This window comes from Comamonas sp. CMM02 (assembly GCF_014851485.1).
Taxonomy (GTDB): domain Bacteria; phylum Pseudomonadota; class Gammaproteobacteria; order Burkholderiales; family Burkholderiaceae_C; genus Comamonas; species Comamonas avium.
The window spans coordinates 285,766-377,990 of sequence record NZ_JACUZW010000004.1 but is presented as its reverse complement, the minus strand read 5'-3'; the positions used below and the strand labels follow the sequence as shown (position 1 = coordinate 377,990).

92 protein-coding genes are annotated in these 92,225 nt (G+C 58.8%); 37 read left to right on the top strand and 55 right to left on the bottom strand.

Annotated elements, in window-relative coordinates; all coding sequences use genetic code 11:
• From IB213_RS15325 to IB213_RS15285, 9 genes are all read right to left on the bottom strand, one after another.
• Positions 1-650: GTP-binding protein (locus IB213_RS15325; RefSeq protein WP_192407614.1), on the bottom strand; the 650-nt coding region annotated here is incomplete at its 3' end.
• Between the two features lie 171 nt (positions 651-821).
• On the bottom strand, positions 822-2,930 hold the full coding sequence (fusA, locus tag IB213_RS15320) for an elongation factor G (RefSeq protein ID WP_191722126.1): 2,109 nt from the start codon (positions 2,928-2,930) through the stop codon (positions 822-824).
• Between the two features lie 157 nt (positions 2,931-3,087).
• Positions 3,088-3,561 carry a 30S ribosomal protein S7 gene (gene rpsG / locus IB213_RS15315; protein WP_191722125.1) on the bottom strand — a complete coding sequence of 158 codons (474 nt, stop codon included), beginning with the start codon at positions 3,559-3,561 and terminating at the stop codon, positions 3,088-3,090.
• Between the two features lie 165 nt (positions 3,562-3,726).
• Positions 3,727-4,104: a 30S ribosomal protein S12 gene (gene rpsL / locus IB213_RS15310; protein ID WP_012202325.1), complete on the bottom strand. Its 378-nt coding sequence runs from the start codon at positions 4,102-4,104 to the stop codon at positions 3,727-3,729.
• Between the two features lie 157 nt (positions 4,105-4,261).
• Positions 4,262-5,431 carry a D-alanyl-D-alanine carboxypeptidase family protein gene (locus tag IB213_RS15305; protein WP_192407613.1) on the bottom strand — a complete coding sequence of 390 codons (1,170 nt, stop codon included), beginning with the start codon at positions 5,429-5,431 and terminating at the stop codon, positions 4,262-4,264.
• Positions 5,432-5,477: 46 nt separating this feature from the next.
• A complete protein-coding gene (locus IB213_RS15300; RefSeq protein ID WP_192407611.1) occupies positions 5,478-6,110 on the bottom strand; it encodes an alpha/beta hydrolase in 633 nt (210 codons plus the stop codon).
• An 87-nt stretch (positions 6,111-6,197) separates the two neighbouring features.
• The gene (locus IB213_RS15295; protein WP_191722122.1) at positions 6,198-6,542 is read right to left on the bottom strand and encodes a ferredoxin; all 345 of its coding nucleotides are present in this window, start codon (positions 6,540-6,542) and stop codon (positions 6,198-6,200) included.
• A gap of 56 nt (positions 6,543-6,598) precedes the next feature.
• Positions 6,599-7,699 carry a VanZ family protein gene (locus IB213_RS15290; RefSeq protein WP_370551223.1) on the bottom strand — a complete coding sequence of 367 codons (1,101 nt, stop codon included), beginning with the start codon at positions 7,697-7,699 and terminating at the stop codon, positions 6,599-6,601.
• Between the two features lie 31 nt (positions 7,700-7,730).
• Complete coding sequence (locus tag IB213_RS15285; protein WP_192407609.1) at positions 7,731-8,153, bottom strand: CopD family protein; 423 nt, start codon at positions 8,151-8,153, stop codon at positions 7,731-7,733.
• Positions 8,154-8,392: 239 nt separating this feature from the next.
• Between IB213_RS15285 and hemB the strand changes: the two genes are divergently transcribed.
• On the top strand, positions 8,393-9,403 hold the full coding sequence (gene hemB / locus IB213_RS15280; RefSeq protein WP_191722120.1) for a porphobilinogen synthase: 1,011 nt from the start codon (positions 8,393-8,395) through the stop codon (positions 9,401-9,403).
• Positions 9,404-9,500: 97 nt separating this feature from the next.
• A complete protein-coding gene (locus IB213_RS15275) occupies positions 9,501-10,610 on the top strand; it encodes a magnesium transporter CorA family protein (protein WP_192407607.1) in 1,110 nt (369 codons plus the stop codon).
• Positions 10,611-10,710: 100 nt separating this feature from the next.
• Here IB213_RS15275 and IB213_RS15270 read toward each other — a convergent pair whose 3' ends face one another.
• The gene (locus IB213_RS15270; RefSeq protein ID WP_192407605.1) at positions 10,711-11,409 is read right to left on the bottom strand and encodes a dienelactone hydrolase family protein; all 699 of its coding nucleotides are present in this window, start codon (positions 11,407-11,409) and stop codon (positions 10,711-10,713) included.
• A 133-nt stretch (positions 11,410-11,542) separates the two neighbouring features.
• Here IB213_RS15270 and IB213_RS15265 point away from each other — a divergent pair, with 133 nt between their 5' ends.
• Positions 11,543-12,175 carry a MarC family protein gene (locus tag IB213_RS15265; protein WP_192407602.1) on the top strand — a complete coding sequence of 211 codons (633 nt, stop codon included), beginning with the start codon at positions 11,543-11,545 and terminating at the stop codon, positions 12,173-12,175.
• Between the two features lie 51 nt (positions 12,176-12,226).
• On the opposite strand, the gene IB213_RS15260 is transcribed toward IB213_RS15265, so the two are convergent.
• The 7 genes from IB213_RS15260 to IB213_RS15230 form a co-directional block, all read right to left on the bottom strand.
• Complete coding sequence (locus IB213_RS15260) at positions 12,227-12,754, bottom strand: hemerythrin domain-containing protein (protein WP_192407595.1); 528 nt, start codon at positions 12,752-12,754, stop codon at positions 12,227-12,229.
• Between the two features lie 215 nt (positions 12,755-12,969).
• Positions 12,970-13,548: a hypothetical protein gene (locus IB213_RS15255; protein ID WP_192407593.1), complete on the bottom strand. Its 579-nt coding sequence runs from the start codon at positions 13,546-13,548 to the stop codon at positions 12,970-12,972.
• 71 nt (positions 13,549-13,619) lie between these two features.
• Positions 13,620-13,838, bottom strand: a complete 219-nt coding sequence (locus IB213_RS15250; RefSeq protein WP_191722114.1) for a CsbD family protein — start codon at positions 13,836-13,838, stop codon at positions 13,620-13,622.
• A 173-nt stretch (positions 13,839-14,011) separates the two neighbouring features.
• Positions 14,012-14,683, bottom strand: coding sequence for an ABC-type transport auxiliary lipoprotein family protein (locus IB213_RS15245; RefSeq protein ID WP_225561142.1), 672 nt, complete (start codon positions 14,681-14,683; stop codon positions 14,012-14,014).
• 11 nt (positions 14,684-14,694) lie between these two features.
• A complete protein-coding gene (locus IB213_RS15240) occupies positions 14,695-15,672 on the bottom strand; it encodes an MlaD family protein (RefSeq protein ID WP_191722113.1) in 978 nt (325 codons plus the stop codon).
• Positions 15,673-15,674: 2 nt separating this feature from the next.
• Complete coding sequence (locus tag IB213_RS15235) at positions 15,675-16,463, bottom strand: ABC transporter ATP-binding protein (RefSeq protein ID WP_191722297.1); 789 nt, start codon at positions 16,461-16,463, stop codon at positions 15,675-15,677.
• 12 nt (positions 16,464-16,475) lie between these two features.
• Positions 16,476-17,603: an ABC transporter permease gene (locus tag IB213_RS15230; protein ID WP_192407591.1), complete on the bottom strand. Its 1,128-nt coding sequence runs from the start codon at positions 17,601-17,603 to the stop codon at positions 16,476-16,478.
• Between the two features lie 223 nt (positions 17,604-17,826).
• Here IB213_RS15230 and IB213_RS15225 point away from each other — a divergent pair, with 223 nt between their 5' ends.
• Entirely contained in the window at positions 17,827-19,551 is a 1,725-nt protein-coding gene (locus IB213_RS15225) for a GMC family oxidoreductase (protein ID WP_191722111.1), read from the top strand.
• 227 nt (positions 19,552-19,778) lie between these two features.
• Here the strand turns inward: IB213_RS15225 and IB213_RS15220 are convergent, their stop codons facing one another.
• Together IB213_RS15220 and IB213_RS15215 are read right to left on the bottom strand one after the other, a co-directional pair.
• Complete coding sequence (locus IB213_RS15220; protein WP_192407589.1) at positions 19,779-20,105, bottom strand: hypothetical protein; 327 nt, start codon at positions 20,103-20,105, stop codon at positions 19,779-19,781.
• Positions 20,106-20,202: 97 nt separating this feature from the next.
• A complete protein-coding gene (locus IB213_RS15215; RefSeq protein WP_370551222.1) occupies positions 20,203-21,513 on the bottom strand; it encodes an ammonium transporter in 1,311 nt (436 codons plus the stop codon).
• Positions 21,514-21,857: 344 nt separating this feature from the next.
• Between IB213_RS15215 and IB213_RS15210 the strand changes: the two genes are divergently transcribed.
• From IB213_RS15210 to IB213_RS15190, 5 genes are all read left to right on the top strand, one after another.
• Entirely contained in the window at positions 21,858-22,616 is a 759-nt protein-coding gene (locus IB213_RS15210; RefSeq protein WP_192407585.1) for a TSUP family transporter, read from the top strand.
• 262 nt (positions 22,617-22,878) lie between these two features.
• Complete coding sequence (locus IB213_RS15205; RefSeq protein WP_191722107.1) at positions 22,879-23,649, top strand: ABC transporter substrate-binding protein; 771 nt, start codon at positions 22,879-22,881, stop codon at positions 23,647-23,649.
• Between the two features lie 109 nt (positions 23,650-23,758).
• The gene (locus tag IB213_RS15200; protein WP_191722106.1) at positions 23,759-24,541 is read left to right on the top strand and encodes an amino acid ABC transporter permease; all 783 of its coding nucleotides are present in this window, start codon (positions 23,759-23,761) and stop codon (positions 24,539-24,541) included.
• Positions 24,538-25,293: an amino acid ABC transporter ATP-binding protein gene (locus IB213_RS15195; RefSeq protein WP_192407583.1), complete on the top strand. Its 756-nt coding sequence runs from the start codon at positions 24,538-24,540 to the stop codon at positions 25,291-25,293. Before IB213_RS15200 ends, IB213_RS15195 begins: the two co-directional genes overlap by 4 nt.
• A gap of 141 nt (positions 25,294-25,434) precedes the next feature.
• Positions 25,435-26,361, top strand: a complete 927-nt coding sequence (locus IB213_RS15190) for a DMT family transporter (protein ID WP_192407581.1) — start codon at positions 25,435-25,437, stop codon at positions 26,359-26,361.
• A 54-nt stretch (positions 26,362-26,415) separates the two neighbouring features.
• Here the strand turns inward: IB213_RS15190 and IB213_RS15185 are convergent, their stop codons facing one another.
• Genes IB213_RS15185 through modA form a run of 3 tightly spaced genes read right to left on the bottom strand, consistent with a single transcriptional unit; the run spans position 26,416 to position 28,511 of the window.
• On the bottom strand, positions 26,416-27,069 hold the full coding sequence (locus IB213_RS15185; protein ID WP_192407579.1) for a LysE family translocator: 654 nt from the start codon (positions 27,067-27,069) through the stop codon (positions 26,416-26,418).
• Between the two features lie 45 nt (positions 27,070-27,114).
• The gene (locus tag IB213_RS15180) at positions 27,115-27,771 is read right to left on the bottom strand and encodes a molybdenum ABC transporter permease (protein WP_192407578.1); all 657 of its coding nucleotides are present in this window, start codon (positions 27,769-27,771) and stop codon (positions 27,115-27,117) included.
• Positions 27,772-27,797: 26 nt separating this feature from the next.
• On the bottom strand, positions 27,798-28,511 hold the full coding sequence (modA, locus tag IB213_RS15175) for a molybdate ABC transporter substrate-binding protein (RefSeq protein WP_192407576.1): 714 nt from the start codon (positions 28,509-28,511) through the stop codon (positions 27,798-27,800).
• A gap of 247 nt (positions 28,512-28,758) precedes the next feature.
• Between modA and tsaA the strand changes: the two genes are divergently transcribed.
• On the top strand, positions 28,759-29,259 hold the full coding sequence (gene tsaA, locus IB213_RS15170) for a tRNA (N6-threonylcarbamoyladenosine(37)-N6)-methyltransferase TrmO (protein ID WP_192407574.1): 501 nt from the start codon (positions 28,759-28,761) through the stop codon (positions 29,257-29,259).
• A 146-nt stretch (positions 29,260-29,405) separates the two neighbouring features.
• Here the strand turns inward: tsaA and mrdA are convergent, their stop codons facing one another.
• The 4 genes from mrdA to IB213_RS15150 form a co-directional block, all read right to left on the bottom strand.
• Positions 29,406-31,469, bottom strand: a complete 2,064-nt coding sequence (gene mrdA / locus IB213_RS15165) for a penicillin-binding protein 2 (RefSeq protein WP_192407572.1) — start codon at positions 31,467-31,469, stop codon at positions 29,406-29,408.
• 50 nt (positions 31,470-31,519) lie between these two features.
• On the bottom strand, positions 31,520-32,038 hold the full coding sequence (mreD, locus tag IB213_RS15160) for a rod shape-determining protein MreD (protein ID WP_191722098.1): 519 nt from the start codon (positions 32,036-32,038) through the stop codon (positions 31,520-31,522).
• Positions 32,035-33,030 carry a rod shape-determining protein MreC gene (mreC, locus tag IB213_RS15155; RefSeq protein ID WP_191722097.1) on the bottom strand — a complete coding sequence of 332 codons (996 nt, stop codon included), beginning with the start codon at positions 33,028-33,030 and terminating at the stop codon, positions 32,035-32,037. Before mreC ends, mreD begins: the two co-directional genes overlap by 4 nt.
• A 151-nt stretch (positions 33,031-33,181) precedes the next feature.
• Positions 33,182-34,225 (bottom strand): rod shape-determining protein, encoded by a 1,044-nt coding sequence (locus IB213_RS15150; protein ID WP_191722096.1) that lies wholly within the window; start codon positions 34,223-34,225, stop codon positions 33,182-33,184.
• A 223-nt stretch (positions 34,226-34,448) separates the two neighbouring features.
• Between IB213_RS15150 and gatC the strand changes: the two genes are divergently transcribed.
• From gatC to IB213_RS15100, 10 genes are all read left to right on the top strand, one after another.
• Positions 34,449-34,748, top strand: coding sequence for an Asp-tRNA(Asn)/Glu-tRNA(Gln) amidotransferase subunit GatC (gatC, locus tag IB213_RS15145; RefSeq protein WP_191722095.1), 300 nt, complete (start codon positions 34,449-34,451; stop codon positions 34,746-34,748).
• Between the two features lie 21 nt (positions 34,749-34,769).
• The gene (gene gatA / locus IB213_RS15140) at positions 34,770-36,260 is read left to right on the top strand and encodes an Asp-tRNA(Asn)/Glu-tRNA(Gln) amidotransferase subunit GatA (protein ID WP_192407570.1); all 1,491 of its coding nucleotides are present in this window, start codon (positions 34,770-34,772) and stop codon (positions 36,258-36,260) included.
• 116 nt (positions 36,261-36,376) lie between these two features.
• Complete coding sequence (gatB, locus tag IB213_RS15135; RefSeq protein ID WP_192407568.1) at positions 36,377-37,822, top strand: Asp-tRNA(Asn)/Glu-tRNA(Gln) amidotransferase subunit GatB; 1,446 nt, start codon at positions 36,377-36,379, stop codon at positions 37,820-37,822.
• Positions 37,823-38,227: 405 nt separating this feature from the next.
• Positions 38,228-39,079: a hypothetical protein gene (locus tag IB213_RS15130; protein ID WP_192407566.1), complete on the top strand. Its 852-nt coding sequence runs from the start codon at positions 38,228-38,230 to the stop codon at positions 39,077-39,079.
• Positions 39,080-39,182: 103 nt separating this feature from the next.
• Positions 39,183-40,238, top strand: coding sequence for a metal-dependent hydrolase (locus IB213_RS15125; RefSeq protein ID WP_192407563.1), 1,056 nt, complete (start codon positions 39,183-39,185; stop codon positions 40,236-40,238).
• A gap of 218 nt (positions 40,239-40,456) precedes the next feature.
• Entirely contained in the window at positions 40,457-41,272 is an 816-nt protein-coding gene (locus tag IB213_RS15120; RefSeq protein WP_192407561.1) for a DUF817 domain-containing protein, read from the top strand.
• Between the two features lie 305 nt (positions 41,273-41,577).
• The gene (locus IB213_RS15115) at positions 41,578-42,438 is read left to right on the top strand and encodes a putative phage abortive infection protein (RefSeq protein WP_192407559.1); all 861 of its coding nucleotides are present in this window, start codon (positions 41,578-41,580) and stop codon (positions 42,436-42,438) included.
• 183 nt (positions 42,439-42,621) lie between these two features.
• The gene (gene pdxY, locus IB213_RS15110; protein ID WP_225561141.1) at positions 42,622-43,557 is read left to right on the top strand and encodes a pyridoxal kinase PdxY; all 936 of its coding nucleotides are present in this window, start codon (positions 42,622-42,624) and stop codon (positions 43,555-43,557) included.
• Positions 43,558-44,010: 453 nt separating this feature from the next.
• A complete protein-coding gene (locus IB213_RS15105; RefSeq protein ID WP_225561140.1) occupies positions 44,011-44,706 on the top strand; it encodes a hypothetical protein in 696 nt (231 codons plus the stop codon).
• 213 nt (positions 44,707-44,919) lie between these two features.
• Positions 44,920-45,450, top strand: a complete 531-nt coding sequence (locus IB213_RS15100) for a GNAT family N-acetyltransferase (protein ID WP_192407557.1) — start codon at positions 44,920-44,922, stop codon at positions 45,448-45,450.
• Between the two features lie 86 nt (positions 45,451-45,536).
• Here IB213_RS15100 and serA read toward each other — a convergent pair whose 3' ends face one another.
• The 3 genes from serA to IB213_RS15085 all read right to left on the bottom strand — a co-directional run bounded on the left by serA (position 45,537) and on the right by IB213_RS15085 (position 51,034).
• Positions 45,537-46,769 (bottom strand): phosphoglycerate dehydrogenase, encoded by a 1,233-nt coding sequence (gene serA / locus IB213_RS15095; protein ID WP_191722086.1) that lies wholly within the window; start codon positions 46,767-46,769, stop codon positions 45,537-45,539.
• Positions 46,770-47,277: 508 nt separating this feature from the next.
• Positions 47,278-49,437 carry a methyl-accepting chemotaxis protein gene (locus IB213_RS15090; RefSeq protein WP_192407555.1) on the bottom strand — a complete coding sequence of 720 codons (2,160 nt, stop codon included), beginning with the start codon at positions 49,435-49,437 and terminating at the stop codon, positions 47,278-47,280.
• A 454-nt stretch (positions 49,438-49,891) separates the two neighbouring features.
• Positions 49,892-51,034 (bottom strand): diguanylate cyclase, encoded by a 1,143-nt coding sequence (locus IB213_RS15085; protein ID WP_192407553.1) that lies wholly within the window; start codon positions 51,032-51,034, stop codon positions 49,892-49,894.
• A 395-nt stretch (positions 51,035-51,429) separates the two neighbouring features.
• Between IB213_RS15085 and IB213_RS15080 the strand changes: the two genes are divergently transcribed.
• Positions 51,430-51,663 carry a hypothetical protein gene (locus IB213_RS15080; protein ID WP_191722083.1) on the top strand — a complete coding sequence of 78 codons (234 nt, stop codon included), beginning with the start codon at positions 51,430-51,432 and terminating at the stop codon, positions 51,661-51,663.
• Between the two features lie 69 nt (positions 51,664-51,732).
• Here IB213_RS15080 and IB213_RS15075 read toward each other — a convergent pair whose 3' ends face one another.
• Positions 51,733-52,338: a DUF4124 domain-containing protein gene (locus IB213_RS15075; protein ID WP_192407552.1), complete on the bottom strand. Its 606-nt coding sequence runs from the start codon at positions 52,336-52,338 to the stop codon at positions 51,733-51,735.
• A 70-nt stretch (positions 52,339-52,408) separates the two neighbouring features.
• Complete coding sequence (pyrE, locus tag IB213_RS15070; protein WP_192407550.1) at positions 52,409-53,107, bottom strand: orotate phosphoribosyltransferase; 699 nt, start codon at positions 53,105-53,107, stop codon at positions 52,409-52,411.
• Between pyrE and IB213_RS15065 the strand changes: the two genes are divergently transcribed.
• A complete protein-coding gene (locus IB213_RS15065) occupies positions 53,106-53,918 on the top strand; it encodes an exodeoxyribonuclease III (RefSeq protein ID WP_192407548.1) in 813 nt (270 codons plus the stop codon). The genes pyrE and IB213_RS15065 overlap by 2 nt on opposite strands.
• A 79-nt stretch (positions 53,919-53,997) precedes the next feature.
• Here the strand turns inward: IB213_RS15065 and IB213_RS15060 are convergent, their stop codons facing one another.
• Positions 53,998-54,675 carry a YrbL family protein gene (locus IB213_RS15060; RefSeq protein ID WP_225561139.1) on the bottom strand — a complete coding sequence of 226 codons (678 nt, stop codon included), beginning with the start codon at positions 54,673-54,675 and terminating at the stop codon, positions 53,998-54,000.
• Positions 54,635-55,882 (bottom strand): O-antigen ligase, encoded by a 1,248-nt coding sequence (locus IB213_RS15055; RefSeq protein WP_192407546.1) that lies wholly within the window; start codon positions 55,880-55,882, stop codon positions 54,635-54,637. The genes IB213_RS15060 and IB213_RS15055 overlap by 41 nt, the downstream gene beginning before the upstream one ends.
• A 24-nt stretch (positions 55,883-55,906) precedes the next feature.
• On the opposite strand from IB213_RS15055, the gene IB213_RS15050 reads away from it, so the two are divergent.
• On the top strand, positions 55,907-56,674 hold the full coding sequence (locus IB213_RS15050) for a glycosyltransferase family 25 protein (protein ID WP_225561138.1): 768 nt from the start codon (positions 55,907-55,909) through the stop codon (positions 56,672-56,674).
• A gap of 27 nt (positions 56,675-56,701) precedes the next feature.
• On the opposite strand, the gene IB213_RS15045 is transcribed toward IB213_RS15050, so the two are convergent.
• The 5 genes from IB213_RS15045 to alr form a co-directional block, all read right to left on the bottom strand.
• Positions 56,702-57,787: a glycosyltransferase gene (locus IB213_RS15045; protein WP_192407544.1), complete on the bottom strand. Its 1,086-nt coding sequence runs from the start codon at positions 57,785-57,787 to the stop codon at positions 56,702-56,704.
• Between the two features lie 60 nt (positions 57,788-57,847).
• On the bottom strand, positions 57,848-58,057 hold the full coding sequence (locus IB213_RS15040) for a zinc-finger domain-containing protein (protein ID WP_192407542.1): 210 nt from the start codon (positions 58,055-58,057) through the stop codon (positions 57,848-57,850).
• Positions 58,058-58,170: 113 nt separating this feature from the next.
• The gene (locus IB213_RS15035) at positions 58,171-58,602 is read right to left on the bottom strand and encodes a glycerate kinase (protein ID WP_192407540.1); all 432 of its coding nucleotides are present in this window, start codon (positions 58,600-58,602) and stop codon (positions 58,171-58,173) included.
• Positions 58,603-58,704: 102 nt separating this feature from the next.
• A complete protein-coding gene (gene radA / locus IB213_RS15030; protein ID WP_192407538.1) occupies positions 58,705-60,090 on the bottom strand; it encodes a DNA repair protein RadA in 1,386 nt (461 codons plus the stop codon).
• Between the two features lie 156 nt (positions 60,091-60,246).
• Positions 60,247-61,362 (bottom strand): alanine racemase, encoded by a 1,116-nt coding sequence (alr, locus tag IB213_RS15025; protein ID WP_192407536.1) that lies wholly within the window; start codon positions 61,360-61,362, stop codon positions 60,247-60,249.
• A gap of 142 nt (positions 61,363-61,504) precedes the next feature.
• On the opposite strand from alr, the gene lplT reads away from it, so the two are divergent.
• Positions 61,505-62,794, top strand: coding sequence for a lysophospholipid transporter LplT (gene lplT / locus IB213_RS15020; protein WP_192407534.1), 1,290 nt, complete (start codon positions 61,505-61,507; stop codon positions 62,792-62,794).
• Between the two features lie 62 nt (positions 62,795-62,856).
• A complete protein-coding gene (locus IB213_RS15015; protein WP_192407531.1) occupies positions 62,857-63,738 on the top strand; it encodes a DMT family transporter in 882 nt (293 codons plus the stop codon).
• A 67-nt stretch (positions 63,739-63,805) separates the two neighbouring features.
• On the opposite strand, the gene IB213_RS15010 is transcribed toward IB213_RS15015, so the two are convergent.
• Entirely contained in the window at positions 63,806-63,988 is a 183-nt protein-coding gene (locus tag IB213_RS15010) for a hypothetical protein (RefSeq protein ID WP_192407529.1), read from the bottom strand.
• Positions 63,989-64,161: 173 nt separating this feature from the next.
• On the opposite strand from IB213_RS15010, the gene IB213_RS15005 reads away from it, so the two are divergent.
• Positions 64,162-64,656, top strand: coding sequence for a glutathione peroxidase (locus tag IB213_RS15005; RefSeq protein ID WP_192407526.1), 495 nt, complete (start codon positions 64,162-64,164; stop codon positions 64,654-64,656).
• A gap of 48 nt (positions 64,657-64,704) precedes the next feature.
• Here IB213_RS15005 and IB213_RS15000 read toward each other — a convergent pair whose 3' ends face one another.
• The 5 genes from IB213_RS15000 to IB213_RS14980 all read right to left on the bottom strand — a co-directional run bounded on the left by IB213_RS15000 (position 64,705) and on the right by IB213_RS14980 (position 69,870).
• Positions 64,705-65,445, bottom strand: coding sequence for a ProQ/FINO family protein (locus IB213_RS15000; protein ID WP_192407524.1), 741 nt, complete (start codon positions 65,443-65,445; stop codon positions 64,705-64,707).
• A 76-nt stretch (positions 65,446-65,521) separates the two neighbouring features.
• Positions 65,522-66,781 carry a glycolate oxidase subunit GlcF gene (gene glcF, locus IB213_RS14995; protein WP_192407522.1) on the bottom strand — a complete coding sequence of 420 codons (1,260 nt, stop codon included), beginning with the start codon at positions 66,779-66,781 and terminating at the stop codon, positions 65,522-65,524.
• A gap of 52 nt (positions 66,782-66,833) precedes the next feature.
• On the bottom strand, positions 66,834-67,958 hold the full coding sequence (gene glcE / locus IB213_RS14990; RefSeq protein WP_192407521.1) for a glycolate oxidase subunit GlcE: 1,125 nt from the start codon (positions 67,956-67,958) through the stop codon (positions 66,834-66,836).
• Between the two features lie 164 nt (positions 67,959-68,122).
• The gene (locus tag IB213_RS14985; protein WP_191722065.1) at positions 68,123-69,505 is read right to left on the bottom strand and encodes an ammonium transporter; all 1,383 of its coding nucleotides are present in this window, start codon (positions 69,503-69,505) and stop codon (positions 68,123-68,125) included.
• 26 nt (positions 69,506-69,531) lie between these two features.
• A complete protein-coding gene (locus IB213_RS14980) occupies positions 69,532-69,870 on the bottom strand; it encodes a P-II family nitrogen regulator (RefSeq protein WP_042411906.1) in 339 nt (112 codons plus the stop codon).
• A 206-nt stretch (positions 69,871-70,076) separates the two neighbouring features.
• Here IB213_RS14980 and IB213_RS14975 point away from each other — a divergent pair, with 206 nt between their 5' ends.
• Positions 70,077-71,615: a YifB family Mg chelatase-like AAA ATPase gene (locus tag IB213_RS14975; protein WP_192407520.1), complete on the top strand. Its 1,539-nt coding sequence runs from the start codon at positions 70,077-70,079 to the stop codon at positions 71,613-71,615.
• A gap of 15 nt (positions 71,616-71,630) precedes the next feature.
• Here IB213_RS14975 and IB213_RS14970 read toward each other — a convergent pair whose 3' ends face one another.
• Positions 71,631-72,566 carry a LysR family transcriptional regulator gene (locus IB213_RS14970; RefSeq protein ID WP_192407519.1) on the bottom strand — a complete coding sequence of 312 codons (936 nt, stop codon included), beginning with the start codon at positions 72,564-72,566 and terminating at the stop codon, positions 71,631-71,633.
• Positions 72,567-72,664: 98 nt separating this feature from the next.
• On the opposite strand from IB213_RS14970, the gene IB213_RS14965 reads away from it, so the two are divergent.
• From IB213_RS14965 to IB213_RS14950, 4 genes are all read left to right on the top strand, one after another.
• Positions 72,665-73,852: a YbfB/YjiJ family MFS transporter gene (locus IB213_RS14965; protein ID WP_192407518.1), complete on the top strand. Its 1,188-nt coding sequence runs from the start codon at positions 72,665-72,667 to the stop codon at positions 73,850-73,852.
• 36 nt (positions 73,853-73,888) lie between these two features.
• Positions 73,889-74,491, top strand: a complete 603-nt coding sequence (locus IB213_RS14960) for a glutathione S-transferase N-terminal domain-containing protein (RefSeq protein WP_192407517.1) — start codon at positions 73,889-73,891, stop codon at positions 74,489-74,491.
• A gap of 93 nt (positions 74,492-74,584) precedes the next feature.
• Positions 74,585-74,980 (top strand): DUF4878 domain-containing protein, encoded by a 396-nt coding sequence (locus tag IB213_RS14955; RefSeq protein WP_191722060.1) that lies wholly within the window; start codon positions 74,585-74,587, stop codon positions 74,978-74,980.
• 32 nt (positions 74,981-75,012) lie between these two features.
• On the top strand, positions 75,013-75,576 hold the full coding sequence (locus IB213_RS14950) for a YiiX/YebB-like N1pC/P60 family cysteine hydrolase (protein WP_370551221.1): 564 nt from the start codon (positions 75,013-75,015) through the stop codon (positions 75,574-75,576).
• Here IB213_RS14950 and IB213_RS14945 read toward each other — a convergent pair.
• The 4 genes from IB213_RS14945 to IB213_RS14930 all read right to left on the bottom strand — a co-directional run bounded on the left by IB213_RS14945 (position 75,565) and on the right by IB213_RS14930 (position 80,281).
• Positions 75,565-76,314, bottom strand: coding sequence for an ABC transporter ATP-binding protein (locus IB213_RS14945; RefSeq protein ID WP_192407515.1), 750 nt, complete (start codon positions 76,312-76,314; stop codon positions 75,565-75,567). The genes IB213_RS14950 and IB213_RS14945 overlap by 12 nt on opposite strands.
• The gene (locus IB213_RS14940) at positions 76,311-77,072 is read right to left on the bottom strand and encodes an ABC transporter ATP-binding protein (protein ID WP_192407513.1); all 762 of its coding nucleotides are present in this window, start codon (positions 77,070-77,072) and stop codon (positions 76,311-76,313) included. Before IB213_RS14940 ends, IB213_RS14945 begins: the two co-directional genes overlap by 4 nt.
• Positions 77,069-78,973 (bottom strand): ABC transporter permease, encoded by a 1,905-nt coding sequence (locus IB213_RS14935; protein WP_192407511.1) that lies wholly within the window; start codon positions 78,971-78,973, stop codon positions 77,069-77,071. The genes IB213_RS14940 and IB213_RS14935 overlap by 4 nt, the downstream gene beginning before the upstream one ends.
• A gap of 108 nt (positions 78,974-79,081) precedes the next feature.
• Positions 79,082-80,281: an ABC transporter substrate-binding protein gene (locus tag IB213_RS14930; protein WP_191722055.1), complete on the bottom strand. Its 1,200-nt coding sequence runs from the start codon at positions 80,279-80,281 to the stop codon at positions 79,082-79,084.
• Positions 80,282-80,669: 388 nt separating this feature from the next.
• Between IB213_RS14930 and IB213_RS14925 the strand changes: the two genes are divergently transcribed.
• The 3 genes from IB213_RS14925 (at position 80,670) to IB213_RS14915 (ending at position 83,290) form a co-directional block, all read left to right on the top strand.
• Positions 80,670-81,440, top strand: coding sequence for a ferredoxin--NADP reductase (locus tag IB213_RS14925; protein ID WP_191722054.1), 771 nt, complete (start codon positions 80,670-80,672; stop codon positions 81,438-81,440).
• A 154-nt stretch (positions 81,441-81,594) separates the two neighbouring features.
• The gene (locus IB213_RS14920; RefSeq protein ID WP_192407509.1) at positions 81,595-82,401 is read left to right on the top strand and encodes an IclR family transcriptional regulator; all 807 of its coding nucleotides are present in this window, start codon (positions 81,595-81,597) and stop codon (positions 82,399-82,401) included.
• A 115-nt stretch (positions 82,402-82,516) separates the two neighbouring features.
• Positions 82,517-83,290 (top strand): SDR family oxidoreductase, encoded by a 774-nt coding sequence (locus IB213_RS14915; RefSeq protein WP_191722052.1) that lies wholly within the window; start codon positions 82,517-82,519, stop codon positions 83,288-83,290.
• A gap of 185 nt (positions 83,291-83,475) precedes the next feature.
• On the opposite strand, the gene IB213_RS14910 is transcribed toward IB213_RS14915, so the two are convergent.
• The 5 genes from IB213_RS14910 to IB213_RS14890 all read right to left on the bottom strand — a co-directional run bounded on the left by IB213_RS14910 (position 83,476) and on the right by IB213_RS14890 (position 88,053).
• The gene (locus IB213_RS14910) at positions 83,476-84,642 is read right to left on the bottom strand and encodes an ABC transporter substrate-binding protein (protein ID WP_191722051.1); all 1,167 of its coding nucleotides are present in this window, start codon (positions 84,640-84,642) and stop codon (positions 83,476-83,478) included.
• Between the two features lie 126 nt (positions 84,643-84,768).
• Positions 84,769-85,476, bottom strand: a complete 708-nt coding sequence (locus tag IB213_RS14905; protein WP_192407507.1) for an ABC transporter ATP-binding protein — start codon at positions 85,474-85,476, stop codon at positions 84,769-84,771.
• On the bottom strand, positions 85,463-86,227 hold the full coding sequence (locus IB213_RS14900; RefSeq protein ID WP_191722049.1) for an ABC transporter ATP-binding protein: 765 nt from the start codon (positions 86,225-86,227) through the stop codon (positions 85,463-85,465). The genes IB213_RS14905 and IB213_RS14900 overlap by 14 nt, the downstream gene beginning before the upstream one ends.
• Entirely contained in the window at positions 86,214-87,188 is a 975-nt protein-coding gene (locus IB213_RS14895) for a branched-chain amino acid ABC transporter permease (RefSeq protein ID WP_191722048.1), read from the bottom strand. Before IB213_RS14895 ends, IB213_RS14900 begins: the two co-directional genes overlap by 14 nt.
• Before the next feature lies 1 nt (position 87,189).
• The gene (locus tag IB213_RS14890; protein ID WP_191722047.1) at positions 87,190-88,053 is read right to left on the bottom strand and encodes a branched-chain amino acid ABC transporter permease; all 864 of its coding nucleotides are present in this window, start codon (positions 88,051-88,053) and stop codon (positions 87,190-87,192) included.
• A 299-nt stretch (positions 88,054-88,352) separates the two neighbouring features.
• Here IB213_RS14890 and IB213_RS14885 point away from each other — a divergent pair, with 299 nt between their 5' ends.
• Positions 88,353-88,685, top strand: a complete 333-nt coding sequence (locus tag IB213_RS14885; protein ID WP_191722046.1) for a YqcC family protein — start codon at positions 88,353-88,355, stop codon at positions 88,683-88,685.
• Positions 88,686-88,792: 107 nt separating this feature from the next.
• On the opposite strand, the gene IB213_RS14880 is transcribed toward IB213_RS14885, so the two are convergent.
• Positions 88,793-89,704, bottom strand: a complete 912-nt coding sequence (locus tag IB213_RS14880) for a YihY/virulence factor BrkB family protein (RefSeq protein WP_191722045.1) — start codon at positions 89,702-89,704, stop codon at positions 88,793-88,795.
• Positions 89,705-90,174: 470 nt separating this feature from the next.
• Between IB213_RS14880 and IB213_RS14875 the strand changes: the two genes are divergently transcribed.
• Positions 90,175-91,161 carry a tripartite tricarboxylate transporter substrate binding protein gene (locus IB213_RS14875; RefSeq protein ID WP_192407505.1) on the top strand — a complete coding sequence of 329 codons (987 nt, stop codon included), beginning with the start codon at positions 90,175-90,177 and terminating at the stop codon, positions 91,159-91,161.
• A 72-nt stretch (positions 91,162-91,233) separates the two neighbouring features.
• Positions 91,234-92,199 carry a BMP family protein gene (locus IB213_RS14870; RefSeq protein WP_192407503.1) on the top strand — a complete coding sequence of 322 codons (966 nt, stop codon included), beginning with the start codon at positions 91,234-91,236 and terminating at the stop codon, positions 92,197-92,199.
• Positions 92,200-92,225: the final 26 nt, after the last annotated feature.

Sequence of the window (92,225 nt, the reverse complement as noted above, 5' to 3'; positions counted from 1 at the left end):
ACAGGCATTGCAAAGGCACCGTCCACAGCACGCTCAGGTGTTGGGATGTAGGTATCCAGAGCTTCAGCCAGCTTCAAGATAGCAGGCTCACCCTTGTCGGACTGGTCACCTTCCAGGGCCAGCTTAGCCGAACCGCGGATGATTGGAGTGTCGTCACCTGGGAAGTCATACTTGTCCAAGAGCTCGCGCACTTCCATTTCGACCAGCTCCAGCAGCTCTTCGTCGTCCACCATGTCGCACTTGTTCAGGAACACGATGATGTAAGGAACGCCAACCTGGCGAGCCAGCAGGATGTGCTCGCGTGTCTGGGGCATAGGGCCGTCAGCAGCGGAGCAAACCAAGATAGCGCCGTCCATCTGAGCAGCACCAGTGATCATGTTCTTCACATAGTCAGCGTGGCCTGGGCAGTCAACGTGAGCGTAGTGACGGGTTGCAGTTTCGTACTCAACGTGCGAAGTGTTGATCGTGATACCACGAGCCTTTTCTTCGGGTGCGTTGTCGATCTGCGAGTAGTCACGAGCTTCGCCGCCGAAGTGCTTGGACAGCACAGTAGCGATAGCAGCTGTCAGGGTAGTCTTACCGTGGTCAACGTGGCCAATAGTACCCACGTTCACGTGGGGCTTGGTACGTTCGAATTTTTCTTTTGCCATTGCAAATTCTCCGAATAAAAGAGCAGACCTGTGTGTGGTTTTAAGGTCTGCATCGCATTGCTAATTCACTTCGCACAGGTAACAAAGTGGCACGCGATCGCAGACCGGCAATCTGTCCGCAGTCGCAAAAAACGACTGCGGACAACCGATCAATTATGACCGATTTGCTAATTACTTAGCGCGGGCTGCAACGATGGCTTCAGCCACGTTGCGAGGAGCTTCAGCGTAGTGCTTGAACTCCATGGTGTAGCTGGCGCGACCTTGTGTCTGTGAACGCAACGAAGTGGCGTAACCAAACATTTCGGACAAAGGCACTTCTGCCTTAATCGCCTTACCACCACCAACCATGTCGTCCATGCCCTGCACCAGACCACGACGGGCAGACAAGTCACCCATCACAGTACCGGCGTAGTCTTCTGGCGTTTCCACTTCCACGGCCATCATTGGCTCGAGGATGACAGGATTGGCCTTGCGAGCTGCTTCCTTGAAACCGAAGATAGCGGCCATCTTGAACGCCATTTCGTTCGAGTCCACATCGTGGTACGAACCGAAGGTCAAAGTAACCTTCACGTCCACAACAGGGTAGCCAGCCAGCACACCGGAGGTCAGGGCTTCGATCACACCCTTTTCAACAGCAGGAATGTATTCGCGAGGAACCACACCGCCCTTGATGGCGTCAACAAACTCAAAGCCCTTACCTGGCTCTTGTGGCTCCAATGTGAACACCACGTGACCGTATTGACCCTTACCGCCGGACTGACGAACAAACTTGCCGTCCACATCCTTGACCGTGCTGCGCACAGTTTCGCGGTAAGCAACCTGGGGCTTGCCCACGTTGGCTTCCACGTTGAACTCGCGCTTCATGCGGTCCACGATAATTTCCAGGTGCAATTCGCCCATACCAGCAATGATGGTCTGGCCCGATTCTTCGTCGGTACGCACACGGAAGGAAGGATCTTCAGCCGCCAGGCGCGACAGGGCAATACCCATCTTTTCCTGGTCAGTCTTGGTCTTTGGCTCCACTGCCTGTGCAATCACCGGCTCAGGGAACACCATGCGCTCCAGCACGATAGGCGCATCGGATGCACACAGGGTTTCACCTGTTGTCACATCCTTCAAGCCCACGCAAGCAGCGATGTCACCGGCGCGAATTTCGTCGACTTCCACGCGATCGTTGGCCATCATCTGCACGATACGGCCGATACGCTCTTTCTTACCCTTTACAGAGTTCAGAACGGTTTCGCCCTTGGACAGAACACCCGAATACACGCGCACGAAAGTCAGCTGACCCACGAACGGATCGGTCATCAGCTTAAACGCCAACGCAGAGAACTTCTCTTCGTCGTCAGCCTTGCGGCTCAGCTTCTTTTCTTCGTCGTCGGGATCGGTACCGGTCACGTCGTCGATATCCACAGGCGCTGGCAGATAGTCGATCACGGCGTCCAGCATGCGCTGTACACCCTTGTTCTTGAAGGCAGTACCGCACAGCATGGGCTGAATTTCAACAGCCAGCGTACGGGCACGGATACCGGCCTTGATTTCTTCTTCAGACAAAGTACCTTCTTCCAGGTACTTGTTCATCAGGTCTTCGTTGGCTTCAGCAGCAGCTTCGACCAGATTTTCACGCCACTTGTTGGCAGTTTCCACCAAGTCAGCAGGAATGTCCTGGTACTCAAACTTCATGCCCTGGGAAGCTTCGTCCCAGATGATGGCCTTCATCTTGACCAAGTCAACTACGCCTTCGAACTTGTCTTCAGCACCAATTGGGATCACCACAGGCACTGGGTTCGCATTCAGACGAGTCTTCATGCCTTCATAGACCTTGAAGAAGTTGGCACCAGTACGGTCCATCTTGTTCACGAAGGCCAGGCGAGGCACTTTGTACTTGTTAGCTTGACGCCACACAGTTTCAGACTGAGGCTGCACGCCGCCCACAGCACAGTACACCATGCAAGCGCCGTCCAGCACGCGCATGGAACGCTCCACTTCAATAGTGAAGTCCACGTGGCCGGGGGTGTCAATGATGTTGAAACGGTGCTCGGGGTAGGACAGGTCCATGCCCTTCCAGAAGCAAGTCACAGCAGCCGAAGTAATGGTGATGCCGCGCTCTTGCTCTTGCTCCATCCAGTCGGTGGTCGCAGCGCCGTCATGCACTTCACCCAGCTTGTGGGTCACGCCTGTATAAAACAGGATACGTTCAGTGGTAGTGGTCTTACCTGCGTCGATGTGCGCCGAAATACCGATGTTGCGATAACGGGCAATGGGGGTCTTGCGAGCCATGATTGATCCTTGATTGATCGTATGGGGGGGAGAGAGTCTGATCACCCAGCCTTGTGGCGCCGGGACCAGCAGCTCTATATGAGGGCGCCTTGAATCGAGACAAGGCCGCCGGCAAAATTTGCGAGCGGCCCGTCTGTTTCAAACTGCAATAAGCAGATTAGAAGCGGAAGTGGCTGAAGGCCTTGTTGGCTTCGGCCATACGGTGCACTTCATCACGCTTCTTCATGGCGCCGCCACGACCTTCGGTGGCTTCCATCATTTCGTTGGCCAGACGTTGGGCCATCGACTTTTCGCCACGCTTACGGGCAGCTTCCTTCAACCAGCGCATGGACAGAGCCAGACGACGGACGGGACGCACTTCAACAGGCACCTGGTAGTTAGCACCACCCACGCGGCGGGACTTCACTTCCACCATGGGCTTGATGTTGTTGATGGCTGTGACGAACACTTCCAAAGCATCTTTTTCAGGCTGCTTCTTGGCGATCAGCTCCAGAGCACCATAAATGATGCGTTCTGCAACAGCCTTCTTGCCGCCTTCCATGATCACGTTCATGAATTTGGACAGCTCTACATTACCGAACTTAGGATCCGGCAGAATTTCACGTTTGGGGACTTCGCGACGACGTGGCATTTTTCACCTCTATCTTTGCTTCAGTTGGTGACTTTTCAGACACCGCGAGAGCTAATCAAAGACTCTCACTTACTCGACCCACGCAAAACACTTGCGCTTCGGGTCACTACGTTTGACCGCGCCAGTCAGGCGAATCAAACACCGTTTGTTTTTCGAAACCAGGGCTTACTTAGCCTTAGGCTTCTTAGCACCGTACTTCGAACGGGACTGCTTGCGATCCTTGACGCCTTGCAGGTCAAGCGAACCGCGCACGATGTGGTAACGCACACCTGGCAAGTCCTTTACACGACCACCACGCACCAGCACCACGCTGTGCTCTTGCAGGTTGTGGCCTTCACCGCCGATGTACGAAATAACTTCGAAACCGTTGGTCAGACGCACCTTAGCCACCTTACGCAAAGCCGAGTTAGGCTTCTTAGGTGTCGTGGTGTACACACGGGTACACACGCCACGGCGCTGGGGGCAGTTTTCCATAGCAGGGCTCTTGGATTTAACAACTTCTACCGTGCGGCCCTGACGCACGAGTTGGTTAATGGTTGGCATTAAATAACGTCCCTAAACGTAAAAAACGAAAACGTGAAACCCTTCGGAAATTCCGAAAAGCTCTCGAATGTACCAGCTTGGCAAACCCAGAGCAAGTCATATGTGATTAAACGGCAGGCACCCAAGTATTAGGCTCCTGCCGCTTTCGTGGCTCGCGTTAACGAATCCACAGTCGGATGGCATCCCAGGTGCGACCAAAGAAACCACCTTCATCCACGCCTTCCAGCGCAACGATGGGCAATTCAGCAGCGACTTGATCTGCCACCAGCACCTTCAAAGTGCCCACTTGCTGGCCCTTGGCAATCGGCGCCAACAAAGGATCAGTACGCACCACCTGGGTGGTGACCTTGCCAGAGCTTCCCGAAGGTACTGTCACGACAGTTGCACCTTCACGCCCGACCTTGATGGTGCCTTTGGTGCCCTTCCAGATTTGGGCCTCTTCCATCGCCTGCCCTGCATCAAACAGCTTGACTGCGTCATAGGCCGTATAGCCCCAGTTCAAGAGCTTCTGGCTTTCATTGGCACGCGCGTTGTCGCTGGCGGCACCCAGCAAAATAGAGAGCATCCGGCGCCCGCCCACGTTGGGGATTTCGCGATTGGCAGTAGAAACCAGGCAGTAGCCTGCAGCATTGGTGTGACCTGTTTTGAGGCCATCAACAGTAGGGTCACGGAACAGCAAGGTATTGCGGTTTCGGCCATTGGCCGCAGGCGTGCCTTGATAGCGGTATTCCTTGATGGCGTAGTAGTGCGTGTACTGGGGGAAGTCACGCATCAGGCGTATTGCCAAAATAGACAGGTCACGCGCGGTCGTCAGATGGCCGGGCTCGGTCAGTCCTTCAGGGTTCTTGTAGACGGTACCCGTCATACCCAGCGCTTTAGCCTGCTCGTTCATCAGGCGCACAAAGTTTTCCTTGGTACCGCCCACGCCCTCGGCCAGCGCCATGGTGGCGTCATTGCCAGACTGCACGATCATGCCCTTGATCAAGTCCTCGACAGGCACTTGCATCTTGGGATCGATAAACATGCGCGAGCCAGGCATCTTCCAGGCTTGCTCGCTCACAGGCAGGCGCTGCTCCAGTGTGATCTTCTTGGAACGCAGTGCATCAAACACGAGGTAACCCGTCATCAGCTTGGTCAGCGATGCAGGCTCTACAGGAGCGTCAACATCCTTGGATGCCAGCACTTGGTTGGCCGTCACATCCACCAGCATATAGGTGCGCGCAGCAATTTCTGGCGGCTGCAACTGTGCAATTTGGGCATTCGCCCACAAAGGCGCCATGGCCGCGGTCAATGCCAGCGTGCGCAGGGTCGAGAAAACAGGCTTCATGAACACAACTCGGTTATCAGAAAATCAGCAGAAAAAAGCTGCGCACTCACAGGTGCACAGCACTCAGGTGACGAAGCACCAAGCCTTTGAGCAAAGGCAATTGTCCGTGGAAGAAATGCCCCCCATCCGGGACAACTGTTACAGGCAGTATCTGCGAGCGCGCCCAGTCCATGACCGATTGCAGCGGCACGGTGTCATCTTTCTCACCATGCAGCACCAGCGTGCGGTCATGGGCAGCCGGAGGCAGCGTGGCGGGTTCAAAGCGGCTGGCAGCCGTGCCAACCAGTACTACTTTTTCAACCCGTGCCTCATCCCATAAAGCAGCTACCGCGTGCGTGGTGACAAATGCACCGAAGGAGAACCCTGCCAGCGCCACTGCACCCTGGGGCGCCACCTGGCGTACCACTTCCATCAAATCCAGGGCCTCGCCCTTGCCTGCATCGTGCACACCTTCGCTGGCACCGACGCCGCGAAAGTTAAAACGAATGGCTTCCCAGCCCGCTTGCACAAAGGCGCGTGCCAAGGTCTGCACTACTTTGTTGTCCATGGTGCCGGCAAACAAGGGGTGCGGATGGGCGATCACCGCCACGCCTTTGGGCGTGCCCGCAGGGCGGTCACGCAGGGCTTCGATCAGACCGGCAGCGCCGGCAAGGGTGAATCGTTCTGTTTGGGCGTTCAATTGCAACTACCTAATTTATAGCTACCTGCGCTTTATGAATAAGCACTGGCGGCCAGAAACACTTGGGATTGGGGCTGTGAGTCGGTTTCAGCGGCCAAGTTCCGGGGGAACCAGCAAACGTTCAACCACTGTGCCGTTTTTCAGGTGTGACTCGACAATTTCGTCAATGTCTGCGGTATCGAAAAAGGTGTACCACGTCCCCTCGGGGTAGACCACGGCGACCGGGCCTGCAGCACAGCGATCCAGACAGCCTGCCTTGTTCACGCGCACCTGGCCTTTGCCCGCCAGGCCGGCATCTTTCACGGCTTTTTTGCAGTGGTCAAAGCCTTCCTTGGCGCCATGCAAAGCACAGCAGTCTTCGCCATTGGGGCGTTCGTTCAGGCAAAAGAAAATATGGCGGCTGTAGTAGCCGCTGGAGGTGTGTTCACTCATGGTGCAAACATTCTAGGCCGTGGCCATGCAATCCACTGGGCCAGTGAAAAGGTGCCCTAGCTAGTCTCAGGTTGCCGCTGTGTCAGGCGCAGCGCCACATAGGCCAGCACAGCATAGGGCCAGGCCCAGCCCAGCCATTGCCCCAGCCCGTAAAAACGCATGAAGCGTCCCTGCTCCCAAGACTGCAGGGTGTCGGCAAAGTAGGGGTTAAGCGGTGCCTGGTTGAGCCAGTTGAGCTGCCACATCAGCACCAAAATCAGCAGCACTGCACACCAGCGGCGTGGCACTGGCAGCGCGCAGACAGCCAGCAAGATGGCCGCCACAATACCCGCCTGTGTGGGCAGCGTGTTCCACGCCCAGGCGTGGTTGGGGCCATAAGCCATGGCCGATGACAACGCAGTAGCCGCAATGCCCGCCGCAATGACAACGATGGCCAACACCGCCCGACGGCCGCGATGGACCATCAGCATGTAACCCAGCAGACAAGGCGCCAGCAAACCCAGCATGACGCACAGCATTTCTGCACTGGGCATCAGCGGTACCAGCGGCTCTTCGCGCAGGGGCAGCCAGTCCATGAAGGGCGTACCCTCCAGCCATTCGTCCAGTGTTTTATCCAGCCGCTCCAGCACCTGCCCCAGGCTAAAAGGCAGCGTCGCCGGAAAGAGCAGAGCAATGGGCCACAGACCAATCAGCACCAGTCCCCCGTGGGGCTGCTGATCAAACCAGCGCTGCCTAAATACGCTCCATCGCTCCAGCGCACCCAGCCGCTCCAAGGCGGCAGCCAGCAAAGCGCCCATCAATGCGCCTGCGGCGTTGAGCACAAAATCCAGATTGGAGGGGACACGTCGCGGCAAGTAGATTTGCAAAAACTCCATGCTCAGCGACAGCGCTGCACCACTCAGAAATGCTGCGGGAATGGACCAGGCCCGCCAGCCACTGCGCAGCCCTCCCAGCGCCAACAGGAAACCCAAAGGCACATAACCCACAATGTTGGTGTTGACGTCAAACCACGTCCAGTACGGAGGAGGCAGTGGCGCCGTCACAAACACCCAGGGCGAAATGCCCTGCACCCGCCAGCCGTCGAACGGAAACAAGCTGGCGAAGACAATCAGTGCGATGTACAGCATGGCCAGTGGCCATGCCGAGGTCTTGAACACAGGCTGCCCCTTTCCGGTGGGCGGACGAGGTTTAAAAAGGCTTCACAACGACGAGGATCACGATGGCCACGAGCAGCAGCACGGGCAGTTCGTTGTACCAGCGGAACCAGCGATGGCTGCGCTGGCATGTTCCGGCCATCAACTGACGCAGCAGCACGCCGCAGCTGTAGTGATAACCCACTACGGCCAGTACCAGCACCAGCTTGGCATGCACCCAGCCGCCCGCTTGCCAAAAACCAAAGCCCAGCAGCAGCCACAGGCCCAGTGCAATGGCAGGAATCGCCAAGATGGTGGTGAAGCGCAACAATCGCTGCGACATACCGATCAGGCGTTCACGCTCTGCCACAGAGCCCGGCGTCACCATGGCCAGATTCACAAAGATGCGCGGCAGGTAGAAAAGACCAGCAAACCAGCTGGTCACGAAGACGATATGAAAAGCTTTGACCCACAACATGGGCACAGTGTAAGGCGCAGACTTGGCGCAAAAAAAACCCGGCCAAGGCCGGGCGTGAAAATTCCTCTGGAAAGAGGCCTGCTCAGGGAGGTGAAGCAGGGAATGCGGCAAGCCGCGCTCGGAGGCCAATCTAGCATTGCGTTTGGGCACGCGCACCGGGACTATCCCCAAGGACAAGCTTGACTGGGCTGTGCCGGGATCGCTCACACAGAAGTATCGACAGGAGCACAATGGCAGGCATGCATCTGTCTAGCCCTACCCCTTTTCCGCAAAGCCGTCCCCGCCGTCTGCGCCGTGATGCTTTCACCCGCAACCTGGTGCGTGAGAACCACCTGACAGCCCATGACTTCATTTACCCGGTGTTCGTCCACGAGGGCAGCAGCCGCCGCGAGGCCATTGCCTCGATGCCCGGTGTAGAGCGCCTGAGCCTGGACCTGCTGCTGCCTGTGGCCCAAGAGTGTGTGAAGCTGGAAATTCCAGTGCTGGCGCTGTTTCCCGCCATTGACACCAGCCTGAAGACACCTGACGGCAAAGAAGCGCTGAACCCTGATGGCCTGATCCCCCGTGTGGTGCGCGCACTGAAAAAAGAGTTCCCCCAGCTGGGCATCATGACCGATGTGGCGCTGGACCCCTACACCAGCCACGGCCAGGACGGCATCCTGGATGAAACCGGCTACATCCTCAATGAAGAAACCGTGGAAGTGCTGGTCGGCCAGGCCCTCACGCACGCCGAAGCCGGTGTCGACATGGTCGCCCCCAGCGACATGATGGACGGCCGCATTGGCGCCATCCGCGAAGCACTGGAGCTGCAAGGCCACATCTATACGCGCATCATGGCCTATAGCGCCAAGTACGCCAGTGCCTTCTACGGCCCCTTTCGCGATGCCGTTGGTACGCGTGGTGCTCTGGGCAAGGCCGACAAGAACGTCTACCAGATGGACCCGGCCAACTCCGATGAAGCCCTGCGCGAAGTGGCCATGGACATTGCCGAGGGTGCAGACATGGTCATGGTCAAGCCCGGCATGCCCTATCTGGACATCGTGCGCCGCGTCAAAGATGAGTTCAAGGTGCCCACCTTTGCCTATCAGGTCAGCGGCGAGTACGCCATGATCAAGGCCGCTGCAGCGAATGGCTGGCTGGACCACGACGCCGTCATGATGGAAGCGCTGCTGGCCTTCAAGCGTGCCGGGGCCGATGGCATCTTGACGTACTTTGCGATCGACGCGGCCAAGAAGCTGCGCGGGCTGTAACCTCTGGGCCTGCACCGGGTGGCTGCACAGCCGCCCGGTTTTCATAGCTGTCAGCGCCTGAACAGCCTGCGTTTTTGGCCTTTTTGACCTTACATCTATGCAACTGCTGCTGATTCAGCCTGCCACCAAACAGGTGCAAGACCTGGGCACCTGGCCGCCCGCCGAGTCCACCGCCCTGCCGCGCCCCGAGGCCGGTGCGTTTTACTGGCTCTCTTGCGAGCGCAGCGAATTTGAGGCGCAGCTAGCGGCTGTTCAGCCACTGCTGCTGTCGCTGTGCGGCACACCGCTGGTGGATCTGCACATCTCCGACCTGCTGAACGCACACATTCCATCCACGTTTGACTTCACGTCGGATTACGACGTGCTGGTATTTCGCCGACTGGACCTGCCGCAGGTCCAAGCGCCCTCCACCACCAAAGGGCTGCCTACCGCGCCCGTGGGCTTTGCGGTGTTTGACGAGATCTTGCTCAGCGTGCACCCCAGCGCATGCCCCGTGCGTGAGCACTACCTGCAGCGCTTGCTCTCGCCTGCAGGCACTTTCCCCGAAAAACGCAGCGCAGGCAGCCGCCTGCCGCCCAGCAGTGCTGACCTGATGCTGCGCCAGATCGACCAGATGGTGGACGGCTACCAGAGCCTGCGCCGCGACATGGCCAAGCAAATCGATGGCTGGCAGATGGCCTTGCTCAACCCCAAATCCCGCTTTAACGACTGGGCCGAGGTGCTGCAGGCGCGCCTGGGGCTGCACCAGCTCGATGAAATCTGTGAAGACCAGCGGGCTGCCGTGCAAGACTGGATTGATTCGCTGGACGGCTGGAGCAGCGAAGACAGCAGCAAAACCGCACGCCGCGCGCTGGAGCTGCTGCGCGTGCGCTCGCGCGACGTGCTGGAGCACATTGAACGCGTGATTCACCACGTGCACCGCATGGAGCAAAGTGCCGAAGCCGCCATGCAAATGCACTTCTCCGCACAGAGCAACCGTGCCAACGACATCATGCGCACCCTCACCACACTGACCGCCATCTTTCTGCCACTGAACTTGATTGCGGCCGTGTTCGGCATGAACTTTGACGTTCTGCCCCTGGTGCACAAAGAAGATGGTTTCTGGTGGGCCATGGGCGCCATGGGCCTGATTGGCCTGGTGCTGCTGGTGTTCTTCTGGCGCCGCCGGTACATTGAAAAAGACAGCTTGCTGGGCAACAATGATTAAAAAGAAGAGCTGCTAACGCTTATGAGTCAATAACTTCAGATACAAAAGTATTTGAAATGCGCATGAATACAGCGCAAGCAGCTTCTCTTTTAATGGCACATCACAGCGAACGGCGCAAATACTGGTCAAAAAATGCCAGCGTGCGGTCTTTGGCCTGCACCGCGCTGATGTCGTCATAACTGCCACGCTGGTCACAGTTAAAACCGTGGTCGGCCTCGTACAAATGCACCTGTACACTCGGGTGTGCATGGCTGAAGGCCTGCACGCTGTCCACCGAGATATGCGCATCCAGCGTGCCAAAGTGCGCCATCACCGGAATGCGTGGCATGCGCGCCATGTCAGGCGCAACCGTCATACCGCCCCCGTAGTAGCACACAGCCGCAGAAAGCTCATCGAGCTGCTGCGCCGCGCGCCACGTCAGCAGCCCGCCCCAGCAAAACCCCAGCATGCCCACACGCTCGCCGCTCGATTGCCGCACCCACTGCGCGGCAGCCCGAACATCTTGCAGCACGCCCTCACCCGGCAAAGCCTCTGCGGCCGCTTTCAGCGCTTTGCCGCGCGCCATGCCTTCGGCGTCATAGCCCAGATCCACATCCGGCTCCAGCCGTGCAAAGAGTGCCGGAGCAATCGCCACAAACCCCCGCGCAGCCAGCCGATCGGTCACGGCACGGATGTGCGCATTCACGCCAAAAATCTCCTGCGCCACCACCAGTGCACCGCGCACCGGCCCTTCGGGCTGTGCCACCCATGCAGGGATTTGCACCCCGTCTGCTGCCATTAGCTGTACAAACTGTCCCATGCCTGCCCCTTGTATGTTGTCGTTGTGCCATGGTCTCATCCGCACCAACCTTACCTACACTTCGACCACACCACTGGTAACTTTAAGCAATCTGCGTTCCACTTAGCCCATTCACTCCCAACGCCTACCGCCCATGGATTTAAAACCGCTGATCACCCTGGTCGCCATCGTCAACCCGCTGGCGATCGTGCCGTTTTTCATCCATTACACCCAGGGATTTAACGCTGAGCAGCGCACGCAAACCATCCGCACCGCGGCCTTCAGCGCGTTTGTGGTGATTGCCGCATGCGCACTGATTGGCCTGCAGGTACTGGATTTCTTCAACATATCGCTGCAAAGTTTTCAGGTCGGCGGCGGCTTGCTGCTGCTGCTCAGTGCCATGAACATGCTGAACGCACGCCCTGCAGAAGACCGCCCTCACGAAGCCACGCTGGAAGCCGGGGCCGAAAAAGCGGCCATGGGCAACAGCATTGCGGTCGTTCCACTCACCATCCCCCTGCTCACAGGCCCCGCAGCCATGTCCACCGTGGTGATTTATGCCGATCAGGCCGCCAATTTCTGGCAACACCTGGCACTGGTGGGCTATGGAGTTGTGGTGGCCGCTTGCGTGTGGGGTAGTTTTTCGATGGCAGAGCCCATCGCCCGCGTTCTGGGCAAAACCGGCATCAATGTGATGACGCGGCTGATGGGCTTGATTTTGGCCGCGCTGGCCATCGAAGTGATGGCGGGCGGCCTGGTGAAGATTTTTCCCGTCCTGGCAGGCTAGGCTTTTGTTCACGCACGGTTGCCGCCGTGCGTGCCAAGCAGCCCGGGGCGGCTACGCCGCCGCTTGCGCTACCTTGTGCGCCTGAGCCGAATGCTGGTCATGGTCTTCGGGCTTGGAGCACGCACCGCCACAACCGCTGATCAGTTGCTCGGGCAAAGACTCCGTATGGGCCACTTCGCCCGTCTCCGGGTCAAAGCCGACGCTTTGCATGTGCTGCGCCAAGGCCGCATCCATGGTCTGGGCGTGGTAGCTGAACCAGGAGGCCAGCTCCGGCGTCATGCCGCGAATCATGGTGAAGTTGCCCTGCTCACCGTTCTTGGCACCTTCTCGCATGATTTCCAGTACCACCTTGTGCTGGGTGGCATGGCAGTTTCCTACAGAAAAGCCTGTGGCCTCCATCCAGCGGTCTTCCTGCCCAAAGTGGGCTTCCGTATGCGCGATCAGTTCTTGCCACAGCGGTTCAAGTTCTTCGTCCGCAGCGCTTTCCACAGCCGCCAGCAGATCGACAAACTCTTTGTGCGTTTCATCCATGGCAGGAACGTTCAGCTCCAAAGCTGCGCTCCATTCCAACGTCGCCATAGTGCAACTCCTTCTTATGGGTTTGTTTCAGTGAACCGAGCTTAAAGAGGAGATTTCTTAGGGATTTGCGTCACATCAAATTCTGACCAGCCCAAGGCATTGACCTACAGCCTTGTTTTCCCTAAAGCAAAAAGCCCTGCATTGCAGGGCTTGGTTGTGCACGCTATATGCCACACGTCATGTGTCATGCGCCATGCAGCTTCAAATTTCAGCCATTACTGGCCAAAAGTACGCTTGGCATCGTTTTGGCATTTGTCCTTCACGTCGCCCGACAGGGCATCGCAACGCTCCATGGCCGCCTTGTAGTCGGCTTCACGCACATTCTGTGCTGCGTCCTTGCGAACCTCAGACACGTGCGCCGCCTTGGCGTTGCCATCTTTGCTGCCGTCTGCCCGTGCATCCGCTACCTTGGCCGCTTCCAGAGCTTTCACGTGTTGTGCCTTGGCATCTTTTTCACACACATCCTCGGCATTGCCCTTGAGGTCGTCACACTTTTCCTTGGCCACTGCGTAGGCAGTATCGGCTTTGGTCTTGGCAACGTTGTAGCGCCGCTTTTCGGTTGGATCTTTGCGGTGCTCCAGCTCTGCCTTGGCTACTTTTTCGCGGCCCTCGGCCTCTTTTTCACAGACATCCTTGGCATTCGCGGTCAGCGATGTGCACTGCACTTTGGCTGCCTTGTATTCGGCCGTGATGCGCTGCTGCTCGGCCTTATGTTCTTCTGCAGTCAGCGCAAAAGCAGAGGTAGCCATCAATGCGGCTGCGGTCATTGCTATTAATTTTGGGGTGAATTGCATAGCGACTCCTTGTCTCAGAGATATAAAAAAAGCATGGGCGGCCCGCGCCCATGCTTTGCGCCCTCAATGGCTTACTGGTCCCAACGGAAGTCGGGGTGGCGCTTTTGCCAATCCGTCAGCTGCTTTTCTGCCTCTTCCTTGGCGATACCGTGCCGCTCTTGCAGCTTGCCCAGAAACTGGTCGCGCTTGCCTGCAATCACATCGACGTCGTCGTCCGTCAGCTTGCCCCACTGCTCACGCATCTTGCCTTTGAATTGTTTCCAGTTTCCTGAGATACGGTCTTCATTCATAGCGACTCCTTTACGTGCATTCATCCATGCCGCACAGCAGAAAAACCAAATAAATCATGGCTTTACTGTTGTGCAGCGCGAACATTCACTGTACTGAGTCACGTGGGTGGCAGACGTAGTCACTGCAGGCGACGGACGGTAAGACCATGCCACCCATGGCTGCAAGGCAGGCCTCAACGCTTGCTGACAGCCGTTACGGTCTGTAGCCAAGGCAGCATTTGCCGGCCTATCGCATCGACGCCCTGCGCCAGAGCCTGTACGCCCGCCGATGCATTGGGCGCAGCGGCTGGCTGGCGCACTTCAAAGACCTGCTGCGCCAGCAGCACATCGCCTTGCGGTGCGGGGTCGACCAGGGTGGCGCGTACCCGCACCCAGCCAGCGCTCTGGCGTGCACTGGCAAACACATGGCTGAATTCTTCCAGCGACAAGCGCAAGACCGGAACCTGTCTGCCCTGCACACTGGGCGGCAGTTCCCCGGCTTCTGCAGACAGTACGACCCGCCCACCTTGGCCCAGGTGCTCACGCAACCGCTGCAACACCATCTGCGCGGGCGGCAAACTCCAGCGGGCCTGGGCATAGGCGTGCAGCACCTGGGCATCGGCATAGGCCAGCCGGTAACGCACGGCGGTATTGCCGTCTGACTGCAAAGGGGCCTGCATCTTGGCCAGCGCCACGGGCTGCAGCGCATCGCTGGCAGGGGCCAAGGCCGGGGGCACACCCAAGTCATAGCGCGCAACCGCCTGGGGAGGCTGTGGCAAGTTGCTGCAACCTGCCAGCAGCACCGCCAGCAAGCCACCAGCCAGCAAGCTGCGCCCGTTCAAGAGGCCTGATTTCATTGTTTGCATATGCTGCATCCTCATTGATTGGCTGGCGGGGCAACAAAACCCGGCTCACCCGGACCAGGCTTGCCGCCAACGCCGTATATCAAGGCCTGGGGGTTGTCTCCAATGCCAGAAACTGCACTGCCCAACTGCCGTGCCGCAGAGGACACATCAGTGGCCGCCTGGTTGATACCGGGCAAAGTGGCGCGGTCAAAGCGCTCTGCTGCACGCGCCATGGACTGAGAGCCGGCGGTCATTTGCTCCAGCACCCCACCGGGCTCCTGCACAGCCGAAGTCATCTTGCGCACATCTTTGGCCAGTGCGCCCGCCTCGTCGCCTGCGCGCTCCATCGCTTGCATGGCACGTCGTGCATCCTGCGCCATGGCGGGAAACTCGCGCACCGCGGGCACGACCTGCTCACGCAAGGTGATGTTCATGGACCGCGTCACCTCGCTCACATTGCCTGCGGCGTCCGACAGGTTCGACAGCAAGCTGCTGAACCGCGCCTGATTGTCATCGCCCAAAAGCTGGTTAATGCGCTTGGTCGCTTCATCCACTTTGCTCAAAATCGTCATCCCCTGATCCGCAAGCACGCTCAGAGGGGACGATTTCATGGGCAGGCGGGGCAGGCCGCTTTCCCCGGGGGGCATCTCGGCGCCCGGCGGGGTCAGATCATCGAGCTGAATGTGTGCAATGCCCGTCACCCCCTGATAGCCCAGCATGCCGAACGTGCCCGTGGTGGAGACTGGGGCCTTGCTGTCCACAGCAATGCGAATCAGCACGTTGCCTTGCTGCGCATCGTCAAACGTAATGTCTGTCACCTTCCCGACGGCCACCCCCTTGTAGCGCACTGTCGCCTGGCTTTGCAGCCCACTGATGGCATCCGCCGTGGACAGCTCATAGAGCCTGTATTCATGGCGATCGCGGGTCAGCCACAAGGCCAGACCTGCCAGCAAAACAGCCAGCGCCAGCACAAATGTGCCTGCGGCCATGGCATGGGATTTGTTTTCCATGGTTAATGCCCTCCTTGCGGGACTGGCGCCATGGCACGACGACCACGCTCACCCTGAAAGAACGTTTCAATAAACGGATGCTTAAATTGCGCCACCTCGCGCGGCGTACCTGTTACCAGCACCCGCTTTTCGGCCAGCACGGCCACGCGGCTGGACAGAGCGAACAAGGTGTCCAAGTCGTGCGTGACCATGATGACGGTCAGCCCCAGCTCGGCGTGCAGCTCGCGCAACAGCGCACAAAATTCATCAGAACTGGTGGGATCCAGCCCAGCCGTTGGCTCATCGAGCAGCAGCAGCGGGGGGTCCATGATCAAGGCGCGAGCCAGCGCCACGCGCTTGACCATACCACCCGAAAGATCTGCAGGCATGCGCGTGGCGTGCTCCGGTTTCAGGCCGACCATCTGCAGCTTGATCATGGCGGCCTCATCCACCATGGCCTCTGGCAGCGTGCCTTGCTCGCGCAGCGCAAAACCGATGTTCTCCAGCACATTGAAGGCTGAATACAGTGCCCCGTGCTGAAACAGCATACCCACACGGGCGGCAGCGCCCTCACCGCACAGTTGCGCCGCAGGTTTGCCCAGCGTTGTGACACTGCCTTTGCCCGGGTGCAGCAAGCCCAGAATCTGCCGCAGCAGCACGGTCTTGCCCGTGCCAGAGCCCCCCACAATCGACAGCATTTCTCCGCGAAACACCGTCAAATCCAGGTCCTGGTGCACTGCAAAGGCTTTATCGCCCTCACCAAAGATGCTCCAAAGCTTGTCGACGATGACGACGGGTTCGGTGTTGTGCATTGCTGTCATGGCCTAGAACCCCACGTCCTTGAACGCAATGGCAAAAATAGCATCCACGATGATGACCATGGTGATGGATGACACCACCGAGGCCGTGGTGCCCTCCCCCAGGCTCTGGGTATTGGGCTGCACCCGCAGGCCCCAGTGGCAGCCGATCAGGGCGATGAAGATGCCAAACACCACAGACTTGGACATGGCCAGCACCAGATTGCCGACCTCCACCGCGTCGGGCAACGTTTGCCAGAAATACCCTGCAGAAATGCCCATGGTCAAATCCGCTGCCAGCATGCCGCCGCCCAGAGCGGCCAGCGTGGTCCACAAACTGATCAAGGGCATGGCCACCGCCAGGGCCATGGCGCGCGGCATGACCAGCCTGAAACCGTGGCGTATGCCCATGACCTGCATGGCATCCAGCTCCTCGGTCACGCGCATCACACCAATTTGCGCCGTAATTGCAGAGCCTGATCGCCCCGCCACCAAGATGGCAGCCAGCAGTGGCCCCAGCTCGCGGATCAAAGAGATGCCCAAAATATTCACGATGAAGGCTTCCGCCCCGAACTGACGCAGCTGCAAGGCCATCAGATAGGCCAGCACCACCCCGATCAGGAAGCCCACCAGCGCTGTAATGGGTAGCGCTGTAGCCCCCATGCTGTAGAGGTGACCCGAAAAATCGCGCCATGGGCCCTTGCGCGGATTGCGCAGCAAAGACCCGAAATCCAGCGCCAGTTGGCCCACCAGCTCCACCAGATGCAGCAAGTGGTCCAGCGCATGCAGCACCAGCAGGCCCAGCTGGTTAACCTGGTCCATCCAGCACCAGGGCTTGCGCGCCGGCGCGGGGGCCTGCTGGAATGAGGCCACGCGCGTGAGCATGGCGCGCTGGCCGTCTGTGAGCCTGAGATTCTGTGGCCATGCATGCTGCCAGTGGTTCCAAAGCAACTGCGCACCCACGTGGTCCAGCCACTGCAGCCCCTGCAGATCCCAGCCTTGTGCGGGATTGGCATCACAGGTCTTCAAGGCTTTTTGCAGCGCTTGCCAATGTTTGCGCTGTCCCAGTTCTGCGGCCCCCCAGCGCCCTTGCAGCAGCGCCCACGCACCCTGGTCGTCCGAGGTGATCGTCAAGCGTGGAGTGGTGTCTGTCATAGCAACGTGCAAAGCCAAAGTGCGCCAAGCTTACAAGTTTTCTACGAAGAGTCCGAAGGCAGAGCGCGGGCAGGCGTGTCAGCCACTTGGCAACAACCTTACTAATCCGTAAGCCTGGGACTACACGCTTTCCCTATCGACAGACGGCAGCATCTCTTCAAAATGGCAGCACTAGCATCCACTTCGGATGCTTGTTTTAGGCCAGTTACCGCTGGCGAAGATCATGAGCGACACCACTTTCGACTACATCATCATCGGAGGCGGAACCGCAGGCGCCTTGCTGTGTAACCGCCTCAGCGCAGACCGCAATGTGCGGGTTTTATTACTCGAAGCGGGTCGCAAAGACGATTACCACTGGATCCACATCCCCGTTGGATACCTGCACTGCATAGGCAACCCACGCACAGACTGGCTGTATCAGACAGAACCAGATGCCGGGCTCAACGGACGCAGCCTGCGCTATCCACGCGGCAAAACACTGGGTGGCTGCTCCAGCATCAACGGCATGATCTACATGCGCGGTCAGGCCCGCGATTACGACCAGTGGGCACAGCTGACGGGCGATGACGCGTGGCGCTGGGACAACGTGTTGCCTGCCTTCAAAAAGCACGAAAGCCACTGGCGACTGGATGAAGGCCAGCCCCACGATGCGGCGTTTGCCGCTTGGCACGGCAACAAGGGCGAGTGGCGCGTCGAAAAACAGCGCCTGCGCTGGGACATTCTGGATGCCTTTTCCGAGGCTGCACAGCAGGCGGGCATTCCTGCCACCCCGGACTTCAACACGGGAGTCAACGAAGGTGTGGGCTACTTTGAAGTGAACCAGAAAGATGGGCTGCGCTGGAACACCGCCAAGGCTTTCTTGCGCCCGAAATGCTATGGCCGCCCTAATTTCGAGATGTGGACCATGGCCCAGGCCACCCGTCTGGTCACTGAGCGCCAGTCCGATGGCTCATTGCGCTGCACCGGGGTGAAAGCCTGGATTGGCGATGAGCTGGAACACCTCACGGCCACGGAAGAGGTCATCCTGTGCGCGGGGGCCATCAATTCACCGCAGTTGCTGCAACTGTCGGGCATTGGCCCGGCCAATTTACTGCGCGACAAGGGCATTCCAGTCACGCTGGATTTGCCGGGCGTGGGGGCCAACTTGCAAGACCACCTGCAGATCCGCTCGGTCTACAAGGTCAATGACACGCCCACGCTCAATACCTTGACCGCGACACGCTGGGGCAAGATGCGCATCGGGCTGGAATACCTGCTGCACCGCACGGGGCCAATGAGCATGGCACCCTCACAGCTGGGTGCGTTCACGCGCAGCCACCCCGACATGCCGCACCCCAATTTGCAATACCACGTGCAGCCTTTGTCGCTGGATGCATTTGGCGAGCCGCTGCACAGCTTTCCCGCCTTCACGGCCAGCGTGTGCAACCTCAACCCCTCCAGCCGTGGCACGGTGCAGATCAAGAGCCCCAATTTTGAGGACGCACCCTCGATTGCCCCCAATTACCTGAGCACGGCACATGACCGCCAGGTAGCAGCAGACAGCCTGCGCGTGACGCGCAACATCGTCAGCCAGCCCGCGCTGGCACGCTACAAGCCCGAGGAATGGAAGCCGGGCACGCAATACCAGACCGATGAAGAGCTGGCACGGCTGGCGGGCGACATTGCCACCACCATCTTCCACCCCGTAGGCACCACCAAGATGGGGCGTGACGGCGATAGCATGGCCGTGCTTGACAGCCATTTACGTGTGCGTGGCGTGCAGGCACTGCGTGTGGTGGATGCCGGTGCCATGCCCACCATCACCAGCGGCAACACCAACAGCCCAACGCTGATGCTGGCTGAAAAAGCGGCGCAATGGATTCGCGCAGACCGCAAGGCACGCAACGCCAAAGTGGAAACGGCTGTCGCTTCTGCCATGGATGAGCCCATTCACGCCCTGACGGTCTGACGACTACAAAACAGCTGAAGCGCAGATCCACTTAAAAAGTGAGCTGCTAACGCTTAATACACAACGCTTTCAGATATAAAAGTATTTAAAAACGCCACTGCATAAGCGATACAAGCTCACTTTTAATCACCACCGCTTTTTACACACGATGCCGTGCAGGGCCAGGCGGCAAGCCACAGCGCCTGCATGGCAATGGCCTCGCACCGGCGGGTAACGGGCAACAGCACTCAGCGCAAGCCCCCGATATAGCGTTCAGCATCGCCAGCCCCCGGCGCATTGCTTTCGCGCAGATTTCGGCTCGCCCGCTGCGCCAGCGGCGGTACGGACGGTGAGGCTAGTTGTGCACCGGTCGGCAGCAGCGCCTCCAGCTTGCTGGCCAGGTCAGCCAGTTGCGCATCTCCGTCTTCCCGGGCTTTGGCCCGTGCAACGCACACCACTTCACGCGCGTAGTCGTCGTTTTCGGCCATCCAGTCGGTATCGGTCACACGGCCTGCCTTGCGCCGCAAGGCTACATGCAGGTGGGCTGCCGTTGCCACACGTTCACTGTTTGCCATCACCCACTCCTTGCTTGATTGCTGCACCGAGCCCTGTGACTCCAGGGCATGGCGGTCTCCCACTGCACGCCGCAGGCTGGAGCAGCGGGGTTCATGCTTACTGACCCACGTGCTCCCGGTGCTGGGTAATGTCCAGACCTTGCTGCTCATCATGCAGCTCCACCCGCACCGGGGTCACCCGGTCGGTCAGCCACATCAGCACACAGGTGGCCACAAAGCTGTACACCGCCACCGCAACCACGGCCACGGTTTGCGCCAGCAGGTTGCCACTGGCGCCCGAGATGGTGCTGCTGACAAACACCCCGGTGAGGATGGAGCCCACCATGCCCCCAAGGCCGTGTACGCCAAACACGTCCAGCGAATCATCGGCACCCAGCCAGCGCTTGAAACCCGTTGCGCCCCAGTAGCAGACCAGGCCAGCCATCGCGCCAATCAGCAGCCCCGAGCCCATGTCCACAAAACCGGCTGCCGGCGTGACCGCCACCAAACCGGCAACCAGACCCGAGCACAAGCCCAGCAGCGAGACGCGCCGGCGGAACATCCACTCGCCTGCCGCCCAGCCAATCGCACCGCCGGCTGCTGCCAGATGGGTCACCACCATGGCCAGTGCTGCGCGCCCGTCGGCTGACAGGGCAGAGCCACCATTGAAACCGAACCAGCCCACCCACAGCAGGCACGCGCCCAGCATGGTCCAGCCCAGGTTGTAGGGCTGAAACGCTTCGCGTCCATAGCCCGTGCGCTTGCCCAGATAACAGGCGCAGGCCAGCCCTGCAGCGCCCGCATTCACATGCACCACGGCCCCGCCAGCAAAGTCCAGCGCCCCCATGCGCGCCAGCCAGCCACCGGGCTCCCACACCCAGTGGGCCACGGGCACGTAGACGCACAGGCTCCACAGCGCCATAAACAGCATCAGCGCACCAAACCGCATGCGCTCTACAACAGCCCCCACGATCAACGCCGCAGTGATGATGGCAAACGTCAGTTGAAACAGGGCGTAGGCTGCCTCCGGAATATGCGCAGCCATGTGACTGACCGACAGCTGCTGCGCCGCCAGCTGGTAATCCAGCCCCGCAAACCAGATGCGCTCCAGCCCTCCCAGCCAGCGGTTACCGGGCGTAAAAGCCAGCGAATAGCCCACGGCAAACCACACCACACTGACCACGCAAGCAGCACCCAGTACTGCCGCCAAGGTGTTGAGCACATTTTTGCCGCGCACCATGCCCGCGTAAAACAGCGCCACGCCGGGCAGCGTCATCAGCAGCACCAGCGCCGCAGATACCAGCACCCAGGCCGTGTCGGCACCACGAATTTCGTCAAACCCCACCATGTGCTGCGCCTGCACCCCCACGGGCAGTGCCATCAGCGCAGCAGCAACCCCCATCCAGCCCAGCGTGTTGTGCATCTTCATGTCCATCCCCCTTTGCTTTTTGGTGACCGCCACCAAGCACAAGCTGTGCCCGGCTGTCTTTGCGCTAGCTGCGCGCCCACCACATGGCTGTCAGACGTTTCCGAACAAGCTTGCGGGAAATCCCCGATGCACCAGACCGATGCAGCCGTTACAGTCCATCCACTCAAGCGCTGCACCAAGGTGTAGCAAAGAGGGCCCGAGGAGACAAACTCGATCCACAAACAGACCAATATCTAAAAAGCATCCGCCAATGAGATGCCTTTCCAAAGCGCCGGTACCCCCGGCGCTTTTTGTTTGGGCAAGTGACAGCTTCACGCCGTCAGGGCAGCGCACAATCGACCACCATGGAATGGATCTTTATCTCTCTGGCTTCGGCCCTGGCTGGTTTTGTGGATGCCATCGTCGGCGGTGGCGGGCTAATACTGGTGCCCGCCATGTTTGCTGCATTTCCCACCGCTGCACCCGCCACCTTGTTTGGCACCAACAAAAGCGCTGCGGTCTGGGGCACGGCCATGTCAACGTGGCAGTACAGCCGCCGCATCTCCATCACCTGGCCCACCATCATTCCGGGCATCGTGGCAGCAGGTGTCGGTGCCTTTGCCGGTGCATGGGCCGTGACCCTGGTCAACCCCGACTTTCTGCGCAAGCTGCTGCCCTTCATCTTGCTGGGCGTGCTGATCTACACACTGGCCAAAAAAGAGCTGGGCCGTGAACACACCCCCCACCGCAGCCAGCGCGCTGCGCAGTGGCTGACAGCAGCTATCGGTCTGGTCATCGGGTTTTACGACGGCTTTTTTGGACCTGGCACGGGCAGCTTTTTTGTCTTCTTGCTCGTACGTCTGCTGGGCTATGACTTCTTGAACGCTTCCATCAACGCCAAGCTCATGAACGTGATGACCAACTTGGCGGCCATTGCCCTGTTTGCGATAAAGGGGCACGTGTGGTGGCACTTTGCCATTCCTCTGGCCATTGCCAACGTGCTGGGCAGCGTGCTGGGCACCTGGATGGCGCTGCGCCATGGCGCAGGCTTTGTCCGCGTGATTTTCATTGTGGTGGTCAGCCTGCTGATCTGTAAAACCGGCTGGGATGCCTTTGGCGGGTAAACCCGAGCCTCGTAGACGCAAACCCTTGGGGGCTGCTCAGGCAGCCTTCTGCGCTGGCGAAGTCTCACTTCTATAATTGCGGGTTGCTTTCGCCGCCAAGCCGCTCTTTTTTGGTGCATTGACACCAACACCCAGCGGCACTGCCGGGCACTGTTGTGTGCTGGCTGTGGCCTCTATTTTTTTCCGCGCCGCGTGGTGCGTGCGGAGGCCCCATCTCTGGGGCCGGGGGTCTGGACCCTGCGAATGTCTCCAGGAACTACACATGAAACGCATTTCCCTGATCGCCGCTGCCGCCGTTGCAGTGTTGGCTACAGCTGGTGCCCACGCCCGCTCGTTCGAAGCCATCCAAAAAGACGGCACTATCCGTCTGGCCACTGAAGGCTACTACACCCCGTTTGCCTACTTTGAAGGCAAAAAGCTGACCGGCTTTGAGGTGGAGCTGGCCGAGCTGATGGCCCAGAAAATGGGGCTAAAGACCGAATGGAAAACCATTTCCTTCGACGCCCTGCTGACTGGCCTGAAGCAAGACCGCTGGGATTTGGTGATCTCCTCGCACGGCATCACCCCCGAGCGTGAAAAGGCCGTCACCTTCACCGCCCCGCACTACTGCTCAGGGGCGCAGGTGATTGCACTGACCGACGCTATCAAAAGTGCCAAGGATCTGACCGGCAAGACCGTCTCTGCGCAAACCGGCACCACCTACCTGGACTACGTTCAAAAGAACGTGCCCGGTGTCCAACGCGTGGTGAACTTTCCCACCAACGAAGCCGCCCTCAATGCGCTGATGACCAAGCGCGTTGACGCGTGGGTGACCGAGCGTTTCCTGGCCAAGGAAATGCTGCAAAAGAACAGCAAGATCAAGTTCAACCAGGGCGAACTGCTGTTTGTCGAACGCGTTGCCTCTGCTGTCTCCAAAGACAACCAGGCTTTGGCAGCCGCATGGAACAAGGCATTTGCCGAGTCTTTGAAAGATGGCAGCTACGCCAAGATCTCGCAAAAGTGGTTCCAGGAAGACATCCGCTGCCCGGAATAACGAAGCATGGGTAGCCCCGTGGTCCGTCAGCGCTAGCGCCCGGCCACTGCACCCTACGCCCTGAAGAGATTGCTCCAGGGCGTTTTCGTTTTTCCATTCTGGTTTTTCTATGCTTACTGCTATCTGGCCCACCCACTGGAGCCGCACCCAACGCAGCAACGCCACCCTGGTCACAGCCCTGTTGCTGATGGTGGTGGTGGTGTCTGCACTCGGCCAGTTGCTGGCCCTGCTTCCCGAGCCAATTGGTGACCACGCCGGCGAATTTGCCGAAGGCGCACGCACCACGCTGTACCTGACCTTGATCAGTGGCTCTGCCGGCCTGCTGCTGGGTGTGGCTGCAGCGCTGGCCCGTACCTCGGGCAATGGCCTGCTGCGCAGCATTGCCAGCACCTACATCTGGATCATTCGCGGCACGCCGCTGCTGGTACAGATTCTGTTCATGTACTTTGCCCTGCCGGTGCTTGTGCCAGGCCTGAATCTGCCTGACTTTGCCGCTGCAGTGATTGCGCTGGCGCTCAATGTGGGGGCCTACAACGCCGAAGCCGTGCGCGCCGGCCTCAACGCCGTGCCCCGCGGGCAGGCTGAAGCCGCCCGTGCGCTGGGTTTGCCCAAAACCCGTGTGTTCACCGATGTGGTGTTCCCGCAGGCGTTCAAGATTTCGCTGCCTCCACTGGTGAGCAACTTTGTGGCTTTGCTCAAAGACTCTTCGCTGGCCTACGCCATTGGCGTGGTAGAGCTGACCAACGTGGGCAACCGCATCCAGTCGTCTACCTTTCAGCCCGTTGAAACGCTGCTGACGGTGGGCGTCACCTACCTGGTGCTGACCACTTTGGTGACCCAGGTGACCGCAGCCATCGAATACCGTTTTGACGTGGAAGGCCGCCAAAAATGAGCCAAGCTGCCAATACCCGCACGCCCTACATCGTCTGCGACAAGGTGACCAAAAGCTTTGGCACGCACCAGGTGCTGCAAGGTGTATCCACCGCATTCAGCAAAGGCGAAGTAACCGTCATCATCGGCGCTTCTGGCTCGGGCAAATCCACGTTGCTGCGGGCACTCAACCGCCTGGAGCCGCACGACGGCGGCACGATCACCATCGACGGCGTGCCCGTCACCGACCACGAAGCCACGCTGCAAAAACAGCGCTGCGAAGTGGGCATGGTGTTTCAGCAGTTCAACCTGTTCGGTCACATGACGGTGCTGGACAACGTGACGCTGGCACCCCGGCGCATCCACAAGATATCGCGCAGCGCTGCCAACGCCAAAGCCATGCAATTGCTCGAACGCGTGGGCATGCAGGACCATGCACACAAGTACCCGTGGCAGCTCTCGGGTGGTCAGCAGCAGCGCGTGGCCATTGCGCGTGCGCTGGCCATGGAGCCACAGGTGATGCTGTTTGACGAACCCACCAGCGCGCTCGATCCCGAGATGGTGCAGGAAGTGCTGGAAGTGATGCGCAGTCTGGCCAAGGAAGGCATGACCATGATTGTGGTGACCCACGAAATGGGCTTTGCCCGCGAAGTGGCCGACCGCGTGATGTTCTTTGACCAAGGCTGTATTGCCCACGAAGCACCGCCGGCAGAGTTTTTTGCCCGCCCTGCCAACGAGCGCATTGCCGCATTCATCGGGCGCGTGGCACACTAGGCGCTGTTTTCACACCCGTTGCGGGCTATCAAACAAAGGAGCTATTAGCGCCTGTGTTTTCAGGGTTTCAGCATGTTTTGATGCTGAAACATAGATAACATAAGCGCTGACTGCTTCTTTTTTTACGCCTGCCTTTTTCACATGCGCACTCAACGCTGGGGCCTTGCGGCCTTGCTGGCTGTCACCGTCGTCTGGGGCACCACCTTTCCGGCCATGAAGCAGCTGTCGGCAGACCTGTCTGCGCTGCAGATCATCTGGCTGCGTTTTGGCATGGCCGCCGTGGTGTTGCTGCCCCTGTGGCGCGGCATGCGCAGGGCCGAATGGCGCTGGGGCCTGGGGCTGGGCGTGCTCAATTTTCTGGCCTTCTGGCTGCAGATTGAAGGGCTGAGCCACACCACCAGCAACCGCAACGCCTTCGTCACCGGATTGAACGTGCTGATCGTGCCTTTGATCGCCTGGCTGGTGCTGCGCCGGCGGATGGGCTGGCAAGTGTGGGCCGCCTGTGCCATGGCCGTCGCCGGCATGTGCCTGATGTTTTTTGAAGACAGCCCGTGGAATTGGGGCGACACGCTCACCCTGTGCAGCGCTGCCGTCTACGCCGTCTATATCTTGACCATGGAAGCGGCCGCTCTGCGTAATCAGGCCGCTCCACTGCGCGCCACGCGCATGGCGGCAGCGCTGGCGGGTTCCATGTGGGTATGCACCACGCTGATGCTGCTGGTGCAACCTAACGGCATGGCCCAACTGCATACACAGGCCATGGCGCTGTCTGCCAATGCCTGGGGTGCACTTATTTACCTGGGGCTGATTGCCAGCGCCATGGTGGTCATCTTTCAGGCCTGGGGCCAGCAGCGCGTAGATGCCATGCGCAGCGCGATTGTGTATGGACTGGAGCCGGTGTTTGCCGCGCTCACCGCCTGGTGGCTGATTGACGAACGCATGGCAATGCTCGCCTTTGGCGGTGCAGCCTTGATTGTGGTGGCCCTGATTTTCAGCCAGTGGACCCCACCACCCTCGCGGACAGGCCAGCGCACAACACCTGCCGACACCGCCCGGCACGGCACCTGAACTCATTGGGCTGCCGTGCCCTGCTTGCGCGTATGCATGGTGCGTGCTGCGTGCTCAGCCCCACAACATGCCGTGCAAGGCATGCACCAGACCACCCACGCCAATCACCAGCAACAGCACGGCCGCCACCAGCAGCAAACTCCGCTGCAGTGCGGGCCGCACCAGTTTGCGCACCAGCAGTGTCAGCAGCAGCAGGGTTGAAAAATCCAGCACGATCCACAGCCCGGTCAGCAGCGCAATGCTGTGATCCGGCGACGGCAGCACCCCCATGAATTGCGGCAGAAAAGACGCAAAAAAGATGATGTCCTTGGGGTTAGAAATGCCCAGCGCAAAGCCCCGGACAAAGCCTGCGGGTGCTGCTACCAGGCCCGTGGAGGCTTGACCGCCTGCAGACGCAGCAGTCTGCGGCATCTGCAGCGCCTCTCGCACCATGCCCCAGGCAATCGTGCTGATGTACGCGCAGCCCAGCAGGCGAATGCCTACCATCACAGCATCGTCCATCACCAGCAAACCCTTGATCAGCAGCGTAGAGACGGCAATCAGCACCAGCGACGCTGCGTTGGTGCCGGCAATGGTCTGCAGTGCATGGCGCATACCGCCCGCCAGCCCGGCTCGCAGCACCAGCAAAGTGACAGGCCCCGGCGTTACCAGCAAGGACACCACCGAGGCGGCAAACAGCGCAGTCAAAGAAAAATTGAGATCCGTCATAGGCATAAATAGCTGGTGTCGCCCCCTCATTGAGGGAGGCTCAGACTACAGAGACCCCCAGCGGCGCAGCATCAGAAAAACGGGAATGACCAGCACACACAGCAGCAGCGACAACTGGTTGGCGCATGCCAGATTGCCGTCCAGCACCTGGTTGAAAATGGCCAGCGACAGCGTTTCCGTGCGCCCCACAATGTTGCCGCCCAGCATCAAAGACAGCCCCACCTCGCCCAGCCCGCGCCCACCCGCCAGCATCAGCCCGGCAGCAATGCCACGCCGGGCCAGCGGCAGCTCTACCCGCCAGAAAATCTGCCATGCAGACAGCCCAAAAGTGGCCGCCGCCTCGCGCAGGCTGGCGGGGGTACTGGCAAAAGCGTTTTGTGTGGGTTTGGCCATCAAGGGCAGCCCGGCCACAAAAGCGGCCACCACCAAGCCTGCAGGGGTAAAGATGACCTCTGGCTGCATCCAGTGCGGCAGCGCCTGCATGAGCCAGCCATGGCGCCCCAGCAGCAGCAAGATGGCGTAGCCCAGCACAATGGGCGGAAAGACCAGAGGCAGGGTGACCAGCACATCCAGCCATGGGTTGCCGGCCCACTGGCGGCGTGCCAGCTGCCAGCTGATGGCGCCGCCAATGACCAATTGCAGCAGCAGACTCCAGCCTATGACCTGGGCGGTCAGCCACACCGGTGCGCTGGTGCAGAACATGGGTGCGCCGAACGCCACCGTTCGATTTACAGCCCGTGGCGCTGCATGACTGCACGCGCCTGCGGCGTGGCAATGAAGGCCAGCAAGGCCTGCGTGGCGGCATTGTCTGCACGCCCATGGATTGCTGCCATGCTCAGCTCAATCGGGTCATAGCAGTCTTGCGCAATGGTCAGACTGGTGCCGGCCTTGCCCTGCAGCGACTGCGCTTCCGTCGCATTCACGAAACCTGCATCGACATGTTCTGTCAGCAAATAGGCGCTGACCTGGGGCACGGTGGAGACCTCCAGCAGCTTGCCCTGCAAGGCCGCAGCCAGCCCGGAGCGCTCCAGACACGTGAAGGCCGCTTTGCCATACACCGCCTTATTGCGGTCAGGCACGGCAATGCGTTGAAACTGCGGCTGACTCAGGTCTGCCAAGTCCTTCAGGGCGTGGGCCTTGGAGGCCACCAGCACCAGCTGGCCCCTGCCCAGGCGCTCAAACGTCTGCGCCAGCTGCATGGGCTCCAGAAACGCCCGGTCACCAATCAGCACGCTGATGTCCGGGTTTTGCTGCGCCTGCACCTGTTTCATGTTCCCAAAACTGGCCTCCGCCTTGATGCCGGTGGCACTGGTGAATGCCTGCAGCAACTCCAGCACGGGCTTGCGGTAACCAGCCCCCGCTGCCACCAGTACGCCATCAGCGGCCATGGCAGGTACGGCCAGCGCCAGCGCGGCGCAGCACAAAAATAAACGTCGAAACATGAGGGCTCCACGGCCTGGTCAAGGCGCTAGATATGAAAGAGTGGGAATGTGTGCCTGCCGCCCGCAAGGCAAGGCGGCTTGAGCGCCAGCCGCAGACAGCAACTGGGCACATGACAGGCAATAATACCGCAGCGCTATTCTATTTTTGAATAGCGAAACAATCCGCCAAATCACTGCCCCCTGCGCACCGCTGCCGCGTCTTGCACCCAGGCTGCCATCGCAGGCACTTTTCTTTCTGCCAGCACTTATGACCGACACCCCGCATCACCCTCCCAAGATTGAGCTTCAGCCCATTGGCTTCATCCGCAGCGCGTTCCAGTCGGTGCAGGGCATGCCCATCCAGACTGTGGCCGCCGCCCACGTTGAGGGCGCACTGCAAGTGCTGCCGCAGTTTCAGCCAGGTCTGCGGGATATTGAAGGCTTTGAGTACCTGATCCTGATCACGCACCTGCACCAGGCGAGCGAGAAACTGGAGGTGGTGCCCTTCATGGACACCCAGAGCCACGGCGTCTTTGCCACACGTGCCCCTGCACGACCCAATCGCATGGGGCTGTCCATCGTGCAACTGATCAGGGTGCATGAAGGCTGCCTGCACTTCAGGGGCAACGACATGCTGGACGGAACGCCGGTGCTGGACATCAAGCCCTATGTCCCCGCGCTGGATGTCCGCCAGACCGAGCACATTGGCTGGTTCAGGCATGGGCTGGCCCAGCTGCCCACTGCGCAGTCAGATGCACGCATGGCTTGAGGCAGTCCATGCTGCCCAGCCCAGGTGCAGGTGGTGGCGGTGAACAAGGAGCAGCCACCGCGCAAGAGCCGGGGTTTCAGCCGGAGATGCAGCCAGACGTTACCCAGAAAGTGCGCATGCCCTCGCTGTGCAACGGGCCGCAGGTTTTAGTCCTCGGCCTCTGGCTCCAAGCTGGCGGGTGCAGTGTCAGGAGTGCGGGGGGAGGCCATGTCACCACCACTCAAACCTTCCATCACACGGGGAGCGCCCAGCCCGGGCAGCTCCATGCGTTCAAACGCAGCCATCATCTCTTGCCCACTGCGTGGCACACCAATGGGGCGAGAAGCCTGGCCCTTGCGCACAGCAGCCATGTCTTCCACGCTGGGGTACTGGTCCAGCAGCCAGTAATCAAACACGCGCCGGGCAATAGGTGCAGCAGCGGCCGCGCCAAAGCCTGCGTTTTCCACAATCACGGCCAAGGCAATCTTGGGGTTTTCTGCCGGCGCGTAGGCAATGTACAAAGAATGGTCACGCTGGTGTTCAGCCAGTTTGGCCGCGTTGTACTTGTCTTTCTGGCCCACACTCACCGCCTGTGCAGTGCCTGTTTTGCCCGCAGAGGTATAGGGAGCTCCGCCAAACACACCACGCGCAGTACCTTCAACCGTCACTGCAGCGACCGCGCTGCGCACGGCTTCCACGTGCTCGGGCTTGTAACCCATGGAGGTGCCCGCATCCTTGTACAGCGGGCTGTACGCGCGGGTGACCGCATCCACCGTGCCCTTACCCAGATGCGGGCGGTGCTGAATGCCGTGGTTGGCCAGCATGGCCGTGGCATGTGCCAGTTGCAGCATGGTGAAGTGGTTGTAGCCCTGGCCAATCCCCAGCGAGATGGTCTCGCCCGCATACCACTTCTTTTGCTCCGGGCGCTTGTAGGTATTGCGTTTCCATTCGGTGCTGGGCAGCACGCCGCGCGCTTCACCCACCAGGTCAATGCCCGTCTGCTGCCCAAACCCCATGGGAGAGAGGTATTCATGGATGGTGTCCACACCCATGTCATTGGCCAGCATGTAGTAGTACACGTTGGAGGATTTGATGATGGAGCGGCGCAAGTTGGTCGGGCCGTTGGGGTGGCCCGAGCGGAAGGTGTGCCCCCCAAAGGTCCAGCTGCCATTGTCCTGAATGATGGTGTCCACCTTGCGCTTGCCCGACTCCAGACCTGCAATCGCCATGAAAGGCTTATAGGTAGAGCCGGGAGGGTAGGAGCCACGCAAAGCCCGGTTGAGCAACGGACGGTCGATCGAGTTGTTGAGGAAATCCCAGTTTTCCTGGTCAATGCCGTCCACAAACAGGTTCACGTCGTAGCCCGGCTTGCTGACCATGGCCAGCACTTCACCGTTGCGGGGGTCCAGGGCCACCAGCGCACCGCGGCGCTCGCCATAGACATCTTCCACCAGTTTTTGCAGGCCAATGTCCAGGCTCAGCACCACGGTATCGCCAGAGGTGGCGGGCCGGCTGTTCAGGCGGCGTACCGCAAAGCCACCGGCCGTGGTTTCCAGCTGCTCCCAGCCCGTCAGGCCATGCAGCTGTTTTTCGTAACTTTGCTCAATGCCCAGCTTGCCAATCACTTCCGTGCCCCGGTAGTTGGCATAGTCCTCACTGTCTTCCAGCGCCTCTTGCTCGCGCTGGTTGATACGGCCGATATAGCCCACCACATGCCCGCCGACATCTTCGAGCGGGTAGTTGCGGAAAAACCGCGCCTTGATGTCCACCCCCGGAAAACGCCAGCGCTGCGCCGTAAAGCGCGCAACTTCTTCATCTGTCAGCCGGCTGCGCAGGGGAATCGATTCAAAGCGTTTGGAGTCCTCCATGAGGCGCTTGAATTTGCGGCGATCACGTGGCGTGATCTCCACCAGTTCAGATAAGGCTTCGATGGTTTCTTCCAGATCCTTGATCTTGGAGCGTGTGATCTCCAGCGTGTAGGCAGAGTAGTTGGTGGCCAGCACCACGCCGTTGCGGTCCAGAATTTTTCCGCGATTGGGCACAATCGGCACCACCGCCGTGCGGTTGCTCTCGGCACGCTCTGCGAACGCGTCATGGCGCACCACCTGCAAGACCGTCAGGCGGAACAGCAAAATACCCAGCAAGAGCAGCACCACAAGGGCCACCACCCAGATGCGCAGACGGAACTTTTGCAGCTCCACCTCGCTGTTGCGCACTTCAAAGCCACTCATGGCAGCTCCTGGTGCATGGGGACAAAACTGGGCAGTACATCACACCATCTTCACAGGGGCCGGTTGCTGTCTGCATCCGGGGCACGGCGCTGGGGAGCGAGCAAAATAGCGCTCACGATAGGCCACAGCAACATCTCCAGCACAGGAGCCAGCGCAATCGAGATGCCCGGAAACATGCCGCCAGACAGCATGCGAATGAGCATCTGCAGCAGATGCGCCAGCGCAAACACCGGCAGCATCTGCAAAGCCTGCGTGACAGGCGAAAACCACATCATGCGACGGCTGAAACGCTGCGCCACATACACCACCAGCACATAAGCCAGCGCGTGCTGTCCCAGCAATGCCGTCTGCTGCACATCCACCCCCAGGCCCAACAGGAAAGCCACGCTCATGGGCATGCGCTGGGGATGGTGCATGGCCCAGAACGCCAGCACCAGCATCAGAAAATCAGGCATCCAGACGAAACCGCCCAAGGGCAGCAGGCTGAGCAAAAACACCACTGCCACGCTGAACGCAATAAAAGCCGGTCTGACCGGCATCAGCAACTGCTGACCACGCGGCATGATCATCGTTGACCTCCAGGGCCCGGCAGGTTGGCAGAGCCTGAGGCGCGCCGCTGGGCAGATTTGTCTTCACGCTGTTGCTGGGTCTGCGCCGCCGTGGGCTCAATGCGCTGAGCCTGCGGCGCATGCTCGGCCTTCAGCGCATCCAAAGGTGTCAGCACCACCACATGGCGTGCGCCATCCAGCCGAGCCTTGGGCTCGCAGTACACACGCATGAACGGCGACTGGCTGCGGCGCTCTACCTCTACCACGCGTGCCACTGGCAGACCCGCCATGTAGACCCCGTCTACACCGCTGGTGACCAGCTCGTCGCCCACCTGCACATCCGCATCATTGGACATGAAGCGCAGCTCGATCCCGTCGGTGCGCAAGTTAGAGGCATCGCCATAAGCGACGCTGCGCGCACCCGTGCGTGCCACCATCACGGGAATGGCTTGTTCACGGTCAGACAGCAGCGTTACTTCACTGGAAAACGGCTGCACGCGGGTGACCTGCCCCAGGACACCCAGGTCATCCATCACCGGGCTGCCTGGCAGCACACCGGCCACCTGCCCCTTGTCGAGCACAACACGGCGGGTGTAGCTGTCCGGGGTCTCGAACATCACCTCTGCCGCCACGGTCTCTACCACCAGGCGCGGGCGCAACGCCAGCAAATCACGCAACTGGCTGTTTTCTTCTTCCAGCCGTTCGGCCTCATGCGCCTTGAGCGTCATGGCCGCCATCAGCCTGCGAGACTCCACCGCTTCGGTCTGAGCCTCGTGTAAATCCTGAAAATAATCTTTGCCGCTGGAGAGCCATTGCACGGGCTGCATCACCACCCATTGCAAAGGAAACAGCACCACTGACACCGCCTGACGCAGCGGCTCTGTGAGTTTCAGCCGCACATCAGCCAGCATCAGCACAACGGCCAGCGTGCTGAGCAGCAAGACGCGCGTACCTGCGGACGCGCCATGCTTGAACTGCGACGGAGCATCGCGCTCCAGTGTTCTCAAACTCATAGCACCCACCTGCGCGTGAGCGCCATTTCACAGACGGCTAAACCGCCCGACCAGCTGTTTGCCCGAGCTTTCACAGAGAACATGGGGAGACATTCAATCCAAAAACTTGCCGCTTGAGCACAGAAGTCGAAGCGGCAAGTTACGTGGTGCATCAGTCGCTGGTAAAGATGCTGCCTTGACGGTCCAGGCTGTCCAGCGCCATGCCACAGCCACGCACCACACAGGTCAGAGGCTCTTCGGCCACCAGCACTGGCAGGCCGGTTTCCTCGGCCAGCAGACGGTCCAGATCACGCAGCAGTGCGCCACCGCCGGTCAGCATCATGCCGCGCTCGGCAATGTCAGCACCCAGCTCAGGCGGAGTTTGCTCCAGCGCGTTCTTCACGGCCGAAACAATCTGGTTCAGCGGCTCGGTCAGCGCTTCCAGCACTTCGTTGGAAGAGATGGTGAAGCTGCGGGGCACGCCTTCAGACAGATTGCGGCCCTTGACCTCGATCTCCTTGACTTCCGAACCTGGGAAGGCCGAGCCAATTTGCTTCTTGATCATTTCAGCCGTGGGCTCGCCAATCAGCATGCCGTAGTTACGGCGGATGTAGCTGATGATGGACTCGTCAAACTTGTCACCGCCCACACGCACAGAGCCCTTGTAGACCATGCCGCCCAGCGAGATCACGCCCACTTCTGTGGTGCCGCCGCCAATGTCCACCACCATGGAGCCCGAAGCCTCCGAAACAGGCAGACCCGCGCCGATACCCGCAGCCATGGGCTCTTCAATCAGGTAAACGGCGGTTGCGCCAGCCGCTTCTGCAGCGTCCTTGATGGCACGACGCTCCACCTGGGTGGAGCCACATGGCACGCAAATGATGATGCGCGGGCTGGGCGTCATCACATTGCGGGGGTGCACCATCTTGATGAACTGCTTGATCATCTGCTCGGTGATCACAAAGTCGGCAATCACGCCATCCTTCATGGGCCGAATGGCTTCGATATTGCCGGGCACCTTGCCCAGCATGGCCTTGGCCTCACGGCCAACGGCCTGAATCACCTTCTTGCCATGGGGGCCGCCTTCGTGGCGAATGGCCACAACGGAGGGCTCATCGAGCACGATGCCCTTGTCACGGGCAAAAATCAGGGTATTGGCTGTGCCAAGGTCAATGGCCAAATCGGTAGAAAAGTACCGACGGAAAGCTCCGAACATTCAATTTTCCTCTCAGGCACAGCATGCGCTTCGGCCTGCCGTCGCCGGGATGTAGTTCAACAGGAATCAGGGGGGAATCTGGGTTAGGCTTTTCTGCACAATCGCAACCATCCAAAGATGGTAATTGCGCAAAGACCAGATAATACCGTATCCCCTGTGAATAACTCATGGCGGCATGCTCCGTCTGACAGCTTTACATCCGGTTTCGTACCGCAGAAAACATATGGCACTCACCTCGAACGACATTGACCGCATCGCCAACTTGGCGCGGCTCGAACTCTCTTTAGAAGAAAGTGAGCGCATGCTCTCGCAACTCAACGGCTTTTTCGGCATTGTCGAAAAAATGCAAGCTGTGGATACCTCGGGCATTCAGCCTCTGGCACACCCGGTGGCCGCCATCCAGGACGTGGTGTTGCGTCTGCGCCAAGACCAGGCATGGGAGCCCAATCAGCGCGAAGCCAACATGAAAAACGCCCCCGCGCAGAGCGAGGGATTGTTCCTCGTGCCCAAGGTCATTGAATAAGCACAAGGCAAAGCAATACACATGAGCAATACCGAACTGCACCAACTGGGCGTGGCCGAACTGGCTGCCCAGCTCAAGAGCAAAGAAATTTCCGCCGTTGAAGCCGCGCAACACTTTCTGGCCCGCGCCAAGCAGCACCAGCATCTGGGCGCTTTTGTAGCCATCCACGAAGACACCACCCTGGCTCAGGCCAGGGCTGCAGACGCGCTGATTGCCCAAGGCAAGGGCGGCCGTCTGGCCGGCGTGCCGATTGCGCACAAAGACATCTTTGTAACCAAGGACTTCCCCACCACCGCAGCCTCCAAAATGCTCAAGGGCTATCAGTCGCCCTTTGATGCAACGGTGGTGACCAAGCTGGCCGCGTCCGGCGCGGTCACGCTGGGCAAGCTCAATTGCGACGAATTCGCCATGGGCGGCGCCAACGAAAACTCGGCCATCGCCCCCGTGGGCTTTGACGCGGCCCAGCCCGTGCGCAACCCATGGAACACCGAGCGCGTGCCCGGTGGCTCCTCGGGCGGCTCCGCCGCTGCCGTGGCAGCCCGTCTGGCCCCTGCGGTCACCGGCACCGACACCGGCGGCTCGATCCGCCAGCCCGCATCGTTTTGCGGCATTACCGGCATCAAGCCCACCTATGGGCGCGCCAGCCGCTACGGCATGATCGCGTTTGCCTCCAGCCTGGACCAGGCGGGCCCGATGGGCCGCAGCGCCGAGGACTGCGCACTGCTGCTGTCTGAGATGTGCGGCCCCGATCTGGACCGCGACTCCACCAGCCTTGACGTGCCAGCAGAGGACTTCACTGCCCAGCTCAACGACAGCATTGAAGGCCTGCGCATTGGCGTGCCTGCCGAGTTTTTTGGTGACGGTTTGTCTGCCGACGTGCGCGCCGCCGTGGATGCATCGCTCAAGGAATACGAAAAGCTGGGTGCCAAGCTGGTGCCCATCACGCTGCCACGCACCGAGCTGTCCGTGCCCGTGTACTACATCCTTGCGCCCGCAGAGGCCTCGTCCAACCTGTCGCGCTTTGACGGCGTGAAGTTCGGTCACCGCGCGCAAAAGTATGCCGACCTGAACGACATGTACAAAAAGACCCGCGCCGAAGGCTTTGGCGACGAGGTCAAGCGCCGCATCATGATTGGTGCCTATGTACTGTCTGAGGGCTACTACGACGCCTACTACCTGCAGGCGCAGCGCATTCGCCGCATGATTGCCGACGACTTCCAGACCGCGTTCAAGGACTGCGACGTCATCGCCGGCCCCGCAGCCCCCACCACGGCGTGGGCCATTGGCGGCAAGTCTGATCCGGTGAGCAACTATCTGGCTGACATCTTCACCCTACCCGCATCGCTGGCGGGCCTGCCCGGCCTGAGCCTGCCCGCAGGCTTTGGCGACGCTGGCATGCCTGTGGGGCTGCAGCTGATTGGCAACTACTTCAGCGAAGGCAAACTGCTCAACGCCGCGCACCGCTTCCAGCAAGCGACCGACTTTCACTTGCAGCGCCCCGCAGGCATTTAAGAACTGATAGCTATCAGCGCTTGCGCCATAAGGTTTTCAAATACAAAACACTTTGAAAACTAGCATACATAAGCGCTGACAGCTCACTAATTAACAGCAGCTAGGACATACAGCACATGACTGCGAAACTGATTCAGGGCTACGAAGTCGTTATCGGCTTTGAAACCCATACCCAGCTGGCCACAAACAGCAAGATCTTCAGCCGCGCCAGCACCGCCTTTGGCGCCGAGCCCAACACCCAGGCCTGCGCGGTAGATCTGGCCCTGCCCGGCACCCTGCCCGTGATGAACCAGCAGGCAGTGGCATGCGCCATCAAGCTTGGTCTGGCGCTGGGCTCGACCATTGCGCCGCGCAGCATTTTTGCGCGCAAAAACTACTTCTACCCCGATCTGCCCAAGGGCTACCAGATCTCGCAGTTCGAGATTCCCGTGGTGCAAGGCGGTGAAGTCAGCTTCTACGTGGGCGACAAGCCCCACACCGTGCGTCTGGTGCGTGCCCACCTGGAAGAAGACGCGGGCAAGTCCGTGCACGACCAGTTCCCCACCGAGTCCGGCATTGACCTGAACCGCGCGGGCACGCCCCTGCTGGAGATCGTGACCGAGCCGGACATGCGCTCGACCGAAGAAGCCGTGGCCTACGCCAAAGAGCTGCACAAAATCGTCACCTGGATTGGCATCTGCGACGGCAACATGCAAGAAGGCAGCTTTCGCTGCGACGCCAACGTGTCCGTGCGCAAGCCCGGTGCACCGCTGGGCACGCGCCGCGAAATCAAGAACTTGAACTCGTTCAAGAACATGCAGATCGCCATCGACTCCGAAATTCGCTGGCAGATTAACCAGATCGAAGACGGCTACAGCATCCAGCAAGCCACCGTACTGTTCAACCCCGACACGGGCGAGACCCGCGCCATGCGCACCAAGGAAGACGCGGCTGACTACCGCTACTTCCCCGATCCCGACCTGCCACCGCTGGTGGTGGCCGACAGCTGGGTGCAGGAAGTGAAGGCAACCATGCCCGAGCTGCCCCGCGCCATGGCCGCCCGCTTTGTTGAAAGCTACGGCCTGCCCGAGTACGACGCCACCACGCTGACCCAGTCGCAAGACATGGCCGCCTACTTTGAGCGCACCGCCAAGGCCTGCGGTCAGGCCAAACTGGCCAGCAACTGGGTGATGGGCGAGATCTCGCGCCGCCTGAACACCGAAGAAATCGGCATGGATGCCGTCAAGGTCACCAGCGAACAGCTGGCCGCCATGATTGCCCGCATCTCGGACGGCACCATCTCCAACAACGCCGCCAAGCAGGTGTTTGAGGCGCTGTGGACGGGCGAAGGCTCTGACATTGATGCAGTCATCGAGGCCAAGGGCCTCAAACAAATGAACGACACCGGCGCGCTGGAAGCGATCATTGACGAGGTGATTGCCGCCAACCCCGGCAACGTCGAGCAATACCGGGCGGGCAAGGACAAGGCGTTCAACGCCTTGGTCGGTCAGGTGATGAAGGCCTCTAAGGGCAAGGCCAACCCTGCGCAGGTCAATGAAGTGTTGAAGGCCAAGCTGGCTTAACGCTGGCTGCTTGTTGCAGCGTTTTTGCTGCGAAAGACAAAGCCTCCTTCGGGAGGCTTTTTTATTGCTGTTTTATTTATTTTTATAGCTTTCTGCGCTTGGTGTGATTGGTTCGCTGGCTGATTTCACTATTTTTCAGTCCCTGCTGGGCGTTTGCTGGCAGAGGCCGCTGATCGCGCGGCAAGCCGGCCACCCAACTCGCCCTGCTGCATTCCAACGACCTGAGGCCACAGCCCCGGGCTGGTGCCGCAAAACACGCTACGTGCTGACTAGGCTAGGCTCGGGAAGTTGCGACAAGTTTGGTGGCGATGCATGCATGCGCCTGAGCGCAGGTTAAAGGCGTTGAAAAAACACCGGCATTCACCAACTTGTAACCATTCATTTTTTCTATTTAAGAGAAGTACCATGAATAAAAAAACAGACTATTTTTTACTATTTTCAATATTCATTTTATCTTTGGTATCGATTCTATTCAATCGTGAAATCTATCAGCAGCTCAATGAAAATAAGATTTTATATCTATACTCATTACTGCCTCAAACCCTGGGTGCCATTTATGGCCTGACAATAACTGGGTATATATTTTTTATTGGCAACCAACACAGCAAGGCCTCCAACGACCCCACGCTTCACGAAATCATTGAGGAAAGCGACAAGGAGCAGTTCAGCGCCTTAAAAACATTGTCTATCCTGGTTTTTCTAAGTATTTTCTTTTGCATCTCTACCTTGTTCTTGCACAACAAGATCGAACCTCACTTCGACAACCTATCCACAATCACCGTATCTTTGGCTAATTCTTTTGCAATCGCCACCATCATATCTAATTTTCTATTCATCATAAATATTATCGACCCCACATCGATTGAAAAGACCAGCAATAAAATAATAAATAAAATAGAAAATCAAGAGAACGAAAATAACAAAGCAGAAGATAATTATGCGTTTATGCCGACGAGTCAATTCCTAAAGGAATATCACGCGCTCGAAGAACTTGCAAGAAACATCATCAATGACGCTGGATTTTCTGATAAAAATAATAAAAACGGTATCTCACGATTAAATCTAAAGCACCTTCACGCATCTGGAATTATCAAAAACACAACCGCCCAAATGCTGGGGCAACTACGCAAATACAGAAATGCGCTCGTACACTCAGAACCTGTGGAACATATTCACAACAGTATGAACAGACTCTTAAAAGCCACGCAAGAAAGCCTCAACCAAGAGCATGAAGCATGGGTGAGACAGCGGCCTTGAGTTTGAATAGAACTTTCCCTCTTGCGGCGCCCCTAATACGGGCCTGGCCTGCTCCCCCACACCGGCCTTCACCGCATCACTTTCTCGCAAGAACCACCACCACATGGACTCTCTGACCCAAGCCGTGCTCGGCGCCAGCGTCACTTGCGCCGTCATGGGCAGGCGCACTGGCTTTACCAAAGCTGCTCTTGTTGGCGCTGTAGCGGGCACGCTGCCCGATCTGGATGTGCTGATTGACCATGGCAACGATCTGCTGAACATGGTGCGCCACCGGGCCGAGTCGCATGCGCTGTTTTTTTTGACGCTGGCCGCTCCGCTGTTGGGCTGGCTGACGCACATGCTGGTCGACCGCAAAGCCCCAGCGGATGCACCGAATTTGACGGCGCACTGGACACTGGCCTGGCTGCTGGCGCTGCTCACGCATGTGGGTATCGACGCCATGACCAGCTATGGCACGCAGTTCATGCAGCCCTTTACCGACCACGCCTTTGCCGTGGGCAGCGTGTTCATCATCGATCCGCTCTACACGCTGCCGCTGCTGCTGGGCCTGCTGCTGTCCGGCCTGCGCGCGCGGCGCGGGATGGACTGGCAAGGCCCCAACCGCTGGGCGCTGGCCTTCAGTTGCTGCTACCTGCTGTGGAGCGTGGGCGCACAGCACCATGTGCGCACCGTGGCCGAGCATGCGCTGGCCGAGCAAGGTGTGCCCAACGTGCAGCAAGCCCAGCTGTTTGTCTATGCCACGCCGTTCAACACCGTGCTGTGGCGGGTGCTGGCCATTACGCCCACACACAGCTACGAGGGCTTTTACAGCCTGCTCGATCAGGGGCATCACATCCCCCTGAGCGCCACAGAACGCGGCAGCGCGTACCTGCAACGCTGGGCTAGCGTACCCGCCGTGCAGGCCATGCAGCGCTTTACCCAAGGCCCCATCCGCATGCAGGTGCACGAAGGGCGCGTGCTGCTGACCGACCTGCGCATGGGCCAGGAGCCAAGCTACAGCTTTGTGTTTGACCTGGGCACGCCCGAACAGCTGGATGCCGGGCTGACCCAGCCGCGCAAGGTGAGCGCCGTACTGTCCTCCGGCTTTAGCCTGCCCGCCCTGATCGAGCGCATGCTGGGCCGTGATCTGCGATTGTCTGCAGCGATGGTGGAGCACTGAGTTAGCCGCTGTGTGGTGAGCGTTTTCTGAAAATTGAGCCACCCACGCTTGCTGCAAAAGCGTCAGCAGCATCCTGAAGGCATACTCGCGCTTATCCCAACCCCGCTCCACCAGCGCCACCGCGCTCGCCCTCTCGCATGTCCGCCACGCCCCCGCCGAGCTCAACCACTGCCAGCACCAGCACGCTGGCTTCCCTGAACAGACTGGATGAGTTTTTAATGCACCCGCCGCGCCACTGGCAGCCGCGTGGGCTGCAGCGGGTGGGGATGGAGTTTCTGTGGTTTGGCATCAAGGAGGCGCGCAGTTGCCTGTTTGTGGGACTGTTCTTTCTGGCCGTGTTCGCCGTGCCACGCGGCGGTGTGCTGGGCATGCCGCGCTACGACGTGCTGCTGCTGGCGGCGCTGGCCATTCAGGTGGCCATGGTGGCAACCAGACTGGAGACCTGGGATGAGCTCAAAGCCATCTGCCTGTTCCACATCGTGGGTTTTGCACTGGAGGTGTTCAAGACCTCCAGCGGCATCAAGTCCTGGGCCTACCCCGACTTTGCCTACACCAAGCTGTGGGGCGTGCCGCTTTTCTCAGGCTTCATGTACGCCGCGGTGGGCAGTTACATCATTCAGGCGTGGCGCCTATTTGATCTGCGCATCCAGCACCACCCGCCGCACTGGATGGCAGCGCTGATCGCCGTGCTGATCTACGCCAACTTCTTCACCCACCACTACATTGGCGACTACCGCTGGTATCTGGCCGCCTGCGCGCTGGGCCTGTACGCACGCACCACCGTGACCTTTCGCCCGCTGGACCGCGACCGCCACATGCCACTGCTGCTGGCTTTTGTGCTGATCGGCTTCTTTATCTGGCTGGCCGAAAACATCTCCACCTTCGCCGGGGTCTGGAGCTACCCCAATCAGCTGGGTGCCTGGTCGGCCGTGCACGTGGGCAAGTGGAGCTCGTGGTCCATGCTGGTGGTGATGACCTTCACCATCGTGGCCAACCTCAAGCACATCAAGGCCAAGATCCATGTACCCCACTGAAGCGACGCAGTGGTCTTGACCACTCGCGGCGCAAACTTTGGATGTGGTGCATGGATGCACTGCAACGTTCCTTTCAAGTACCCAGATGGTTTGCGCTGGCTGTATAGAAACTGGCTACCGATGGGCTGGCTCGCCCGCACAGCCATCAAAAAAAGCTGCCTGCGCTTCAACCGCCTGCGCTGAAAGAGGGATTTACTTTAAGCCTCAGCAAACCCGCAACTTTGCACCCCGGCCAGACAATCCTTTAGCGGATCGCCAGCCCCAACATTTACACTGTCCAGCACAGGCTTGGAGGCTCCGGGAATATGTTCAAAAAAGCATGGCAAGAAATCCACTTGCTCGAATTCATTGCCGTCTTTTTGCTGGCTTGCACGGCATGGTTCTACATCAAGACCTATGTCGATTTTGAGAGCAACTACCTGACCTGGCTGGAAGGGGCCAACAACGGCGAGGGCATGAGCCGTGCTGAGGCGCTGGGGCTGTCGGGCGACTTTTTAGGCGGTGTGCTCAACCCCATCTTGAGTTTTTTCTCGTTTCTGGCTCTGCTGTTCACCTTGCGCCTGCAGCGGCGAGAACTGACCGCCACGATGGATGAGCTGAAGAAATCCACGGTGGCTGCCGAGAGCAATGTGCGCCTGTTCACCGAGCAGATCCGGGCGCAGCGGCTGGATGCATTTGAGAACACCTTCTTCTCGCTGCTCAAGCTGTTCAACACCACGTTTGAAAAAATCAACGAACACCACGATGCCGAAGGCGACACGCCTGCAGGCAGCCCCTTGCAGTTGCTGATGGCACAGGCGCGCAGCCAGCCTACGCTGGAAGAGGCGCGCATGGTGCTGATGGCCGACCACAGCGAGATTGACCACTTCATATCCATCTTGTTTGAAATGCTCAAGTTCATAGACCAGAAGTTTCCGCAGGACTCGCACACCGACCACATGTTCTACGCCAACATCCTCAAGGCCATCATCAACCAGGAGGCTTTTGAGGCGATTGCCATGTACGCCGCCACCAACAACGCAAAGAACGCGTTTTTTGCTTTCAAACAGCTGATTGAAAAATACGAGCTGCTCGAAGAGCTGGACCTGCATGCCACCAAGCACCAGAAGTTTGTGGCGGGATATGCGCAGTTTTTCCCACAACTGCAATCGGTGACGGCGGCTTAAGACTGCAGAGTTCTTTTCAAAAATGAGCACCTCTGTCGCTTGCCACGCCGGTGGCAAAGGCCAAGGCAGCCATCCGCACAGCACCCGCAAGCACATCCCCCACCCTGGCAGGCAGGGCGGGTCGTCAACCATGATTTGACGCACTAACTGTCACCGTTTTCAGCTAGCTCAATGCAGCACTACATGCGCAGCGCTACTATCAGCGGCATTGCATTTGATTGCCGCGCAGACCCTGTGCCGCCACTGCCTAGCGCTATGAATATTCTCTCCATCCAGTCCCACGTTTCTTATGGCCATGTTGGCAATTCGGCTGCAGTGTTCCCGCTGCAACGGCTGGGACATGAGGTGTGGCCGGTATACACCGTCAATTTTTCCAACCACACGGGCTACGGCGCATGGGGCGGGTCACCCATTGCGGCCAGCGAAGTCAGCGCCATCGTGCACGCCATGGAGCAGCGCGGCGCGCTGGCCAAAGTGGATGTGGTGCTCAGTGGCTACCAGGGCGGCGCTGATATTGCCGATGCCATTTTGGACACCGTGGCACGCGTCAAAGCACTCAACCCACACGCGACCTACACCTGTGACCCGGTCATGGGCAATGCCAAGTCCGGCTGCTTTGTGAACCCCGCAATCCCCGTGCTGCTGCGCGAGCGCGTCGTGCCCGCCGCCGATCTGGTGACACCCAACCAGTTTGAGCTGGGCTATCTGGCGGGCATGCCAGTGAGCTCTCTGGATGAGACTTTGGCAGCGGTCGATGCCGTGATGGCCATGGGCCCGCGTGCCGTGCTGGTGACCAGCGTGCACCGCCCAGATGCTCAGGCCGGCACCATCGAAATGCTTGCCGCCGATGCCACGGGCGCTTGGCTGGTGGCTACACCCCACCTGCCGTTCAAGGCCAATGGTTCGGGCGATGTAACCGCCGCACTGTTTACCGCCCACTACAGCCAGCACTTTGGCCGCAACGGCGCAGCCCAGCTGGCGCTGGAACGCACCACAGCCAGCATGTTTGAGCTGCTGCAGCACACGCACACCGCCGGTGCCCGGGAGCTGCAACTGGTGCAGGCCCAGAACAGCTACGTGAACCCGCAAACCTTATTTGCGGCGCGGCAATTGCGCTGACATGACCAGCAGCGCTGCGCTGCAAAGTTCTTTTCAAGAAAGCAGCGCGGTGTGTCTCCGGGCAAAGGTTTGGTTTCACGCATATCTCCTGCGTTTTTTGCAACCCCCGACTTTCCAGCTGACGGTTGTCAGTTCACCGCTTGTGCGGGCAGCCTGACAACCACCGATCGACGCATTCAGCGTTTCGTCAGCTTCGCAGGAAAGCCGGATTGTTACACTTCTGACGAATCATCCGATGCGGGGGCACGAGCCCATGTCCTGACTTAGGCTATTGCCCCCGGTTGATTTTTTCGGCCTAAAGGATTGGTGCTCCGCGCCAATCCGGTGTCGCAGGCACGCGCTGCGGCGCGATATTGCCTGGCCTTGTCTGTCTATGCTGATTGCGGTTTCACGCCTTGCATCCAACCCGCTCTCAGCATGCTGAACGTGCGTGTGCACCTTGCTCACCGCACAATGTCCCGCCCTATTTTTGTACCCGTCTCCATGAATAAATTTGTACAAAGCGCCGTAGCTTTGCTGGCCATCCCCTTCGCCTTGGCATCGCATGCTGCAGAGCCACCATCACCGGCTGTGGCGGTGGACCTGTACCTCAAAACACTGGTGAACCATGACGAGCAAGCCATTCAGCAATTGAATGATTACCTGCGCGCAGACCGCCTGCGCTCTGGCCGCAGCGCAGACTATGCCAATGCTGCAGACCTGAAAAAGGCCGACGAGGAGTTCCCCGGTGAAGTCGCCAAGATGGCGCAAAAACTGTTCCCGGCAGAACAGCAGCAAGCATTGGGCGCCCCCTTGACCGCGCTGATGGCTACCGTGCAACAGGCCCGCCAGAAGTCCGAATGCAAGGTGCTGGAATCCGACAAGCCGGCAATGGACCAGGATGTGTTGACCGCCAACGTGAAGTTTGAGTGCGCACTGGTCAAAGCGCCTGAAACCTGGGTCGAAGGCATTCAGCGCCTGGTACGCACCAAGGGCACTCTTGCAGACAACCTCAGCGGACTGAAGCAACTGCAAGCGGGCTATGCCATTCCGCTCAACTTTACATACCAGGGCACATTCGGGGTCAGCATGGTGCCTAAAGACAAGAACGAAGCATGGCGCAATGATTTCGCGCGCGAGCCCGTGGATCAGATGTTTGAAGCGCTTTGAAGCCCCTTTAATGCCCCTGGCCATGCTAGCCTGAGACAGAACACCAGCGGGCATGTCAGCCCCATGCATGCCCGCTGGGTGTACCTGCAATCTCGGCGTGCAATGCGATGAGGCAGCAAGCATTTTCTGGTCACTTTCGCTGCCTGCTCGCACCCTCTTGCTGCGCCCTTGCTCTCAGCCCACAATCAGGTTTACAGCACCAGGAGGCTATAAGTGGAACTGACCCTTCTCCGCGAACAAGATGCCCAGGCTCTCTGGGTCTTTGAGACCACCCACCGTCAGTACTTTGAAAGCTGGATCAACGCCCGCCCTGAAACGTTTTATACGCCCGAGGGCTTTGATCAGGCCCTGCAGACCGCGCTGCTGCAGCAAGCAGCAGATCAGGCGTTTCACTACCTGATCTGGCTAGGCGGTGAACTGGTCGGTCGCATCAATCTCACACAAGTGCGGCGCGCACATTTTCAAAGTGCCAGTCTGGGTTACCGCATTGCACCTACGCACAGCGGCCAAGGGCTGGCCAGCGACGCTGTGCAGGCAGTGATGCAAAAGGCTTTTCACATCCACGGCCTTAAACGGCTGGAAGCCACGGCACGCCCCGAGAATCCAGCGTCTATCCGCGTACTGGTGAAAAATGGTTTTCACCAGTTTGGCCACTCCCGCTCCAGCCTGGAGCTGCACCGCCAATGGTTTGATCTGCTGTACTTTGAAGCCCACGCCCAGGCACCCACCACTGCCAGGGCATAAATTAGCCAGGCACTGCAACCTGGCTCTGACGATCTGTAAAGCCCCCCACCACCTCGGGTGCTGGGGGTGAGCATCAGTTGATGCGCTTAGAACAGCACGCGGCAGCGGATGGTCCCCGCGATCTGAGACAGCTTTTCCAGCGCCAGTGCCGAGGACTGGGTGTCCACATCAATCACCACATAGCCAACTTTTTCGTCGGTACGCAGGTATTGCCCGGCCACGTTGATACCGTTGTCGGCAAACACCTGGTTGATGGCCATCAGCACGCCCGGGCGATTCTGGTGTACGTGCAGGATACGGTTGTGACCGGGGTGCTCAGGCAGTGCCACTTCCGGAAAATTCACCGCCGATGTGGTGGTGCCGTTGTCGCTGTACTTGACCAGTTTTTCAGCCACTTCCAAGCCGATGTTGGCCTGCGCCTCCATGGTTGAGCCGCCAATGTGTGGTGTGAGGATGACGTTGTCCATGCCGCGCAGCACCGACTGAAACTCGTCCTTGTTGCTCTTGGGCTCTACGGGGAAAACGTCGATGGCAGCCCCCAGCAGCTGGCCTGCTGTCAGCGCGCTGGCCAAGGCGTCAATATCAACCACGGTGCCGCGCGATGCATTGATCAAAATGCTGCCCTGCTTCATGGCCGCAATCTGTGCCGCGCCCACCATGCCGTGGGTGGACGGCAGCTCTGGCACATGCAGACTGACAATATCGCTGACAGACAGCAGCTCTTGCAGTGATGCGGCCTGGCGGGCATTGCCCAGCGGCAGCTTGGTGACCACGTCATGGAACACCACCTGCATACCCAAAGATTCCGCCAGCACCGACAGCTGGGTGCCGATGGAGCCATAGCCCACAATGCCCAGCGTTTTGCCGCGAATTTCAAAGGCGTTGTCAGCCGTTTTGAGCCACCCACCACGGTGTGCTGCCGCATTTTTGGCTGGAATGCCACGCAGCAGCAAGATAGCTTCGCCCAGCACCAGCTCGGCCACGGAGCGGGTGTTGGAGTATGGTGCGTTGAACACCACCACGCCGCGCTCACGTGCCGCATTCAGGTCAACCTGATTGGTACCGATGCAAAAGCACCCCACGCCGACCAGCTTAGGTGCGGCCTGAAAAATAGCTTCAGTCAGCTGGGTGCGCGAGCGGATGCCCACAAAGTGGACATCGGCAATCTTTTGCTGCAACGCTTCGGCATCCAAAGCGCCAGATACCGTCTCCACATTCGTGTAGCCCGCACGCTGCAGCACTTGCAGTGCACTGGGGTGGATACCTTCCAGCAGCAGGAATTTGATTTTCGACTTGTCCAGCGACGTCTTGCTTGTCATGACAGGGCTCCCGTTATGTGATGTCGCCATTACAGCGGATTCTGGGTAGTGCTACGCCGGGTAGGTGCTCCGCGTATGGTGTAGCTGCGTCCGTGCATTGGCCTTGGACACAAGAAGATGCCCGCTGAAAGGCTACAGGGGCAGCCCAGCCTGATACGCCTGCAGACAGTGCTTGCGCACGCAGCACAGCGACACCCGATGGACGGATTACGTACTTGCGTGTTTGCGCCTGATAACTCAGAAACAAGAGCAATCAACGCCTTATCCATCACCACCACAGGTGCTTTTTCCAAAAACAGTACCCTGCGCGTGAACCACGCACAAGGCATTGCCTGATCACCCTGCGAAGGCACCGCATTGGCGCCGAACGCTGCAGCCACCTCAGAGCGGCTGGCACGCCCCTGCAAATTTCAAGATTTTCGGTGACGACGGGGCGCGAAGCTGCAGGCAGTACCGGCGTGTGCCAGGGCCAGGCAACGACGCGCGTTCAAGGTGATTTCCGCAAGTCTTAGAACGTTTCCCAGTCGTCCTCTGCGCCCGTCGTAGCGGCCACCTTTGGCTTGCTCGCAGGTTGCACCACAGCAGATGCTGTACTACTCGGAGCCAAGGCAGGTGCCTTGGGCATGCCAGGCTTGCTCGCAGCGACCGCCGGTTTTGAGGGTGCGCTGGCTGCTGCTCGAGTGGCCAGCACAGGGCTGCGCAATGGGTTCACGCTGCCGCCTTGCAGACGGAAGATGGAGACGGCATGCACCAGTTCATCAGCTTGCTTGCGCAGACCTTCGGTAGAGCCCGCCATTTCCTCTACAAGGGCAGCGTTTTTCTGTGTGGTCTGGTCCATATGGGTCACAGCTTCTGCCACCTGTGCCACACCGTTGCTTTGTTCGCCGCTGGCATGGCTGATATCGGTGATGAGCTGGGTGACCTTCTGAATTTCCGTGATGGCTTGCTCCATGGTTTCACCCGCGTGGGCGGCCTGGATGTTGCCTTCGTGGATTTCAGCCACGCTGTGGCTGATGAGCTGCTTGATCTCCTTGGCAGCATCAGCGCTGCGGCCAGCCAATGCACGCACCTCACTGGCCACCACGGCAAAGCCTCGGCCATGCTCTCCAGCACGTGCGGCTTCGACCGCTGCGTTCAATGCCAGGATATTGGTCTGAAAGGCAATGCCATCAATGACACCGATGATGTCGGCGATCTTCTTGCTGCTGGCATCAATGCCCTGCATGGTGTGCACGACTTTGCGCACAGCCTCACCCCCTTCGGTGACCACGCGCTGGGCTTCGCGGGTGCGATGGTCTGCAGACTGGGCATGGTCGGCGTTGTGCGCCACGGTCGAACCTAGCTCTTCCATGGCCGCAGCAGTTTCTTCCAGCGCGCTGGCTTCGCTTTCGGTGCGTGTGGCCAGGTCTTGATTGGCCTGTGCAATTTCTGCACTGGCAAGCGCCACGCTGTGGGCTTGCTCATTGACGGAGCGCACCACGCGGGTCAGACCTGCACTGGTGTTGTTCATGGCTTCCAGCAGATGGCCAATCTCGTCTTTGCGGTCACTGTGTATTTGCACGGTGAGGTCGCCTTCAGCAATGGCATCAGCCATGCGGCTGGCTTCATTGAGTGGACGCACGATCATGCGGCGGATCAGCCAGAACCACACAGCAGCCAACACCAGCACAGCGCCCAGCCCCATGGCCGCGAACTTGACAATGAGGGACTGCGTTTCAGCCGTAAATTCATCGGTGTATGCGCTGGAGGCAAACACCCAGTTCCACGGGGCATAGTGGCCAAATACGGCCAGCTTGTCGCGGGCAGCGCTTTCTCCCGGGTTGATCCAGGGATAGCGGATAGCACCCTGCTTGAGATCCAGCATTTCTCGGATGAACAAGTGACCATTGCTGTCCTTGGACTCCAAGATGTTGCCGCCTTCTTGTGCAGGATGCACCACCAGCTGACCGCGCTGCGGGCCGTTGTCTGCGCGAAGCACGAAGTAGTAACCGCTCTGACCTACCTTCAAAGCCCGGATAGAGGCTTTGAGGTTATCCAGCAGTTCTGAAAAATCCTGACCCACAAAGACGATGCCCACGGTTTTTCCACCTGCATCTTTCAGTGGTCGGTAGTGCGTCATGTACTGGCGGCCAAACAGATTAGCCAGCCCCATGTAGCTTTCACCGGCCTGAATGGCTGTGTAGGCTGGGTGGTTTCGGTCCAGCAGAGTGCCTACTGCAGTTTCGCCCTGATCGCTTTTCAGCGTGGTAGCAATGCGCAGAAAGTCTGCGCTGCCCTGTGCCGCAAACACTGTGGCCACCGCCCCAGTGCTGCGTGTGAAGGTCTGAATGCGGACGTCATTGCCGTTGAGCAACTCACCATCCAGGCTGAGCAAAGGCTCAGTGCCGCTGCTGTCCAGACTGAGCTGCCCCTTCAGGCTGTCTGCCAGGCTGTTGGCTAAGAACTGCGTACGCTGGCGCAGGTCTTTGTCACTGGACTCGATAAAGCGGTGCAGCATTTGAATGCCTTGCTGCATTTCACTTTGCATTTTGGCTTGCAGCGACTGACTAACGCCCCACGCGATGCCTAAAACCAGCAGGCCCAAAATGGCAGCCACCCAGACAAAATTGGTAATTGCCAGCTTGGCACCCAAACCCTGGTTGCGCCAAAAACGTTGACCGATATGCATCGGGGCATCTCCTTCACGGCTTTTGGGCCGCTGTTGCTTTTGCACAAGTGTGGATACCGCACGGCGGCATTCCCAGCGCATGCATCTGTGCGGATGCATGCGGATCAAGCGCTAGCTTGATGGATCATGGCTGGAGCGTAGCGATCCTCTGCCCTTGCCGAATTGATGAAAATCAAGCGGTAACCAAATGTTGCTTTATATACAGGCAGTGTTTGCATGCCCGCTGGAATGCCCGCCTTGCGATTTGCTTGATTGCATGAGCGCCAGTCCTAACACCGGCCATCTGCCCTTTTTTGGTGCGGCGACGCACATAGCGATGCCCCAAAGCACACGCTGCGCGCCACTGTGCGCGGTAACCCAGGGAAAGCAGCACCAACAAAAAAGGCATCGCATGTATGCAATGCCTTAAGGAGTGAAAACTGGCTTCAATCGTTTATCTATATGGCTTCGAACGCTATCCAAAACTGGGTGCAGAGCCTGCCGCGACTGCCTCCACACCCACGCGGTTACTGCCCGCATCCTTGGCCTGGCACAGCAAGACATCCGCACGATGCAAAGCCTGTTGCAAAGAATCGTTCTCTCTGACCATGGCCAGCCCAAAGCTCGCTGTCAGTTGCTCCCCATTCGCAACCGTGCCGCCCCAGCTTTGCTGACGCATGCTGTGGGTAATGCGCTGTATCAGTGCCTGAGCGTTGTCCATGTCGATGTCACGCAAAGCCATTCCAAACTCTTCACCGCCGATGCGCGCCACATGATCGCCTTCGCGAACGCTGGACTGCAGCAACTGGGCAAAGCTGCGCAACACCTCGTTGCCAACGGTAGTGCCAAACTGGTTGTTGATGCGCTGGAAATTATCCAGATCGCACAGAACCAGCACACTGATTTGCTGTGTCGCGGGGTGGCTGCCGCACACGGCATCAAATGCGCGGCGGCTGAGCAGGCCCGTCAACGCATCACGGTCAAGGCCTGTGCACAGCACGGGCAGGCCATCAGTCAGCGTGCAGCCCACCATTGCGGCCACCAGCAAGCCCCCACTCAGAGGAATAAGGAGACTCCACATCCACGCAGCAACCTGGCTAGATATGGCCTCGGCATTCAGCCACGGACTGCACAGCACCAGCGCGCTGATGGCGGTGTAAACCAGCAGCAGCATGCGCTCCATTCGGTGGCGCGAAGCCAAACTCCACGTCACAGGCAGAATATGACCTAGGATCAATGCCAGCCCCAGTGCAGTCACAACCCAGTGGCCGTGTGCAGAAGGGCTGATCAGCATGAAGTACCACGCACCCACCGCCATTACCCCTGCGCCCGCAGCGACCCAGATCACTTGCACACGCCGCCCAAAGCGCATGGCGACAGACTGCGCCACAGCCACAGCCGCTGCGCCACTGAGTAAACCCATGTGCACATGCTCCCCCCAGCCCGCCTGTGCTCCCCACAGCGCATAGACAGCTTGGGCACATCCGGCCAGCAGCAAGCCACCAGCTAAACAGAGCAAGTTAAGGTGCTTGCGGTGGTAATGCCAGACGATGCCGCTTATGGCAGCCATCAGCGCCAGCAAGATGGACGCTGCAAAAGGCAAATAGATAGGGGCCATCAGACTCTGGAGAAAAATACGGGCACGACCATTGCACCCAGACAGGCATATTTGTATTTCAATACCGCTGTTACACCAGCCTACACCTGCACGGCGAAAACCAACGCCAGACAAAAGCGCAAACACTGCATTTCGGACAAGTTCTGACAATCGATTCCGTAAATTTCTGAGCTGTGGCAATGGTTCACTCAACAGACCATCAGCAATTGAGCACAGTAACTGTCTGTAGATATCCACGTCACCCAGATGGCTGGCTTGCCGCATGACCGTGCATTGAGTGAAGGCACGATGGCAAGAAATACCACCCAAATGCTGTCGTCTGCACCCTTGTGAAGCATCGCAAGCCGTGCCACATTCACGGCGTACGCTTTGTATCCATCTTTTGAGGAGCTGCCATGACCACACAGGCCACCGTCAATCTCGACAAACTGCGCAATGCAGTTCAGCAGTTTGGAGCAATGAGCTTTACGACCTCACAAGTCGCAACGGACTATCACCGGGGTGAAAACAGCGTGAGTGACAGCGACGTCCAGCACTTTGATGGACTTTTGCATCGCCATGCAGCATTACTAGGTATCGCACCGCAACCCTCTAGCGCAGGAGGAGATACGGTATGGCAAGCACTGTAGCAACTCGGAAAACCTGATTTCTCAGCACGTCACAGTACGTGCTTTTTGCGCCTGCTGGCGCAATTGGGGCTACTGAGATGCGGCAGAAGATGCGGGTTCCTGCGATTGCCACAAAGGCTGCAGTCGCAACAGCTCTGCATCAAAGCGCTTGTGAACACGCTGCACTTGTCCATTTTGTTCATCCATCAGTGCGCGCTGCTCCTGCTGAGCGTCCTCTACATCCTGCACGGCAATACGCAGACGCGCAGGCAGCTTGGAGTGATCGTTGCCGTAAAACTCCAGCTCTTGCTGGAGTTTTCGCTTTTCCTGCACCAACTCGTCCATTCGAGCCTGGGCCAGAACCTTTTGTTCTTGCACTTGTATCAGGGCATCACGCCGCGCAACATCATGACTTTCACGACGCGGATAGCGGGTGAGCAACACGGCATCGCGACGGCGCTGCTCTTGCACGCGCTGCTGCATCTGCAGCTCATTGCGCCGCTGCTCCAAGCGCTGCGACATTTCTACTTCAGACATTGCCGGGCCGACACGACTGCGCTCAATGCCTGTGGGCCCCAGGACACGCTGCTCACGGTCAGCACACTGGGCAATCGGACGATCCGCGGTGATGCGCAGCCCCGAGGCATCCACACACGTGTAGATGCCAGCGGCATATGACGGCTGCGAGATCGCCAATACGGCCAGCGCAATCTTGCAAAGGACAAAAGACCTAATGTGTGATGCCAACCGCATGCCGTAATATTTTTTAGTCGTTCACTCCATAGCGTTGGCGGTATGCCAGCACACTTTTGTGGTGCTGCTCCATCTCGCCTTCACCCCCCCGCGATCCCAAATACGCCAGCAAATCTGCCAAATTAGCAATGGTGCAAACTTGCAGGCCCAGTTGGTTACGCACATATTGCACTGCGCTGTGATCAACGTCTTTGCCATTCTCTGTGGCTTTCTCTTGGCGGTCTAGTGCAATTGCCACGGCGTGTGGCGTAGCCCCCGCAGCCTTGATCAAGGCAATAGACTCGCGCGCCGCCGTGCCTGCACTCATCACATCGTCGATGATGAGCACACGGCCTTGAATGGGAGCCCCCACCAAAGTGCCGCCCTCCCCATGGTCTTTGGCTTCTTTGCGGTTGTATGCAAAGGGAACGTTTCTGCCCAGGCGGGCCAGCTCGACTGCCACAGTCGCAGCCAGCGGAATACCTTTGTAGGCAGGCCCAAAGACCATATCGAACTCCATGCCGCTGGCCACAATGGCTTTTGCATAAAATTCCGCCAAGCGGGCCATCTTGGCTCCGTCATCGAACAAGCCAGCGTTAAAGAAATAAGGGCTCATACGCCCAGCCTTGGTCTTGAATTCGCCAAAACGCAGCACCCCTGCGTCTACGGCAAACTGCACAAACTCTTGCGCCAGACGATTGTTTTGGTCTTGTTGCGCGTTATTGATTGACATGGATTCTTCCCTTTTCAAATTGACCAGCCTCAACCTCAACGGCATCCGCTCTGCCGCATCCAAAGGTGTGGAGGAATGGATTGCGGCCACTGGCCCGGATTGTATTTGCGTGCAGGAGGTGAAGGCGCAGGCTGCGGATATAGAAGGAAAATTTGACAGCCTGGCCGGAATGCGCGGCATCTTCCATTTCGCGCAAAAGAAGGGCTACTCCGGTGTCGGCATCTATAGCCGCCATGAACCCAGCGACGTCGTTGTCGGTTTTGACCCTGAAGAATTTGACGCGGAAGGCCGCTATGTGGAAGCACGCTTTGATACGCCTGAGCGCAAATTCTCCATCATCAGCAGCTACTTTCCCAGTGGTTCATCAGGACAAGAGCGCCAGTCAGCCAAGTTTCGCTTTCTAGCCAAAATGCATACGCATTTGATGCGCATGAAGGGTGAGCGTGAATTCGTTCTGTGCGGTGATATCAATATCGCTCACCGCAAGGAAGACCTGAAAAATTGGCGCAGCAACCAAAAAAACAGTGGCTTCACCCCAGAAGAACGTGCCTGGATGGACATGCTGCTGGCAGCCAATGACATGGGCGGCATCCACGATGTCTACCGTTGCCTGCAGCCCGACACCACCGATGAATGCTACACGTGGTGGAGCAACCGCGGCCAAGCCTATGCCAACAACGTGGGGTGGCGTTTGGATTACCACCTGGCAACACCAGCAATTGCAGCGCTGGCGCGCTCAGAATCTATCTACAAAGGTCAGAAATTTTCGGACCATGCCCCGGTGACGGTAGGGTATGAGATGAGGCTGTGACTGTGCAGTCCATGAAGACTACGCACTAATCATGCAAAGAATTTTTCGTATCCAAATCGAGCCGCACCTGCGGCTCTTTTTATTTTTCTGCGGCGATTGCATTCAATTGCTGCTGAATTTTGCGCTGCACTTGACGTACATAGCGTCCACTGATGGAGGCAGACATGGCTCGAATCGGTATCAGCAATTTCTCCCCAACCCCATCGACCAACACAAACTCGGGACGTCCGCTACGCCTTTCTGTGTACATCAAGCCTGCGTAGTTCACCTCTCCAAAAACAATATGCAGACGCACACAATCATCAAAGAATTGGGCCAATGCCCTCTGATGCTTTTCTTGCAGGCCCGGGCCTTTGGCCAGATCCTCTAGCGTCCAGCCTATTCCGTCCTCAGCCGTGATCTTTTCGGTCACCAAGCCTAGACCCGCAGAAGTTGGCACCAGTCCGTAAGGAATTTCTACAGGGAAAATATAATTATTCTCTTGATAATGATTCTTGCAAAGCTGTAGATATTGCAAAATTTCCCGGCGAAACTGGCGATAAATACCCTGGTATAAATTTCTTTTTATTTTCCCGTGCTTCAGGAAACCGCCATCTTCAGCTACTAATTCCGGTTTGATAACTTTAATTATTTTTTCTGCAAAGAAAGGATGCTGATAAACGTTTTTAATCGTTCCCTGACCTATTTTATCAAGGTCACTTAATTCAAAGAATTCATTATTTGATTTCATTTTTATCTTCAAATCGAATTTTTGCATAAAGCAGGCACATCATCAATATAAAGAAATTATATTCTCTGGCGTTCCAAAGAGATGCGTTCACCATACTATCCACCAAAAAAATAGCAATAAACCCCATCATTAACGGTCTGTATTTTCCACCTTGCCACCCTGCCCAACAAAGCGCAGAGATAAGGAGTAAAAATAAAATCAATCCAACTACCCCGAGTTCGACAGCAAAAAAAATAAATTGATTGTGAGGCGTTGTATCCCCTACTTTGCACCAAACTGGCTCTGGTGCTTTCTCACACCACTTAATTCCATGACTCCCCAATCCCCAGCCTAAAAGAGGGCGTTCTTGCACCAGCTCTAGAGACTTCATCCACATATACCAACGAGCACCGATACTCGATAAAGTAGGTAGTTCTCCTCGACTATTCTGCTCGAAAATCAATTGCGTTTCGCTAATAGCCGAGTTATAGCGTTCTTGCACGCGTGATGAAGTACTAAACGCAACAAGGCTGGCAAGCACGATAGCAATCACACCCAACCAGGACCATTTCCTCGGAAGTGCAAAAACAATATACAAAAGAATTCCAGCGAGCAGTACAACATAACCAGTGCGACCACTAGATAAATACATTGTTGAAACAACTGCCAGCCCTGTGATAATAATCCACAACCATTTTTTCCATTGCACTTTACTATTAAAAATAAAGAACAGCCCCTGCAATGCGAAAAATGACATCATTATATTTTGTGTAATGTAATTACCAAAAACAGTATGATCCACTCCCCATCCTTGTTTTTTTGTTGCCGACCAGGGTACTTCAAACCATATATTCAAATAGGTAGAAATCAACACAAAAAACATGCCTGCAGCAAATGCAAAAAATGCATATTTTCTAGCTTTTTGATTCAAAAGAATTGCTATCAAAAACACACCAAAAAACAACTTTGAATATTTATTGAAATTTGTCCCAAGTGCATCATCCCATGTGGAAAGACTATAAAAAGAACCAACACACACCCAAAAAAACAAGGCCAGCAAAGACCACACCAAGGGCTCTTTCCACAAACAATCTCTTTTTCTCCAAACTGCTCCACTAAGAAGTGAAGTTAATACAGCAAGCGCAAGAGTTGCATTGTGTGCAGCCAATGAAAATGGTAAAAACAAGAAAGTCAAAACCAAAAAAAAGATACTACTTTTTTCTATATTCAATTTAAACTTATAAGAATCCAACATCAAATACTTTCTCAGGAAATTCCAATGCCCAAAATATGCATAAAATCGCGTATGGAATTACCTATCTTTTTTATCAATCTTGACAGAGACACCGAGCGACGAGAGCTGCTGGAGCAGCAGTTTAAGGCTTTACGTTTGCAGGGCCGCCGTATCGATGCCGTTTGGTGGGCGAATCTCTCTGAAGAAGAACAAGGACGCTGGTATAGCCCTCTACTCAACGAGCAGCAATACTACAAGCCGCTCGTCAATGGCGAAAAAGGCTGCTACGCCAGCCACATCAAAGCATGGCAACAACTGCTAGAGAGTGATGCTCCCGCGATGGTGGTACTGGAAGATGACGTTCAATTGCTCACAGCTTTTCCAGAAGCCACCCAGGCGATTGCTCAACTTGAGCAGGCCTGGGACATGATCAAGCTGATAGGCAGACCCAAAGAAAAAATACAAGCAGATCGCCAGCTAACCCCTACGCACAGGCTGATTCAATATCAACGCGTTCCCAGCTCCACGGCGGGCTATGTCATCAGCCGTGCTGGTGCCCAGAAATTACTGTCTAGCCGTGTCCCGTTTGGCCGCCCAGTGGATGTCGATATCCGTTTTTGGTTTGAAAACGACTTGCAGGTGTTTGGCGTCTATCCTTCTGTGCTGAGTTTGGATGAACTGAGCGAGGTCAGCAGCATCTGGGCACAGCGTGAGCGCACATCCGTTGCACAGCGCATTCGAAAACTGTGGATGAAAGTGCAACTGTTCACTGGTACCTTAATGGCGCGTGCGCCGAAGCTGCCGGAGCATTAAGGTCGAGTGACGAAAATGGTGGACCACTTACGTGGTAGCAGCCAAAAGCGCTTGGTATTGAGCCCACATGTGCTCGCGCCCATAGGCATGCAACGCCTTGGCCCGGGCTGCAACACCCAGTTGCTCCGCTCTTGAAGGGTTTTGCAGCAAAAATTGTAATGCTGCAGCCAATTCTTGGACATTTTCATGAGGCACAACCAGCCCATCGACATCGTGCACCAAGGCTTCCTTTGCCCCGAGAACATTGGAAGTAATGCAGGCGCACGCAGCGGCCATGCCTTCGACCAGCGCCAGTGGCATGCCTTCCCAATGCGTCGAAAGAACAAAGATCTGCACGGCTGCCAGCCTTTGCGGCAAATCTGAGACATTGCCCAAAAAAATCACCTGCTCTTGCAGACCCAGCTTGGCCACCAAGCTTTCCACCTTGTGGCGCAAACGCTTGCTCCCCCCACCCGCCAAATACAGCTTGGGGGTGAGGCCTTGGTTACGCAGAACCTGCAAAGCCTGAACAAGGCTGGCATGGTCTTTTTGTCGCGCAAAACGCGATGCCATCAAGATGGCAGGCTCCCGCGAGGACCAGTCAGCTGGAAGCAGTGTTTCCGGAAACTTTCGCAAATCAATGCCATTCGGAATGGCCATGCATTTATCTGCTGGAAAACCCAGCTCAATGAGCCGTGTCCTGACCCCTTCAGAGACACCGATGTGCGCTGTCGTCCAAGGAGACAGTGCCAGCGCCTGCCTCAGTCTGCGAGGCGTGTAGCGCTCATAAGCGTTGTGCTCCACATGAAAGATGCGCGGCACCCTTTCCGCAACCGCTGCCTGGCGCCCCCATATGTGATCGCTGAAACCATGGGCAAACAGCACATCCGGCTTCCACGCACGGATCAGCTTGCGCAACTCCCAAACAGTCATGGCGTGCAGCCAGTTAGAAACCACCTGCACTGTCAAACCCTGGTCACGCAGCGCCTGAACGCGTTGGGCATCCGTATTGCGCTTGCGCCGAAGCACAAGCATGACCTCCATGCCTGGCGTGTTATTGGCCGCCATACAAAGATCGACAGCAACTTGCGTTGCTCCCGAAAAACCGCCAGTCACGAAGTGAAGAATGCGCATACGCTGACCTCAAAAAAGAAGGGCTTCGCAGGGAAGCCCTTGGGTTGCCAACGCCGCGTTTTAATGGCCTCCAGCAAACACCTCACCGGCCTTGAGCTTGAAAGTGGTACCGCAGTAAGGGCACTTGCCTTCGCCATCGTGGGCCACATCGATGTACACCTTGGGGTGGCTGTTCCACAGCTTCATATCAGCCTTCGGGCTGGGGCAGTAAACACCGCCTTGCTGGTTCAGGTCTTTGGCAGCCAGTTCGACAACGGCAGTAGTGCTCATGGTGGGTGTCTCTCTCACAGGTGGAGGCAGCCCGTACGTGCAGGCTGCTTGAACTTTGAATAAAGGCCAGCCGGCACACGGCTTAACCTCTGTTGCGGGAGATTTTAAAGGCCTCAGGCCGCCGTTGTATGACTGTCCGCATTAGTAGGTTCAGATTTTGAGGGCCGCTCCAGCTCCCATTTCACCAAACGGCCATTCACAAACGTGCAGGTGACATGCGAGTCGCTCCCATCTGTCCAGCGATAAATCTCCGGATCTTTCCCTTCCTCGGACATGAGCATGCCCAGGGAACGGGTCATGGCCACCACGTGCATCAGGTTCACTTTGGGTTTGAGCTTGGCGTTCAGCATCACCGCGCTGCCTACATAGCCGATGGGGCGCTGAGAGGCGCGCCGCATGACGGTCATCAAGCGGGTGAAGTGCAGCAGCAGCCACATCAAGATGCCACCGCCTATTGCGGCGACGCCCTTCCATCCCATCGAATCAAAGGCGACATACAGCATGGCCGCCAGCCCCAAGGGCACTACAACATTGCGCAAATTCATGGGCGTATTGTCATATGGACAAGCCAGCGGTCGCTTGCGGGCAGTGCGTATATGGGTTTTCAGCAACCGATTCCACGAATAAATCTGTTTACCCACAAGCATTTAGTTGATGGCACGCACCACATTCATGGCTTCATCCACGCGCTCAACAGGGTGGATGGTCAAGCCGGGAATGGCTTTTTTGGGCACATTGGCCTTGGGAACGACAGCCACCGTAAACCCAAGCTTGGCAGCTTCTTTGAGACGGTCCTGCCCACGGGGGGCGGGACGCACTTCGCCCGCCAGGCCCACCTCGCCGAAAGCAAAGAATCCCTTGGGCAAAGGTTTGCCGCGCAGGCTGGAGGTAATGGACAGCATGACGGCCAAATCGGCTGCCGGTTCGTTGATACGCACGCCGCCCACGGCATTCACAAACACGTCCTGGTCCGCACAGGCCACGCCCGCATGGCGGTTCAGTACTGCCAGCAGCATGGCCAGCCGGTCTTTGTCCAGCCCCACAGACAAGCGGCGCGCAGCCGGACCGGCGCTGTCTACCAGCGCCTGAATCTCAACCAGAAGCGGGCGCGTGCCCTCCAGCGTCACCATCACGCAGCTGCCGGGCACTGGCTCAGAGTGCTGGCTCAAGAAGATGGCGCTGGGGTTGCTTACGCCCTTCAGGCCTTTTTCGGTCATGGCAAACACGCCAATCTCGTTGACGGCACCAAAACGGTTTTTGATCGCGCGAATCAGGCGATGCGGGCTGTGCGTATCGCCTTCAAAGTACAGCACGGTATCGACCATGTGCTCCAGTACGCGCGGGCCCGCCAAGGCACCCTCTTTGGTCACGTGGCCCACCAGGATCACGGTTACGCCCGTGCTTTTGGCCATGCGCGTCAGGTGCGCAGCGCATTCGCGCACCTGCGCAACCGAGCCGGGGGCGCTGGTGAGCTGGTCGGAATACGTGGTCTGGATGGAGTCAATCACCACGACGGCAGGCTGCGTGGCCTCCACCGTGGCCAAAATCTTTTCGAGCTGAATCTCAGCCAGCAAATTCACCTGACTGCCATCAATACCCAGCCGGCGTGAGCGCAGCGCCACCTGTGCACCACTTTCTTCGCCCGTTACATACAGCGTGGGCAAGCCTGCGCGGTGCAGCGCATCCATGGCCTGCAGCAACAGCGTGGATTTGCCGATACCCGGGTCGCCACCGATCAGCACCACGCCACCTTCCACCACGCCGCCGCCGAGCACGCGGTCCAGCTCTTCAATACCACTGGGGGTGCGGGCCACGTCTTGCGCTTCGATAGCGGACAAAGGCGTCACTGGCTGTGCATTGGCCAGACCGGCGTAGCCCTGGGGGGAGCTGAGGCGGTTTTTCCCCCCTGATGCGGCCTCCGGCACGCTTTCGATCAGGCTGTTCCATGCGCCACAGCTGGGGCACTTTCCCAGCCAGCGCGGTGTGCTGGCGCCGCATGCGTTGCAGGTGTAAATGGTTTTGTCTTTGGCCATGGCAGGACTATATCGGTGCAGGTTGCCTCAACGGTCAATGTGGTTGCGGCTGCACAAAAAAGGAGCTGCCATCGCTCTTCAGTGCTCACTTTCAGATATAAATATATTTGAAAACCATATGCGACAAGCGCTTGCAGCTCTCTTTTTAAATAATGCTTATTTGCGCTGCCCTTCTTCATCGCTGACCACGGGCACGCGGGGAGCAACGGCGCACATCAGTTCATAGCCCACCGTGCCGGCGGCGGCGGCCACCTCGTCAATGCTCAGCACAGTGCCCGTGCTGGGGCTGCGTCCCCACAGCACCACTTCGCTGCCCACGCCAGCCTCAGGCACGGGGGTCAGATCCACGCAGATCATGTCCATGCTCACGCGGCCCAGCAGCCGGGTGCGCACCCCGTTGACCAGCACGGGCGTGCCCGTGCCGCAATGGCGGGGGTAGCCGTCGGCATAGCCACAGGCGATCACGCCCAGCTTCATGGGCCCGTCGGCCGTAAAGGCAGAGCCATACCCCACGGTATCGCCCGCTTTGAGGTTCTGCACGCCAATCACCTTGGTAGACAGCGTCATGGCTGGCTGCAGGCCCCAGTCCTGCGCGGTGCGCTGCGGATAGTCTGGCGCGCTGCCATACAGCACGATGCCAGGGCGCACCCAGTCATTGAGGGCCCGCTCTTCGCCTCCAAAAATGAGGGCGCCTGCGCTGTTGCAGGCGCTGCGTTCGCCCGGCAGGTCTTCGGTCACCTGCATGAATACTTCCAGCTGGTGCGCAATGCCGCGCGGGCCATCCGCATCGCTGAAGTGCGTGACAAAAGAAATCTCTTCCACCTGCGGCAAGGCGCTCAGGCGCGCATAGGCACTGCGAAAGCGCTCGGGCGTAAAGCCCAGGCGATTCATGCCACTGTTCATCTTCAAGAACACGCGGTGCGCAATTTGCGTCTTGTGCGCGGCCAGCCAGTCAATCTGCTCGTCGCAGTGCACGGTATGCCAGACACCCAGGCGAGAGCACAGCTCCAGATCACGCAGCTCAAACACGCCCTCCAGCAGCAAGATGGGGCCGCGCCAGTCAAGGCGACGCAGGCGCTGGGCCTCCTCCAGCTCCAGCACCGCAAAGCCGTCTGCCGCACGCATGCCTTCAAAAGCGCGCTCAATGCCATGACCGTAGGCATTGGCCTTGGTCACGCACATGAGCTTGGCGTCTGGCGCTGCGCTGCGAACCCGTTGCAGGTTGTGGCGAATCGCTTGGGGATGGATGGTGGCAAGAATGGGGCGCGGCATGACAAATCACAATCGAGAGCAAACAGCGGCCATTCTGGCACCAGTGTTCGAAGTGTGCGTGATATAACCGCCACTCCTTTCGCCATCGGGACAATCATTTCCGTGCGCCTGTCCCTGAGGGCAGGTGTGCGCACAGCATTTCATGAAGCGCGGTTTCTACACCATCATGTCGGCGCAGTTTTTCAGCTCGCTGGCCGATAACGCCCTGTTCGTCACCGCTGTAGAGCTGTTACGCACGGGCGGAGCTCCCGAGTGGCAAAGTGCCGCTCTGGTTCCCATGTTCGCGCTGTTTTACGTCGTGCTGGCCCCTTTTGTGGGAGCCTTTGCCGATGCTTTGCCCAAAGGGCGGGTGATGTTCATCAGCAATGCCATCAAGGTGCTGGGCTGCCTGCTGATGCTGTTTGGTCACCACCCGCTGCTGGCCTATGCCGTGGTCGGTCTGGGCGCTGCTGCTTATTCGCCCGCCAAGTACGGCATCTTGACCGAGCTGCTGCCTGCCTCACAGCTGGTCAAGGCAAATGGCTGGATTGAGGGGCTGACCATTACCTCCATCATCTTGGGCGTGCTGCTGGGTGGCCAACTGGTTGGGCCGGCGATTTCCTCGCACCTGCTGGCCCTGCACATTCCCGGCGTCAACAATGCTGCCGAAGCGGCTATTGGCGTGCTGATTTTTGTCTACGTTCTGGCAGCGGCCTTTAATCTGCGCATTCCGCGCACTTCTGCACCCCTGGTTCCCTTGAGCCAAGACGCCCAGCAAAGCAACTTTCGCAACGCGCTGGCGCTGCTGCCAGATTTTTGGGATTGCAACCGACGCCTGTGGAAAGACAAGCTGGGCCAGATATCCCTGTCCACCACCACGCTGTTTTGGGGCGTATCCGGCAATCTGCGCTACATCGTGCTGGCCTGGGCTGCGGTGGCATTGGGCTACAGCACCACGCAAGCCTCAGCGCTGGTGGGCGTGGTCGCCATTGGCACGGCGGTGGGTGCCGTGCTGGCATCCATGCGCATGAAGCTGCAGCACGCCACACGTGTGATACCAATGGGCATCGCCATGGGCCTGCTGGTCATTTGCATGAACTTCATCGGCCACCTGTGGATTGCCGTCCCGTTCCTGATTGTGCTGGGCGGTCTGGGAGGCTATCTGGTCGTACCCATGAACGCACTGCTGCAACACCGCGGCCACAGCCTGATGGGCGCAGGCCGCTCGATTGCGGTGCAGAACTTCAACGAGCAAGCCTGTATCTTGGGCCTGGGCGCGCTGTACAGCCTGAGTACCATGTGGGGTGTTTCCGCCTACGGCGCCATCACCGGCTTTGGCGCAATTGTGGCGGCCACCATGTGGCTGATTGGACGCTGGTACCTGCACAACTGCCGCAAGCATGGCAGCGAAGTACGCCGCCTGCTAGACATTGCGCGCAAAGACCACCACTAAAACAAAAGATTATATCCATAGCATCCGGCGCAGGCACCACCTGCGCCGGAGCCATTTTTGACATGCATTTCTCTTTGCCATATTTCTCACTGCTGTTCAACGCCATGGTCTGGGGCCTGGCCTGGTGGCCTTTTCAGACCATGCATGCTGCGGGCTTGGTTGCCCCATGGGCCACCAGCATGATCTACAGCCTGCTCACCGTGATCACCGTGGTGTGGATGCGCAGCAGCCTGCACGCATTTGTGACCCACCGCACACTGTGGCTGCTGGCCTTGTCCTCGGGCTTGACCAATGTGTCCTTCAACATGGCGGCCTCCACCGGCGATGTGGTGCGTGTGATCTTGCTGTTCTATCTCATGCCCGCATGGACCGTGCTGCTGGCCTGGCGCTTTCTGGGTGAGCGCCCAACCCGCGCAGGCTTGCTGCGCCTGGTACTGGCCTTCAGCGGCATGGCGTTAGTGATCGTGCCCGAAGGCGCCAGCCTGCACAGCCTGACAGCCGACATTGGGCTGCCCGAGTACTTGGCCGTGTTTGGCGGTCTGTGCTTTGCCTGCACCAATGTCATCTTGCGTCGCAGCTTTCACGCGCCCAGCATGGCTCGGGTGCTGGCCATGTTCATTGGCTGCATGTGCGTGGGTCTGGTCACAGCCAGCCTCGGCTACGTCACTGGCTACTTCCCTGCAGTGCCATCGCCCGATGCCGTCTGGGTCTCCTGCGCGCTGGGCATGGCCGTTTTGGTAGCGATCGGCTCGTGGGCGCTGCAATATGGCGCTGCGCGTGTACCGACCAGCACCACGTCGCTGATCATGCTCTCTGAAGTCCTGTTTGCCAGCGGCTCCGCGTGGCTGCTGGGCGCCACCGAGCTCACGCCTCGCATGCTGCTGGGTGGCCTGCTCATCATCTCCGGGGCCTTGATGGCCGTGCTGCAGAGTAATAAACGCTGAGCCTGCGCCCCTTCAAAAAAACCCGCCAGGCAAGCTGTGCGGGTTTTTTTGGTTACAGCGAGCTGCGCTAAGGCTTCGTGGCCGGCGCAGCATCAGCAGGCCCAGGAATGGGCTCCATCACTTGCACACGCACTTCGGGTTTGTTGTGTGCCGTATAGGCGCCATACCCCATACCGCTGAGCAGCACCACGACGCCCAGTGCCAAAATAAAAGTTGAGCTTTCAAACAAAGAGCGTAATCCACGATCCATGGAGACCTCCTTTATTGCGATGGACCACAACAGGCATAAAAAATTTAACGCAAGTCGCGTCGAAATTCAAATACCACGTGGATACAACTTCTCTGGCTGTATTGGCATCGCTCTGGCATGCAAAGCAGCTGTGGTGGCAAGATGGCTGCACCTCTTCTTGCACCGAGTCCACCATGACCAGTTTTTACGACTTTTCAGCAACCAGCATTGACGGCCACAGCCGGGCTTTGTCCAGCTATGAAGGCAAGGTGGTCTTGGTGGTCAACACCGCCAGCGCCTGCGGCTTTACACCGCAGTTTGAGGGCTTGCAGCAATTGCACCAGCGCTATGCCGATCAAGGGCTGGTGATTCTGGGCTTTCCCTGCAACCAGTTTGGCCAGCAAGACAAGGGCAGCGACACTGAAATTGCCAGCTTTTGCCAGCGCAATTACGGTGTGGACTTTCCCATGATGTCCAAGGTGGACGTCAACGGTGCCAGCGCCCACCCGCTCTTTGCATGGCTCAAAGCACAGGCACCGGGCATTCTGGGCACCGAGATGATCAAGTGGAACTTCACCAAGTTCCTGCTGGGGCGCGATGGCCGGGTTCTGCATCGCTACGCCCCCAAGGACACTCCGCAAAGCCTGACGACAGATATTGAGCAGGCCCTGCGCACGCCACAGCCATAAAAAAAGGGCCTTCAAGGCCCTTTTTCTGGTCGTGTGCCACTCAGGCTTTTACTCAGCCTGCTGGCCTTGCAACTGCTTGGCACGGTGCAGCTGACGCTGCACGGCGTGCGGGTTCATGCCGTACATATCGGCAAACGCCTCAATTGACGCAGCACCGCTGCCAGCAAAGGCACGCTGCACAGCTTCGGCCTTGGCGTCTTGCTCTGCCACCTCGTCCAAAGCGGCATCCAGCAGGGTTTGCGTGGCTTCATCACGCACCTGCACCACTTCCAGATAGGCATCGCGGCTCAGGCCTGAGTCCATGAAAGCCATGCCCATGCGGCGACGCAGCTTGACCTGCAGGTCTTCGCCATCACGGGGCTTCTTGCGCTTGAACACTTCCACCAAGGCGTGGAACACATGCTCCGGTGCCATGGCTTCCACCGGATTGCCTTGCAGATCGTGGCGCGCAGCGCCCGAAGCCACCGCATTCAGATAGCGGGTCGAGCGGGTGTGGATCGCCATGGCAACCTTCAGCCCCGCCTTGTCCAGCGCCTCACCGTGCAAAGCCAGCAGGTCTTGGTATGTCCCGCGCTTGAGTGGCTGCACGGTGGCACCAAACAGCACGGGGTGCAGTTGCGCCAGCTGGGCCAGCACAGGGTGAACTTCACGCACTGGGCGCGAAGCTGCATTGCCAGCAGGGCGACCACGGCCACCGTGATGGGGAGGACGACGGTCGGCTCGGGCAGGCGCTTGCGCCGGTGCGGCGGGCGCAGCGTTTTCAACGGTGGAGGACACGGGTTCGGTCATGGGCGGTAGGCCAGTGCAAAAAATCAAACACGCGATGATGCCAGCATTGCGCCATCAATGCGAATCGATGGCCTCTTTAGTTGTGTGAAGCAATCGCAGCCAACGCCTCATCGAGCACTTCCACCCAGTGGCGTACAGGCAGCGGCGTTCCACTTTGCAGGTGGGCAATACAACCAATATTGGCCGACAAAATGGCTACAGGTTCAGTCACAGCTTCGTTGAGTGCTCGCAATTTTCGATCACGCAGCGTCTTGGACAATACCGGTTGCAACACCGAGTAAGTGCCTGCCGATCCACAGCACAGGTGGGACTCGGTGCGCGCCGTGGTCAGCTGAAATCCCAGCTTGCCCAAGTTGGCCTCCACCACGCCTTTGAGCTTTTGCGCATGTTGCAAGGTGCACGGCGGGTGGTAAGCCATGGGCTGCTGCACCACCTGCACCTTGCCTTGCAGCTTGGCCGCCAGCTCCGGCAGCAAGGCGGGTAGCAGCTCACTCAAATCCCGTGTCAACGCGCTGATACGGGCCGCTTTGTCAGCATAGGCCGGCTCATGCTGCAGCACATGGCCCCAGTCTTTGACCATGGCACCGCAGCCTGAGGCGTTACTCACAATCGCCTCCACCTCGCCTGCGGCAACAGCGGGCCACCACGCATCGATATTGGCGCGCATCTGGGCTTTGCCGCCCTCGTGGTCATTGAGGTGGTACTTCACGGCACCACAACACTGGCTTTGTGTCACCACCACGGTTTGAATGCCCACCGCATCCAGCACGCGTGCGGTGGCGTAGTTGATGTTGGGCAACATGGCCGGCTGTACACAGCCTTGCTGCAGCAGTACTTTGCGTGCATGGCTGCGGGTGGGCCATGCGCCGTGCTCACTCTTGGGCGGCACTTTGGCTTGAATGCTCTCAGGCAGCCAGCTGCGCACGGATTGCCCCAGCTTCATCGCCGGTGCAAACAAGGGTGACGTCAGGCCTTCCTTGAGCAGCCAGCGCTGCATGCGCTCGCCCACGGGGCGCTGCACCTTTTCGTCCACCACTTTGCGGCCAATGTCCACCAGGTGCCCGTATTGCACGCCGCTGGGGCAGGTGGACTCGCAGTTGCGGCAAGTCAGGCAGCGGTCCAGGTGCATTTGCGTGGCACGCGTGGGCGCCTGCCCTTCCAGCACCTGCTTGATCAGGTAAATACGGCCGCGGGGTCCATCGAGCTCATCGCCCAGAATCTGGTAAGTGGGGCAGGTGGCCGTGCAAAAGCCGCAGTGCACGCACTTGCGCAGAATGGATTCCGCTTCTTGCCCTTCGGGCGTTCCGAGGTACTCGGGTGCCAAATTGGTTTGCATGGATGTTGTCTCGTGGGTTTTCTAGATTCTGACCATTGCCGGTGCGCAGCGCTTAGAACAACGCCGAGGTACGCCCGGGATTGAAAATGCCCGCGGGATCAAACGCCTGCTTCAATTGCTGGTGTATCTGCACCACGCCCTGGTTATTTGGGTTGAATATGGCTTCAGCGCTGATCTGCTCTTGGCTTTCAGCTCTGAATAGCAAAGCGCTACCCCCTGCAGCCTGTGCAATCTGGTGCAAGCTGGCACCGGCTGCGCGTGGTGCTTTCACCCAGCGCAAGCCACCGTGCCACTCCACCAGCGGTGCAGCCACGCCCGCAGGCAGCGCCAGCACCGGGGCGGTTTGCGGCACCGACAAGCGCCACAGGCACTCGGTGGCTGTACGCGTGGTGAACCATGGCAATTGCTGTTCACGGCAGGCCAGCCAGTCGCCCGCCGTCTGCGCGCTGTCCAGCCGTACGCCACCCATGCTGCGGCATGCCGCATCCACCGCTGCCACCGCACCACGCAGGCGCACATACAGCGTGTCCACACCAGCGTCTTCTACCCAGCAACTGGCGTTCAGCGGCAAAGGCTGGCCGCCCCACAGGTTCAGGCGCTGCAGAGCCTCGGCTTGCGACACGCCATCAAAGCGCAGCGTGGTTTCTGCAGGCGCAACGGGCAAAACTTTGAGGCTGACTTCCGTGATCAGGCCCAGAGTTCCCCAGCTACCGGCCATGAGGCGCGAGACGTCATAGCCCGCCACATTCTTCATCACCGTGCCACCAAAACGCAGCAGCTCAGCCTTGCCATTGATGATTTCAATGCCCAGAACAAAATCGCGCACGGCCCCTGCACTGGCGCGGGCCGGGCCACTCCATCCGGCAGCCACCATGCCCCCCACCGTAGCTTGCCTGTTGGTACTGCCGGCAAAGTGGGGAGGCTCAAACGCCAGACACTGGCCTTGCGCAGCCAGTACGGCCTCCAGCTCTGCTAAAGGTGTGCCAGCCTTGACGGTCACGACCAGTTCGCTGGGCTCATAACTGACGATGCCTGTCAGGCTGCAGGTGTCCACAATGTCGCCTTGCAATTGCATGGCGTGAAAGTCTTTGCTGCCACCCCCGCAAATGCGCAGGGGCGTTTGTTCAGCAATGGCGGCGCGTACGCGCGCTTGAATCTGGTGAAGGGCTGCATCCATGGCTGTAAATCGTAGCGACACCACGGTTTTTTACCAGCTGTCCGGGCGTGAATTTTTTGAATGCCCTGCGTGAATCACGCTGCGCTGCAGCAACAAAAAAACCGCCCCCGAAGGGGCGGTTCAAGCAAACCTCGCAGGCAGTGCGTGCTGCCTGCTGTCTATGCTTAACGGTTGTAGGCAGACTCACCGTGGGTGGTGATGTCCAGGCCTTCGCGCTCAGCATCTTCAGCCACTCGCAGACCCACCAGGATATCTGCGATCTTGAAGCAGACGTAAGAGACCACACCGCACCAGACCATGGTCACGATCACGCTCTTGAACTGCACCCAGACCTGCGCACCCATGGCGAAAGTGTCAGGACTCAGACCACCTGTGCCACCCAGACTTTGCGAGGCAAACACACCCGTCAAGATAGCGCCCAAGATACCGCCCACGCCATGTACGCCGAACACATCACACACGTCGTCAGCCTTGAGCATGCGCTTCAGACCAGACACCCCCCACAGGCACAGAGGGCCAGCAATCAGACCCATCACGATGGAACCCATGGGGCCCACAAAACCAGCGGCGGGAGTGATGGTGACCAGGCCAGCCACCGCACCGGATGCGGCGCCCAGCATGGAAGCCTTGCCCTTGTGCAGTGACTCCGTCACGATCCAGGCCACGGCAGCAGCGCCAGTTGCCAAGATGGTGTTGATGAACGCCAGACCTGCACCACCGTTAGCAGCACCAGCGGAGCCGGCGTTGAAACCGAACCAGCCCACCCACAGCAGGGATGCACCCACCATGGTCAGTGTCAGGCTGTGAGGAGGCAGGGCTTCCTTACCGAAGCCGATGCGCTTGCCCACCATGTAGGCACCCACCAGACCAGCCACGGCAGCGTTGATATGCACCACCGTTCCGCCCGCAAAATCGAGCGCGCCATCGGCTGCCAACAAACCACCGCCCCACACCATGTGGGCCATGGGGATGTAGCTGAAGGTGAACCACAGCACCGAGAAAATCATCACGGCAGAGAACTTGATGCGTTCTGCAAAGGCACCCACGATCAGCGCCACCGTAATCGCAGCAAAGGTCGACTGGAAGGCCACAAACACATACTCAGGAATGGTGGGCAGCATGCCAGACAGCGTGTCGGGCGTGATGCCAGCCAGGAACAGCTTGCTGAAGTCTCCGTAGAACTTGCCTTCGCCACCGAACGTCAGCGAGAAGCCATAAATAGCCCACAGCACAGTGATCAGCGAGAAGATGGTGAACACCTGTGCCAGCACGGACAGCATGTTCTTGGAGCGCACCAGACCGCCATAAAACAAGGCCAGGCCCGGGATGGTCATCAAGATCACCAGCATGGTGGATGTCAGCATCCACGCGGTGTCACCGGAGTCCAGCTTGGCCACTTCTTGCGCGGCGGCAGCCACAGGTGCTGCGGTTTGCACAACGGCTTCTACAACAACAGCTGCAACAGGCGCAGCTTCTTGAGCAAAGGCACCTGCGGCTGTGGCCAAGAGGCCTACGCCGAGCGTGAGTGCAGGGAGCGATTTTTTCATGTCAGTCTCTTGCATTAGGGGTTGCGTTACAGCGCTTCCTTGCCGGTTTCACCGGTGCGGATACGCACGACTTGCTCCAGGTCGTAAACAAAAATCTTGCCGTCGCCGATCTTTCCTGTGCGTGCTGCACCTTCGATGGCTTCGATCACTTGCTCAAGCACGGCATCGTCCACCGCTGCTTCCAGCTTGACCTTGGGCAAAAAATCCACGACGTATTCCGCACCGCGGTACAGCTCGGTATGGCCTTTCTGGCGGCCAAAACCCTTCACCTCGGTCACGGTGATGCCCTGGACCCCAAGCTGCGAGAGGGCTTCGCGCACCTCGTCGAGCTTGAAGGGCTTGATGATGGCTGACACCATTTTCATGAGACGTTCCTCCGGGAAGTGGGAAGTTGTAAAAAGTGTTGTGACAACCCCTTTAAGCAGTTAGCGTGCCAACCAGCGGCATTGAAGCGAGAGTTACAAGCGTCCTACAGTGAGCGCGCGCCACTTGCCGCCAATGCACCAAATCAGTGCAAGTTAGAGCCAGGTTTCTGACGCGCACTTGCACCGGAATAGGGAGGAGACCGTTCATGAGCTTGGCCTGTGTGCAAAGTCGGGCATTGCTGGGACTGCAAGCACCGTCTGTCACCGTGGAAGTCCACCTTGCCAATGGTCTGCCCAGCCTGAGTCTGGTGGGGCTTGCGGACCTTGAAGTCAAAGAGGCCCGCGAACGCGTGCGCTGCGCCATTGCCAACAGCGGGCTGGAGTTTCCCAACAACAAGCGCATCACCGTCAACCTGGCGCCCGCCGACCTTCCGAAAGACTCTGGCCGCTTTGATTTGCCCATAGCGCTGGGCATCCTTGCTGCCAGCGGGCAGATCGATGCCAAAAAACTGCAAGGCTGGGAATTTGCAGGAGAGCTGTCTTTATCGGGTGCGCTTCGGCCTGTGCGCGGGGCGCTTGCTACCAGCTTGGCACTGCAGATGCAGCACGCGGCTGTGCGCTTGGTGCTGCCCATGGAAAGTGCCGCTGAGGCTGCATGCGCCCCTCAGGCTGAGGTCTATGGAGCACAACATCTGCTGGATGTCGTGGCACAGCTACTCCCTTGCCCGGCCACACTCGATCCCACCACCAGCGCAGGCTGGCAACGCATGCCAGCGCCCCCCGTCACCGCGCATGCAACGCTGGCCGACATCAGCGATGTCAAGGGCCAGGCATCCGCCAAACGCGCGCTGGAGATTGCGGCGGCCGGCCAGCACGGCGTATTGATGGTGGGGCCTCCCGGCTCTGGCAAATCCATGCTGGCACAGCGCTTTGCCGGATTACTCCCCCCCATGTCTGCACACGAGGCACTGGAGAGCGCTGCCATTGCCAGTTTGTGCGGACGCTTCAAGGCCGACCAATGGGGACTGCGCCGCACAGCCAGCCCCCATCACACCGCCAGCGCTGTGGCTTTGGTGGGCGGCGGCTCGCCGCCTAAACCAGGTGAAATTTCATACGCCCACCATGGCACCTTGTTTCTGGATGAATTTCCTGAATTTGCCCGCAACGCTTTAGAAGCCCTGCGCGAGCCCCTGGAGACAGGCCGCATCACCATTGCCCGCGCAGCTCACAGTACAGAATTTCCGGCACAGTTTCAGCTGATCGCCGCAATGAACCCTTGCCCCTGTGGCTTCTGGGGTTCCACCCAACGCGCCTGCCGCTGTACTCCAGACCAGGTGGCGCGCTACCAAGGCAAGCTCAGCGGACCGCTGCTGGACCGGATTGATTTGCACATTGAAGTCGCTGCATTACCAGCGCAGGAGCTGCTGTCCGCCAGCAACGAAGAAAGCAGCACCACCATCCGCAGCCGCATTGTGCAAGCACGTGAGCGCGCCATGGCACGCCAGTCCTGCAGCAACCAGCAATTGCAAGGCGACGCTTTGGATCGATTTTTGCACCTGCAAGACAGTGCACATCAACTGGTGCGCAAGGCAGCAGAGCGCCTGGGCTGGTCTGCCCGCGCCACCCACCGTGCCTTGCGTGTGGCGCGCACCATTGCAGACTTGGCCCACAGCGACACCATTGCCAGCACGCATGTGGCTGAGGCCATGCAATACCGCCGAGCACTGCTGCACACCGCAAAGTAGGCTGCTGCGCAACCCTCATCTTGCGCTGGCAAGCAAGCTGCCGTCCGCCTGACTGGCGCTATGCCTGGGCACGCCCCCCAGTGGGGAGAGCTTGCCAACCAATGCCCGCAACTGTGGTGACCAGCCCTGTTGCTCAGGGGCCACCAGCCACGTATCGACCACGCCGATCTGGCTGCGCAAAGGCTCAGGCAAGCGCACACAATGAGTGCCAAATCGGCTCTGCTGGGTCTGCATCAGTGCCAGCGGCATCAACGCAAAGCCCATGCCTGCAGCCACACAGCCCAAGATGGCATCCAGCGTGCCCAGCTCCATGATGCGTGTGGACGTGATGCCTTGGCTGGCCAGCAACAATTCAATGCGCTGACGGTAGCTGCAACCCTGCCTGAATGCCAGAAATGGCGTGTGCAGCAGCACTTCTGGCGCGGGCAATGTCTGCATGGGCGCTGGCCCCACCAGCACCAGCTCCTCCTGAAACACGGGTTGCGCCCACCAGCGCGGGTTGGGTGGCTGGCCCGCCACAAAGGCGCAGTCGAGCGCTCCGCGCACCAGATCGTCCAGCAATGCCGCCGTGGGCCCAGTGCGCAACTGCAGGTCAATGTGGGGGTGGGCCTGGTACACCTTGGCCAGCACGCTGGGCAGGCGCAAGGCCGCCGTGCTTTCCATCGCACCTATGCGCAAGCTGCCGGCAGGCGGTACCTCACCCGCAAACAGCGCACAAGTGTCATCGTGGGTCTGCAAAAGGCGCTGCGCCTGAGGCAGCAAGGTATGGCCAGCGGGGGTCAGGCGCACCGGGCCATTGCTGCGCTCCATCAGCTGCACCTTCAGCTCTTCTTCCAGCTTCTTGATGTGTGCTGTCACGTTCGACTGCACGGTGTGCAACCGCTGTGCGGCGGCACCAAAGCTGCCAGTGCTGCAAACGGCATCAAAAATACGCAGAGATTTAAGTTGCATGGGGCATCAATCACAAAAAAAGATGATGGCATTCATTTTGAATCATTGGACATGATCATGACAAACGCCTAATCTGCCCCATCACTTCAAGGTTCCATGTGATTCGACGCTCTGAATTTCCGCTTTTCTTGACCGGCTTTCTGGCCACACTCAGTGGTGTGGGACTGGCACGCTTTGCCTACACAGCCTTGATGCCAGAGATGGTGCTGGCAGGCTGGTTCACCGGCGAGCAGGTGGCCTATCTGGGGGCAGCCAACCTCTTGGGTTATTTGATTGGCGCGCTGGCTGCTGCGCCGATGGCCGAGCGTTGGGGGGCCGTGCGCGTTCTGGTTGGGTGCTGGTTTGCGGTGGCACTGAGCTTTGCGGCTTGCAGTTTTGATCAACCCATGACCGTGTTCTTTGTCTGGCGCCTGCTGTCAGGCATTGCAGGTGCCACCTTGATGGTGTTGGGCCCCTCGGTCGCCATGTCTGCCACCCCCGTAGAGCGCCGTGCCGCACTGGGTCCACTGATGTTTTGCGGCATTGGGGTGGGCGCCTTGCTGTCGGCCACGCTGGTGCCAGCATTGGCCCAGCAAAGCCTTGGCGCCGTGTGGTGGGGCCTGACGCTGGTGTGCGTGGCCGCGCTGTGGTGGGGCTGGCGCAATGCACGCCAGCTGCCCGCCCCCATTCCCATGGTGGTTACGCCGGGTGCGGCCCCTGCTTTGCCAGCCACCGCTGTGTGGAGCCTGCCCGTCATCTTGGTGTTTGCAGCCTACACCACCGATGCCTTTGGCTTTGTGCCGCACACGGTGTTTTGGGTGGACTATCTGGCACGCGAATTGAATTTGGGCTCCACCTATGCCTCTACACAGTGGGCGTTTTTTGGTTTGGGAGCCGTGGCCGGGCCACTGTGCGCATCGCTGTGCGCTACGCGCTGGGGCTGGTGGCGCACCACAGCAGGGGCCTATGCCTTGAAAGCGATGGCCATTGGCATGCCCCTGATCTGGGTGGGCTTTGCCGGGCATGCGGTCTCTGGCTTTATCGTTGGCGCGCTGTCGCCCGGCATGGCGGCCATTACATCGGGCTACCTGATGCAGCTGATTGGTCCGGCACGTCACAAGCGCATGTGGGGCTACGCCACTGCCGCCTTTGCGCTACTGCAAGCCACCGCAGGCTATCTCATGGCCTATATCTACGCCCACACGGGCAGCTACCGCAGTCTGTTTTTCATGGGCTGCAGCGCCTTGATGCTGGGTGCCGTTCTGATTCTTTTCTCCAAGCAAAAACAGCCTCTAACGTCCCGCTAATGGGCGCTGGAAGCGTTCCTCTTTACAAGACCCAGCATGCAACTTTTTTTAAATACCACCTCACCTTTTGCACGCGTGGCACGTGTGATTGTTCTAGAAAGAGGGTTGGCCGATCGTGTCGATCTGGTCTGGAGCGACCCATGGGGCAACGACCCCGCCCTGCTCGCCACGCACCCCCAGCTGCGCATTCCAGTCCTGGTGACCAACGATGGCCATGCGATTGCGGAATCGCTGTTGATTGCGCAGTATTTAGACCAGTGTGGCTCTGGCACACCTTTGGTGCCTGCAGAGCACGCGGCCAGTGTGCTCGCACGCACCAGCGTCGCTTATGGCCTGATGGAAAGCGCATTTAATCTGGTGATTGCGCGCAAGTACGAAGGCGCGCAGGCTGCTGACTCCAGCGTCATGGGGCAACGCCGCCTGGCAGCCCTGGTGCGTGCGCTGCATCACATCGAAACTTCACTGCCTGCACTGCCCGGCACAGCGCTTTCGCTGGACCAGATCACCACGGCTGTTGCACTGGAATATGTCATGTTCCGGCTGCCCGACATGCTGCCTGCAGGAACCTCTGCGCGGACACAGCAATGGCTTGCGCAGATTCAGCAGCGCCCCAGTTTGATGACTACGGCATTTCATTAATCACGAACACTTCACGCTTGTGGCAGCTTGTTATCCTTCAGAGGTTCACGCTGGCTTACAGCCAGCGCTCTTTGACCCACACCTCTACTGGCTATGAATATTTCTCGACGCACCTGGCTTGCAATGGGCATGTCTCTGGGCCTGACCGCCTGCCTGGGTGGCAGCGCGCCCATTGACGTCATCCGCGACTTCTACATGGCTGTGGCCGCAGGCAACGCTGACAAAGCCACCCAGTACCTGGCGCTCCAGCAGGTCTCTGCCGATGAAATGCGCCTGGTCAAAGCCAAGGTTGAGATGATGGTTGCGCAGGGCAAATCCGTGGTGGATGCCAACAACGGTCTTGCAAAGATTGACATGCTGCAAGAGGACATGGCTGCAGACGGCAACAGCGCCAAAGTCAAAGTGCAAGTGACGTTCAAGAATGACAAAACCAAGAACGAAAGCTTTACGCTGCTCAAGGAAGATGGCCACTGGAAAATCCGCCTTTGATGCTGCGGACTGCGCACAGCACCGTCACTTTAGTGGCGGTTTTTTTCTGCACGGCCAGCGTAGCGCAGTTGCCCACCCTGCCGCCACAGGCACAGGCGGGTGATCTGATTTTTCGCACGGGCACTGAAGGTGTCAGCCATGCGGTCATGGCCATCGATCAAGGGCTGTACAGCCATGTCGGCGTCTTGATTGGCAATGCTGCGCGGTGGCAGGTACTGCACGCCACACCTGCAGAGCGCCCATCCAGCCCAGATGCGGTGGTGCTCGATGAGCTGTCCTTTTACCTGCACCCACAGCGAGCCAGTGCCTTTCAAGTCTTTCATGTGCGTGCCGCCAGCGCACAGCAACGCCAGCGTGCGGTAGATTGGGCACTGGCACAAAAAGGCCGGCGCTTTCACATGCTGGACCCTAGCCAGGGCACCTACTGCACCACCTTGGCGTGGGATGCTTGGGCCCACGCAGGCATCACGCTGCCAGTGCAGCGCACGCAGCTTGCACTCCCGCTGCTCAGTGGCACCTACCTGCTGCCCAGTGCGCTGGCAGCATCACCACGACTGCAAGCCCTGCCTGCACAGCCAGTTACCTCAAAGCCCTAAATACTGCTGGCGCACCTGCGCATGGCCCGCCAGTTCGGCCATGGGCCCACTGTGCACAATCTGGCCTTTTTCCAGCACATAAACACGGTCGGCCACTACCTGTGCAAAAGGCAGGTTTTGCTCACTGAGCAAGATGCCAATGCCCTGCGCCTTCAGCGCCAAAATGGTGCGGGCCATTTGCTCCACGATCAATGGCGCAACACCTTCTGAGGGCTCATCCAGCAGCACCACATACGGCTGCCCCATCAGCGTGCGCGCCACGCTGAGCATTTGCTGCTCGCCTCCGCTCATTTGCCCGCCCGGGCGTTGCGGCATTGCGCCCAGATTGGGAAAAAGTGCAAAAAGCTTTTCAGGCAACCAGTGCGGCACGGGACTGCCGTCGGGCCACAGCCTTGCTTTTTGGCGGCCTACTTCGAGGTTCTCCATCACGGTCAGCTCGGTGAAGATGCGTCGATCTTCAGGCACATACCCCAGGCCCGCGCGGGCAATCTGGTGCGATGCCTTGCCCTGTATTGCATTGCCCATGAAAAGAACTTTTCCTTTGCGCCGCTCCAGCAGTCCGACAATGCTCTTGAGCGTGGTGGATTTTCCTGCACCGTTGCGCCCCATCAGCGCCACCACTTCACCGCGCCCAACCTGCAGCGACACGCCGTGCAAGATGTGTGCGGCACCGTACCAGGCGTTCAGGCCTTCAACTTGCAGCAAAGGACTGGAAGGGGTTGTTTGCACTTCACTCATAACTGCTTCTCCAGCACCAGGCCGCTGCCCAGATACGCTTGCTGCACGCGGGCGTCATCACGGATGGCTTGCGGTGTGCCCTCAGCCAGCAATTGCCCGCGCACCAACACGGCCACACGGTCAGCCTGCCCGAACACCACATCCATGCTGTGCTCAGTAAACAGCACACCCATCTGGCGTGCTTTGGCAAGCTGACGCGTCAGCTGCATCAGCGCCACGCGCTCACCCGGAGCCATGCCAGCCGTAGGCTCGTCCATCAGCAGCAGTTGGGGGTCGTGTGCCAGTGCAATCGCCAGCTCCACACGCTTGACATCCCCATAAGCCAATTCGCTGCAAGGCCGATCCGCCTGTGCCGCCATGTCCACCTGCGCCAACAGCGCCAGCGCATCCGGCCGACGGTGCGCATTCGCTCGTTGCCACCATGAAAAAATTCGCTGATCGCGTGACAGCAGCGCCATTTGCACGTTCTCCACCACGGTCAGCGAAGCAAAGGTTTGTGCGATCTGAAAAGTACGCCCTACCCCTTTGCGCCAGATGGCCCGCGGAGTCAGCCCCACCAGGTTTTCTGCGTTCAGCAGCACGCGCCCATGATCTGGCTGCAGTTGCCCGCCCACCATGTTGAAAGTGGTACTTTTGCCCGCCCCATTGGGACCAATCAAGGCCAGCAGTTCCCCTGCCTGCAGCGTGAACGACACCTCATGCACCGCCTGAACGCCACCAAATGTTTTGCAAAGTGATTGCACTTGCAGCAGTGTCATGGGTGGATCCGTTCTTTCTTTTGGGAAACCCACAGGGCTTGCAACTGCTGCGCGAATCCGGAAATACCTTGCGGAAACAGCAACACCAAAACCAGCATGATGGCCCCCATCAATGCCCGCCAGTAATCCGTGTTGCGCGCCACAGTGTCATGCAGCCAGGTGAAGGCCGCAGAACCCACCACGGGGCCAGCCAGGGTCTGAATGCCGCCCAGCAGCACCATGACCAGCGCATCCACACTCTTGCTTACGCCCAGGCTGTCTGGCGCTACGCTGCCTTTGGAAAAAGCAAACAACGCCCCGGCCAGACCCGCAAACGCACCGGCAATCACAAACGCGGTCCATTGAATACGGCGCACATCCAGCCCAATGGCGTCGGCACGCATGGCGGAATCTCGCGCAGCGCGCAACGCATAGCCCAAGGGGGAAAACAGCATCCGGCGCAAGCCATACACAGCCAGCACGCACAGCGCCCAGGCCAGCCAGTAAAAGTGCTCGGTCTGTGATGCCCAGTCAGACGGCCACACCCCCGTCAGTCCATTGCTGCCACCCGTAACACCATCCCACTGAAACACAATCGCCCATGTGATTTGCGCAAACGCCAGGGTGAGCATGGTCAGGTACACCCCAGACAGGCGTACGCAAAACCAGCCGTACAGCAAAGCCCCAGCAGCGGCCATCAGCGGGCCCAGCACCAGCGCCACCTCCATCGGTACATGCAGCAGGCGCACGGCCAGCGCAGCGCCGTAGGCACCCAGTCCAAAGTAGGCCGCATGTCCAAACGAATGCATGCCGCCGGGGCCCAGAATGCAGTGCAGACTGGCAGCAAACAGTGCAGCAATCAGCATGTCCGTCATCAGCACTGTGGCGTAGCTGCCTTCGCCCACCAGCAGTGGCAGCACCAGCAAGCCCAGCACCAGCACACCCCATGCCGCCGTACTGCTACGACCGGCAAGACGTAAGGGCTGCTCAGGCACCCCCGCATGGCGTGCAGGGGCCTGTGGCTTGCCCATCAACCCCCATGGTCTCCAGACCAGCACCGAGGCCATCACCAAAAACTCCACCACCAGCGTGAGCTTGGAAAAAGACACCTCCACGCCTGCAACCTCTTGCACGCCCAGCCAGATGCACACGGCCTTGATTTCAGCAATCAACAGTGCCGCCACAAAAGCCCCGGGAATGCTGCCCATGCCACCCACTACCACCACCACAAAGGCGGCACCAATGGTGGTCATGTCCATCTCCAGGCTGGCGGGTTCACGCGGCAATTGCAGCGCCCCTGCCAGCCCGGCCAGCAATGTGCCCAGTGCAAAGACAGCAGTGAACAGCCACGCCTGGTTCACGCCCAGTGCGCCCACCATTTCACGGTCTTGCGTGGCAGCACGCACCAAAGTGCCAAACCGGGTTTGGGTGAGCAGCACATGCAGGCCCAGCAGCACCAGTGGCCCAGCGGCAATCAGCAACAAGTCATAGGTGGGAAACTGGCGACCCAATATCTCGATCGAGCCTTCCAGCCCCGCTGCACGCGGGCCAAACAACTCCTCCGGCCCCCATAGCCACAGGGCCGCATCTTTGATGACCAGCACCAGTGCAAACGTGGCCAGCAACTGAAACAGTTCTGGCGCTTTATAGATGCGGCGCAGCAGCCCTATCTCCGTCAGCGCGCCCAGTGCCGCACATGCCAGTGGTGCCAGCAGCAAGGCGGGCCAAAAGCCGATGGTGGGCGCGAGTGTTTCCACGCTGGTAAATGCCATGTAGGCACCCAGCATGAAAAAAGAACCGTGCGCAAAATTAATGGTGCGCGTCACTCCGAAGATCAACGACAGCCCGACAGACACCAGAAACAGCGACGACGCGCTGGCAAGGCCATTGAGCAATTGGGCCAGCAGGCCAGATGCACTCATGCGATGGCGCTCCTCAAACTCACAAACTTATCCCCAAAGGGTGCGAAAAAGCCACCCGGTGCAACAGCTTGCAGGCTGCGCATCCGCGTGGCTATCAGCAAAAGGCAATTATTGCGCGCTGGCAGGGCGCAGTTGCTTGACCTGCGCATCGGTAGGCTGGTAATCCTTGCCATCGGCATAGTAGAAGTCGGTCATCACGCCGCGCTTCATATCTTTGCTGTAGGTGGTCTTGCCCACAAACGCCCCCATGGTGGACTGGTTGTCTTGCGCACGGTACGTAATTACGCCCCATGGAGTCTGCACATCCAGCCCCTTGAATGCCTTGATCAGCGCCTCTGTATCGGTGCTGCCAGCTTTTTTGATGCCTGCAGCCAGTGACTGAATGGCGTTGTAGCCCACGATGGTGCCCAGACGCGGGTAGTCCTTGAACTTGCCTTGGTAGGCCTTCAAGAAGGCATCGTGCTCAGGTGTCTTGATGCTGTACCAGGGGTAGCCAGTGACGATCCAGCCCTCAGGTGCTTCGCTACGCAGGGCATCCAGGTACTCGGGCTCACCCGAGAGCAAGCCCACCACCGTACGGCCCTTGAACAGGCCGCGCGTATTGCCTTCACGTACAAACTTGCCCAGATCCACCGAGAACAGCACATTGAAAATCGCATCGGGCTTGGCGTCGGCCAGTGCCTGCACCACAGAGCCCGCATCAATCTTGCCCAGCGCAGGGGCTTGCTCCGCCACAAACTCGATATCAGGCTGGGCTTGTTTCATCAGCGTTTTGAAGGTGGCCACCGCCGACTGGCCGTACTCGTAGTTGGGATACACGATGGCCCAGCGCTTCTTGTTCAGCTTCTTGGCTTCTTGCACCAGCATGGCCGTTTGCATGTAGGTGGAGCCACGCAGGCGGTAGGTGTAGCGATTACCGTTTTGCCAGACCACCTTGTCAGTCAGTGTTTCCGATGCCAGGAAGAAACGCTGCTTTTGCTGCGCATAGTCGGTCAGCGCCATGCCCACGTGCGAGAGAAAAGAGCCGGTCAGCACGTCAATTTTTTCACGCGCATATAGCTCCTCGGCAGCTCGCACGGCATCACCGGGGCTGGCGTTGTCATCGCGCGTAATCAGCACGACTTTTTTACCCAGCAAACCTCCATCGGCATTGATCTGCTCGACTGCCAGCTCCATGCCTTTCTTATAGGGTTCGAGAAAAGCAGGCATAGCTTTGTAGCTATTAATTTCGCCAATCTTGAGCACGCCTTGTGCCCATGCCGGTGCCGCAGCCACCGCCAGCCAGGCCATCGTCCAACGTATCTGCATTTGTCATCCTCCTTGGCGCTGTTGCGACGTCGGCCTCAAGACGCCGTGCACAGCTTTTATTAATGCTCAAAATGAGCATTAATTAGTTAAAAAAACGTGCCGCCAGCCGCAGCACATACCAATCTTTTTCTCAAACAATGATTATTGTCAAGCAACCCACCCCGCATGGCAAGCACGTGCTTATAACTAATCCATATCAAACCAAAGACCGCAATCCTGCCTTAAAGCCGTCATTTCTCGGACAATAGCGGATTCATCCGCATGAACGCCAGCCCGCCATACCCCGCACCTCCAGCGCCAAACGCGCAGTCTCGTTGGGTTCGCCACCTGGCTATTGACGCCCGGGCATGCATTGCCCATTTTTGCATCCTCTGCCATCAGTTCCACCATGAGTGCTTTTCTCGAAGAACGCGTCCTTTCTGTTCACCACTGGACCGACCGCCTTTTCTCTTTCACCACAACCCGTGACACTGCGCTGCGTTTTTCCAACGGCCACTTCACCATGATTGGTCTGAAGGTCGACGGCAAGAACCTGCTGCGCGCCTACTCCATTGCCAGCCCGAACTACGAAGAGCACCTGGAATTTCTGTCCATCAAGGTGGAAGACGGCCCACTGACTTCACGCCTGCAGCACATTCAGGTGGGTGACACCATCATCGTCGGCAAGAAGCCTACGGGCACACTGCTGATCGACTATCTGCTGCCCGGCAAGAACCTGTACCTCATCGGCACCGGCACGGGTCTGGCACCTTGGCTGGCCGTGGCGCGCGACCCCGAAACTTACGAACGCTTTGACAACGTAGTCGTTGTGCACGGTGTACGTGAGGTCAAGGAGCTGGCTTATATGGAAATGTTCGAGCAACTGCCCGAGCACGAATTCCTGGGCGACATCGTCAAGGGCAAGCTGCATTACTACCCCACCGTGACGCGCGAGCCTTTCCGCAATCAGGGCCGCATCACCGACCTGATCAACAACGGCACCTTCCCGCAAAACTTGGGCTTGCCTGCGCTGAACCCCGAAACCGACCGCGTCATGCTGTGCGGCAGCCCCGCCATGCTGGCCGACCTGAAGAAGATGATGGAAGAGCGCGGTTTCAAGGAAGGCAACACCACCACGCCCGGTGACTTCGTGATTGAACGCGCTTTCGTCGAAAAGTAAGCCCTGCTTTGCTGCGACACCCCGCCTGCCCATGCACTGCATCGGCAGGTTTTTTATTGCGCAGCCTCTCAAGGCATGTGGGCAGGCATCAGGGCCGCTTTTGTCAGCAAAAGCCCTGTAGCGCGACAAGTGCGCTGTTTCCATAATGCGCAGCATGCCTGTTTCTCTCGCCCCTGCTGCTGCCCAAGACCAGTCCGACCGCAACTATGTCACCGCCCTGGCGCGGGGGCTGGATGTGCTGTCTTGTTTTCGCTCCGGTGAAAAACTGCTGGGCAACCAAGACATTGCCAAACGCTGTGGTCTGCCCAAATCTACGGTCTCGCGCCTGACACACACGCTGACGTTGCTGGGCTATTTGATCCATGTGCCCGATGAAGGCAAATACCGCCTGGGCACATCCACTCTGGCGCTGGGCAGCGCCATGCTGTCGGGGATGGATGTGCGCAAGCTGGCACGGCCGTTGATGCACAAGCTCAGCGATCTGACGCAGACAGAGGTGGCCCTGGCCACACGGGACCGGCACAACATGCTCTACATCGAGCACAGCCCCAGCCCGCTGCCCATGGATTCAGATTTGGACATTGGTACACGACTGCCTCTGGGCACCACCGCTATTGGCCGCGCCTGGCTGGCGGCCTGCCCACTGGGTGAGCGCCAGCAAGCTCTGGCCTACCTGCAAGCCCATGCCCCAGACCAGTGGGCCGCCGTCGAGCAGCAGCAGCACCAGTGGCCGCAGTACCAGGACAGCCCGCACCCGTGGCTGACCACTTCGTTTGGCGACTGGCTGCCGCACGTCAATGCGATTGCGCTGGCATTCTCACCTGGCAGAGGGCTGCCGCTGATGGCCATCAGCTGCGGTGGACCCTCGCGCCTGATTTCTTCAGACATGCTGCTGCACCGTGCCAAACCCGAGCTGGAGCGCATGGTGCGCCGCTTGCAGCAGGCCATTTACCGAGCGTAATCCCGCACGTTTCCAGTAGCCAAGAAGACAGCTTTTTTGCCGCCCAAATCCTAGGATGTTCTCTAGAGCGTTCCGCCCAGCGGATCGACTTTTCCACCTTCAAGGAGACACAAGCATGAGCGTCAAACAACTGTTCGATCTGTCTGGAAAAACAGCCCTGATCACCGGAGGATCACGCGGTCTGGGCCTGCAAATGGCCGAAGCTCTGGGCGAGATGGGCGCCAGACTGGCAATCACCGCCCGCAAGGCCGACGAACTGGCGCAAGCCAAGGCACACCTGGAAGGTCTGGGTATCGAAGTGTTCACCTTCGCCAATGATCTGCAAAAGTTCGACGCGATTCCAGGCTTGATCGACGATGTACTGGCCCAGCTGGGCACCATCGACATTCTGGTCAACAACGCAGGGGCGACCTGGGGTGCCAAGGCCGAGGATTACCCGGACGAGGCGTGGAACAAGGTGATGAACCTCAACGTCTCAGCGCCTTTCTTCTTGTCACGCGAAGTGGCACGCCGCGTGATGATTCCCAGGGGCCAGGGCAACATCATCATCACCGCCTCGGTGGCTGCGTTCAAAGGCACACCACCGGGCATGAACACCGTGGCCTACAACACCTCCAAAGCCGCGGCCGTGCATCTGGCGCGCACGCTGGCATCGGAATGGGGTCCGTACGGCATCCGCGTCAATTCCATTTGCCCGGGCTTTTTCCCCAGCAAGCTGGCAAGCGGCCTGATCGACAAGCTGGGTGACCAGCTCATCGCACGTGCTCCGCTGCGCCGCATTGGTGGCGAAGAAGATCTGAAAGGTGCGGTGGTTTATCTGGCGTCTGACGCTTCACGCCACATGACAGGTCAGGCGCTGGTGCTCGATGGTGGCTCCAGTCTGATTTAAGAATCACCAAAAATAAGAGCTGTCAGCGCTTGCCCATCAAGCACTTCAAATACAAAACTATCTGAAGTGCTTGATTTCATTGCGTTAGCAGCTCATTTTTTCTACGCACCAGTAGATAAAGTCAAATAAAAAAAGCGCAGCCCGTAGCTGCGCTTTTCACATATACCGACTGGTCGGGTTAGAGATTACTTGGCGGTATTGACCACCGTGATCTTGCCGTCTTTCACAGCGCCACCACGCTCCCTGGTCAGCGTGCCGCCCGCCGCATCGACGCCCAGCACACCACCCGGGTTCACTTCGGCAGACAGCCCTTTGTACGCAGCGTCCAATTTGGCATGAATGGCTGTGGCATCGCTGGCCGAGCCAGCCAGCTGCATGGCCTTGGCCGTGGCATGTACTGCGCTGTAGTTCCACAGCGCTTCAGAGCCCGGCACACGCGCATTGAACTTTTTGCCAAAACGCTCAATGAAGGCCTTGTTCACCGGTGATGGATCGGCCGAGACGGGCAACACGCCAATTGCACCTTCCAAAATGCCCGTGCCACCCACCACACGCGCCATCTCATCGAGCTTGGCCTGGTCCATCACCATAAAGCCGCCCTTGAAACCCAGTTCACGCGCTTGCTTGACCACCAGCGCGGTGGGTTCGGACGCACCGCCTACAAACAGCACATCGGGCTTGGCGGCCAGCGCCTTGCTCACACCGCTGTAAAAATCGGTGGCGCGGTTGTAGCTCATCGGGTTTTCGGCCACCACCGTGCCCCCCAGCTTTTCCCAGCCCGGCTTGAATGCCGCAGCCCACGCCTTGGCGTAGTCATGGTCTGCGCCCACCAGCGCCACCTTCTTGCCGTATTGCTCCATCAGGTATTTGGAAAACGGCTCGATGTAGGTGGTGAATTCAGGCGGAATGCGCAGCGTCAGCTTGTTGCCGCGGTTGGTGATTTGGGGCACCGAGCTGTAGGCCAGCACGATGAAGTTATTGCGCTCATTGGTCGTCTGCGCGGCAAAAATACCGCCCGAGTGCGGCACCAAGATTGCCGCCGTCTTGTGCTGCTGCACCAGACGCTGCGCGTTGATGGCTGTCTCGGAAGGGTTGTATTTATCGTCCAGCGCAACGATCTCGAACTTCACCTTCTTGCCACCCACTTCCAGGTTGGCTGCGTTCAGCTCATCGGCCGCAAGCAGCATGCCGTCCAGGGCATTTTTCCCGTACTGCGCAGCACCGCCGGACAGCGGGCCAGAGTAGCCAATTTTGATCACGTCCTGCGCCATGGCCGGACCTGCAAACACGGCGGCACAAGCCAGTGCCAAAGTGCCCAGCTGGCGACGATTCAATCGAGAAATTGCACGCATGGTTGTCTCCTTTTATATGGGTGGTATTGCGTTGCCTAAATCAGAAAAACCGGTACTCCAAAAGCCCCGCAGCGGTGATACAGCTGCCGTGATGGAAGGCGCTCACTGCCACGAAAGATGCCTGCGTTAAGCACCGATGTATGCCTTGCGAATCGAGTCATCGGCCAGCAATTGTTCGGGCTTGCCTTCACGCACAATGCGCCCGCTTTCCATCACGTAGGCACGGTGTGCAATCTTCAAAGCTGCAAAGGCGTTTTGCTCTGCCAGCAGCACCGTGGTGCCACTTTGGTTGATGCGCTGGATCACCTCAAACATCTGCTTGATCACCAGCGGGGCCAGGCCCAGCGACGGCTCATCGAGCAGCAGCACTTTGGGCCGGCCCATCATGGCGCGGCCAATCGCCACCATCTGCTGCTGGCCACCCGACAGAGAGCCGGCCGCGTCATCTTTCTTGTCACGCAAGATGGGAAAGAGCGCGTACACCTCTTCCAGAATGCGCTTGCTGGGGCCTGTATCTCCACGGTGCACGTAGGCTCCGAGCTCCAGGTTCTTTTGCACACTCATGTGTGCAAACAGCTTGCGCCCCTCGGGGCACTGCACCACACCCGCTTCAACAATGGTGGAGGGCTTGCTGCCCACCAGTTCCTGCGCTCCCCAGGTGATGGAGCCGCCCGCAGCTTTGTGGATGCCACTGGCTGTCAAAAACAGCGAACTCTTGCCTGCGCCGTTGGCACCCAGCAGTACCACCAGCTCGCCTTTGTCTGCATGCAGGCACACCTTGTCGAGCGCTAAAAAGCTGCCGTACTTCAGCGAGACGTTGTCAAATTTCAGCATGCTCGCTCCCCAGATACGCATCAATCACCGCAGGGTTGCGGCGGATTTGTGCGGGTGTGCCTTCGGCAATTTTTTCACCGTAACTGAGCACCAAAATTTTGTCGGCCAGACTCATGATCATGTTCATCTTGTGCTCAATCAGCGCCACCGTCATGCCGTGTTGAACAAACTTGCGGATCAGCTCCGCCAGGCCCTCGGTTTCTTCTGGATTCACGCCCCCGGCGGGTTCATCCAGCAGCAGCAGCTTGGGGTCGGTGGCCAGCGCCAGCGCAAAGGCCACGCGCTTGCGCTCTTCTTGTGTGATGTCGCCCGCCAAGCGGTGGGCAATGTGGGACAGGCCCACAAAATCCAGTGCTCCACGCGCTTTTTCGCGGCAGACACGCTCTTCTTCGCGCAGCCGGCTGGAGCCACGCAGCACGTCCCACAGACCGGATTGCGTGCGCAAACGGTGACCGACAATAAGGTTGTCCAGCACCGACGCTTTATCAAACAGCGAGGTGGTCTGAAAGGTGCGTGCCACGCCCAGCTTGGCCACCTGATCGGGGCGCAGTGACGTCACGTCCTGGCCGTTGAAGGTGATGGTGCCGCTGGTGGGCTTGTGCATGGAGCTGATCAGGTTGAAGAACGTCGTCTTGCCTGCGCCGTTGGGCCCGATGATGGCGTTGATCTTGCCAGCCTCAATCACGGTGCTGACGTCGTTGACCGCTGCCAGCCCGCCAAACTTCTTGGTGAGTTTTTCAATCTTGAGCATGGGGCTTGCCCTCCTTTGCATCGCGACGCGCACGCCACGCCAGAAAACTACCCACAATGCCGTAGGGCAAAAAGATGACCAGCGCCACCAAAATGGGGCCAAACACAATAAAACGGTACTCCTGCAGGAACTGCAGCGACTGCGTCAGCCACGGCATGCCAATGGCTCCCAGCAGCGGGCCCAGCACGGTTCCAAGGCCACCCACCATGGCAAAAATCATCATGTCAAAGGTGTGATGCACACCGGCCATGTCCGGCCCGATAAAGCGCACAAAACCCGCATACAAACCGCCGGAAATGCCTGCGTAGAACACGCTCAGCATGAAGGCCAGCATTTTGTTGCGCATGAGGTTGATGCCCAGCGCTTCGGCCAGCTCGTCACTGTTGCGGATCGCAATGAATGTGCGTCCCAGCAGCGATTTGACGATGCGCCGCATCACCCACACCAGCACCACCAATATGAAGAGCACCAGGTAATACAGACGCAAAGGTGTGTCGAATGTCAGTCCACCAATGGCTTCTGGCTCCGGAATGCCCATGATGCCCACCGTGCCGTGGGTCAGGCCGTCCCACTTTTCGATCACGAGAAACATGATGTAGCCCACGCACAGCGTGAAGATGGAGAAGTAGTGCCCCTTCAAGCGCAGTGACACCAGACCAATGAAGTAGCCCAGCACTACGCAGATGACCCCCGACATCAGCAGCGAAGCCCAGAAGGTCCAGCCGTGGTCCACCGTCAAGATGCCTACGGTGTAGGCACCGACCGCCATGAAGCCAGCGTGCGCCAGATTCAGCTGGCCGGTGTAGCCCGTAATCAGATTCAAGCCCAGTGTGGCAATGGCAAAAATATAGGCCGTGCTCATCACGGTGAGGTGGTAGTCATTGCCCGCAAGCCACGGGAAAGCCAAGCTGGCGGCCAGCAACAGCCCCCAGGCCCATTTGCTATCGATAAAGCCTTTCATCTCAGCGCCCCTTCTTTGCAAACAGGCCCTGTGGGCGCATCGACAAAATGACCACCAGCAGAACAAAAGCAATGATGTCCTTGTAGTCGGTGGAGATGTAGTAGGCACCGAAGCTCTCGGCAAAACCAATGATCAGCCCACCCAGCACCGCGCCAGGAATGCTGCCCATGCCACCCAAGATAATGATCACGAAGGCCTTGGTGATCACCAGATGACCCATCGCCGGATACACCAAGTTGATGGGGGCATACAGCGTTGCAGCCAAGGCCGCCAGTACGCCAGAGATGGCAAACGTCATCATGGCAACACGGTTGGCATCAATACCCACCAGCGATGCACCCTCGCGGTTTTGCGCCATGGCAACAATGGTGGAACCGATGACCGTCCGCGTCAGAAACAGATGCAATGCCACCATCAGCGCAAAGGCTGCACCAATGATCAGCAGACGCTGCGCAGGCACGGTCAGCTCCCCCATGGAGACGATACTGGTGTAAGGCGTTGGCATGCGCTGAAAGTCAGCACCCCACAGCACTTGCGCGCCGGCTTCCAAAAACAGCAGCAGACCAATGGAAGCAATCTTGGGGTGCAGGGGCGAAGCGTTGCGCAGCGGGTTAAATACCAGCCGCTCGCTCAAGATACCGAGCACGGCCACCGTTACCGCGGCCATCAGCATGGCTGCCCAGTAGCCCCAGCTCCATGCGACCATGGCGTGTAAAGCAACAAACGCACCGATCATGTAAAAACCGCCGTGCGCAAAGTTAGGCACATGCAAGATGCCGTACACCAGCGTCAGGCCCAGCGCCACCAGCCCATAGATTCCGCCCAATGTCAGGCCATTGAGCACTTGCTGCAAAAAAGCGTCCATCACACTCTCCCGCTGCATTGGCCGCACTGCATTAATGCGGTGAGCACCTTGGTGTTGTCATGCATCCCTGTCTCCTTGTCTGTTTTGGCAGACCCGTGTTTCCACCGGCTGTAAGTTCAGCGTAGGGCGACAATTTGCAAATAACCAGCGGAAAATTCCGCTGTGCGGAACTTGTCGGGCAAACCCCGAGAGATTTGATAAGCGGTGAGTAACGCAGTTGACGCGCGCTGCGGGAAAACCTTATGAGGGTAATGACGGTGGCGTGTCAGGACTTGAGGGAAAGCGCAAAATCATGGCCTATGAGCGATACACCCACCACCTTGCGCCAACAGCTGCAACAACTGGAAGTCGAACTGCGCGCGGCTTCGTTGTGGAGCGCACAGCCCCCCTCCCAAGAGGCCATGGCGTCCACCATGCCCTTCATGTACGACACCTTGCGCATTGAAGAATGGCTGCAATGGGTCTTTGTGCCGCGCCTGCATGCCTTGCTGGATGCTGACGCAAGCCTGCCCGGCAACTGCAGCGTGCACCCTCTGGCCGAACACGAGTGGACCAACCGGCTGCCCAGCGGCACCCATGCCCAGGCCTTGAAACTGCTGGCCGACATTGATGCCACGCTGAGCAAAGATTGATCTTGCCGCGAGCGCGCCGCCCCTACCGGGAGCGCGCGCATTCGCTTGCAGCCCAGCCACCAAGCGCGGGCACTGGCCGCATGAGTTTTGTGTCCTGCTAAGCCTGATTAAGACTGCTCTGCCGCGTTTCGCCGGGACTGCAGGTCCAAGGCCTTGGCACAGCTGGCGGCCAGCAGCAAGATGGCTGAGGTGACATAAATCCACATCAGCACCACCACCAGCGAACCTGCTGCGCCGTAGGCAGAAACCACCGCCGCCGTGGACAGGTACCACGCCAGCGCCTGCTTGCTGATGGTGAACAAGATCGCGCCCACCATGGCACCCAGCACCAGATGCCGCAGTCGGGGTTTGCGCCCCGAACCAATGCGCATCAGCCCGACAAACAGCAGCGTGATCACCACAAATGAAACGCCTTCATTGACCAGACTGATCAAGGCTCCCGGTGGCTCCATATCCAGCCATGTGCCTGCCAGCTGCGTGAACATCTGAATGGCCGTAGACAACAGCATGGCCACCAGCATCAAAAAACCCACCACCAGCACATAAGCCAGCCCGCGCAAGCGCAAGGTGGCCAGTTTCCACCAGACCTTCTGTGGCGGTGCAGGCTCTGTACTGCCCAGTTGCCACAGCTTGTCGAGCGCGTTTTGCAACTCAACAAACACCCCGGTCGCCCCAGACAACAGCAGTACAAAGGCGATGAGCGAAGCCAGCCGTCCCTGTGCAGGGGCCTGTGCACTGGTCATGGCAGCTTGCACCACGCTGGCACCGCGCTCACCCATCACATCACGCACTTGATCAAGTACCGTGTTTTCCACCACGCTGCGGTCCATCCACCAGCCCAGCAAGCCCACGATCAGCAGCACCAGAGGGGACAGGCTGAGCAGGCCATAAAACGTCATGGCTGCGCTCATTCGCATGCCATCGGCCTGCAGCCACAACTGCACCGCATCAATCAGCGGCTGAACAGGTTGAAGCAGGGACTTGCTGCGCTGCAGCCAGGAAGAAGAGCTTGTAGCCATCCCCGATTGTGTCGCCAACTGCGGCGTGCACGCTGTCAGCCCATGCCGATCGCTGAGAAGTCACCTGCGCTTCTCGCGCATTTGCGACCTGTGGTGCCACGCTGCTCACTCAGGGCCGTTCTGGTTTTAAAGAAGCAGCTGTCACCCTCACGAGCCTGGGAAATAGCGCTGCTTTGGCGCACAGAGCGGGTTTGGAGCGCCCAAGGTCCGCCACTCGGTACGCTTGAACGCGGCGTAGCGGCAAGGGCTTATTCCATCTGCATCAAAGACTTATGGGATGCCCCGCTTGGCACATGCATGTGCGCAGGTCGGGCGCAATCTTGCATATGCGAAAAACAAGTAACTAACTGCGGAAAACTTCTTTTACTTCACCAGCCGCAACAGCTCCAATCCCTCTCTTTGTAGAGAGGCCCGCGGCGATGGCACAGATGTTGCACCAGCTGCCGGACCTCAACGTGTGGAGAGATGAAATGTCGGTTGCATGGAAAAGGCGTCAATTTTTAGGGGCCATCGGCGCGACCATGGCCTGCATAGCGGGCACCAGCTGGGCGGCCACAACTAACTGGCCCACCAAGCCCATCAAGCTGGTTGTGACATTTCCCCCGGGCGGCTCCAGCGACATTGTGGCGCGCCTGCTGGCACCCAAGCTGGGTCAAGTGCTGGGACAACCCATCGTCATTGAAAACAAACCCGGCGCGGGCTCTTCCATCGGTGCCAGTTTGGTTGCACACAGCGCAGCCGATGGCTATACCCTGCTGGTGTCCAACTCTGCAGCGCTCTCGATTGCGCCGCACCTGATCACCCCTGCGCCCTACCACCCCGTCAATAGTTTTCAGCACCTGGGCTATATCGGTGCGGTGCCTACCGTGTTTGTGGTGCACCCCTCGGTGCCGGCCAATACTTTCGCCGAACTGGTGCAATGGATTCGTGCGCAAAAGCAGCCCGTAGCATTTGGCAGTGGTGGTGCCGCCTCTGTGGGCCACCTGGTGGGCGAGCAATTTGCCCAAACCCTGGGTCTGCCCATGATGCACGTGCCGTACCGCGGGGCTGGCCCCATGCGCTCGGACCTGATCAGCGGGCAAATCCTGCTGGCGATTGATGCGCTGCCCCAGAACATTCCTCTGGTGCAAAGCGGCAGGCTCAAGGTTCTGGCGGTGACTTCGTCCCAAAGAACTGCCTCTGCGCCTGACGTGCCGTCTATTGCGGAGCTGGGCTACCCGGAACTGGCGGGCGATAATTTTGTCGGTATCTCTGCACCCGCAGGGCTGTCTGGCGCCATCTCCACACGCATCACCGATGCTGTGCGCCAAGCGTGCAGCGACCCGCAAGTGCACCAGGCTTTGCTGCAACAAGGCTTTGCCTTGCAAAACCTGGATGCGCAGCGCTTTACCCAGATGGTGCAAACCCAGTTTCAGACCTGGGGGCCGATTGCACGCCGCACCGGCGCTGTCATCTGATCTTTTCTGACCAACCCTTGCATGCCACGCATGGCGCTCGCGTCCTGCGCGGCATGCCTTTGAGAGACTGGCATGACTGCTTCTTTCCGCACCGCTGTGGTGCTGTTCGGCCCCAAGGGGCAAGGCAGCTTTAATGAATCAGGCCTGCGTGGCGCCAGCCAGGCGCGCGCTGCAGGCTTCGATGTCGATGTGCACTGGATTGCGCCCTTGTCTGCGCAGGAGCGCGCCCACGACATGCTGCACCTGTGCGACAAAACCTACGATCTGATCGTGGCCCATGGGGGCCAGGGCGATGGCCCCGTGGCACTGCTGGCTGCGCAGTATCCCGGCCAAGCGTTTGTGGTCACCCAGGGCAGCCATCAGGCCGCCAACGTGGCCCGCTATGAAGTCCTGCAGGAGCAGTCCGCTTTTCTGGCCGGGGTGCTGGCAGCCCACACCACGCAAACGGGTGCTGTCGGCCATTTCTCCGGGGAGAAAGTGCCCCCGGGATTGCGCGGCCGTGCCGCCTTTGCCAACGGCCTGCATGCCGCTGGCTTTGCCGGTCATTTCGCGACGCAGTTTTGCGGCCACCAGCACCGCCCCGACTGGGCACGCCAGTGTGTCAGCGACATGGCACAGCAGACCCAGATCGACACCTTGTTCGCCATGATCGATGGCGGTCGTCCCGGCGTAACGGCAGCCTGCCGCCAGCATGGCATTCAGCAAATTGGCAACGTTCTGGACTGGGTAGAGCGCGACCCGCAAGTGTTCATCGCATCGGCCATCTGCGACTCTGGCGCAGCCATTCATGCGGCCATCAAAGACTTTGCACAATCGAGCCTGCCGCTGGGCGGTTACCGGGCCTTTGGTCTGGAGTCCCCCGAGCTGGTGCGACTGGTTTACAGCCCGCGTGTGCCGTCCAGCGCCAAAGCGGCGGTCGATGGTTTTGCAGCGCGTATTTTGCGTGGGGAAATCGATACGCTGCAGCCCTACGATGGCCCAGAACACCCGCTGCCCGAGGTGAATGCCACACACGACGAGGCCACGCCCACGTCCTGAATCCGCAGCCGCAGGATGTTCAAACA

What these genes read in the sequence shown, in the direction of transcription:
- IB213_RS14885 (WP_191722046.1), top strand. Translation starts at nt 88,353, where the DNA reads ATGAGCGATACACCCACCACCTTGCGCCAACAGCTGCAACAACTGGAA.
- IB213_RS15185 (WP_192407579.1), bottom strand. Translation starts at nt 27,069, where the DNA reads ATGACGGATCTCAATTTTTCTTTGACTGCGCTGTTTGCCGCCTCGGTG.
- IB213_RS14915 (WP_191722052.1), top strand. Translation starts at nt 82,517, where the DNA reads ATGAGCGTCAAACAACTGTTCGATCTGTCTGGAAAAACAGCCCTGATC.
- IB213_RS14970 (WP_192407519.1), bottom strand. Translation starts at nt 72,566, where the DNA reads ATGCAACTTAAATCTCTGCGTATTTTTGATGCCGTTTGCAGCACTGGC.
- IB213_RS15010 (WP_192407529.1), bottom strand. Translation starts at nt 63,988, where the DNA reads ATGGATCGTGGATTACGCTCTTTGTTTGAAAGCTCAACTTTTATTTTG.
- IB213_RS15225 (WP_191722111.1), top strand. Translation starts at nt 17,827, where the DNA reads ATGAGCGACACCACTTTCGACTACATCATCATCGGAGGCGGAACCGCA.
- serA (WP_191722086.1), bottom strand. Translation starts at nt 46,769, where the DNA reads ATGACAAGCAAGACGTCGCTGGACAAGTCGAAAATCAAATTCCTGCTG.
- IB213_RS14930 (WP_191722055.1), bottom strand. Translation starts at nt 80,281, where the DNA reads ATGCAGATACGTTGGACGATGGCCTGGCTGGCGGTGGCTGCGGCACCG.
- IB213_RS14880 (WP_191722045.1), bottom strand. Translation starts at nt 89,704, where the DNA reads ATGGCTACAAGCTCTTCTTCCTGGCTGCAGCGCAGCAAGTCCCTGCTT.
- IB213_RS15005 (WP_192407526.1), top strand. Translation starts at nt 64,162, where the DNA reads ATGACCAGTTTTTACGACTTTTCAGCAACCAGCATTGACGGCCACAGC.
- IB213_RS14920 (WP_192407509.1), top strand. Translation starts at nt 81,595, where the DNA reads ATGCCTGTTTCTCTCGCCCCTGCTGCTGCCCAAGACCAGTCCGACCGC.
- IB213_RS15240 (WP_191722113.1), bottom strand. Translation starts at nt 15,672, where the DNA reads ATGGAAAACAAATCCCATGCCATGGCCGCAGGCACATTTGTGCTGGCG.
- gatB (WP_192407568.1), top strand. Translation starts at nt 36,377, where the DNA reads ATGACTGCGAAACTGATTCAGGGCTACGAAGTCGTTATCGGCTTTGAA.
- rpsG (WP_191722125.1), bottom strand. Translation starts at nt 3,561, where the DNA reads ATGCCACGTCGTCGCGAAGTCCCCAAACGTGAAATTCTGCCGGATCCT.
- IB213_RS15215 (WP_370551222.1), bottom strand. Translation starts at nt 21,513, where the DNA reads ATGAAGATGCACAACACGCTGGGCTGGATGGGGGTTGCTGCTGCGCTG.
- IB213_RS15210 (WP_192407585.1), top strand. Translation starts at nt 21,858, where the DNA reads ATGGAATGGATCTTTATCTCTCTGGCTTCGGCCCTGGCTGGTTTTGTG.
- IB213_RS14945 (WP_192407515.1), bottom strand. Translation starts at nt 76,314, where the DNA reads ATGAGTGAAGTGCAAACAACCCCTTCCAGTCCTTTGCTGCAAGTTGAA.
- IB213_RS15285 (WP_192407609.1), bottom strand. Translation starts at nt 8,153, where the DNA reads ATGTTGTGGGTCAAAGCTTTTCATATCGTCTTCGTGACCAGCTGGTTT.
- glcF (WP_192407522.1), bottom strand. Translation starts at nt 66,781, where the DNA reads ATGCAAACCAATTTGGCACCCGAGTACCTCGGAACGCCCGAAGGGCAA.
- IB213_RS15000 (WP_192407524.1), bottom strand. Translation starts at nt 65,445, where the DNA reads ATGACCGAACCCGTGTCCTCCACCGTTGAAAACGCTGCGCCCGCCGCA.
- IB213_RS15235 (WP_191722297.1), bottom strand. Translation starts at nt 16,463, where the DNA reads ATGCACAACACCGAACCCGTCGTCATCGTCGACAAGCTTTGGAGCATC.
- IB213_RS15090 (WP_192407555.1), bottom strand. Translation starts at nt 49,437, where the DNA reads ATGCATATCGGTCAACGTTTTTGGCGCAACCAGGGTTTGGGTGCCAAG.
- IB213_RS14985 (WP_191722065.1), bottom strand. Translation starts at nt 69,505, where the DNA reads ATGAAAAAATCGCTCCCTGCACTCACGCTCGGCGTAGGCCTCTTGGCC.
- IB213_RS14980 (WP_042411906.1), bottom strand. Translation starts at nt 69,870, where the DNA reads ATGAAAATGGTGTCAGCCATCATCAAGCCCTTCAAGCTCGACGAGGTG.
- radA (WP_192407538.1), bottom strand. Translation starts at nt 60,090, where the DNA reads ATGGCCAAAGACAAAACCATTTACACCTGCAACGCATGCGGCGCCAGC.
- IB213_RS15200 (WP_191722106.1), top strand. Translation starts at nt 23,759, where the DNA reads ATGCTTACTGCTATCTGGCCCACCCACTGGAGCCGCACCCAACGCAGC.
- IB213_RS15295 (WP_191722122.1), bottom strand. Translation starts at nt 6,542, where the DNA reads ATGAGTGAACACACCTCCAGCGGCTACTACAGCCGCCATATTTTCTTT.
- pyrE (WP_192407550.1), bottom strand. Translation starts at nt 53,107, where the DNA reads ATGTCAATCAATAACGCGCAACAAGACCAAAACAATCGTCTGGCGCAA.
- IB213_RS15060 (WP_225561139.1), bottom strand. Translation starts at nt 54,675, where the DNA reads ATGCAAAAATTCGATTTGAAGATAAAAATGAAATCAAATAATGAATTC.
- IB213_RS14910 (WP_191722051.1), bottom strand. Translation starts at nt 84,642, where the DNA reads ATGCGTGCAATTTCTCGATTGAATCGTCGCCAGCTGGGCACTTTGGCA.
- IB213_RS14975 (WP_192407520.1), top strand. Translation starts at nt 70,077, where the DNA reads ATGAGCTTGGCCTGTGTGCAAAGTCGGGCATTGCTGGGACTGCAAGCA.
- IB213_RS15245 (WP_225561142.1), bottom strand. Translation starts at nt 14,683, where the DNA reads ATGCAAACAATGAAATCAGGCCTCTTGAACGGGCGCAGCTTGCTGGCT.
- alr (WP_192407536.1), bottom strand. Translation starts at nt 61,362, where the DNA reads ATGCCGCGCCCCATTCTTGCCACCATCCATCCCCAAGCGATTCGCCAC.
- IB213_RS14905 (WP_192407507.1), bottom strand. Translation starts at nt 85,476, where the DNA reads ATGCTGAAATTTGACAACGTCTCGCTGAAGTACGGCAGCTTTTTAGCG.
- rpsL (WP_012202325.1), bottom strand. Translation starts at nt 4,104, where the DNA reads ATGCCAACCATTAACCAACTCGTGCGTCAGGGCCGCACGGTAGAAGTT.
- IB213_RS14955 (WP_191722060.1), top strand. Translation starts at nt 74,585, where the DNA reads ATGAATATTTCTCGACGCACCTGGCTTGCAATGGGCATGTCTCTGGGC.
- IB213_RS15205 (WP_191722107.1), top strand. Translation starts at nt 22,879, where the DNA reads ATGAAACGCATTTCCCTGATCGCCGCTGCCGCCGTTGCAGTGTTGGCT.
- IB213_RS14900 (WP_191722049.1), bottom strand. Translation starts at nt 86,227, where the DNA reads ATGCTCAAGATTGAAAAACTCACCAAGAAGTTTGGCGGGCTGGCAGCG.
- fusA (WP_191722126.1), bottom strand. Translation starts at nt 2,930, where the DNA reads ATGGCTCGCAAGACCCCCATTGCCCGTTATCGCAACATCGGTATTTCG.
- IB213_RS15255 (WP_192407593.1), bottom strand. Translation starts at nt 13,548, where the DNA reads ATGCAATTCACCCCAAAATTAATAGCAATGACCGCAGCCGCATTGATG.
- IB213_RS15085 (WP_192407553.1), bottom strand. Translation starts at nt 51,034, where the DNA reads ATGGCCCCTATCTATTTGCCTTTTGCAGCGTCCATCTTGCTGGCGCTG.
- IB213_RS14890 (WP_191722047.1), bottom strand. Translation starts at nt 88,053, where the DNA reads ATGGACGCTTTTTTGCAGCAAGTGCTCAATGGCCTGACATTGGGCGGA.
- IB213_RS14870 (WP_192407503.1), top strand. Translation starts at nt 91,234, where the DNA reads ATGACTGCTTCTTTCCGCACCGCTGTGGTGCTGTTCGGCCCCAAGGGG.
- IB213_RS15305 (WP_192407613.1), bottom strand. Translation starts at nt 5,431, where the DNA reads ATGAAGCCTGTTTTCTCGACCCTGCGCACGCTGGCATTGACCGCGGCC.
- pdxY (WP_225561141.1), top strand. Translation starts at nt 42,622, where the DNA reads ATGCGCAGCGCTACTATCAGCGGCATTGCATTTGATTGCCGCGCAGAC.
- IB213_RS15180 (WP_192407578.1), bottom strand. Translation starts at nt 27,771, where the DNA reads ATGTTCTGCACCAGCGCACCGGTGTGGCTGACCGCCCAGGTCATAGGC.
- gatC (WP_191722095.1), top strand. Translation starts at nt 34,449, where the DNA reads ATGGCACTCACCTCGAACGACATTGACCGCATCGCCAACTTGGCGCGG.
- gatA (WP_192407570.1), top strand. Translation starts at nt 34,770, where the DNA reads ATGAGCAATACCGAACTGCACCAACTGGGCGTGGCCGAACTGGCTGCC.
- IB213_RS15230 (WP_192407591.1), bottom strand. Translation starts at nt 17,603, where the DNA reads ATGACAGACACCACTCCACGCTTGACGATCACCTCGGACGACCAGGGT.
- IB213_RS14895 (WP_191722048.1), bottom strand. Translation starts at nt 87,188, where the DNA reads ATGAAAGGCTTTATCGATAGCAAATGGGCCTGGGGGCTGTTGCTGGCC.
- IB213_RS15275 (WP_192407607.1), top strand. Translation starts at nt 9,501, where the DNA reads ATGCAACTGCTGCTGATTCAGCCTGCCACCAAACAGGTGCAAGACCTG.
- IB213_RS15190 (WP_192407581.1), top strand. Translation starts at nt 25,435, where the DNA reads ATGCGCACTCAACGCTGGGGCCTTGCGGCCTTGCTGGCTGTCACCGTC.
- IB213_RS14935 (WP_192407511.1), bottom strand. Translation starts at nt 78,973, where the DNA reads ATGAGTGCATCTGGCCTGCTGGCCCAATTGCTCAATGGCCTTGCCAGC.
- lplT (WP_192407534.1), top strand. Translation starts at nt 61,505, where the DNA reads ATGAAGCGCGGTTTCTACACCATCATGTCGGCGCAGTTTTTCAGCTCG.
- IB213_RS15065 (WP_192407548.1), top strand. Translation starts at nt 53,106, where the DNA reads ATGGATTCTTCCCTTTTCAAATTGACCAGCCTCAACCTCAACGGCATC.
- IB213_RS14925 (WP_191722054.1), top strand. Translation starts at nt 80,670, where the DNA reads ATGAGTGCTTTTCTCGAAGAACGCGTCCTTTCTGTTCACCACTGGACC.
- IB213_RS15270 (WP_192407605.1), bottom strand. Translation starts at nt 11,409, where the DNA reads ATGGGACAGTTTGTACAGCTAATGGCAGCAGACGGGGTGCAAATCCCT.
- hemB (WP_191722120.1), top strand. Translation starts at nt 8,393, where the DNA reads ATGCATCTGTCTAGCCCTACCCCTTTTCCGCAAAGCCGTCCCCGCCGT.
- IB213_RS15220 (WP_192407589.1), bottom strand. Translation starts at nt 20,105, where the DNA reads ATGGCAAACAGTGAACGTGTGGCAACGGCAGCCCACCTGCATGTAGCC.
- IB213_RS15080 (WP_191722083.1), top strand. Translation starts at nt 51,430, where the DNA reads ATGACCACACAGGCCACCGTCAATCTCGACAAACTGCGCAATGCAGTT.
- IB213_RS15105 (WP_225561140.1), top strand. Translation starts at nt 44,011, where the DNA reads ATGTCCCGCCCTATTTTTGTACCCGTCTCCATGAATAAATTTGTACAA.
- mrdA (WP_192407572.1), bottom strand. Translation starts at nt 31,469, where the DNA reads ATGAGTGGCTTTGAAGTGCGCAACAGCGAGGTGGAGCTGCAAAAGTTC.
- IB213_RS14875 (WP_192407505.1), top strand. Translation starts at nt 90,175, where the DNA reads ATGTCGGTTGCATGGAAAAGGCGTCAATTTTTAGGGGCCATCGGCGCG.
- IB213_RS15015 (WP_192407531.1), top strand. Translation starts at nt 62,857, where the DNA reads ATGCATTTCTCTTTGCCATATTTCTCACTGCTGTTCAACGCCATGGTC.
- IB213_RS15265 (WP_192407602.1), top strand. Translation starts at nt 11,543, where the DNA reads ATGGATTTAAAACCGCTGATCACCCTGGTCGCCATCGTCAACCCGCTG.
- IB213_RS15055 (WP_192407546.1), bottom strand. Translation starts at nt 55,882, where the DNA reads ATGTTGGATTCTTATAAGTTTAAATTGAATATAGAAAAAAGTAGTATC.
- IB213_RS15150 (WP_191722096.1), bottom strand. Translation starts at nt 34,225, where the DNA reads ATGTTCGGAGCTTTCCGTCGGTACTTTTCTACCGATTTGGCCATTGAC.
- mreC (WP_191722097.1), bottom strand. Translation starts at nt 33,030, where the DNA reads ATGAGTTTGAGAACACTGGAGCGCGATGCTCCGTCGCAGTTCAAGCAT.
- IB213_RS15260 (WP_192407595.1), bottom strand. Translation starts at nt 12,754, where the DNA reads ATGGCGACGTTGGAATGGAGCGCAGCTTTGGAGCTGAACGTTCCTGCC.
- IB213_RS15120 (WP_192407561.1), top strand. Translation starts at nt 40,457, where the DNA reads ATGCACCCGCCGCGCCACTGGCAGCCGCGTGGGCTGCAGCGGGTGGGG.
- IB213_RS14960 (WP_192407517.1), top strand. Translation starts at nt 73,889, where the DNA reads ATGCAACTTTTTTTAAATACCACCTCACCTTTTGCACGCGTGGCACGT.
- IB213_RS15050 (WP_225561138.1), top strand. Translation starts at nt 55,907, where the DNA reads ATGCCCAAAATATGCATAAAATCGCGTATGGAATTACCTATCTTTTTT.
- IB213_RS15195 (WP_192407583.1), top strand. Translation starts at nt 24,538, where the DNA reads ATGAGCCAAGCTGCCAATACCCGCACGCCCTACATCGTCTGCGACAAG.
- glcE (WP_192407521.1), bottom strand. Translation starts at nt 67,958, where the DNA reads ATGGATGCAGCCCTTCACCAGATTCAAGCGCGCGTACGCGCCGCCATT.
- tsaA (WP_192407574.1), top strand. Translation starts at nt 28,759, where the DNA reads ATGACCGACACCCCGCATCACCCTCCCAAGATTGAGCTTCAGCCCATT.
- modA (WP_192407576.1), bottom strand. Translation starts at nt 28,511, where the DNA reads ATGTTTCGACGTTTATTTTTGTGCTGCGCCGCGCTGGCGCTGGCCGTA.
- IB213_RS15035 (WP_192407540.1), bottom strand. Translation starts at nt 58,602, where the DNA reads ATGAATTTGCGCAATGTTGTAGTGCCCTTGGGGCTGGCGGCCATGCTG.
- mreD (WP_191722098.1), bottom strand. Translation starts at nt 32,038, where the DNA reads ATGATCATGCCGCGTGGTCAGCAGTTGCTGATGCCGGTCAGACCGGCT.
- IB213_RS14940 (WP_192407513.1), bottom strand. Translation starts at nt 77,072, where the DNA reads ATGACACTGCTGCAAGTGCAATCACTTTGCAAAACATTTGGTGGCGTT.
- IB213_RS15250 (WP_191722114.1), bottom strand. Translation starts at nt 13,838, where the DNA reads ATGAATGAAGACCGTATCTCAGGAAACTGGAAACAATTCAAAGGCAAG.
- IB213_RS15125 (WP_192407563.1), top strand. Translation starts at nt 39,183, where the DNA reads ATGGACTCTCTGACCCAAGCCGTGCTCGGCGCCAGCGTCACTTGCGCC.
- IB213_RS15115 (WP_192407559.1), top strand. Translation starts at nt 41,578, where the DNA reads ATGTTCAAAAAAGCATGGCAAGAAATCCACTTGCTCGAATTCATTGCC.
- IB213_RS15130 (WP_192407566.1), top strand. Translation starts at nt 38,228, where the DNA reads ATGAATAAAAAAACAGACTATTTTTTACTATTTTCAATATTCATTTTA.
- IB213_RS15045 (WP_192407544.1), bottom strand. Translation starts at nt 57,787, where the DNA reads ATGCGCATTCTTCACTTCGTGACTGGCGGTTTTTCGGGAGCAACGCAA.
- IB213_RS15040 (WP_192407542.1), bottom strand. Translation starts at nt 58,057, where the DNA reads ATGAGCACTACTGCCGTTGTCGAACTGGCTGCCAAAGACCTGAACCAG.